Annotated in this window: 104 protein-coding genes, 1 tRNA gene and 1 pseudogene (1 of these 106 running past the window's edge); 35 read left to right on the forward strand and 71 right to left on the reverse strand. The window is 66.0% G+C overall.

From position 1 onward, the window contains the following. Positions 1-176: 176 nt before the first annotated feature. From C795_RS0103010 to C795_RS17115, 12 genes are all read right to left on the reverse strand, one after another. Entirely contained in the window at positions 177-875 is a 699-nt protein-coding gene (locus tag C795_RS0103010; RefSeq protein WP_017792280.1) for an endonuclease/exonuclease/phosphatase family protein, read from the reverse strand. 107 nt (positions 876-982) lie between these two features. Continuing rightward, positions 983-2,797, reverse strand: a complete 1,815-nt coding sequence (locus tag C795_RS0103015; protein WP_026139410.1) for a DUF5684 domain-containing protein — start codon at positions 2,795-2,797, stop codon at positions 983-985. Positions 2,798-2,888: 91 nt separating this feature from the next. After that, a complete protein-coding gene (locus C795_RS0103020) occupies positions 2,889-3,584 on the reverse strand; it encodes a hypothetical protein (RefSeq protein ID WP_017792281.1) in 696 nt (231 codons plus the stop codon). Then, positions 3,581-4,414: a PP2C family protein-serine/threonine phosphatase gene (locus C795_RS0103025; RefSeq protein ID WP_017792282.1), complete on the reverse strand. Its 834-nt coding sequence runs from the start codon at positions 4,412-4,414 to the stop codon at positions 3,581-3,583. Before C795_RS0103025 ends, C795_RS0103020 begins: the two co-directional genes overlap by 4 nt. Beyond that, a complete protein-coding gene (locus tag C795_RS0103030) occupies positions 4,411-6,867 on the reverse strand; it encodes a DUF3488 domain-containing protein (RefSeq protein ID WP_017792283.1) in 2,457 nt (818 codons plus the stop codon). The genes C795_RS0103025 and C795_RS0103030 overlap by 4 nt, the downstream gene beginning before the upstream one ends. Beyond that, complete coding sequence (locus C795_RS0103035; protein ID WP_017792284.1) at positions 6,864-8,306, reverse strand: DUF58 domain-containing protein; 1,443 nt, start codon at positions 8,304-8,306, stop codon at positions 6,864-6,866. The genes C795_RS0103030 and C795_RS0103035 overlap by 4 nt, the downstream gene beginning before the upstream one ends. Further along, a complete protein-coding gene (locus tag C795_RS0103040) occupies positions 8,303-9,292 on the reverse strand; it encodes an AAA family ATPase (RefSeq protein ID WP_017792285.1) in 990 nt (329 codons plus the stop codon). The genes C795_RS0103035 and C795_RS0103040 overlap by 4 nt, the downstream gene beginning before the upstream one ends. 95 nt (positions 9,293-9,387) lie before the next feature. Next, complete coding sequence (locus tag C795_RS0103045) at positions 9,388-15,447, reverse strand: Ig-like domain-containing protein (protein WP_017792286.1); 6,060 nt, start codon at positions 15,445-15,447, stop codon at positions 9,388-9,390. Next, positions 15,448-16,569: a serine/threonine-protein kinase gene (locus C795_RS0103050; protein ID WP_026139411.1), complete on the reverse strand. Its 1,122-nt coding sequence runs from the start codon at positions 16,567-16,569 to the stop codon at positions 15,448-15,450. A 198-nt stretch (positions 16,570-16,767) separates the two neighbouring features. Beyond that, on the reverse strand, positions 16,768-17,457 hold the full coding sequence (rplA, locus tag C795_RS0103055; RefSeq protein WP_017792288.1) for a 50S ribosomal protein L1: 690 nt from the start codon (positions 17,455-17,457) through the stop codon (positions 16,768-16,770). A 10-nt stretch (positions 17,458-17,467) separates the two neighbouring features. Further along, positions 17,468-17,896 carry a 50S ribosomal protein L11 gene (rplK, locus tag C795_RS0103060; protein ID WP_017792289.1) on the reverse strand — a complete coding sequence of 143 codons (429 nt, stop codon included), beginning with the start codon at positions 17,894-17,896 and terminating at the stop codon, positions 17,468-17,470. A 129-nt stretch (positions 17,897-18,025) separates the two neighbouring features. After that, a complete protein-coding gene (locus C795_RS17115; RefSeq protein WP_017792290.1) occupies positions 18,026-18,202 on the reverse strand; it encodes a hypothetical protein in 177 nt (58 codons plus the stop codon). Between the two features lie 88 nt (positions 18,203-18,290). Here C795_RS17115 and C795_RS0103070 point away from each other — a divergent pair, with 88 nt between their 5' ends. Continuing rightward, on the forward strand, positions 18,291-19,112 hold the full coding sequence (locus C795_RS0103070; protein ID WP_017792291.1) for an endonuclease domain-containing protein: 822 nt from the start codon (positions 18,291-18,293) through the stop codon (positions 19,110-19,112). Between the two features lie 233 nt (positions 19,113-19,345). Here the strand turns inward: C795_RS0103070 and nusG are convergent, their stop codons facing one another. The 3 genes from nusG to C795_RS0103085 all read right to left on the reverse strand — a co-directional run bounded on the left by nusG (position 19,346) and on the right by C795_RS0103085 (position 20,592). After that, a complete protein-coding gene (gene nusG / locus C795_RS0103075; RefSeq protein ID WP_017792292.1) occupies positions 19,346-20,149 on the reverse strand; it encodes a transcription termination/antitermination protein NusG in 804 nt (267 codons plus the stop codon). A gap of 43 nt (positions 20,150-20,192) precedes the next feature. After that, positions 20,193-20,465 carry a preprotein translocase subunit SecE gene (gene secE, locus C795_RS0103080; RefSeq protein ID WP_017792293.1) on the reverse strand — a complete coding sequence of 91 codons (273 nt, stop codon included), beginning with the start codon at positions 20,463-20,465 and terminating at the stop codon, positions 20,193-20,195. Positions 20,466-20,519: 54 nt separating this feature from the next. Next, positions 20,520-20,592, reverse strand: a tRNA-Trp gene (locus C795_RS0103085). A gap of 227 nt (positions 20,593-20,819) precedes the next feature. Here C795_RS0103085 and C795_RS0103090 point away from each other — a divergent pair. Then, on the forward strand, positions 20,820-22,022 hold the full coding sequence (locus tag C795_RS0103090) for a pyridoxal phosphate-dependent aminotransferase (protein WP_017792294.1): 1,203 nt from the start codon (positions 20,820-20,822) through the stop codon (positions 22,020-22,022). 206 nt (positions 22,023-22,228) lie between these two features. After that, positions 22,229-23,680 (forward strand): hypothetical protein, encoded by a 1,452-nt coding sequence (locus C795_RS0103095; protein WP_017792295.1) that lies wholly within the window; start codon positions 22,229-22,231, stop codon positions 23,678-23,680. 23 nt (positions 23,681-23,703) lie between these two features. Here the strand turns inward: C795_RS0103095 and C795_RS0103100 are convergent, their stop codons facing one another. Genes C795_RS0103100 through C795_RS0103110 form a run of 3 tightly spaced genes read right to left on the reverse strand, consistent with a single transcriptional unit; the run spans position 23,704 to position 27,560 of the window. After that, positions 23,704-24,270: a TetR/AcrR family transcriptional regulator gene (locus C795_RS0103100; protein ID WP_017792296.1), complete on the reverse strand. Its 567-nt coding sequence runs from the start codon at positions 24,268-24,270 to the stop codon at positions 23,704-23,706. A 14-nt stretch (positions 24,271-24,284) separates the two neighbouring features. After that, positions 24,285-26,810 (reverse strand): YhgE/Pip domain-containing protein, encoded by a 2,526-nt coding sequence (locus tag C795_RS0103105; RefSeq protein WP_017792297.1) that lies wholly within the window; start codon positions 26,808-26,810, stop codon positions 24,285-24,287. 27 nt (positions 26,811-26,837) lie between these two features. Then, complete coding sequence (locus tag C795_RS0103110; protein WP_017792298.1) at positions 26,838-27,560, reverse strand: ATP-binding cassette domain-containing protein; 723 nt, start codon at positions 27,558-27,560, stop codon at positions 26,838-26,840. A gap of 190 nt (positions 27,561-27,750) precedes the next feature. Between C795_RS0103110 and C795_RS0103115 the strand changes: the two genes are divergently transcribed. The 3 genes from C795_RS0103115 to C795_RS0103125 all read left to right on the forward strand — a co-directional run bounded on the left by C795_RS0103115 (position 27,751) and on the right by C795_RS0103125 (position 30,241). Beyond that, positions 27,751-28,935 (forward strand): CE1758 family FMN-dependent luciferase-like monooxygenase, encoded by a 1,185-nt coding sequence (locus tag C795_RS0103115; RefSeq protein WP_017792299.1) that lies wholly within the window; start codon positions 27,751-27,753, stop codon positions 28,933-28,935. Positions 28,936-29,018: 83 nt separating this feature from the next. After that, complete coding sequence (locus tag C795_RS0103120) at positions 29,019-29,471, forward strand: MarR family winged helix-turn-helix transcriptional regulator (RefSeq protein WP_017792300.1); 453 nt, start codon at positions 29,019-29,021, stop codon at positions 29,469-29,471. A 38-nt stretch (positions 29,472-29,509) separates the two neighbouring features. Beyond that, a complete protein-coding gene (locus C795_RS0103125) occupies positions 29,510-30,241 on the forward strand; it encodes a CE1759 family FMN reductase (protein ID WP_017792301.1) in 732 nt (243 codons plus the stop codon). A 153-nt stretch (positions 30,242-30,394) separates the two neighbouring features. On the opposite strand, the gene C795_RS16480 is transcribed toward C795_RS0103125, so the two are convergent. The 6 genes from C795_RS16480 to C795_RS15035 all read right to left on the reverse strand — a co-directional run bounded on the left by C795_RS16480 (position 30,395) and on the right by C795_RS15035 (position 36,635). Further along, positions 30,395-30,700: a DUF6457 domain-containing protein gene (locus C795_RS16480; protein ID WP_017792302.1), complete on the reverse strand. Its 306-nt coding sequence runs from the start codon at positions 30,698-30,700 to the stop codon at positions 30,395-30,397. Positions 30,701-30,725: 25 nt separating this feature from the next. Continuing rightward, the gene (gene mobA, locus C795_RS0103135; protein WP_017792303.1) at positions 30,726-31,379 is read right to left on the reverse strand and encodes a molybdenum cofactor guanylyltransferase; all 654 of its coding nucleotides are present in this window, start codon (positions 31,377-31,379) and stop codon (positions 30,726-30,728) included. Positions 31,380-31,474: 95 nt separating this feature from the next. Beyond that, a complete protein-coding gene (locus C795_RS0103140; RefSeq protein WP_017792304.1) occupies positions 31,475-32,812 on the reverse strand; it encodes a molybdopterin molybdotransferase MoeA in 1,338 nt (445 codons plus the stop codon). A 230-nt stretch (positions 32,813-33,042) separates the two neighbouring features. Further along, complete coding sequence (locus tag C795_RS0103145; protein WP_017792305.1) at positions 33,043-34,908, reverse strand: tetratricopeptide repeat protein; 1,866 nt, start codon at positions 34,906-34,908, stop codon at positions 33,043-33,045. Beyond that, positions 34,905-36,224 carry an AAA family ATPase gene (locus C795_RS0103150; RefSeq protein ID WP_017792306.1) on the reverse strand — a complete coding sequence of 440 codons (1,320 nt, stop codon included), beginning with the start codon at positions 36,222-36,224 and terminating at the stop codon, positions 34,905-34,907. Before C795_RS0103150 ends, C795_RS0103145 begins: the two co-directional genes overlap by 4 nt. 135 nt (positions 36,225-36,359) lie before the next feature. Then, complete coding sequence (locus tag C795_RS15035; RefSeq protein ID WP_017792307.1) at positions 36,360-36,635, reverse strand: PLD nuclease N-terminal domain-containing protein; 276 nt, start codon at positions 36,633-36,635, stop codon at positions 36,360-36,362. A 144-nt stretch (positions 36,636-36,779) separates the two neighbouring features. Here C795_RS15035 and C795_RS15040 point away from each other — a divergent pair, with 144 nt between their 5' ends. After that, entirely contained in the window at positions 36,780-37,313 is a 534-nt protein-coding gene (locus tag C795_RS15040) for a VanZ family protein (RefSeq protein WP_083879114.1), read from the forward strand. An 8-nt stretch (positions 37,314-37,321) separates the two neighbouring features. On the opposite strand, the gene C795_RS0103165 is transcribed toward C795_RS15040, so the two are convergent. Together C795_RS0103165 and C795_RS0103170 are read right to left on the reverse strand one after the other, a co-directional pair. Next, complete coding sequence (locus C795_RS0103165) at positions 37,322-38,413, reverse strand: sensor histidine kinase (RefSeq protein WP_017792309.1); 1,092 nt, start codon at positions 38,411-38,413, stop codon at positions 37,322-37,324. Beyond that, complete coding sequence (locus C795_RS0103170; protein ID WP_017792310.1) at positions 38,406-39,110, reverse strand: response regulator transcription factor; 705 nt, start codon at positions 39,108-39,110, stop codon at positions 38,406-38,408. The genes C795_RS0103165 and C795_RS0103170 overlap by 8 nt, the downstream gene beginning before the upstream one ends. A gap of 100 nt (positions 39,111-39,210) precedes the next feature. Here C795_RS0103170 and C795_RS0103175 point away from each other — a divergent pair, with 100 nt between their 5' ends. Then, positions 39,211-39,882, forward strand: coding sequence for a M15 family metallopeptidase (locus tag C795_RS0103175; RefSeq protein ID WP_083879115.1), 672 nt, complete (start codon positions 39,211-39,213; stop codon positions 39,880-39,882). Positions 39,883-39,916: 34 nt separating this feature from the next. Here C795_RS0103175 and C795_RS15045 read toward each other — a convergent pair whose 3' ends face one another. The 6 genes from C795_RS15045 to glsA all read right to left on the reverse strand — a co-directional run bounded on the left by C795_RS15045 (position 39,917) and on the right by glsA (position 45,233). Continuing rightward, a complete protein-coding gene (locus C795_RS15045; RefSeq protein WP_017792312.1) occupies positions 39,917-40,678 on the reverse strand; it encodes an ATP-binding cassette domain-containing protein in 762 nt (253 codons plus the stop codon). Beyond that, the gene (locus C795_RS0103185; protein WP_017792313.1) at positions 40,675-41,520 is read right to left on the reverse strand and encodes an ABC transporter permease; all 846 of its coding nucleotides are present in this window, start codon (positions 41,518-41,520) and stop codon (positions 40,675-40,677) included. Before C795_RS0103185 ends, C795_RS15045 begins: the two co-directional genes overlap by 4 nt. 166 nt (positions 41,521-41,686) lie before the next feature. Continuing rightward, positions 41,687-42,490, reverse strand: coding sequence for a molybdate ABC transporter substrate-binding protein (gene modA, locus C795_RS0103190; RefSeq protein ID WP_017792314.1), 804 nt, complete (start codon positions 42,488-42,490; stop codon positions 41,687-41,689). Between the two features lie 48 nt (positions 42,491-42,538). Then, a complete protein-coding gene (locus C795_RS17515; protein ID WP_232225423.1) occupies positions 42,539-43,297 on the reverse strand; it encodes an MFS transporter in 759 nt (252 codons plus the stop codon). Next, on the reverse strand, positions 43,288-44,097 hold the full coding sequence (locus C795_RS17520; RefSeq protein ID WP_232225417.1) for an MFS transporter: 810 nt from the start codon (positions 44,095-44,097) through the stop codon (positions 43,288-43,290). Before C795_RS17520 ends, C795_RS17515 begins: the two co-directional genes overlap by 10 nt. A gap of 56 nt (positions 44,098-44,153) precedes the next feature. Next, positions 44,154-45,233: a glutaminase A gene (gene glsA, locus C795_RS0103200; RefSeq protein ID WP_051053750.1), complete on the reverse strand. Its 1,080-nt coding sequence runs from the start codon at positions 45,231-45,233 to the stop codon at positions 44,154-44,156. A 256-nt stretch (positions 45,234-45,489) separates the two neighbouring features. On the opposite strand from glsA, the gene moaA reads away from it, so the two are divergent. After that, positions 45,490-46,572: a GTP 3',8-cyclase MoaA gene (gene moaA, locus C795_RS0103205; RefSeq protein WP_017792316.1), complete on the forward strand. Its 1,083-nt coding sequence runs from the start codon at positions 45,490-45,492 to the stop codon at positions 46,570-46,572. A gap of 26 nt (positions 46,573-46,598) precedes the next feature. Then, positions 46,599-47,210 carry a pentapeptide repeat-containing protein gene (locus C795_RS0103210; protein ID WP_017792317.1) on the forward strand — a complete coding sequence of 204 codons (612 nt, stop codon included), beginning with the start codon at positions 46,599-46,601 and terminating at the stop codon, positions 47,208-47,210. A 2-nt stretch (positions 47,211-47,212) separates the two neighbouring features. Here the strand turns inward: C795_RS0103210 and C795_RS0103215 are convergent, their stop codons facing one another. Then, a complete protein-coding gene (locus C795_RS0103215; RefSeq protein ID WP_017792318.1) occupies positions 47,213-47,626 on the reverse strand; it encodes a molybdenum cofactor biosynthesis protein MoaE in 414 nt (137 codons plus the stop codon). Further along, complete coding sequence (locus C795_RS0103220) at positions 47,623-48,834, reverse strand: ThiF family adenylyltransferase (RefSeq protein WP_017792319.1); 1,212 nt, start codon at positions 48,832-48,834, stop codon at positions 47,623-47,625. Before C795_RS0103220 ends, C795_RS0103215 begins: the two co-directional genes overlap by 4 nt. A gap of 113 nt (positions 48,835-48,947) precedes the next feature. Between C795_RS0103220 and C795_RS0103225 the strand changes: the two genes are divergently transcribed. Genes C795_RS0103225 through C795_RS0103240 form a run of 4 tightly spaced genes read left to right on the forward strand, consistent with a single transcriptional unit; the run spans position 48,948 to position 51,508 of the window. Next, a complete protein-coding gene (locus tag C795_RS0103225; protein WP_017792320.1) occupies positions 48,948-49,190 on the forward strand; it encodes a MoaD/ThiS family protein in 243 nt (80 codons plus the stop codon). 6 nt (positions 49,191-49,196) lie between these two features. Beyond that, positions 49,197-50,519, forward strand: a complete 1,323-nt coding sequence (locus tag C795_RS0103230; protein WP_017792321.1) for a molybdopterin molybdotransferase MoeA — start codon at positions 49,197-49,199, stop codon at positions 50,517-50,519. Next, the gene (moaC, locus tag C795_RS0103235; RefSeq protein WP_017792322.1) at positions 50,512-51,021 is read left to right on the forward strand and encodes a cyclic pyranopterin monophosphate synthase MoaC; all 510 of its coding nucleotides are present in this window, start codon (positions 50,512-50,514) and stop codon (positions 51,019-51,021) included. The genes C795_RS0103230 and moaC overlap by 8 nt, the downstream gene beginning before the upstream one ends. Continuing rightward, positions 51,005-51,508 carry a MogA/MoaB family molybdenum cofactor biosynthesis protein gene (locus tag C795_RS0103240; RefSeq protein ID WP_017792323.1) on the forward strand — a complete coding sequence of 168 codons (504 nt, stop codon included), beginning with the start codon at positions 51,005-51,007 and terminating at the stop codon, positions 51,506-51,508. Before moaC ends, C795_RS0103240 begins: the two co-directional genes overlap by 17 nt. Before the next feature lie 23 nt (positions 51,509-51,531). Here C795_RS0103240 and C795_RS17805 read toward each other — a convergent pair whose 3' ends face one another. The 5 genes from C795_RS17805 to C795_RS0103260 form a co-directional block, all read right to left on the reverse strand. Then, positions 51,532-51,741, reverse strand: coding sequence for a DUF6186 family protein (locus tag C795_RS17805; RefSeq protein WP_408605752.1), 210 nt, complete (start codon positions 51,739-51,741; stop codon positions 51,532-51,534). Then, positions 51,728-52,357, reverse strand: coding sequence for a hypothetical protein (locus C795_RS0103245; RefSeq protein ID WP_017792324.1), 630 nt, complete (start codon positions 52,355-52,357; stop codon positions 51,728-51,730). Before C795_RS0103245 ends, C795_RS17805 begins: the two co-directional genes overlap by 14 nt. A 25-nt stretch (positions 52,358-52,382) precedes the next feature. Next, positions 52,383-53,612 carry a metal-dependent hydrolase family protein gene (locus tag C795_RS0103250; protein WP_017792325.1) on the reverse strand — a complete coding sequence of 410 codons (1,230 nt, stop codon included), beginning with the start codon at positions 53,610-53,612 and terminating at the stop codon, positions 52,383-52,385. A 246-nt stretch (positions 53,613-53,858) separates the two neighbouring features. Next, positions 53,859-55,247, reverse strand: coding sequence for an aspartate aminotransferase family protein (locus C795_RS0103255; RefSeq protein ID WP_017792326.1), 1,389 nt, complete (start codon positions 55,245-55,247; stop codon positions 53,859-53,861). 232 nt (positions 55,248-55,479) lie between these two features. Next, a complete protein-coding gene (locus tag C795_RS0103260; protein WP_017792327.1) occupies positions 55,480-56,967 on the reverse strand; it encodes a CoA-acylating methylmalonate-semialdehyde dehydrogenase in 1,488 nt (495 codons plus the stop codon). A 151-nt stretch (positions 56,968-57,118) separates the two neighbouring features. On the opposite strand from C795_RS0103260, the gene C795_RS0103265 reads away from it, so the two are divergent. Next, positions 57,119-58,792: a PucR family transcriptional regulator gene (locus C795_RS0103265; protein WP_017792328.1), complete on the forward strand. Its 1,674-nt coding sequence runs from the start codon at positions 57,119-57,121 to the stop codon at positions 58,790-58,792. Positions 58,793-58,815: 23 nt separating this feature from the next. Here C795_RS0103265 and C795_RS0103270 read toward each other — a convergent pair whose 3' ends face one another. Next, positions 58,816-59,457, reverse strand: a complete 642-nt coding sequence (locus C795_RS0103270) for a Maf family protein (protein WP_017792329.1) — start codon at positions 59,455-59,457, stop codon at positions 58,816-58,818. A gap of 47 nt (positions 59,458-59,504) precedes the next feature. Between C795_RS0103270 and C795_RS0103275 the strand changes: the two genes are divergently transcribed. Together C795_RS0103275 and C795_RS15055 are read left to right on the forward strand one after the other, a co-directional pair. Next, positions 59,505-59,831 (forward strand): DUF7882 family protein, encoded by a 327-nt coding sequence (locus C795_RS0103275; protein WP_017792330.1) that lies wholly within the window; start codon positions 59,505-59,507, stop codon positions 59,829-59,831. A gap of 272 nt (positions 59,832-60,103) precedes the next feature. Then, a complete protein-coding gene (locus tag C795_RS15055) occupies positions 60,104-60,556 on the forward strand; it encodes a hypothetical protein (protein WP_017792331.1) in 453 nt (150 codons plus the stop codon). A 432-nt stretch (positions 60,557-60,988) separates the two neighbouring features. Here the strand turns inward: C795_RS15055 and C795_RS0103285 are convergent, their stop codons facing one another. Further along, positions 60,989-61,930 carry a GlxA family transcriptional regulator gene (locus C795_RS0103285; RefSeq protein ID WP_026139414.1) on the reverse strand — a complete coding sequence of 314 codons (942 nt, stop codon included), beginning with the start codon at positions 61,928-61,930 and terminating at the stop codon, positions 60,989-60,991. Between the two features lie 107 nt (positions 61,931-62,037). On the opposite strand from C795_RS0103285, the gene C795_RS0103290 reads away from it, so the two are divergent. From C795_RS0103290 to C795_RS0103300, 3 genes and pseudogenes are all read left to right on the forward strand, one after another. Beyond that, a complete protein-coding gene (locus tag C795_RS0103290; protein WP_003941073.1) occupies positions 62,038-62,349 on the forward strand; it encodes a putative quinol monooxygenase in 312 nt (103 codons plus the stop codon). A gap of 107 nt (positions 62,350-62,456) precedes the next feature. Beyond that, a pseudogene (locus C795_RS16250) lies at positions 62,457-63,784 on the forward strand (ISL3-like element ISPfr2 family transposase). Positions 63,785-63,830: 46 nt separating this feature from the next. Continuing rightward, entirely contained in the window at positions 63,831-65,150 is a 1,320-nt protein-coding gene (locus tag C795_RS0103300; RefSeq protein ID WP_017792333.1) for a class I SAM-dependent RNA methyltransferase, read from the forward strand. A gap of 136 nt (positions 65,151-65,286) precedes the next feature. Here C795_RS0103300 and C795_RS0103305 read toward each other — a convergent pair whose 3' ends face one another. The 4 genes from C795_RS0103305 to C795_RS0103320 are packed head-to-tail and all read right to left on the reverse strand — an operon-like array spanning position 65,287 to position 68,479. Beyond that, entirely contained in the window at positions 65,287-66,075 is a 789-nt protein-coding gene (locus C795_RS0103305) for a copper homeostasis protein CutC (RefSeq protein ID WP_017792334.1), read from the reverse strand. 5 nt (positions 66,076-66,080) lie between these two features. Continuing rightward, entirely contained in the window at positions 66,081-66,491 is a 411-nt protein-coding gene (locus tag C795_RS0103310) for a cupredoxin domain-containing protein (RefSeq protein ID WP_017792335.1), read from the reverse strand. Between the two features lie 39 nt (positions 66,492-66,530). Continuing rightward, positions 66,531-67,964, reverse strand: coding sequence for an NAD(P)H-quinone dehydrogenase (locus tag C795_RS0103315; RefSeq protein ID WP_017792336.1), 1,434 nt, complete (start codon positions 67,962-67,964; stop codon positions 66,531-66,533). 35 nt (positions 67,965-67,999) lie between these two features. Beyond that, positions 68,000-68,479 (reverse strand): hypothetical protein, encoded by a 480-nt coding sequence (locus C795_RS0103320; protein WP_017792337.1) that lies wholly within the window; start codon positions 68,477-68,479, stop codon positions 68,000-68,002. Between the two features lie 172 nt (positions 68,480-68,651). Here C795_RS0103320 and C795_RS0103325 point away from each other — a divergent pair, with 172 nt between their 5' ends. Together C795_RS0103325 and C795_RS0103330 are read left to right on the forward strand one after the other, a co-directional pair. Beyond that, the gene (locus C795_RS0103325) at positions 68,652-71,489 is read left to right on the forward strand and encodes an aminotransferase class I/II-fold pyridoxal phosphate-dependent enzyme (RefSeq protein WP_017792338.1); all 2,838 of its coding nucleotides are present in this window, start codon (positions 68,652-68,654) and stop codon (positions 71,487-71,489) included. 170 nt (positions 71,490-71,659) lie between these two features. Beyond that, positions 71,660-72,997, forward strand: a complete 1,338-nt coding sequence (locus C795_RS0103330) for a flavin monoamine oxidase family protein (RefSeq protein ID WP_017792339.1) — start codon at positions 71,660-71,662, stop codon at positions 72,995-72,997. Between the two features lie 289 nt (positions 72,998-73,286). On the opposite strand, the gene C795_RS0103335 is transcribed toward C795_RS0103330, so the two are convergent. The 5 genes from C795_RS0103335 to C795_RS0103355 form a co-directional block, all read right to left on the reverse strand. Further along, positions 73,287-74,930, reverse strand: coding sequence for an amidohydrolase (locus tag C795_RS0103335; protein ID WP_017792340.1), 1,644 nt, complete (start codon positions 74,928-74,930; stop codon positions 73,287-73,289). Positions 74,931-75,023: 93 nt separating this feature from the next. Further along, positions 75,024-76,181, reverse strand: coding sequence for an NAD(P)/FAD-dependent oxidoreductase (locus tag C795_RS0103340; RefSeq protein ID WP_017792341.1), 1,158 nt, complete (start codon positions 76,179-76,181; stop codon positions 75,024-75,026). A gap of 8 nt (positions 76,182-76,189) precedes the next feature. Then, positions 76,190-76,543 (reverse strand): cupin domain-containing protein, encoded by a 354-nt coding sequence (locus C795_RS0103345; RefSeq protein ID WP_017792342.1) that lies wholly within the window; start codon positions 76,541-76,543, stop codon positions 76,190-76,192. A 50-nt stretch (positions 76,544-76,593) separates the two neighbouring features. Next, positions 76,594-77,964, reverse strand: coding sequence for an NAD(P)/FAD-dependent oxidoreductase (locus C795_RS0103350; RefSeq protein ID WP_017792343.1), 1,371 nt, complete (start codon positions 77,962-77,964; stop codon positions 76,594-76,596). Between the two features lie 86 nt (positions 77,965-78,050). After that, positions 78,051-78,635, reverse strand: a complete 585-nt coding sequence (locus C795_RS0103355; RefSeq protein ID WP_017792344.1) for a helix-turn-helix domain-containing protein — start codon at positions 78,633-78,635, stop codon at positions 78,051-78,053. Between the two features lie 247 nt (positions 78,636-78,882). Between C795_RS0103355 and C795_RS0103360 the strand changes: the two genes are divergently transcribed. Continuing rightward, a complete protein-coding gene (locus tag C795_RS0103360; RefSeq protein WP_017792345.1) occupies positions 78,883-80,289 on the forward strand; it encodes an MFS transporter in 1,407 nt (468 codons plus the stop codon). A gap of 114 nt (positions 80,290-80,403) precedes the next feature. Here the strand turns inward: C795_RS0103360 and C795_RS0103365 are convergent, their stop codons facing one another. From C795_RS0103365 to C795_RS0103380, 4 genes are read right to left on the reverse strand one after another with little or no spacing between them, the layout of a single operon-like run. After that, complete coding sequence (locus C795_RS0103365) at positions 80,404-81,585, reverse strand: ABC transporter ATP-binding protein (protein WP_017792346.1); 1,182 nt, start codon at positions 81,583-81,585, stop codon at positions 80,404-80,406. 5 nt (positions 81,586-81,590) lie between these two features. After that, positions 81,591-82,376 (reverse strand): ABC transporter permease, encoded by a 786-nt coding sequence (locus C795_RS0103370; protein WP_017792347.1) that lies wholly within the window; start codon positions 82,374-82,376, stop codon positions 81,591-81,593. Further along, positions 82,373-83,290: an ABC transporter permease gene (locus C795_RS0103375; protein WP_017792348.1), complete on the reverse strand. Its 918-nt coding sequence runs from the start codon at positions 83,288-83,290 to the stop codon at positions 82,373-82,375. Before C795_RS0103375 ends, C795_RS0103370 begins: the two co-directional genes overlap by 4 nt. A gap of 3 nt (positions 83,291-83,293) precedes the next feature. After that, positions 83,294-84,421 (reverse strand): extracellular solute-binding protein, encoded by a 1,128-nt coding sequence (locus tag C795_RS0103380; RefSeq protein ID WP_017792349.1) that lies wholly within the window; start codon positions 84,419-84,421, stop codon positions 83,294-83,296. A 308-nt stretch (positions 84,422-84,729) separates the two neighbouring features. Here C795_RS0103380 and C795_RS0103385 point away from each other — a divergent pair, with 308 nt between their 5' ends. The 3 genes from C795_RS0103385 to C795_RS0103395 all read left to right on the forward strand — a co-directional run bounded on the left by C795_RS0103385 (position 84,730) and on the right by C795_RS0103395 (position 89,555). Beyond that, positions 84,730-85,959 (forward strand): flavin monoamine oxidase family protein, encoded by a 1,230-nt coding sequence (locus tag C795_RS0103385; protein ID WP_017792350.1) that lies wholly within the window; start codon positions 84,730-84,732, stop codon positions 85,957-85,959. Positions 85,960-86,029: 70 nt separating this feature from the next. Further along, positions 86,030-87,520, forward strand: coding sequence for a PucR family transcriptional regulator (locus C795_RS0103390; protein ID WP_017792351.1), 1,491 nt, complete (start codon positions 86,030-86,032; stop codon positions 87,518-87,520). 211 nt (positions 87,521-87,731) lie between these two features. After that, entirely contained in the window at positions 87,732-89,555 is a 1,824-nt protein-coding gene (locus C795_RS0103395) for a phospho-sugar mutase (RefSeq protein ID WP_017792352.1), read from the forward strand. 25 nt (positions 89,556-89,580) lie between these two features. Here the strand turns inward: C795_RS0103395 and C795_RS15065 are convergent, their stop codons facing one another. The 7 genes from C795_RS15065 to sdhC all read right to left on the reverse strand — a co-directional run bounded on the left by C795_RS15065 (position 89,581) and on the right by sdhC (position 95,957). Further along, complete coding sequence (locus tag C795_RS15065; protein WP_051053748.1) at positions 89,581-90,372, reverse strand: AI-2E family transporter; 792 nt, start codon at positions 90,370-90,372, stop codon at positions 89,581-89,583. Between the two features lie 49 nt (positions 90,373-90,421). Next, positions 90,422-91,354 carry a YihY/virulence factor BrkB family protein gene (locus tag C795_RS0103405; RefSeq protein ID WP_017792354.1) on the reverse strand — a complete coding sequence of 311 codons (933 nt, stop codon included), beginning with the start codon at positions 91,352-91,354 and terminating at the stop codon, positions 90,422-90,424. A 10-nt stretch (positions 91,355-91,364) separates the two neighbouring features. Further along, positions 91,365-92,330 carry a pseudouridine synthase gene (locus tag C795_RS0103410; protein ID WP_017792355.1) on the reverse strand — a complete coding sequence of 322 codons (966 nt, stop codon included), beginning with the start codon at positions 92,328-92,330 and terminating at the stop codon, positions 91,365-91,367. A gap of 103 nt (positions 92,331-92,433) precedes the next feature. Continuing rightward, on the reverse strand, positions 92,434-93,201 hold the full coding sequence (locus C795_RS0103415) for a succinate dehydrogenase iron-sulfur subunit (protein ID WP_017792356.1): 768 nt from the start codon (positions 93,199-93,201) through the stop codon (positions 92,434-92,436). A 3-nt stretch (positions 93,202-93,204) separates the two neighbouring features. Beyond that, positions 93,205-95,037, reverse strand: a complete 1,833-nt coding sequence (sdhA, locus tag C795_RS0103420) for a succinate dehydrogenase flavoprotein subunit (RefSeq protein WP_017792357.1) — start codon at positions 95,035-95,037, stop codon at positions 93,205-93,207. 45 nt (positions 95,038-95,082) lie between these two features. After that, a complete protein-coding gene (locus C795_RS0103425; RefSeq protein ID WP_017792358.1) occupies positions 95,083-95,523 on the reverse strand; it encodes a succinate dehydrogenase hydrophobic membrane anchor subunit in 441 nt (146 codons plus the stop codon). A gap of 17 nt (positions 95,524-95,540) precedes the next feature. Continuing rightward, positions 95,541-95,957 (reverse strand): succinate dehydrogenase, cytochrome b556 subunit, encoded by a 417-nt coding sequence (sdhC, locus tag C795_RS0103430; RefSeq protein WP_083879117.1) that lies wholly within the window; start codon positions 95,955-95,957, stop codon positions 95,541-95,543. A 228-nt stretch (positions 95,958-96,185) separates the two neighbouring features. Here sdhC and C795_RS0103435 point away from each other — a divergent pair, with 228 nt between their 5' ends. Next, positions 96,186-97,316 (forward strand): mannose-1-phosphate guanylyltransferase, encoded by a 1,131-nt coding sequence (locus tag C795_RS0103435; RefSeq protein WP_017792360.1) that lies wholly within the window; start codon positions 96,186-96,188, stop codon positions 97,314-97,316. A 54-nt stretch (positions 97,317-97,370) separates the two neighbouring features. Here the strand turns inward: C795_RS0103435 and C795_RS0103440 are convergent, their stop codons facing one another. Further along, positions 97,371-98,102: a cache domain-containing protein gene (locus C795_RS0103440; protein WP_232225420.1), complete on the reverse strand. Its 732-nt coding sequence runs from the start codon at positions 98,100-98,102 to the stop codon at positions 97,371-97,373. A gap of 29 nt (positions 98,103-98,131) precedes the next feature. Then, on the reverse strand, positions 98,132-98,938 hold the full coding sequence (locus tag C795_RS0103445) for a FadR/GntR family transcriptional regulator (RefSeq protein WP_017792362.1): 807 nt from the start codon (positions 98,936-98,938) through the stop codon (positions 98,132-98,134). 181 nt (positions 98,939-99,119) lie between these two features. Here C795_RS0103445 and C795_RS0103450 point away from each other — a divergent pair, with 181 nt between their 5' ends. From C795_RS0103450 to C795_RS0103475, 6 genes are all read left to right on the forward strand, one after another. After that, positions 99,120-100,274: an ABC transporter ATP-binding protein gene (locus tag C795_RS0103450; protein ID WP_017792363.1), complete on the forward strand. Its 1,155-nt coding sequence runs from the start codon at positions 99,120-99,122 to the stop codon at positions 100,272-100,274. Between the two features lie 121 nt (positions 100,275-100,395). Next, a complete protein-coding gene (locus C795_RS0103455) occupies positions 100,396-101,580 on the forward strand; it encodes an extracellular solute-binding protein (protein WP_026139418.1) in 1,185 nt (394 codons plus the stop codon). A 106-nt stretch (positions 101,581-101,686) separates the two neighbouring features. Beyond that, positions 101,687-102,571: an ABC transporter permease gene (locus C795_RS0103460; protein ID WP_017792365.1), complete on the forward strand. Its 885-nt coding sequence runs from the start codon at positions 101,687-101,689 to the stop codon at positions 102,569-102,571. Positions 102,572-102,580: 9 nt separating this feature from the next. Next, entirely contained in the window at positions 102,581-103,396 is an 816-nt protein-coding gene (locus C795_RS0103465) for an ABC transporter permease (RefSeq protein ID WP_017792366.1), read from the forward strand. Positions 103,397-103,579: 183 nt separating this feature from the next. Next, a complete protein-coding gene (locus C795_RS0103470; protein ID WP_017792367.1) occupies positions 103,580-103,900 on the forward strand; it encodes a hypothetical protein in 321 nt (106 codons plus the stop codon). 3 nt (positions 103,901-103,903) lie between these two features. Further along, positions 103,904-105,460 carry an HNH endonuclease signature motif containing protein gene (locus C795_RS0103475; protein WP_157486942.1) on the forward strand — a complete coding sequence of 519 codons (1,557 nt, stop codon included), beginning with the start codon at positions 103,904-103,906 and terminating at the stop codon, positions 105,458-105,460. A gap of 147 nt (positions 105,461-105,607) precedes the next feature. On the opposite strand, the gene resB is transcribed toward C795_RS0103475, so the two are convergent. Genes resB through C795_RS0103495 form a run of 4 tightly spaced genes read right to left on the reverse strand, consistent with a single transcriptional unit; the run spans position 105,608 to position 109,324 of the window. Further along, complete coding sequence (resB, locus tag C795_RS0103480) at positions 105,608-107,266, reverse strand: cytochrome c biogenesis protein ResB (RefSeq protein WP_017792369.1); 1,659 nt, start codon at positions 107,264-107,266, stop codon at positions 105,608-105,610. Continuing rightward, positions 107,250-108,017: a cytochrome c biogenesis CcdA family protein gene (locus C795_RS0103485; protein WP_026139419.1), complete on the reverse strand. Its 768-nt coding sequence runs from the start codon at positions 108,015-108,017 to the stop codon at positions 107,250-107,252. The genes resB and C795_RS0103485 overlap by 17 nt, the downstream gene beginning before the upstream one ends. A 6-nt stretch (positions 108,018-108,023) precedes the next feature. Continuing rightward, positions 108,024-108,668, reverse strand: coding sequence for a TlpA disulfide reductase family protein (locus C795_RS0103490; protein WP_017792371.1), 645 nt, complete (start codon positions 108,666-108,668; stop codon positions 108,024-108,026). A gap of 2 nt (positions 108,669-108,670) precedes the next feature. Next, the gene (locus C795_RS0103495) at positions 108,671-109,324 is read right to left on the reverse strand and encodes a histidine phosphatase family protein (RefSeq protein ID WP_017792372.1); all 654 of its coding nucleotides are present in this window, start codon (positions 109,322-109,324) and stop codon (positions 108,671-108,673) included. A gap of 152 nt (positions 109,325-109,476) precedes the next feature. On the opposite strand from C795_RS0103495, the gene aspS reads away from it, so the two are divergent. Continuing rightward, entirely contained in the window at positions 109,477-110,823 is a 1,347-nt protein-coding gene (gene aspS / locus C795_RS0103500; RefSeq protein ID WP_198008421.1) for an aspartate--tRNA(Asn) ligase, read from the forward strand. A gap of 612 nt (positions 110,824-111,435) precedes the next feature. Here the strand turns inward: aspS and C795_RS16805 are convergent. The 4 genes from C795_RS16805 to C795_RS0103515 all read right to left on the reverse strand — a co-directional run bounded on the left by C795_RS16805 (position 111,436) and on the right by C795_RS0103515 (position 114,874). Then, positions 111,436-112,773, reverse strand: a complete 1,338-nt coding sequence (locus tag C795_RS16805; RefSeq protein ID WP_332248452.1) for a signal peptidase I — start codon at positions 112,771-112,773, stop codon at positions 111,436-111,438. 504 nt (positions 112,774-113,277) lie between these two features. Continuing rightward, entirely contained in the window at positions 113,278-113,406 is a 129-nt protein-coding gene (locus C795_RS17810) for a SipW-dependent-type signal peptide-containing protein (RefSeq protein ID WP_408605753.1), read from the reverse strand. 101 nt (positions 113,407-113,507) lie between these two features. Then, positions 113,508-114,029 carry a SipW-dependent-type signal peptide-containing protein gene (locus tag C795_RS16485; protein WP_017792375.1) on the reverse strand — a complete coding sequence of 174 codons (522 nt, stop codon included), beginning with the start codon at positions 114,027-114,029 and terminating at the stop codon, positions 113,508-113,510. A gap of 119 nt (positions 114,030-114,148) precedes the next feature. After that, a complete protein-coding gene (locus tag C795_RS0103515) occupies positions 114,149-114,874 on the reverse strand; it encodes a class I SAM-dependent methyltransferase (protein WP_017792376.1) in 726 nt (241 codons plus the stop codon). A 67-nt stretch (positions 114,875-114,941) separates the two neighbouring features. On the opposite strand from C795_RS0103515, the gene C795_RS0103520 reads away from it, so the two are divergent. Next, positions 114,942-115,343: the 5' portion of a helix-turn-helix domain-containing protein gene (locus C795_RS0103520; protein ID WP_017792377.1), read on the forward strand. 150 nt of this gene lie beyond the right edge of the window; only the first 402 of its 552 coding nucleotides appear in the window; its start codon is at positions 114,942-114,944; its stop codon lies off the right edge, out of view.

Genomic DNA, 115,343 nt, shown 5'->3' on the forward strand with positions numbered 1-115,343 from the left:
CGCCCTGAATGCGTGACAAACCGTAGACCCTGGTGCCAAACATAGACGCTCGTCACGCGCGAAAGCGCGGAGGCGGGCAAGCCCGGCAGTAGGCGCGGGGGCACCCCGTCGCTCAGTTGCGCGGCGAATAGCACGGCAGACAGCACCAGCGCGGCAGACCGCTAGCCCGGCAGCGGCTACGCGGCTACCGGCAGCGCTTCCGCGTGCTGACGCAGCGTCGCCTCAACCAGGATCGGCAAGTGGTCTGACATTCCCCGGTCGAGCGTGCGCACGCTCGAAATGTCGAGCCCCGACGAGGTCGCAAAGTCGAAGTGACCCCGGAACATGCGGTACCGAGTGTAGGTGCGCTTGTCGCTCAGGTTCAGTTCGTAGCCGTTCGACCGCATCTCGGTGTCAAGCCGCCCCTTGAATACCGGGTAGTTGTAGTCGCCCACCATGAGCGCGGGTAGCCCCGGCCCGAGATCGCGAAGCCCCTCAAGGGCCGCATGGATCTGGTGACGGCGCAGCGAGTTCAGCGCGGTCAAGGGTGCCGCGTGAAACGACGCGACCACAAAGTCACGCTCCAGTTCGCGGTCGAGGAGCCGCACGCCGAGCAACCGCTCGTGTGCGGGCGAGAGCACCCGGTCATGCAGGGACTTCTTCAACTCAAACGTGCGTGAGGCTCGCGCGTGAAATCGTTCTGACCGCACATACACGGCGAGGCCCAAGCGATTGCGCTCGGTTGCGTGCACGAGGGACATATGCCCGACGTGGGCTGGCAAGGCTACGGCCTCAGCCTCCTGCAGACATAGAACATCAAGTTCGTGATCCTCTGCCAACGCGGCGATCTCTGTCGCGGCGCGGTTCTTACGCAGGTTGTAGCTGATGACCTTCATATTGCCTCCCTAGAGCAGGCTCAACGGTGAGCCTCAAGGCGAATTGACCCGCCTCAAGACTCACCATACGCCCAATCCCTTGGCGAGAGATGAATCGTGCAAAAACCTTAGGGCATCCGCACGAGACGTACTTCAAGCGTGCCGATCAGCATGCGCTCAGTCGTGCCACGCTCGTGCCCCGCCTCAAGCGCCACGGTCGCCCCGGTCTCATCGATCAGCGCCACACCGTTCGTCGAGTGCAGGTCTTCGATGGTCCAGACTTCACCCGTGCGGCGCAAACGCACGTGCGACTTCGACAACGTACGCGTCGGATCGTTGATCTTCAGCACCTCGTAGGCGCCCGCCGGCTCGGGCTTGCGCCCCACCACTACGTCGTGCCCACGCAACTCCATAAGTTCGCCGTCGGGCAGCTCGAGCCCCCAGCGCGTCTCACGTCGCACGACCACTGTCTGGTCGTCCTCTTCAAAATCATCTTCCGTGCCAGCGGTAGCGAAAGAAGCCCGTGCCGGATCCGCCGGTGCAAATGACCCCGGCGAGACCGGCGCGGTCTCGGTGCCCATCTGCACGCCCGCAGCAGCCGGCTGCACGGCAGTCGGCGGTGCGACCACCGGCGGCACGGCTACGGCCGGAGCGGCAACAACTGGAGCTGCAACGATTGGTGCGGCAACAACTGGAGCAGCAATTGGCTGCTGCACGGGCGCAACGGGCTGCCCCGTCGTCGGCGCGTCAGCCGGCGACGGCACCACATCGTCCAGCTGCGGGGCCGGCCAGGAGAACGGCTGCTGCGCGACAGGAGCACCCAGCGGAGTTGCGTTCGGTGCTTGGGTGCCCTCCGCGGCGAGCCGTTCGTAGGCGCCCTCAGTCGTGTTGCTGAAGCCCCAGCCGTTCTGGCCCTGGGCGGGGGGACTCGGAACCGCAGGAACCGCCGGGTCGGCAATGTATTGATCGGGCGACACCGCGGGAGCAACCGGCGATTCTTGGCTTACTGGGGTGCTTGCCCCACCGGGGGCATTGGCCGCCGCAGGAGCGTTCGCAGCTTCGGGGGCATCACCGTTCACCGGAGGTGCAAACACCGAGCGCTGCATATGCGCTTCGCCCTGAGGCTGGAAGCCCTGAAGCTGGAACCCCTGCTGCTGGAACCCCTGCTGCTGGAACCCCTGCTGCTCAAATCCCTGGGGCACGAACCCAAGCTGTTCAAACTCGGTACCGGGGGTACCGCCTTCGACGGACTGCGGGGCCTGGACCTGGGCGGACTGTTCCGGCTGCGGCATCTGAGGTACCTGAGTCGACTGGGCCTGGGGAACCTGCAGCTGGTAACCCTGCGGTGCAGCACCCTGAGGAGCCACGGGCTGCGGAGCCATATGCTGAGGCGCGAAACTCTGCTGAGCAAATACGGGTGCCTGCTGCTGCGGAACATTGGCGTGCGGCAGCCCACGCAGCGCGCCGCCCACCGATCCGGCATCGTCCGTGCCAGCAGCCGCGCTGTCGCGAACCGGAGCCCAGTCTGCCGCAGCACCGTAGCGGCCGTCCGTGATGTGCTTCGTGAGCAGCATCGCCCACAGCGGGCCAATCACGACTCCGAGCAGGGTCATCCCTGCACCCTTACCAAACTCGGTATTGATCCGCTGCAACGCGATGATCATCACCACAAGCACGGCAAGCGCACCCAGCCCCGGGACCAGTGCGAGCAGCACTAGCCAACCGGGCATACCGCCTCGCTGAAGCAGCTGCCACTGGTTCCAGACGGGGATCCAGCCCCACGAGCCATTGATCCCCAGAAGCGGAAACAGCTTCGACAGCGACCACAGGTACCAGACGAAGAACGCGATACCCACGACTGACCAGATGCCGCCAATGATGGATAGGGTCGTCCAATCAAGGCCGCCCGGTACGGGCGGATTAAGGTCCTGGAGCAGGTGCATGTTTCCATCCTTGTTCTGTTGCACGCGATGTGCCGCTATAAACTTTGCCACGAATGCGCGCGGGGCGCAGCTTTGCCCCGTGTGTGCGCGTCTAACCCGCGAACGCGAGCATCGCTACGAACCACAATCCAACGCCCGCGACGCACACCGAAGCGGAGTATCCCACAAGCGTTATCAGGCGAGCACGACGGTCACGACGAGCGAGCGACGGGAGCTGTGCACGCGGATTTGATGCCGCCACTCCCCCTGCCGCAGTCGTTACGGAATCGGGCGAGACATTGGTTGCGATCGGCCGCGGGCCGTAGACGCGCGGCATGAGGTTCGCCGCACGACGCAGCACTCCGCTGCGCGAGGTCGCTGCGGCAGCATCTTGAGAGGCAGCTCCCTGCGCGGCGGTGGCCTGCGCGGCAACTGCCTGCGCGGCCGCATCTGCTGCATGGTCCGGATCCGGCACCGGATCGCCCCGATGATCAGGCCCTGATGCCGCGGGGACGGGCCTAGACTGCGCCCCCGTTGCAGCTGCGTCGGCATCAGCGTTCGCACCGGTATCAGCGCTCGCGCTGGCACCGGCACGCTTCGGACGGACGATCGTCGCGTCGGAGTCGGCCTCCGCATCAGCAAACTTCGACCGCACCACCGTCGCGTCGTCATCAACTTCAGCTTCACCATCAACGCGCATCGGTCGTACCACTGTGGCGTCAGCATCAAACTCGACATCGATCTCATCGACGAGTTCTTCGGCGGGTACGTCGCCCGCCGCGAGCTCTGCTCGCTGATCCTCGGTCATCGTCGCACCGGCCGAGTGACCTCGATCGTGTCGTCAGCAGTAGCGCCGAAGTCCTCGGCGTCCTGCGGGTCGAGCCCAGACACGGTATCGACCACCACCACGGTGACATTGTCGCGACCGCCAGACGCGCAGGCGAGTCGCACAAGCTCCTCCGCCACGGCGTCAGGGCGACCACCCACTGTGAGCACCGCTCGAATCTGTTCGTCACTCACTTCGGTCGTGAGCCCGTCCGAGCACAGCAGCATGCGTGATCCCGTCGTCACCGGAATCAACCAGGCGTCATGCCGGGAGTCCTCAGACCCGAGCGCACGCGTAATCACGTTGCGCGGAGCCGCAGCAGCGTTCGGATTGCCCGAGGCCCGCAGCTCGGCCTGCAACGAGTGATCTAGCGTGAGCTGCATCAACGAAGTGCCCGAGTGTTCGTACACGCGGGAGTCGCCGATGTTGACGACGTACCAGCACGGCTCGCCCGCGTGCTCCACGAGCACGATGCCCGTAAGCGTGCAGCCGGCGCCGCGCTCAGTCTGCTCGGCGATCGCCGACACCGCGCCACGCGCCAGCTCGATCGCGGCATCGACGTCGGCCGGGCGCAGCTTCGTGGTCGACCCGGCGAGCACCTCGAACGCGCGTACTGCTGCGGCACTCGCGAGGTCACCAGCCTCGTGCCCGCCCATGCCGTCAGCAACGAAGAAGACCGGGTGCTGCGCAATCAGGCTGTCCTCATTGACTTTGCGCACCATCCCCACATGGGTACGGGCGGCAGCGTCGAGCACTACCGCGTTCGACGCCAACAGCTCGTGCCGGGCGTGCAGCCCTCCTGGCCGATTCATAGTTCTTCGCTTTCTGGGTCCCGCGCACCGCGACGCCCAATCAATACACCATACGATCGCAACGAGTACTGCGCACGCAATCGTTGCCAGAGCGTCAGACGCGCACGCCGCTCACTACTGTCGGCCTCCACTGAGTCCCACAGCATCGAGACCTGATCAGCTGAGATCGTGCCGGGCGCGAACACGGCCCGGTCGATCTCCCCCGCCGCCCACACCGCTGGGCGAGTTGCCAGCACGGCAGCAACCTCGCTGCGGGTCGCGCGATCCGGCACCTCGACGCCCGTATCGCGCGCGCGATCGACCATCTCGGACCAGGCCCCCAGAGCCTGCAGCTCGGGGTGCACATCGTGCCGGCGGCGGCGCATGCGCAGCCGCTTCGCCACCGGGATGAAGAGCAGTGGCAGCGCCAGCAGCAGTGCCGCCGCGACCGACAGGCCGATCACGCGCAGCAGCGGGCCCAACCAAGCGGCCTGATCCGGATCAACATCGGTCGAGCCGCTCTCGCCCTGCTCACCGAGGCCGATCGGAGGATCGATCTCGCGCACATCGCGCTCCTCAGGCGTGGTGGGGTACTCGGGCATTTGTTCGCCCTCCTCCAACCGCTGAGGGCGCTGCTCGACCTGGGGCGTCACGTCAAAGGCAGCCCATTCGCCGCCGTCGCCGCGCACCTCGACCCATGCCGCAAGCATGTTTCCGGTGCAGTCCTGCTCACACACGGGCACACCCGGTACGCCGTCGCCCACGGTGCGCACGCCGACCACCACGCGGGACTCGTAGCCGAGCGCACGGGCAGCGAGCGCCGCCGCGGTCGCGAACTGCTCGTCATCGCCGATGCCCGCAACGAGCATGGCGGGGGTCGGCTTCTCGCCGGCAGCACGCTGCTGCTGGTTGAGCTGGGCAAACAGGTTCTCCATGCGAGCAAACGAGTGCCCACCCGCGCTCGACTCGAACTTGGTCCCGTATTCCTTCGTGAGTCGCTCAAGCCATGCCTGCTCGCCCTCCCCCGTGGTGAGGGAGTGGCTCAGATAGCCGCGCGCACGCAGCCGCTCGATGAGGGTGTTCAGACCTTCTTCGTCGGCCGACACCTGCTGAGCGGCGACCCACCGGTCGAGTTCGGGAACGGTTTCTAGCTCGATGAGTGGCGCATCAGAAACGGGGCCGCCGAGATTGGCGTTGCTGGTGGCCGTTTCCATTTCGGCGCTGAAGCGGTCGCCCGCGGCCAATCCGAGCGCAGCGCCAGCCTGACCCGAGAACGCGATCGCTCCCCCGGTGTCACGGTTCACGTAGAACCCGTCGGCGAGCGCGTCGGCTCGGGGGCCACCAAAGACCGGCGGCGTACCGAGCGTCGCGGTCGGGGCCCAGATGTCTTGGTACCCCTCCCCGATCGTCACGGTCACCTTGCTCGGCGAGGTGAGCGGCGCGCCACTCGGGAAGCGGGTGAACAGGCCGGCGGTGCCATCGCTGACATGAAAGTCGACGCCGTCATACGCGTCGAGCACGGCAAGACGCATCCGTTCGGGCAGTCCCTTGTCACCATCAACCGAGAAAAACACCTGGTCAATTGTGGTGTCACGCTTGGCGTTACGGTACGACGCGAGCGGGCTCGGCCGGTCGCGCACCACCAGCGCGGGATCAACGGCGTCGCGCGGAACCGCGCGCGCTCCGGTGTCGAACACCGGAGCCAGAAAAGCGCCAGCGGCGAGGCAACCCACGAGAATCAGTGCGCCCACCCCACCTCGCGCAAGCGAACCGCGGCGCACCGGGCTTTCGCCCGCCGCGCGTCCCAGCTTCAGCGCAGCGCGACGATCGCTCCCCGCCGTCCACACGATCCAGACGGCGGCGGCCAGCGCAATGCACAGCCACAGCAGGGTCTCGCGCGGGGCGGCGATCGAGAGCGGGCCGAGGCTGAGCGACGCGCTCACGTCTGCCGAGCCGAAGACCGTGCCGAAGGCGACAGGCAGCAGCATCGGCGCCGCCGCGAACTCGGCCACGCGGCGCGAACGCCCCGACAGCAGCATGATCAGCACCACGGAGACGAGCGCCACCAGGTAAAAGGGCACGAGCACCGTGCGATAGGTGCCCACGGGCAGGGTCAACGTGAGCAGCTGCTTCCACCCGAGCGCCACCGCGGCAAGGCCGTCGATGAGGCCCGAGAGGAAGCCGGCGTTGAGGGACTGCGGCACCGCGACGGGCACCACTGTCACCACGAACGCGCCCAGCAACACGGCGATCACGATAGGAGGCGACAGCCGCCACTGATCGCGCGCCCAGGACACCGCGACTCCGAGCACGAGCGCGACAAGCGCGACGAGCCACAGCCAGGGGGTGCGATAAATCGGTTGCGCGGCGAGTACGCCCAGCGAGAGCGCGACCATCGACGCCGCGATACCGGCGATCCGGTGGCGCACCGCGCTCGAGCGCACAGCGCCCGGCAACCCGGGCCCCGCGCTCACAGTCCGCTCCGAAGCATGAGCTGCGGCAGGTCACCGAGCGCGCCCGCAGTAAACATGGTGAGCGGGTCAATTCGCTGGGCACGCGGCTCCGCGTGCAGCACACACCGCACCGCGAGCAGGTGCACGTCGGCCCCAAATGAGGTGGCCGCGCGGCGCAGGCGTAGTTGATCCGGCATCGAACCCGTCACGATCGCGACGATCGATAGCGGGCGCGATGAGTGCGCGAGTCCGTGGGCGAGCGCCTCGAACGGCAGCCCCTCGGGCGCCTGTTCGAGTTCGGCCCAAGCGTTGAGCAGCTGTTGCGGGTCGCGCGACGGCAGCTCCTCGAGCCCGTCAATGCTCGGCCGCACGCGGCCCGGAGCCCAGGCCGAGGCGACGTAGCGTTCGCGCCCCTCGCGTACCGCCTGCAGCGACAGCGACGCGGCAATGCTCACCGCGAGCTCGAACTCTTCATCGCTCTGGTATTCCTCGCGCCGCGCGTCAAACAGCACGGCCACGCGGGCGGTCTGCGACTCCTCGTACTGACGCACCATGAGCGTGCCGGTCTTCGCCGTCGATTTCCAGTGCACATGGCGCATTGCGTCGCCGCGGGCGTACTCGCGCACCGCATAGAACGACAGGTCTGAATCGGTGAGGCGGCGGCTTGCGCTGCCCTCGAGGTCGCGCACGAGGCCCGCCGTGTGCGGCGGCAGCATCGCCGTCGCGGGGTGCACGTGCACAAGGTGCTTCTCGGGCCAGGTCACTTCGCGCCGCACGAGCCCGATGGGATCCTGGCGTGCGATCGTGAGCGGGCCGACCCGGATCACGCCACGCGTGGGCGTGGGGATCGTAATCGGCAGTTCGAGCGAGACTCCCGGGCCCACGAAGGGGATCGTGATTTCGCGCAGCGCCGGGCCCACCGGCAGCTCGGCCACCGCGGGCATCACGGGGCGCGCGCTGTGGTTGCTGATGAGCAGGCGCACATTGACTTCGCCGCCCGCAACCACGTTCTGGCGATCGATTTCGATGCCCACGTGGTAGGCCCGGTTGCCCAACAGGAAAGGCAGCGCAATGAGCAGCGCGAGGCCGCCCGCGATCGCGATAAACCAGGCCTCAACCCAGGCCGAGGTTGCCCCGAGCACCGCACAGGTCACCGTCAGCGCGAGTACGAACCAGCCGAGCGTGGTGACGGACTGCGTCGTCGCCCGCCAGCCCTTGCGCAGCTGGAGACGTGCGCGCCGCCACCAGCGTTGCGCACTCAGCTTCCGACGCTGAGTCTGGCTGAGGCGCGCCGACGTGCGGGTGTCCCCAAAGCGAGTCGTCGTGCCGCGGGTCCCGTGAGTCCCTCGGGTGCCGACGGTCCCCCGAGTACCGCGGGTCGCATTGGTCCCCCCGGTGCCTCTTGTGCCACCCGCGCGCGTCTTGAAGAGACGGCTGCGGGTGTGGTGCTCTGCGCTCACGCGGTGCCGTTCTCCTGCGGGATCGGGGTGTCGAGCAGAATCTGGCCAATCACGACCTCTGCGGTTACGCCGTCGAACTCGGCTTCAGCCTCGAGCACGATGCGGTGTGCAAGCACCGAGGTGGCAAGCTCGCGCACATCGTCGGGGGTGACGTAGTTGCGGCCAGCCACGAGGGCCCAGGCGGCCGACATGCGGGCGAGGCCAAGGGCACCGCGCACGCTGGCACCCAGGCGGACCTCGCTCGCGCGGCGGCTCGCCTCGACGAGGCGCGTGATGTACTCGGCGATCAGCGGGCTGATGTACACGGAGCGCACGAACTGCTGCAGCTGCGTGAGCGAACCGACGTTCATGACAGTGGGTACCTCGGGAGTGTGCGTCACCTGCTGCAGAATGCGCATCATGGCGGCGTCATCGGGGTAGCCGATCGACGTCTTGATCATGAAGCGGTCGAGCTGCGCCTCGGGCAGGCGGTAGGTGCCGGCCTGCTCGACGGGGTTCTGGGTCGCGATCACGAGGAACGGGTTACTCACCGGGTGAGTGCGGCCGTCAACGGTGACCTGCTGCTCCTCCATGACCTCGAGCAGCGCCGACTGAGTCTTGGGGCTCGCGCGGTTGATCTCGTCCGCGAGCACCACGTTGGCGAAGATGGGCCCGGCGTGAAACTCGAACACTCCCTGCTTCTGGTCGTACACGGTGATGCCGGTAACGTCGCCGGGCAGCAGGTCGGGCGTGAACTGGATGCGCGATGAGGTGCCGTGCATCGACTTCGCGAGTGCTCGGGCGAGCGCGGTCTTGCCGGTGCCGGGAACGTCCTCAAGCAACACGTGTCCGCCCGCGATCGCGGTGGCGAGCACCAGCTCGATGACGCGCCGTTTGCCCTGAATCGCGACCTCGATCGCGTCGGCGGCGGTGCGCACTGCGTCGCTCGCCCACCGCGCGCGATCGTCAGTGAGAGGGCCCTCGGCATCAACCGTGAGGTTCGGCATTTGTGTCATTCGAGTTCCAATCTGATGGATCTAGTGCTGGTGAAGTGCTGGAGTGTCGTGCTGAGCGCGTGCTGGCGGCGTACGCGGCCGGGCTGCTAGGGGCCCGCGGTTCCGGATCCGCCTGCGGCGCTGCCGGGCAGGCTGCCGCCCGACGTGTTGCCGACGGCGGCTGATTCGGAGGCTCCGTCGGCGCTGGCATTGGCGTCTGCATCGGTGCCGGTTGCTGGCGGATCTGGCCGTTCGCAGATGACACCAGCGAAGCTCACCGAGTCTCTTGCCCCGCTGGGCCAGCTCACGATGACGTCCTTCAGAGCGTCCTGGTCTTGCGTGAAGCTGAGCTGCCCGCCCGGTGCACCGACCGTTGAGAATACTGCCGCGAGCGAGCTCTCGCTCGGAGGCTCAGTGTCTGACACCCAGGCCACGCACGAGCCGGGGTTTCTCGAGATGGAGAACGGCTCCAGGCTGCCCACAGCAGGCCTGACGGTGCCATCATCTGAGCAGTTCTGGTGCCCCGCCAAGCCTGACGGGCACTGTTTCACCGTTGCCGTAGGCGAGCCGGGTGCGATCGTGAAGGGTGACACGTCGCCTGTGGGCTCAGGGGTCCAGTTGATCTTGCCAGCGTTCCAAACGTACGAGCTGCCGTTCAACGTTCCCTTCTGCTCGACGGTGTACGTTCCGTTGATCGCGGGCAACTGCTTGCCAGTCGTGATGGCGCCGGTCGTCACCGGGCCGGCCCTGCCATAGTCGTTGCTCGCGCACACCGCCCCTTCAAAGGACAGGTTTGGCTTGAGACCAGTACCCGTTTCGCTGCTGCCGGTGCAACCAACGCCGGACCCTGCTGGCCCGAGACCGTAGCTGAGCTTCACCGGGTCGCTGCTCGCGCTGTTCCAGCCGGAGGTCTGAAACTCCCAGCCAGTATTGTCGTTACCGGTGACGGCAAGCGAAGCACTCCCTGTCGACGGCGCACCGATTGGCGTCACCGCAGTGCTGTTCGAGGTTCCGCGACCACCATCTCCGCCCGAATAGGCCGGTGGAATCAGCGTTGCGTCGTCGACCGAGATCACGCTAAACGTATGGTTCCGCGTCGGCAAGGTGTAGATACCGTCTGTCGCTATTGGCACTTCGCCGCCGTCGATGGAAAGCACGTTCCCCGCTGCGCTGCTCGCACCGATCTTGACGCGCACCTTTCCGGTGCCCGAATCTGTGTTGTCCCCCCAGGGCACGGTAGCGGATTCAATCGTCGGAGGCTTGGGTGGCGAGTATGCCCAGGTCTCTGCACCGTTGGCCGACTGGTCTGAATCGCCGACCTCGTTCACCGCGCGGGCGAAATAGGTGCGCTTGTCACCGGGGGTCAGCCCCGACACGGTGCAGCTAGCCTGCCCGCCCTCGAGTGAACAGCTGCCCACCGAGCCACCGCCCTCGGTCACCAGCTCGACGCCGGTCGTCGCGGGGTGTGACGTCTCAGTGCTGAGAGCCACAGACAGCTTGACGCTGCTCGATCCGGCATCGACCGGGGTGACACCCACCGGGGGGCGCGGGACGCCGCGCGCATCGAGCTCGATCGTGCCGGTGCCCACGCGCTTCTGCGCGTCGCGCACCGTGTAGGAAGCGGTGCACTTGCCGCCAGCCCCCTTCGCGCCGTTCGGCCAGGCGACGTTGACGCCGTCCCCAGCTACCGCCATCGTTCCGTAGGCCGCACAGGAACTGCCGTCGATCGACTCGACTTTCAGGCCGCCGCCGCTCTTGCCCTGGAAGGGGTCGTATTCGCCGGGAGCCCCGATGAGCTGCGTCTGGCACGCGCTGCCCACCGTGCAGGCCAGCTGCACAGTTGCGCCGCGCGGAGTGTCCTTGGCTGCTTGGCCGACGCGCAGAGTGAGTGGTGCTTGGCTCTCGCCGGCACCGGTCACCGTCACCGTCGCGGGATCCTCGGCACCGGGCAGCGCATCGGCGCGCGCCGTGACCGTCACCTGGGACCCGCCGGGGCTGATCTCAAAGTTCGCACCGCCGCCAGCGACGGCGAACTGCAGGTCGCCGGGGCGGCCATTGCGCTGCCCCTGCCACTGCACCATGTCGACGAGGTTGATCGTCTCCGACGCACCCGGTGCAATGGTGCGAGTGAGCGGTTCGAGCTCGGCCACCGGCTCCTTGGGCACGATCTGCACGGGAACCGAGAGCAGCGTCCACGCCTTCTGCTCGGTGAGCTTGACCGACACGAGGCACGTATCAACCCATGGCTCGCCCTTGCCAGCGTTGTAGCTCAGCGACGTCTTCGAGCTTGCCGAGCAGACCGCCTGGCCGCGTTGGGTGGGAAACCCGCCTGTCTTGAACTCAGCGTGGTCGTTGGGGCCCAGGTCGATCAGGTCGGTGAGCGCGGCGTCGCGAGACTTGCCCTCGTCCACCTTGAGCGGGGCGAGCGCCGGCACGAGGGTGAGCCGCAGCTCGTCGAGCGGGGGAATCACGAGGAAGCCGAAACTCTCGACCTTTTTGCCGGTCACATCGGTGCCCGCGAGTTTGAACGGCACCATGTCGCCCTCTGCCCGGTACTTGCCCGAAATCTTCTTGCCGTTTACCTCAAACCGCTTGGCCGCGCTGCCCCATACCGACAGTTTGAGGGCAGCGGCATCGCCGGTGGCCCAGTACACTCGGTCGGTCACGACGTCGACGCCGCCGCTTTCGAGCTCCGCACGGTCGCGGGCCGAGAGCACGGTGTCGCGCACCGTGGGGGCTTGCTGGCCGACGCGAGCCGAGACCTGCACGACGATGAGTCCGTCTGCGGTGCTCGAAGATTCCGAGGAACGCACCGTGTAGCGGTACGAAACGGTGCCCGGCTCCGGGCTGCTCTTGACCTTGATCCGGCCCTTCTTGATCTCGGACGTATCGAGGCGCGCCTTGAGCGCGCGGTACTCGGCAGAGTCCTCACCACCCGGAACGTTCGGCACCACCTCTACGATGCTGAGTTCGCCGCCCGTCGGGTCGAGATCGTTCTCCAGTGGCGACACCACTGCCGGATCCTTTGCCCCCTGCACGAGGCGCACGTAGTCGCTGTAGGTGATCGGCGCCCCGGTCGACCTCGCGCTATCGGTCACGATGATGCGCAGGCTGCCCTGCCCCTCACCGCCAAAATCGTCGCGGACCGTATACTTCACGGTCTGCACGCCAGCCTTTGCCTTCGTCGAGGCCTCCACGCTGATCGCCGAGCTTCGCGGCACGATCGTCGCGGTCAGCTGGGCGTTGCCCGGCGCATCCACGCTCACAAGCCGCACCCGGTCGCCATCGGGGTCAACCCCCGAGAGCGGTACCACCACGTTGCTGGTCTCGCCCGGTGCCATGCGCACCGTCAACGAGGTCGGCGACGGGTCACGATTGCCGTCGCTCGGGAGCACGGTGACGTGCACCTGGCCTACGTCGCTCGCCTCGGGCGAGCTCGCACCGTAGGTCGTGTAGCTCAGCGTGTACTGACCGGGCTCCTTCGGCGCGAGGTACCGCAGCGTATTGCCCGACGCGAACGCGAGTTCGCCCTTCGTACCCGAGCCGCTGATTTCGGGGTGCAGCACCAGCCGCTGACCCGGCGAAGACACATCGTTGTCGAGCACGGAAATATCAGCGACGGCACCCGCACGCACGGTCGCGTTGTCGGCGACCGCGATCGCCCCGGTGTCGGTCTGCTCGGGCACCTGGAACACGGTCATGCGGCCGACCGCGGTGTCCGCGCCCTCGGCGACTGTCACGTCGACGGCGCCGATGCGCCCGGGTGCCCCGTCGGGGGTGCTGCCCGAGACGCGCACGTTGGCGTACTCAATGACATCTGCACGCAGCTCACCATCGACGGTCTGCGCGCCCTGCACCACGAGGGCGCGGCTATTGGCTCCCGGCACGGCATCGAGCACGTCGACGGTCGTGTCAGCGAGCGGCCGAACAAACGCGCGCAGCGGTGGAAGGGCGAGCTTGGCGTGCGACGGCACTGCGCTCACTCGCATCAGCCCGGTGGTCTCCTGCTTCGTGCCGCTGTCTCGCACGGTCAGGGCGACCAGCGTCTGGCCGGCCTGCTCTGCGCGCACGCTGACCGCACCGCCTGCCCCCATCGAGACCTGGGCGGTGCCGTTCTGCACGCTGGCGTCTACGAGCGTGTATGAGCCGGATCCACCGGTCACCCGCGCGAGCGGCCGAACCGTGACCGACTGCCCAACCTCGACGGTGGTAGCGATCGGGCTGAGCTCAGCTTTCGCGTTGGAGCGTACCTGCACGACCAGGTCACGATCGCTCGCCTTGCCGTGCGCATCCTCGACGCGCACACGCACCGCGACCTCTCCACCGTTGGCGTTCGGATCCAGGTGGCGCACCGCGAGGCGTCCGTCGGCGGTGACGAGCGCACGGACCGGGTCCTCGGCGTCGACCGGCGTCGCCGAGGAGAGCATGATCGGGTCGCCCTCGGGGTCAACCCAGCCCTCGAGAATCGGCAACACCAGGGTGCCGCCCGGCGCGAGCTCGGGAGACGGCCAGGGGCGTTGGCAGCCTTCAACCGGGCACCATGCGGGGGCCGTGTTCACGGTATCGGCGATGACGGTGAGCTTCACCTGGGCCGGGTCTGACGTGTTGACGCCGTCGCTGATCCGGTAGCTAAACGTCGCACTTCCGGTGGCGCCCTTCGCCGGGGTAAACGCGATCGTCTGTCCGTCGGGCATCATCGAGACCGCGCCGAACTTGGCGCTGAGGTCGCTCCCGAGGCCCTCGGGGTCAATCGTGAGCACGTCCTTGCGGTTCGGATCGTAGTCGTTGAGCAGCACCGGCAGCGGGGCCGGCTCATTCGCGCGCACCCCGAAGTCGTCGTCGACCGCGACGGGCGGCTCCTGCTCGGTGACATCGGCCACGACGACGGTGCCGTCGCGTTCCTTGGGCGGGTTCGCGAGCGTCCACTGCTCCACGGGAATGAGGCGTCCCTCGGGCACCGTCCACAGCATGCCCGTCTTCACTTCAGACAGCAGCGCCGTTGAGCCGTTCGTACGAAACACCAAATCGGGGTCACCCGGCATTTTGACGCTCGTGTCGACATCGAGCTCGAGCACTTCGTCGCCGCCACGCCACATGCTGGCACCAGCGGTGCTCACCCATGCCGCGTACTGCTTATTGCCGACCGAGACCGGTTGTGCCGCCGTACCGGAGGCCTGAACGATGCGTGTGGCTTCGTCGCCGGTCACGCGCCAGAGCCCCTCGCCATCGGCAACCAGCACACCGCTGCCCTCGCTCTTCAGACTCGAGGCCTGCAGCTTGGGAGTCGCATCGAGCGGCAGCGAAACGGCTTTCGATGATCCGGATCGCCACAGATTGGGGCCGTTGAGCGCAGCCCAGCTCCCATCGACGATCGTGAGCTGCAGATCATCGGGGGTGATGTCCTCGGGGATCTGCTCGACACCCACGAACTCGGCACGCTCGATCGAGTACCAGCGCAGCTCTTGCGCTGCGGCCGACAGCACCGCGACGCGACCTTCGGCGTCGATCGCCGCAGCATCGGCGACGAACTTTCGCGGCTCCTCGCCCGTCTCAGTCTCACCCGCGAACGGGTCGATCAGGCTGAGATCAACGCCTGCAGTGCCCGTCTCGTCAGTAAGCTCGCCGACATAAACCTCGCCGGACTCAGTGCGCACCAGCAGCTGCTTGCCCGCCGAGATCACATCGCGGGTGCCGTCTGGCATGCGGTCCGCCTGCACACCGCTCGCGCCCTCTGTGGGGTTCGCGACCGTCTCAACCTCGGCACCTTCGGTCGGTTTGTCGTTCTTCGCCTTTGGGGTCTGCTTGTCCTTGGCGGATTCAGCCCCCGCTTCGCCCTCGCCGCCCGCATTCTCAACGAGATCCTGTGGCAGCATGGCGTCAATCGGCCAAGCCCGGCCGTTACCGTGGCTGAGCACCACGCCCGCGGCACCCGCCTGCACGATTCCGCTGGGGTCATCGACCGAACGCACCGTGTCGATCTCGGCTGTCAGTGTGTTGACCCTGGCGTATTGGCCCGACGAGCGCATCGCCCAGACAGAGGGCTCCTCGCGCGGCGCCTCCCGTGCGTCGTAGCCGGCGGCTACCACCGCGATCGTGCCAATCATGGCGAGTGCCGCGACGCCCGACACCCAGGTGATGAGGCGCGAACGCTTGGTTTGACCGGCCAACTAGAGCCCTCCCATAAGTGCCACAACAACACCAGCGACCGCGAGCACTGCGACTCCCGCGCCCACACCGATCAGCGCGGGCTTCATGGCACCGCCCCCAGATGATCCGGCGCGCTTGCGCGTGCGCGTGCGGTCCGCAGGAGCAGCCGCGAGGGCCGCCCGCTTTGCAGCCCGCCCGTTCGGCTGCACCGAAGAAATCGTTGGCCCGCGCACGCCCTGCACCGTCGTCGCCGGGGTCACCCAGGTCGACGAGACGACGTCGAGCGGCGTGACGTCGATCCCGTAGTGGCGCTGCAGCTGCTGCATGGCTAGGCCCAGCTCGTGCATGGATCCGAAGCGCTGCGCCGGATCCTTGGCGACCGCCCGCGACATCACGCTGTCGAAGGCCTCGTACCCTTGAGCACCGGGAACCGGAGTGTACTTCGCGCGCGAAATTCGCGCCATCAGCTCGTGGTCCGTGCCCTTCTTCGTGGCGCGTCCAAACGGGGGCTGGCCCGCCGCAAACGTGTACAGTGTGGCGCCCAACGCCCAGATCTCACTTGCAATCGTGCCACTCGTGGCGCCGGTGACGACCTCGGGGGCAGCCCACGGGATCGACATTGCGCGGTCCGTGTACTCGCCACGCATCTGGCCGCGCAGTGACACGATGCCAAAGTCAGCGAGCAGTGGCCGGCCAGTCGTGGCACGCAGCACGTTCGAGGGCTTGATGTCGCGGTGCAGCACGCCAGACTGGTGGGCGGTCTCGAGCGCGCCCGCGAGACGTACGCCTGCGTCGAGCACCTCGGCCAACGGCACCACGGAACCCGTGGAGCGCGTGCGGAAGGACTCTGGGCAGTACTCCATCGCGATGAACGGGTGGCCGTCGCTCGACACGCTCGCCATATAGATGGAGACGATGGAGGGGTGGCTCGAGAGCCGGGCCATTGCGTCGGCTTCAGCGTCGAAGGCTGCGCGCCCGTGCGCATCGGCCACGCCGTCCTTGAGGACCTTAATTGCGACCACCCGACGAGGCATGTCTTGCTCGTACTGGTAGACGTGGGCGAACCCGCCAGACCCCAGGGGTCGCACGTAGTTGAATCCAGAGATCTGTGGGCGCGTACGCGCGCCAGAACTACTCGTCACTCTGCTTCCCCTCGCAAACTGGCGTATTTCGATACGGTCTCCATGTTAGACGACTGTGAGGGAGCTAAGCACCACTCCCCCAACAGGGTGTGCGCGTTCGGTTGCTTGTTCCTGGCGCGAAGACGCCGAACCACACAGCACACTCCATACAAAGCAAAATCGCCCCGGCCGAATCGGCCGGGGCGATTTTAGAACGTCTTAGAGACCCGAAACGTCCATGGGGATGCCGGGACCGAAGGTGGTCGAAACGACACCCTTGGTCACGTACTTACCCTTGGACGACGAGGGCTTCAGACGCGTGATCTCTTCGAGAACCGAAGCGATGTTGTCGTTGAGCTGCTCAGCCGTGAACGATGCCTTGCCAACAATGAAGTGCACGTTTGCGTGCTTGTCGACGCGGAACTCGATCTTGCCACCCTTGATCTCGGTGACAGCCTTAGCGGTGTCGGGGGTGACGGTGCCGGTCTTGGGGTTCGGCATCAGACCACGGGGGCCCAGTACCTTACCGAGACGGCCAACCTTGCCCATGAGCTCGGGGGTCGAGACAGCCGAATCGAAGTCGGTGTAGCCAGCGGCTACCTTCTCGATCAGCTCGTCGCCACCGACCTCGTCAGCGCCAGCAGCGATTGCTGCCTCAGCTGCGGGGCCAACCGCGAACACGATAACGCGTGCGGTCTTACCGGTGCCGTGGGGCAGGTTGACGGTGCCGCGCACCATCTGGTCTGCCTTGCGGGGGTCCACGCCAAGCTTGACTGCAACCTCAACGGTCGAGTCGGTCTTAGCCGAACCGGTCTCCTTGGCCAGGGCTACTGCCTCAGCGGGAGTGTAGAACTTGTCTGCCTGAATCTTCTCAGCAGCGGCGCGGTACGCCTTCGACTTCTGTGCCATGTTCGTACCCTTACTCGACCGTGATGCCCATGGAGCGAGCGGTGCCCGCGATGATCATCGACGCAGCGTCGAGATCGTTTGCGTTCAGATCTGCCTGCTTCTGCTCGGCGATCTGGCGAACCTGCTCAGCGGTAACCTTCGCAACCTTAACGGTGTGCGGGGTGCCCGAACCCTTCTGAACGCCAGCGGCCTTCTTCAGGAGCTCTGCTGCCGGAGGAGTCTTGAGGATGAACGTGAACGAGCGATCCTCGTAGACGGTGATCTCAACGGGCACGACGTTGCCACGCTGCGACTCAGTCGCTGCGTTGTACGCCTTGCAGAACTCCATGATGTTGACGCCGTGCTGACCCAGCGCGGGGCCCACGGGGGGCGCCGGGTTGGCTGCGCCGGCTGAGATCTGAAGCTTGATCAGACCTGTAACCTTCTTGGCCTTTGCCATGATTGTTTCCTTTCGTCGAACGTACGCGGTCGCGCACATTCTCCCGCTTGCCCGGCCGATCCGGGTGGCGGTGTTGTTTGCGGCGCACCGAGGCGCACGCGCAAACTCCATTAGCTTACCTGATCCGGATCAATTGCGCACCTCCCGGTTTCTCGGGCCCTCGGGTCGCGCGCGCAACGCCTCGCGCATGGATCCGGCTTCAAACACGGATTTTCTCGGGATCTGGATGCTTTTGGCGTGATCCATGCGTTTCGCGAGATCCGGATCCCAGCCGAGCGCCCCCGCGCCGCGCGACTTGTCGCCCACAGGCTTGCTCTTCCGGCAACATGCACGAGTTCTCCACAGATGCGGTTTCACTGCCCCAACCGCAAGGCTTCCGACTCACAATCAGAGGATGGATCTCATCAGTGCACTTGCAGCTGAAGACGGGGCGATGCGCTCTGCAACCGCCCTCGCGCTCGGGTTCAGTGACCACACTGTTCGGGTGCTTGTAACTGCAGGGACGGTCACTCGTCCGCGCCGCGGGTGGCTTGCTCTGTCGTCGCTGCACCCAGAACTATTATTCGCGCTGAGCAACGGCGTCGTGCTGAGCTGCGTCAGCGCCGCTCAGTGGCAGGGACTCTGGGTACTGAACCACGATCTTCCCCACGTGTCGGCGCGCGACGGGCAGCACGTACACCCCATCAATGCGCGCGTACACCGCAGACGCCCGCTCAAACCACGCCAACCCGGCCTACTCGTTGATCACCTCGAGAATACCCTCGATCATGTAGCCGCATGTTTGCCCCACGAGGAGGCGCTCGCAATCTGGGATTCAGCGATGCAGAAGAACCTCACCGACTATCAATCGCTCGCGGCACTCCCTTTCAAAGGTCGAGCCCGGGCCGTGCTCGCCGAATGCACACCACTGTCAGACTCGGGGCTCGAGTCGATCTTTCGAACACGCCTACGCTGGCTCAAGATCTCGATCCGACCCCAAGCGTGGGTTCACGGGCACCGTGTCGACTTCCTACTGGGCGACCGGCTCGTCGTGCAGATTGATGGCAAACAGCATGAGGGTGCACAACGCACATCTGACCGAAAGCACGACGCGGACCTCATGAGACGCGGGTACTACGTGATTCGCGTCGGCTACGCGGAGGTCGTGTACGACTGGAACAGCGTGGAGGCTGGAATTCTCGACGCCTACGCCCGGGGTCTGCACCTCACCCGATAGGCAGCAACACCTCTCGACCCTCGAGGCGAGTGCGCCGAGGCCAGCCATCACGCCGGCACGCAACCTCGCGAAAGCCGCGGATCCGGCGAAGAACACGCGCATTCGCGACATCCTCATGCTTTCACCGTGATCCGTGCAGTTCGCGAGATCGTGAGCAACCCAAGATCGCAAGTAGCCCCAGAAACGACAAATGCCCCGCTCCGAAGAGCGAGGCATTTGTAAAAGTCGAAGACTTAGACCATCTTGGTGACCTGGTCGAAGCCGAGCTCCACCGGGGTCTCACGCTCGAACAGCGACACCAGCACGGTGAGCTTGCCCGAAGCGGCGTTGATCTCGCTGATCGTGCCGGGAAGACCCTCGAACGATCCCGACTTGATCGTGATGGTCTCGCCAACCTCGAAGTCGATCTCGATGTTGCCCTGAGCTGCGGCCGATACTGCAGCCTTGCCCTTGCCCGTGCCCGGAACCTGCTCGAGCTCGACGGTGCTCTTGAGCATCTCGAACGCCTCGTTGATGCGCAGCGGCACGGGGTTGTGAGCGTTGCCCACGAAGCCAGTGACACCAGGCGTGTGACGCACAACCGACCAGGTGGTCTCGTTGAGGTTCATACGCACGAGAACGTAACCCGGGATGCGCACGCGGGTGACCATCTTGCGCTGGCCGTTCTTGACCTCCATGACATCTTCCATGGGGACCTGAATCTCGTAGATGTCGTCGACTGCGCCCATCACCTCGCGGCGGTTCCACAGGTTCGACTTCACCTTGCGCTCGTAGCCGGCGTAGGTGTGAATCACGTACCACTTACCGGGGCGGCGACGCAGGTCCTTCTTGAAAGCCTTGAAGGGATCGACCGCCTCGGCCTCTTCCTCGGACTCTTCGTCGACGATGGCGTTGGCAGCAGCCACTGCCTCTTCCTCGGTGTCAATAACGAGAGCGTCTTCAACTGCTTCGTCAGCTACCGGATCGGTCGACTGCACCAGCGCGTCAAGGGCCGCGTCGAGGTTAACCTCGGGGTTGTTGCTGTTCTCGCTGGTCATCTGAAGTGCTTTCCTTAGCTCGAGTGAATCGGGTTGCGCGGGATTAACCGAGTGGCGTACCGAAAATAAATACTGTGACGAACCCAAATACCTGGTCCAGAGCCCAGACAAGAGCCATCATGATCACCACAAAGGCGATAACAACGAGCGTGTAATTGATGAGCTCCTTGCGGGTCGGGGTTACGACCTTCTTGAGCTCTGCAATGACCTGCTGAATGAACAACGCGATGCGGCTAAACAGATTGCGCTTTGCAGCACGATCGGACTTGGCGTGCTCGACAGAGCCGTTGCCTTCCTCGATTTCAGTGCTGCTCACTCGGGTGTCCTTTCATCTGCCCCACCGGGCACGTCGGACGCCCGGCGGGATCTGCAGGGCGGACAGGACTCGAACCTGCAACCTGCGGTTTTGGAGACCGCTGCTCTACCAATTGAGCCACCGCCCTTCGGAAATTGACGCAATTCTACGCCTTCAGGCACAGAAAAGTTTGGTAGACGTCAACTACCTCGAATTACTCTACGCGAATGTTTGCTCGATGTCGAACTGAGCGCGTCAGCCAATTCACCGCCGCGCGTGTCGCTCCAAAGGCCACCAGTAGTACGGGTCCCTGGCCCCGCGCAGAGGAACGCACCCGACTTCGGCGCTATCAGCCCTCTCGACTAGACTTGTAGGGTGACCCAAAACACTCGTCTCTCAAAGAAGATTGCAGCCATCGCTGAGTCCGCCACCCTCAAGGTAGACGGCAAGGCGAAGGCGCTTCAGGCCGAAGGCCGCCCGGTGATTAGCTACGCTGCGGGCGAGCCCGATTTCCCCACCCCGCCCCACATCGTGGACGCGGCGCGTGAGGCTCTCGACAACCCCAAGAACTTCCGCTACACCCCCGCCGTGGGTCTGCCGATCCTGCGCGAGGCGATCGCCCGCAAGACGAAGCGCGATTCGGGTCTTGAGATTGCCCCCAGCCAGGTCATCGTGACCAACGGTGGCAAGCACGCCGTCTACTCGGCGTTCCAGACGATCCTGAACCCGGGTGACGAAGTTATTCTCCCCTCACCCTTCTGGACGAGCTACCCCGAAGAGATCCAGCTCGCCGACGGCGTGCCGGTCCAGGTCTTCGCCGGCGCCGACCAGGGCTACAAGGTCACGGTCGAGCAGCTCGAGGCGGCCCGCACCGACAAGACGAAGGCGCTGCTGTTCTGCTCGCCCTCCAACCCCACCGGCGCCGTCTATTCTCCCGAGGAGACGAAGGCGATCGGCGAGTGGGCACTTGCCCACAACCTCTTCGTTGTGAGCGACGAGATCTACCAGAACCTCACCTATGACGGTGTGCGCGCCGTGTCGATCGTCGAGGCCGTTCCCGCCCTCGCCAACAACACGATCCTCGTCAACGGCGTCGCGAAGACCTTCGCGATGACCGGTTGGCGCATCGGCTGGCTCGCCGGCCCCGCAGACCTCATCAAGGGCGCCGCGAACCTGCAGTCGCACATGACGTCGAACATCAACAACGTTGCGCAGATCGCCGCTGCGGCCGCACTCGACGGTGACCAGGCTCCCATCGAAGAGATGCGTCTCGCGTTCGACCGCCGCCGCAAGCTGATCGTCGAAGAACTCAACAAGGTGCCGGGCTTCCACTGCCCCACCCCCGAGGGCGCGTTCTACGCATACGTCGACGTGACGGCTGCACTCGGCAAGGAGATCGCGGGCACGACGCCCACGAGCTCGCTCGAGCTCGCTGACCTGATCCTCGACAAGGCTGAGGTTGCCGCGGTTCCCGGCGAGGCATTCGGCCCGTCAGGCTACCTGCGCTTCAGCTACGCACTCGGCGACGACGCACTCGTCGAGGGCATCCGCCGCATTCAGGCGCTGCTCGGCGCGTAACTCGCGCTCACCGTCGGGGCCGGTCGAGATTCACTCTCGACCATTCACTCTCGACCGGCCCCGTCTGTTTTTTGGGGGTCGATCGGGAATCCGATCGACCCCCAGCTGCTTTCTGCGTACGGCTCCGATCCGGATCGCTGCCAATCGAAAAGACAGGCCGAACGGTCTGTCTACCCAGGTGTTGCGCACCCAATTAGACTGCTGGAATGGAGATCTCTCAGCGCGCGTCGCGCAGCATCGCGCGCCGTTCCCTGCTGCTCGTGTTGGGTGCCGCCGTCGTGGCTTGGCTGCTGTTCGTTGCGGGCGTCTATGTCGACATGCTCCCCCGGGGTGCCGCCGACGCTTACGCAACGGACGCCGAATCGAGGTCCCCCGAGTTTTCGCGTTACTTCATGTTTGCGGCCGTGGCAGTTCTCGGGCTCGGCTCACTGATCGCCCTCCGTCGCACTTCGGGGCTGCGCGCCCGCGGCGCACAGTCGGCTCTGGTGCGCCCCGTTCAGCTGTTCGCCGGAGGAACCTTGATTGTTGCGGCGTCGATCTCGGCGAGCATCTGCATGGTGCTGTTCTTTGACGGGTTTCTTGGGGGCAGCGGGGCTGCAAGCCCGTTGACCCAAACCGTTGACCTCTACGTTCCCATCGTGCTGCACACCGCCCTGGTGGTGACGCTCGTACTCGCCGGGTTCGTGTTTGTGCCGCGCGGCGGGCCAGTTCCCACGGCCACACCGGCCACAGTGGCGCCCTCGGCTCAGGAATTGGCACAGTCGCCGCACTCAGAGGCTCTGCAGCATTCGACGCCGGTGCAGCATTCGACGCCGCTGCCACATTCGCCGGAGTCGCTTCAGGCCCAGCGCAGCGCAGCGCGCGGTTTTGCTGTGCCCCTCGTGACGGCGTCAGCCGCACTCATTGCGGGACTCATCGTTGCTGACCTCACCGGCTCGGCGACCCAGGTGTGGCTGTGGACCCTCGTACTTGCCGTGATTGGTGGCGGCATCGTCGCCGGCACGATCAGCGCCGCGCGCGCCCTCGCGCAGCAGTCTCATTCCCAGCGGCCTCGCGGAGCCGCCGTGGGGGCCAAGAACCTCAACTTTGTGCTCTCGATCGTGCTGGTAGGCAGCGCGGCGATACTGGCGCTCGGCTATGGCAGTTCAGCAGTCAATGCTTTGACCTCGAGCCCGTGGCTCTCTGTTGGCGTGTTTGAGTCCGGCCCCGGCAACGGTGTGGATGGGGAGCCTCTGACGTGGACGGCCAGCGGCGGCGACCTTGAGCTGGGTACCTCGATCACGGTGACGATGCAGCCAGCGGACATCGAGCTCGACACTGTGGCTGTCGGCAGGGACGGCTGGGGCGATATCTCGGGCACGCTTCCTGCCGAGGACGAACCCGGCGACTATGTGATCGAGGCGCACGCGCTCACCGAGGACGGGCGCGAGCTCAAGGCGTCGGCGTCGTTTGGCCGAAACGCAGACGGCGTGTTCATGAGTGGAGAGTCTGCTGACGCCTACGTCACCGCCCCCGCGCTGGTATCACCGATCTCCGCGCACTGGGTGTTTTCTGACCTACTCCCCGCCGGCCTGCTGCTGCTCATTGCGGCGGCCGTCACGGGCCTTTCGATCACCGCGCGCGCTCGTGAGAGGCAAGCGGTCCCCAGCGTCAGCTGAGGTTCGTCAGCGTTTAGGACTGGTCAGACCGCGCCGGGAACCTGGTCGAGCACCTCGTCGATGCTCTGCTCGGGTCGAAACAGCAACCAGTCGAGGGTCGCCCCAGCGAGCGCCCCAAAGAACGCCGCCCCCGCGGTCTCGGTAATACGTGCCACCTCGGCCGCTGGGGCTCCCCCAGTGGCCCGTGCTGCACGCAGCACGTCGCGGTAGCGCACCGCGACCGAGCCCCGCGCGAGCTGCATCGAATCTGCCCAGGCCCGATCGGTGCGAAACACCTCGGCGGCCATGAGCTTGGCCACGTCCAGGTTTTCGCGCAGGGTCTCGAGTGTGGCCGCAGCCACGGCGCGGGGCGCGTCGGCTGCGGCCGATCCGGCAGCTGCCGAATCGATTGCCGCCGCGAGCCGCGCAAACCCCTCCCGAATCACCTCTTCAAAGATCGCGTCCTTCGACTTGAAGTTGTAATACAGGCTGCCCTTGGCAACGCCGGCGGCCTCCGCGATCTCGTCCATAGATGCGCCGCTGATCCCGTGCTGCGCGGCGACCCGCACCGCCGCCTCGGTGATCAGTTGCTTGGTGCTCACTCGTGCCATGGCTCTAGTTTGGCCTAGATCGCAAGTTCGGGGTGCAGCCGCTTGATCGTCCACACCTTCTGCTTACGCGCCGCAACCGCGCTCACGGCGAGCGAGCCGACCAGAATGCCCGCCATCACGAGCAGTGACCCCCAGAAGCGGGCGTCGATGCCACCACCGATGAGCTGGCGCAAACCGTCAACGACATACGATGCCGGCATGAACGGGTGCAGCGCTTGGAAGAACCCGGGCGTAGTTTCGACGGGGTATGTGCCGCCCGAGGATGACAGCATGAGCATCAAAAGCACGAGGCTCACGACTCGGCCCGCCGCGGTGCCCAGCAGTGCGATAAACATCTGCTGCAGGGCGAGGAACGCAAGTGTCACGAGCAGCATGAACGCCGCCATCCCGACCCAGTGCACCGGGCGCAGTCCGATCGCGAACACGAGCACGGCCATCATGATGACGACCTGGCCCACGCCGATGAGCGCGGCCGGCCAGAACCCGGCGAGCACCGAACGCAGCCCCGACACATTGCTGGCGAAGGGCCTCCGAGGCAGTGGGCGCAAGATGAGCCAGGTGATGAGCGCGCCCACGAACGAGGCAAGCGCGATGAAGAACGGCGCAAAACCGCCACCAAAGCCCTGCACTGCGTTCTCGGTCGTCTCGTCGAGTTGTACGGGAGCCGCGATCGTTTCGGCGATCGCCCCGGCTTGTGCGTCGCCCAGATCGGGAGCCTCTGCCGCGCCGCTCGTGAGCTCCGTGGCGAATGTCTTCGCGCCGGATCCCACCTCACTCGCTCCCTTCGCGAGCTCGCCCGACTTCTCGCTGGCCTGCTGTGCGCCGTCGTTCAGCTGAGTCGCTCCTGCGGCGAGATCACCTGCTCCTGCGGCGAGCCGATCGGCACCGGTCGAGGCTGCTGCTGCGCCCGTCGCGAGGGTCGAGTTGCCGGCCGCCAGGTCGGTCGCGCCGCCCCGAAGCAGAGTAAGCCCCTTCGCGAGTTCACCGCCGCCAGCGTGCGCGGTCTCTGCGGAGGTAGCGAGTGTGCCCGCTCCCTGGGAGACCTTGGCTGAGCCGTCGGCGAGTGCGGTGGCGCTCGCGGCGAGGGTACCTACGCCATTGGCGAGCTTCTGCGCCCCGGCAGCAGCCTTGCCCGCGCCAGTGTTCAGGGCTGAGGCCCCGTCAGCCACCGAGGTGGCGCCCGCAGTGAGCGTTGCGGCGCTGGTGGCGGCTGTCTGCGTTGAGGTGTCGAGGGTCGTGAGGCCGGCGGTAAGGTCAGCGGCCCCGCTCGCGACGGTGGTCGCACCATCGCGCACCTGCCCCGCGCCCTGTGAGAGGGCCGCGAGCGAGGAGCCCTGCGCCTGCAGTGCGGCGTCGAGCTCGGCGAGCGTCATGTCGGGCTGGGCGGCGGCCAGGTTCTGGATCTGCGCCGTCGCGTCGGCAATCTGGGTGGCTCCCGCGTTCAGCGTGCCAGCTCCCGTCTGCAGGTTCGCGGCGCCGGTAGCAGCATCGGTGACGCCAGCGCTGAGCTGGCTGAGGCCTGCCGACAGCTCGGTGGTGCCGGTCGACAGGGTCGACGTGCCAGCCGAGAGCGTGGCGGCGCCTGCACTGAGGTCGGCAAGCGAGGACGAGAGGGCCCCGATTCCGTCGGCGAGCGTGCCCGCCCCCGTTGCGAGCGCCTGGCTTCCGGTCGCGACGTCCGTGGCTCCGCCCGCCACCGATCCGGCGCCGGTTGAGAGCTTGCCCAGGCCGTCGCGCAGGTCACCCGATTTGGTCGCCGCGGTGTCGGCGCCTTGGGCGAGAGAGCCGGCACCCGTCGCGAGACGCGCGCTGCCGTCGCGCACGATCGCGAGGCCGCCCGCGAGTTCTGCTGTGCCGCCCGTGAGCGCAGGGGCTTGCGCGACGAGCCGCGCGGTGCCGTCGGCGAGCTCGCCGAGGCCCGCCGACAGCAGCGTGCCGCCGTCGGCCACCGCTTTCGTGCCGTCCTGCAGCTTGCCCGCCGCATCGGCCGCATCGCGGGTTCCGTCGCTCAGTTTCTGCACCCCGACGAGCAGCTCGTCGGCCGCCGTCTGCGTGGCCTGCTGCGCCACCGCGTCGCGCAGCTGCATCATGGCCTGTTTGCCGAGCGTCGACGCAAGAAACGAGTTGTTGTCGTTGTAGGTGACCTCGAGGGTACCCGCCTCGGGCTTGTCTTGCAGCCCGGCGAGGGTGCGCGAGAACCCAGCTGGAATCGTCACCCCGAAGTAGACGTCGCCGTCGCCGATGGCCTCTTTCGCCTCGGCCGCGGTCATCTCGCGCCAGTCGAGGTCACGCCCCGCGCGCAGCTCCTCGATCACGTCGTCACCCGCGGTGAGCGTGCCGCCGCCGGGCTTCTCGGCCGGTTCGTCGAGGTTCACGACGGCGACCGGCAGTTGGTTCATGTGGTCGGTGGGGGCCCAGAACGCCCACAGGTAGAGCGCACCGTAGATCAGTGGGATGACGAGCAGCACGACGAGCGCAATCTTGGGCATTGTGCCCTGTCTAAAGCGCGCAAGCTCGGTGCCGCGGGTGATAAATGACATGAATTCAGCTTCGTTTCGTGAGGTGATTTACAGGTTGATGACCGAGGGTGCGCCGAAGAGCGCCACGTCGCGAGGGTCACTTGTGGCGATGACCACCGGCGTATGGGTTGCGATCTCGCGCACCCGATCCGCCACACGCTCGCGATGCTCGGGGTCGCGCAGAGCATCGAGATCGTCGATCACGAGCAGCTCGGGCCGGGCGATGAGAGCGAGGGCGATGCGCACGAGCAGATCGTCAGCGGGGCTCAGCTCGCGGCACAGCAGGGCGGTGTCGGGCTGCGAGATGCGGTTCGCGTTGCGCACCACGCCAAAGGCCGGGGCGAGGAGCTCGCTCGCGACCGCCTCGGTCACTCGGGGTGTGCGGCGCCACCACGCCAGCTCCCACGACAGCCGCTCTCGCAGCGTCGCGGCGAGCGTCACGGCGGGCTCGAGGTCGTCGATGCCCGCAAATCCCGCGATGCCGGTCGTGCTCCGGATCGCGCCAGTGCCTGCCTCTCCGAGCGTCTCTAGGCCTCCGCGTGAGGCACGCATGCGGCCAGCGATCGTGAGGAGCAGGCTCGTGCGACCCGACCCGCTGGCACCGAGCACCACCGTCACGGGGCTACTGCTCTCTGCGGAGATGGGGCCAAACACTCGGCCGCGCGGGCCGTCAACCTCGAGCGCATGAATGCGCAGGAACGGCTCCTGCCGCTCGGCTGCGAGATTTGGCGCGAGTTGCGGCTGCGAGTCGGTGGGGGTGGACGTGTGCACGGTGCTCCTGGCCTCGATGTTTTGTACTGACTAGTCAGTTTAAGAACACTTCCTGAATACTCCATCCATGCCCCCGGCCCCGAGGAATACTCCACGCGCTCCTGTGTTACATTTATATGCATACGCATCTAATTGAATGCAGCGGCCTCACCGGCCTTCACCACTCCAACCCACGATCAGGGAGCACACCATGGAATTCGGCGTATTTTCCGTCAGCGACGTCACCCGCGACCCGGTCGCGAACTACACTCCCAGCGAGGCTGAGCGCATCAAGGCGCTCACCAAGATCGCCGTCCATGCAGAAGAGGTCGGCTTCGACGTCTTCGCGGTCGGCGAGCACCACAACCCGCCGTTCTTCTCGTCGAGCCCCACGACGTTCCTCGCGCACGTCGCCGCGCTCACCAAGACGCTCAAGATGACCACCAGCACCACGCTGATCACCACGAACGACCCCGTGCGCATCGCCGAGGAATACGCGATGCTGCAGCACCTGTCTGACGGCCGCATGGACCTCATGCTCGGCCGTGGCAACACTGCGCCGGTCTACCCGTGGTTCGGCAAGGACATTCGCTCGTCGCTGCCCCTCGCGCTCGAGAACTACAACCTGTTGCATCGCCTGTGGAACGAAGACGTCGTCGACTACGAGGGCAAGTTCCGCACCCCACTGCAGGGCTTCACCTCGACCCCGCGCCCCCTTGACGATGTCGCCCCGTTCGTGTGGCATGGCTCGATCCGCACCCCCGAGATCGCCGAGCAGGCGGCCTACTACGGCGATGGCTTTTTCTCGAACCACATCTTCGCCCCCAGCGAGCACTCGCTGCGCCTCATCAACTTCTACCGCGAGCGCTTCGAACACTACGGCCACGGCACCAAGGCACAGGCCATCGTGGGACTCGGCGGCCAGGCCTTCATGGCCAAGAACTCGCAGGACGCAGTGAACCAGTTCAGGCCCTACTTCAACGAGGCGCCCGTCTACGGTCACGGCCCTCGCCTCGAGGACATGATGCGCCAGACCCCCCTCACCGTGGGCAGCCCGCAGGAGGTCGTCGACCGCACGCTCGGCTTCCGCGACATCTTCGGCGACTACCAGCGCCAGATGTTCATCATCGACCACGCTGGTCTGCCGCTCAAGATGGTGCTCGAGCAGCTCGACCTGTTCGGAGAATACGTGCTGCCCGAGCTACGCAAGGGCTTCGCAAAGGATCGCCCGGCAGACGTACCCGAGACGCCCAACCACGCGAGCCGCGTGCAGGCAAAATACGGTGACGAAGAGCCGCGCCAGCCGCGCCCTAACGCGAACCGTGGCGATAACGTTACAGGTGGGTCTCCGTACCAGGACTCCCCCATGAAGAAGGGTTCGTCGTTCGGCCTCTAGGCCGCCGAACCCGCCACAGCTGCCAGGGCTGCTCAGACAACAGGGCCGCTCCACCAGCCCCCTCACACACTGAAGGACGCATCATGCCCACCACCTCTCGCACCAATGTGCGTCTCGCAAACTCCGCTTGGGAGTCGCTCATGACCGCTCACGCGGCACTCATGGGCAAGTTCGCGGCAGAGGACATGTGGTGTGACGTGAACATGCGCGAGTACGACGTGCTTTACACGGTGTCGAAGCATGACGGCCCCATGCGCATCGGCGACATTCAGAGCGGCGTGCTGCTCAGCCAGCCCGCGCTCTCGCGCATGGTCGACCGGCTGGTCATCCGCGGCCTCCTCGAGCGGTCACCAGACCCCGAGGACGGCCGCGCGGTGCGCATCAACCTCAGCGAGGCGGGCGCGCGCATCCAGCGCGAGGTGGGCCGCGCCCACGCTCGCAGCGTCGCTCGCGACGTCGGCGGCGCCCTCACCGAGGACGAGCTGCAGACGCTCCGCAGCATCGGCCAGAAACTCAGCGCGGCCGCGGCCAGCTGAGCCCCACTGACCACCCAAATCTTAAGGAATCACACGAAATGAACGCTCCATTCGACGGCCTGCCCGGGGATTCGGGCGAGGTACTGTTCGCTCCGGATCACGGCGCCACAGCACCCACATCCAAGACGATCGCGATCGTTACGGCGGGAACGAGTGACCCCTCAACGACCACAATGCTCGCAAACCGAGTAGCAGACGCCGCCGCCAAAATCGGCGCACAGCAGGGCATCGAGGTCACCATTCGCATGGTGAACCTGCGACTCGTGGCCGCCGACATCATGACCGCGCTGGTGAGCCAGCAGGTATCGCCCGCACTGGAAGCGGTGAGTGACATCATGCGCGACGCCGACGCGATCATCGCGGCGACGCCCGTGTACAAGGCGGGCCCGAGCGGACTGTTTACCGCCTTCTTCCAGGTGCTCGACAACGACCTGCTGATCGGCACCCCCGTGGTACTGGCCGCGACCGCGGGCAGCCCGCGTCACGCGCTCGTGGTCGACGACCAGCTGCGCGGCCTCTTCTCCTACCTGCGCACGATCACCGTGCCCACATCGATCTTCGCGGAGCCCGCCGACTGGACGAGCAACGATCTCGGCAAGCGCGCCGACCGCGCCGCGACCGAGCTCATCGCGCTCGTCACGGGCGGATTTCGCGAGTCGGTGCGCGGCGACGCCTGGGGCGCCTACCAGCACTCCTACGGCAGCGCGGGAGGCACCGAGCTCGGCATCTCGCTCGACTCCGACCTGATGCGGCTCGCGACGGGCGGTTAAGCACCCTCGGCAGCGGCAGACCCCTGCAACTAGATCCGGCACTTTCACGTATTCCGGAAGAAAGCACGCACTTTCTTCCGGAATTACTGAACATGCCGGTTGTCGTTTCTCTGGCGCACTGAGGCCCGTTTGCGCCCGCTGCGCAGAGCCGGATCAGGCGTCGTGCTCGGCGGCCCAACGCGCGGCGCGCGCCGAGAGGAGATCAGCCAGGCGCTTCAGCTCGCCGGGCTCAATCTCGCCAGCACCGGCTTCCTCGCCGCCACCAACCGACGCCCGCCCCAGCGCGAGCCCCATCAGGAAGGTGCTGAGCGGGGCCGCGGGGCGCGCGACCCCGTGCGCCACGTGCTTGGCCACATCGAGCACCACAGGAATCGAGACGTTACCCGGTTCCAGCCCGAGTTCCTCGGCCGCAACGATCAGCCACTCATCGAGCGCCTCGGGTGGAAGATGCACGGCCATGATGGGTCCCCTCGATCGATCCGGTTCAGCTTGATGCCGGTGAGCCGTCAGCTCCCGGCTCCTGCCCCGCACGCTGGCGCGCTTTCGCCAGCGATTCGGGGGTATCAATGTCTGCGGCGAGCGCCGTCGGCACGTGCAGTTCACGCAGCCGCAAGCCCTGCAGCGCACGCCGCACGGGGGCATCGACAACCTCGTCGCCGATGTTGTCGCAGGCATCTGCAAGCGCGGCTGAACGGTAGCTCGCGGCCAGCCACTGGGGGCGACCTGTGCCGTCGATCAGCAGCGTGCCGTCGGCCTCAGCCGCGCTGCGTGGCTCCGCCAGAACATGGTCTTTGCCGAGCACCGTGCACACCCGCTCGGGGTACTCGAGGTCGCAGGCCAGCACCCACACCCACGGCGCGGTGACGGCGGTGATCCCCGCAGCGATACCGGCGAGCGGGCCTGCGAACTCCGGGCGTTCCCGCAGCACGACGTCGGCCCCGCTGCCCGCCGAGTCAGGCCCGACCACGATGATCTGCGCGGCGCCGGCGATCCGGCTCGCACGAACGACCCGATCGACGAGGCGTTCGCCCGCGAGCTCGAGCGTGGCCTTGTCGATGCCACCGAGGCGCGACCCTCGGCCGCCGGCCAGCACGATCGCATCGAACGAGGACTCACTCCCGTGGTCATGCTCGTACATGCGGCCTCCGTTCGCAGGCGTAGCTTACGTCCACTATGCCTGACGCGCCTGCGCGCAGACTGCATTGAGCCCCGCGCGCCAGCCAATTTCCGCGCTCAGGGCGCCGTTCGAATCACGCTGATCCGGTCACCCGCCGCGACATCGCCGGTCTCGGGGCCCACGAGGGCATAGCCCTCGGCGGCCCCGAAGCCTCCGACCGAGTGGGACACGCGACTGGAATGCACCGCGGGGACGCACCAGATCACGCCCGGCTCATGAGGCCCGTCAAGCTCCGGATCAGCACCGGCCTCAGCACCTCCCGGTCCGTCTGCGAACCGCACGGGGAGCACCTGCAGCCGCCCCGCGGCCCCGCGCCAGTCGACCGCGGCGGTGGCCAGGAGCCTGGGCCGCGCAGTTGTCGCGTAGCCCTGCATCGCGCGCAGGGCGGGGCGCACGAAGAGCTCGAAGCTCACCGCGGCACTGACGGGGTTGCCCGGCAGCGCGAAGATCCAGCCGCCCGCGCCTAGGCGCCCCGCGCACTGCGGCTGCCCGGGCCGCACGGCCATGCGCACCGCCCGCACGTCGGGCTCCTCTTCGAGCACGATGCGCATCACGTCTCGGGTGCCCGGGCCGACCCCGCCCGTGGTGACGATGAGGTCGTGGGTGCCGCCGAGGTCGGCGAGGCGTTCGCGCACTGAGGACTCGTCGTCGGGGCACCGCTCCACGCTCACCCGCGTAATGCCGGCCTCGGCGAGCAGCCCCCGCATCAGCAGCGAATTCGATTCGGGGATCTGCCCGCGCGAGAGCGGAGCCCCTATCGGCCGCAACTCCGCGCCCGTGACGAGCACGGCGACCCGCGGCGATTCCCGCACGAGCACATCGGCGATGCCCGCGGCGGCGAGCGCCGACGCGCGCGCGGCGGTGAGCGGGTCGCCTGCCCGGGCCACGAGGTCACCGGCAGCGAGGTCCTCACCACGGGCGCGCACGTCTTTGCCGACGGTCACTTCCGCGGTAACTCGCACTCCATGGTCAGCCCAGGCGAGCGCGCCGCGATCCGGAGCATGCATCGCCCCAGCACGCATCGACCCGGCATCGCGGTCCCCTACTGTCGCCTCGACCCGCACGACCGCGTCGGCGTCGCTCGGCAGGGGCGCACCGGTCATGATGCGCACGCACTCGCCGGGCGCGAGCGGCGGGTCCCACGGCGAACCGGCCGCGACCTCGCCCAGCACCGTGAGCCGCGCGGGATACTCGGCGCTCGCCCCGGCCGTATCGGTGGCGCGCACCGCGTACCCGTCCATGGCCGAGTTGGCCCACAGTGGCAAGGGGTGTGCGGCGCGCGCGTCCTCCGCAAGCACCGTACCGATGGCCTGCTCGAGCGCAATCCGTCGAGGCTGGAGCGGGGTCACGCTCGCCAGCACCCACGCGAGGTGGGCTTCAGGGGTTATTGCCACTTCGTCCGCCTTTCGATCTACTCTTGAAGTATGCCCCGGGCCGGGTGACGAATCACTACGTTTGGCACCGGAGCACACGGAATGTGCGCTCTGCGGGAGGTGCAAACCGTAGGCGTTGGTGCCAACCGTAGGTTTCAGTCACGAGGGTCACCCGGCGTGCGGCCCACTAGGTCGGCGCGTGCGCTAGTTCAGGCCGAGTGAATGCGTCCCCGTGGGCCGACGGGGCCGGACTAGCCAAGCGGCGGCATCACCGGGATCTCAGTCACCTCGGGGATGTCTGGCAGGTCGAGGGGCTCGATTTCTGGAACCTCGACCTGCGGCCGCTCCTGCAGCTTGCGCAGCTGGCACGCGAGCCGAGCTGCCTTGGTGCCCGAGCAGCTCTCGCCATCGTTGCCCCTACCGCCGTTGTCTGCGTCATCGCCGACTCGGGGTGCCTTGACCGCGTACTGTCCGATCGCGTCGTGCTGGTTCGGTGTCATCGGCACCGCGGCAACGCCGCCGATGAGCGTGATCAGCAGGCCCGCGGCCACCACCGCTCCCAGCGCCGGTGACCACAGGGCGGGTGCCTTCACATCGACCGTGACCGCGGCGTCGAGCTCGCGGCGAGCCCGCTGCTCGGCAACCCAGGTCACAAACCAGCCGATGAGCGGCGAGAGCACCATGCCCGAGGTGGCGAGCAGCACCACCGCGCTCACGTCGTCCCGGCTCTGCGCGAATCCGGCGACCGCGTAGGTCACGAAGAACAGGATCCACAGCCCCGCCGCCCCCAAGCACCGCACCACCACGAGCGCTGCGAGGCCCCGCCGGTGAGCGGCCAGCCGCACCACCGCATCACGGTCGGTGGGCTTACCCTCAAATTTGCGCGCCCGCGACACGTACCCCAGTTGCCAGGCCAGCGAACACGCGAACGAGAGCAGCACGAGCAGGCAGAGCAGCACGACGACCCAGCGCACCGCCACGGCGTCGCGCCAGGTCAGTGCCAGTACGAAGGCGAACACCCCGGCGACGACGAGCAGGATCGATACCGCACGCTCGCCCCACCGCCTCGCGACGTCAACGGGGCGCGATCCGGCGATGCTGCGCCGAAAGCCGCGCGGCACATTGTTGCTCACCGCCCAGAATCTCAGCCACTGCACGCCCCCAAAGACGCCCGCGACCGCCCACCAGAGCGCGACCCCGCCGGGGTCTGCGGTGCCGCCCGCGAACCCAAAGATCAGCCCGAGCGCCGCGACGGCGGTGAGGTAGATTGGCGCGTCGATGCGCACCATCGACCGGAACCACAGCTGCTGAAACAGCGCGGTGCGGGCCTCGCGGTGCTGCGGTTCGGCGGCGAGCAGCTTGCCCATCTCGACGGCGTGCACCGCGTCCTGGTGGATCGTGTCACCGCCGCTCGTGGGCGTGTTCGCCGTGACCAGGTCGGCATGAAGCGCGAGCAGGCCCGCATCCTGCGGCGCCTCAGCCAGGCCCCGCTTCGCGATGTCGAGGGCCTCGCGCACCCGGCCCAGAGACCACAGCGCCCGGGTGGCTTCCTCGAACACGGCCGGGTTGCCAGCGGCGAACGCGAGGGCCTGGTCGATGTGTCGCCGCGCGGCCCGCTTGAGCTTGCGCTTGTCGCGCCGCTCGGGGACCGCCGCGATCAGTACGCGTGCGCGCTGCAGCTGGTGGAACGGGTCGCTGGGGTCATTCGCGAGGCAGATGTCGATCTCGCGCTCTGCCTGCGGGTACAGCCCCTGCCGCATCAGGGTTATCGATAGGAGCCGCCTGCTGCCGTGCAGATCGGGGTGCGCGCCCAGCAATCGTTCGAGGGTGACCCGGGCTTCGTCGAGCCGCCACAGGTTGATGAGCAGCCAGGCCCGCGTATGCAGCAGGTGCGGGTGATTCGGGTCATACGTGAGCCCCGGGTTCAGCGCCTCGAGCGCGTCACCAAACCGTCCCTGTGCCGCGAGCAGTTCGGCGTGCTTGACGCTCATCTCGACGAGCTGCTCGGGGCTGGGGGCGCCCGCTGCTGGCGATCCGGATCGTGCTGCCCCGGCAACGCTCCTGCCCGCGCCGCCGTTCATCCCTGGGCCGTTTGTGCCGCCGTGCTGCGGGGTCACTTGATGAATTTCTCCCGGGTCAGGTACTGCTCGAGCTCGTCGTAGCGGCCGTCAGCATTACCGAAGGTGACGACGTTGACAGCGTTCTGCATCCAGCCGCCCGTGCTGGGCTGCACCTCCGTGAACGCGGCATCGAAGTCAGCCATCGTCACGGGGCGCACCTGGCCCGAGGCAATGGAATCGGTCATCGCTTTCTCGGCGGCGGTCGTCGCGAGGTGTTCGAGGTCGGCGCCCGAGAACCGGTCGCTGCGGGCGGCGAGCTGGGCAAGGTCGATGCCCGCGACCGGGCGACCGGCGAGCGCCCCGCGCAGGATCTCGATCCGGGCCTCGGCGTCGGGCGGGGTGACGAGCACGACACGGTCGAAGCGGCCGGGGCGCATCAGCGCATCATCGACGTCCCACGGGTGGTTCGTCGCCGCGAGCACAAACAGGCCGTCGTTTTTGCTGCCGACACCGTCGAGCTCAAGCAGCAGCTGGTTCACAACACCGCGCATCCAAGTCGCGCTCGATCCGTACATCGACCGCTTGCCACCAATGGAGTCGAGCTCGTCGAGAAAGAGCACGCAGGGCGCGTGCTTGCGGGCGCGCTCGAAGAGCCGCTGCACGTTCTTCTCGCTCTCGCCGATGAACGAGTTGAGCACGTCGGCGACCGTGACCGTCAGAAACTTCGCGCCGAGCTCGCCCGCGATCGCCTTGGCAATGAAGGTCTTGCCCGTGCCGGGCGGGCCGTACAGCAGGAGGCCGCCGCGCAGGCTCTTCTGGAACGCCTTGGCGATCTCGGGGTTGCGCATGGGGTCGAGGAACGCGACGTTGAGCCGGTCCTTCACATGCTGCAGCCCGCCCACATCGGCGAGCGTCACCTCGGGGGTCTCGGGCGCCTCGTCGAGCTCAGCTGCTGCCTGGTCGCCGTCGACCGGCATGGGGTGCGGTGCGGCGGTGGCTTCGGTGGCACCCACAAACGGAGGGTCGATCGTCACGTCGACCTCCTGCTCGAGGCGCGCCCAGTCGATGCCGTGTGACTGATCCTGGTCAGCGGGCCCTGTGGCCGCGGCGCTCTCCGGCGCTTCGTGTGCTGCAGGCGGCTGCTGGGCTGCCGGGACTGCCGGGGTAGCGGCTGCGGATCCGCCCAGCGCCTCGCGCATCAGCTGCTGCGCCCGCTCGTGTGCGGCATCGCGCATGAGCACCTGGGACAGCTCGGCCACGGCGCGCGCCCGGTCACCGTTCGCGATGAGCAGCTCCGCGAGGTGTAGGCGCAACGGTAGCGCCTCAGGATCGGCGGCAACGGCCGCGGTGATCGCCGAGATGAGGTCGTTCATGGCGCTCCTGAGATTGTTTCGTTCTGGCAATGCGCACAGCCGCAAGCGCTGCACGAGACCGAACTAGTCTCTCATGCACCCAATCAAGGCAGCATCAGGACTGCCGCGCAAACTAGCCCCTCACCTGGCTGCGGACTACTGCTGCTCGTCGAGGGGTGGCACAGCGGTTGTCTGAGCGGCGAGGGTTCGTGCTGCGCGCACCTTCTTGCGACCCGAGACAAGCCACACGATGGGCCCGATGAGCGGCACGAAAAGCACAATGAGCAACCAGACGCCCAGCTGCCCAAGTGAGAGGTCTTTCGACGCACGAGACAGCGAGACAACTGCCACAATCATGGCCACCCAGTAGATAACGCTCACACCGACGGTAACGATGTCGTAGGTGGCAGGCACCAGCGGGTTTGGGTTCATAGCGCAAGAGTACCGCCACGACAAAGCTGGTACAGGCCGCTACGCGGGCCCGGGCAGCGCGGCCGCCTCGCAACGCCGAGTGTTTCGTCAGCGTATGAGGATTTGCAAACATCAGGGCAACGCGCCGCCTGGTGAACTTGAACCATGCGTATGAAGCTCTCGTTGTTCGCCTATCTCGTGCTTCTCGTATGGGTTGTGCTGTGGAAGCTGGAACCGCCGTTCGTGGGGCAGCCGGGGGTGAGCAACGTTAAGCTCGTGCCCTTCATCTCGACCGATGCGTTTGGGAGGAGCGCACCCGTCGAAGTCTTCATTAACCTGCTGCTGTTTCTGCCACTCGGCGTCTTCCTCGGCGTGCTCGCGCGCCACCTCAGCGTGCTCTCCCGTGTTGCGGTGTCTGCGTCCACGAGCCTGGTGCTCGAATGCACCCAGTTCGTGATCGGCATTGGGGCGTTTGACGTGACCGACCTCATTACGAATACGGCGGGGGCAGCGCTGGGACTCCTCTTCGTTCAGCTGATGCTGCGCTACGCGGCGTCTGCTCAGCGAGCGCGCCGCAACCTGACGACCTGGTGCATGATCGGGGTGGGCTGCGCCTGGCTGGCCGCCGCAGCATTCATCTGGTTGCCGCTGCACTTCGTACAGCCCGACGTCGGCCCGCTGGCCGCCCGGTTCCGGTAGCTCCACCGCTAGGGCACGGAGGGTTTCGCGGTCTCCGGGAGTCGCACGGTGACCCGCAGCCCGCCCTCTTCCGGCGACAAAAGTTCGAGGGTGCCGCCGTGCGCTCGCACCACGCTGTGCACAATCGCGAGCCCGAGACCAGCTCCCGCCTGGTCTGAATAGACCCGGTCTGTGCCTCGCGTGAACGGTTCAAGAAGGGTCGAGAGCGCCGCCCCGATCCGGTCGCCCGAGTTCTCAATCACCAGGACGGCTTCGCCCGGATGTTGGGCGGTGCGAAGGTGCACCGTGCCGTGAGCGGAAAGATTGTGAACGATCGCGTTGTGCAGCAGGTTTGTCGTGACCTGCTGCAACAAGGCCGGTGATCCTGCGGCGAAGGCCTGCTCTCCCGTAACTTCAATCACGACCCCGCGCTTTTCAGCGAGCGGCAGCAGCGTCTCAAAGGAACTCTCGGCGAGCAGCGACAGGTCGACGTCTGACCGCGCAAACACTCTGTTGTCTGCGCGACTCAGGGTCAGCAACGCCTCAGTGAGTTCGATGGCGCGGCTGTTGACGGATTGCAGCCGCGCGATGAGTGCCCGCTCATCGCGGTCGGGATCCTTCTCCGCCACTTCAAGCAGGGTCTGGGTGACGGCAAGCGGCGTGCGGAGTTCATGCGAGGCGTTCGCAGCGAACCGCTGCTGCTCAGCGACCTGCGATTCAATGCGGGTGAGCATGGCATCGAACCCGTCGGCGAGGTCTCGAAACTCGTCTTGCCTCCCCTCCAACTGGATCCGGTGCGACAGATCTCCCTGGGCAGCTCGGCCGGTGGCGGTCGTGATGCGCCTCAGCGGGGCGAGCATACGGCCGGCCAACACCCAACCACCCAACAGGCCAAATCCAAGCAAGAAGACGAGCGCCCACGCTGCCGCGGGCACAAATGCGCGAATGAGATCGTTGCGTCCAGGGAAGAACGCATTGGGGCGGTATGTCGCATGGGGCGGCACATACCGCAGCAGAAACACCCACACGACGGCAAGCAACAAGCCACCCGCGAGCATGAGAAATCCCGCGTAGCTGAGGGTCAGCTTGAGCCGTACGCTCAGTCCTCGTTCCCTAGGCACTGGGCCGGTCTTCCTGACCGGTCAGTTGAGCGCCGGCCTCGGCGTCAATGCGGTAGCCGACTCCCGGTACTGTCGCGATCAACCACGGCTCCCCCAAACGCTTGCGCAGGGCCGAGACCGTGATGCGCACCGCGTTGGTGAACGGGTCGGCGTTCTCATCCCACGCCCGTTCAAGCAGCTCTTCCGCGCTGATGACCCCGCCTTCGGCGGCGACGAGCACTTCGAGCACGGCAAACTGTTTGCGGGTGAGCGCCACATACTTGTTGTCGCGATAGACCTCGCGTCTGAACGGGTCGACCTTTAGCCCGCCCATCTCGCGCACGGGCGGTCGGCTGTGCACCCGCCGACGGTCAAGCGCCCGCAGCCTGAGCACCAGTTCTCGAAGTTCGAACGGCTTCGTGAGATAGTCGTCGGCACCAAGTTCGAACCCCGAGGCTTTGTCGTCAATGCGGTCGGCCGCTGTGAGCATCAGAATCGGCATCCCTGATCCCGAGGCAACAACCCGTTTCGCTATCTCGTCGCCGGAGGGGCCCGGGATATCACGGTCAAGAATCGCGATGTCGTAGCTGTTAATGCTGAGCAGCTCGAGCGCAGTATCGCCGTCTCCTGCGATGTCGGCCGCGATCGCTTCGAGGCGTAGGCCATCACGGATTCCCTCCGCCAGCAACGGCTCGTCTTCAACGATCAACACTCGCATGCCACTAATTGTAGGAAGTCGCACATATTGCCAGCGTATGAAAATACGCATACGGGCTCGCAACAGCCAGCGGTGTGGACTTACTCACATGCCTCTTCCGATGCCTCGAACCACCGCGCACCCGACACCGTCTCGCGCGGTGCTGCGCCTCACCATCGCGTTGACGATCGCCCTCATCCTGGGTGTTGTTGCCCTGGCCGTCTTCAGCCAACGGCTGCTCGCCGGGCCCACCGCCGGATCAGGTCAAGGCTGGCCTTTGGCCGGTATCGACCCCGCCGGGGCTCCTGCCACCGGCTCAGGCGCTGTCTCGGAAGCACTCAGCGAGGCCGACGGGCTGCTGCCTGAGACCGCCACCGTGTTCGATGAGCACTACCCCGCCGTGGGCCACCTCAACACCTCGCTCCTTGAGGCTCTGCAGTCGGCAGCACACTCAGCAGCGACCGAGGGCATCGAATTTAACGTAAATAGTGGCTGGCGCACCCCTGCCCTGCAACGGCACATGCAAGAGGAAGCGGTGGCGCAGTACGGCTCGGTCGAGGAGGCCGCCCGTTGGGTGGCGTCACCTGAGACGTCGGCGCACGTTTCGGGTGATGCCGTCGACATCGGCCCCTTCGACGGGAGCTACTGGCTACAGAACTACGGGGCTCAGTACGGGCTCTGCCAGGTGTATGCCAACGAGTCTTGGCACTTTGAGTTTCGTGCTGAGGCCCCCTCGGATGGGTGCCCTCTGATGTATGAGAACCCGACCATGGACCCCGCGATGCAGGGATGAGGGTTCGAAGTCACAGCGTGGCGAAGCGGTGTTGCTACCCGGGCAGGGTGGCCGCAACCGCGCGCACGAACCTCGTTGCCGGGTTCGCGAGGACCTCGCCGACTTGGCCCTGTTGCACGACCACACCGCGCTCGATGACGACAAGCCGGTGCGCGAGCGCTGCGGCATCAACAGCCGAGTGGGAGACCACGATCGCGGTGGTCCTGGTGCGGGCGAGCTCGACCCGAACAAGCTCCCGCATGTCTGCCGCGGCCTCCACGTCAAGCGAGGCAAATGGCTCATCGATCAGCAGGAGCCGCGGGTCTGCGGCGAGCGCGCGGGCCAGCGCAATCCGCTGCCGCTGCCCGCCCGAAAGCGCGGCGGGGCGCTGGTCGCTGACCTCTCCCAGTCCGAGCTGATCGAGCCACCCATCGGCGACGACCGCAGAATCGGGTTTGCTGAGCCCCCCTGCGCGCGCACCGAACGCAATGTTGCCGTGCGCGGTGAGGTGTGGAAACAACCGCGGGTCTTGCCCGAGCATGCCGATCGAGCGTCGGTGCGGAGGCAGGTGCACGCCCTGGGCAGCGTCCGCGAGCACGAGGGCGTCTGGGGTGCCTGAATCGCCGAGCACGATGCTGCCCGCCGCGATGCGCTCGGTGCCGGCGATGGCGTGCAGCACGCTCGACTTCCCAGCACCGCTGGGCCCCATGACGGCGAGCGTCTCGCCCGCCGCCACCTCGAGCAATACATCGAGGTCGAACCCGGTGCGCGGTACCCTGATCTGGCAGGCGAGCCCCGCGGCCAGCCGCCCGCTCATTTGAGCGCCCCCGGCTTCCACGCCCGAATGCTCACCAGCACGAGCACAGCGGTCGCGAGCAGCAACAGCGAAAGCGCGACGGCGGGTTCGCGCCCCGATCCGGCGCCGTTAAAGGCCGTATAGATCGCGAGCGGCATGGTCTGGGTGACGCCGGGAGCGTTACCCGCAAACAGCGCCGTCGCCCCAAATTCCCCGATCGCGCGCGCAAAACACAGGATCACGCCCGCGATCAGCCCGGGCGCCGCGAGCGGCAGGGTCACGCGCGTGAGCACCATCCAGCGGCCCGCGCCGAGGGTCGCGGCCGTGCGCTCGTAGGCCGCGCCCGTCGCGCGCAGCGAGCCCTCGACCGAGAGCACCAGGAACGGCAGGGCAACGAACGCCTGCGCGAGCACGACGGCAGCGGTCGAGAACGGCAGCGTGACCCCCCACAGCTGGTCGATCAGCTGACCGATGGGGCTCGTACGCCCAAACAGGAACAGCAGCGCGACGCCGCCCACCATGGGCGGCAGCACGAGTGGTACCGCCACGAGCGCGCGCAGGAGCTGCGACAGACGGGGTCCGGATCGCGCCATCACGAGCGCGAGCGGCACCCCGAGCGCGACGCACAGCGCGGTGGCCGCGAGCCCCGTGCCGAGCGACAGCGCGAGCGCCTGCTTGGCCGTTTGGCTCGTGATGTCTTGCCACAGCGTGCCCCACGAGGCGCGGCTCACGAGCGCGATGAGCGGCAGTACCAGCAGCGCGACACCGAGTACGGCGGGCGCAAGTGCGAGCGCCGGCGCTTTCGCGCCGGTGTCGGCCCGGCCCGTCGCTCGACTCCCGGCTGCGCGCATCGTTCTCGTCACGCCTCTCAACCTATACGAACGGAGTGCCCGGGATTCCTTCGTCAACGCTCGAGCCTTGCCCCATATGAACTTCGTTTGGCCACTCCACACCAAAATAACGAGGGGATACGGTAATCGCGCGATTATCGTATCCCCTCGTAATTTGGATATGGCGGTTAAGGCGCCACTAGTCGGTGGTTCCGAATCCGTGGGCGGCGAGGACGGCCTGGCCTTCGGCGCCCAGCACGAAGTCGACGAACGCCTGGGCCGCCGCAGCCTGTTCGGGACCCGTGCGAGCTGTCGATTCAAGCGCCACGATCGGGTATCGGTTCACCACCGCGTCGGCTCCCTCGGGGGTGATGCTCTCAACTGCGTCGTCGCCCACAACGTCGGTGCGGTAGACGAGGCCGGCGTCGGCTTCGCCCGCCGCCACCTTCTGCAGCACCGCCGTGACGTTCTGTTCGAGGCTGGCGGGCGTCACTGCGATCCCCGCGTTGGCGAGCAGCTGTGCAGAGGCCGCGCCGCACGGCACTTCGGGGGCGCACAGCACGGTCACCGCGCTCGCGAGATCCGCCAGGCCCGTGACTTTCGCGGGGTTGCCCGCGGGCACCGCGATTACGAGCGTGTTCGTCGCAAATACCTCGGCGCCGGCTGCGAGTCCCTCATCCACGACCAGCTGCATGTTGCGTTCGTCAGCCGAGGCGAACACGTCAACGGGGGCGCCCTCAATGATCTGGGTGGCGAGCGTCGACGACCCGTCGTAGCCGATCGGGGCAACGTCGACCTCGGGGTGCGCGGTCTCGAACGCCGACGCGATCTCGTCGAACGACCGCTGCAGCGAGGCTGCCGCGGAGACCGTGATCGTCACGGGCTCGGTCTGTCCGTCGACGGGGGCAGAATCGGCGGTGGGCGATCCGGAGCATCCCATGAGGCCCAGGGCCGCAGCGGCCAAGATTGCTAGTGATCCGCGTGCGCGCAAGAGCAGGTCCAATCGTCAGTGAGGTGGCAACATATCGCCCTGCATCGGGCCGCCCCTAGACTATCGAGCCGCGTCGTCGTCCTCATCTTCGCCGACTCCCTCTGGCCGATACTTCGGCAGACGTGAGGCCGGGATCGCTGCGATCGCGCTGAGCCCGGCGAGCATCAAGAAACCGAGTTTCAGTGTGCGCAAGCGCTGCTCCTCGTTCACCTCCACCGCTGCGGCCACCTGATCCGGTGTGGCCGTGGTGTCGGCGAGCACCTCGCGCAGATCATCGTTGCTCACGAAGTTGACGTTGTCGAGATCGACCTGCGCGACGAGTTCCTTTGGCAGCTCGGGGTGCTCCTCGACCGCGTTCATCACGCCGAAGCCCAGCGTCGTCACCAGCACTGCGCCCATGACCGCGGTGCCCACTGCCGACGCGAGATTCTGGGTGGTGCCGCGAATCGAGCCGACGTCACCCGCGAGCGACTTGGGCGCCGCGGTCACCAGTACGTTGAACACGAGGGTCACCAGCGCGCCCTGCCCCACACCAAATGCAATGAGCCCAATGATCGTCGGCAGCGACTCCCAGTTGTTCGTCACGACGATCGCGAGCCATACGAGGGCCGCGGTCGTCACGGTAAACGCGAATAGTGCGATCACGCGCGGTGAGAACTTCGCGTAGAACTTCACTATCAGCGTCGCCGTCACGAAGACGGTGAGGTTGAACGGCAGCATCGCGAGCGACGTGTCGAACGGGGTGCGCCCCTGCACAATCTGGATGTACGTGGGCACCGTAAAGTTCACCGCGGCTTCCATCAGCACGATTATGAACATGGCGTACACGGCGGCACGCTCAGGTCAACCAGCGGCACCCGGCCAGCGGCCGCACGCCGCTTGGTTCGCACGAAGAAGAGTTGCCCCAGCACGACACCGAGAACGATCAGCACGGGCGCGGGTGAGAGGCCCGCAATGTTAAACGGCGCCCCCTCGGTCGCACGTACGATGCCCCAGCCGTTGAGGTTGTTGAACCCCAGCGTGAGCGACACGATTGACGCGCCAATCAGCGCCGACGCGACCGTGTCAATCTTGATGCCCCGGTCACCCGCGGCAGAGCGCAGGCCAAAGCTCAGCACGAATACGACGACCGCGAGCCCCAGCGTGATGAAGAAGATGGGGCGCCACCCCACGGTGGTGCCGAGCGCACCACCGATTAGGAAGGCGCTCATGCCCGAGAACGCGCGGGCCGAACCGAGGGAACCCACCGCGGTGGCCTGCTGTGATCCGGCATAGTTTTGCGCGATCAGGGCGACGAGGGCTGGCACGATGATTGCGGCCGCGGCGCCCGCAAGTAGCTGCCCGCCGATCGCCCAGGCCACCGTGGGCGAGAAGATCATCATGAGCGAGGAGCCGGCAAATACGACGACGACGACAGGAAAGATCGGAACCCATCCGACGCGTTGGCCGAGCTTTGCGCCGGTCATCACGAGCGCTGCCACCGCGAGTCCGTAGACAACGATCGTCGAGCTGGCCGTCGTCGGGGGCACGCCGAAGTCTTCGACCATGCCCCCCAACGAGATGGGCAGTGCGGCGACGTTAAACGACATCAGCACCTGGGCGAGAAAGAGGCCGACCATCGGCCCCCAGGATCTCTTTTCTTCGATCTCACGGGCGAGACTGTCGGTGCTGTGTGTCAGGAGCGTGGGCCTTCCGTGTCGGTGGCTTCAATCGCCTGTGCTGCAGCGGTACGCGCGGCAGGGTCAGCGTCGGGGTGAAACTCAGGGTGCGTCGTCGAGGCGTATAGGTTGAGCCCGAGTCCGCGCGAAAGGTAGGCACATGCGCGTTGGCCGCGCACGCTGTTGCCTGCCGAGTCGAGCGGCGGCGCAAACGTGGCCAGGGCTCCCTTGCCCGGGGCGATCGCGACGATGCCGCCCGAAACGCCAGATTTGGCGGGCAACCCAATCTCAAACAACCATTCGCCCGAGCTCTCGTACATTCCGCAGCTAGCGAGCACCGCCAGGGTGTCGCGGGCGACACTGGCCGATACGACCTGCTCACCGGTGATCGGATTCACGCCACCGTCTGCAATCGTGGCCCCCATGACCGCAAGATCGGTCGCGGTCACCCGCACCGAGCACTGCTTCGTGTAGACGTCGACTGCCGCCTCGGGGTCGACGTTGAGTCGTCCGTAACTGTGCAGCAGCCGCGCGATGGCCCGGTTGCGGGAATTGCTGCGTGACTCGGACTCGTACACCTCGGTGTCGAGTTCGAGCGGGCGGCCCGCGAACCGGGAGAGCCCGTCGAGCACGTTTTCCCACTGCGCTTCGGGGGTGTCACCGGGCATCAAGCTCGTGGTTACAATCGCGCCGGCATTGACCATGGGGTTTTGCGGGCTTCCGCCGTGCAGTTCCACCGCAATCACCGAGTTAAACGCTAAGCCGGTGTTGTTGACACCGATCCGGTCGTGCACCTCTCGATGGCCGATGATCTCGCACACGAGCGCAAACACGAACGCCTTCGAGATCGATTGGATCGAGAAGTTGACGTCGGCGTCGCCGACTGCATGCGTGCTGCCGTTGACGCCGACGAGCGCAAGCCCAAACTGGCCGGGATCTGCGGCGGCAAGAGCTGGAATATAGTCGGCGACCGTGCCGTCTGTGGAGCCTCGATAGCGCTCGTGTGCGTCGCTCAGCAGCTCATCCACTCGAGACTTCTTAGGCAGGCTGCCCGTGGACACGCGCTGAGTTACCTGGAGGACGTCTGACTGAAACACTTTCTTCTCCTCGCCGTCGAGGGTGATGCTTGCGCATACTCGCACGGCAGCGCGAGGTATTGTCATCCTGACACATCTGCCAACCACTGACCCAAAATACTTCGCGTCGTCTAGGTACTGTGACTTCTCGAGCAATAGTCACGGCAAACGCATTCGCGACCAACACTGGAGCGGCCTAGGCTGGGGTTCGAAGCCTGCGCGAGACCATTGCAGGGGTCGGCGCCGATCAGCGCAAGTATCAGCGAGGAGGTTGCCCGTGGCACAGTCACTGCCCCCGATTCGCGTGCTCCCGTCGACCGGGCGCGCACCGGCAGCCCTCGACCTGCGCGACGTCCGTGACCGCCCACTGCGCGACCTGCGCATCTCGGTCACCGACCGCTGCAACTTTCGCTGCGTCTACTGCATGCCCAAGGAGATCTTCGGCCGCGACTTTCAATTTCGCGAGCGCGACGAGCTTCTCACGTTTGAGGAGATCGAGCGGCTCGCGCGCATCGCGGTCGGGCTCGGAGTGCGCAAGCTCCGGATCACGGGCGGTGAGCCCCTGCTGCGCCGCGGAATCGAGGATCTGGTGGCTCGGCTTGCGGCGATTCGCACGCCATCGGGCGAGGCCGTCGATCTCGCCCTCACTACGAACGGTTCGGCGCTGCCGGTGAAGGCCGCGGCGCTTGCAGCGGCTGGGCTGCAGCGCGTCACGATCTCGCTCGATTCACTGATCGAGGAACGATTCCAGGCGATTAACGACGTGAAGTTTCCCGTGAAACGTGTGCTCGCGGCGATCGATGCGGCGGCTGAGGCCGGGCTCGGGCCAGTGAAGATCAACACCGTTCTAAAGCGCGGCGTCAACGACGACGAAATCCTCGATCTCGCCGAGCACTTTCGCGGCACCGGTCACATCCTGCGATTCATCGAGTTCATGGACGTCGGTGCCACCAACGGATGGCTGCTCGATGACGTCGTACCGTCGGCCGAGGTCGTACGCCGAATCAGCGAGCGGTACCCGCTCGAGCCCGCCGCCCCGACTCACCCGGGCGAGACGGCGAAGCGCTGGAAGTATGTCGACGGCGCCGGCGAGATCGGCGTCATCTCGAGCGTCACCGGGGCCTTCTGCGGCGACTGCTCACGGGCCCGGGTGTCGGCGGAGGGGCAGCTGTATACCTGCCTCTTCGCGTCGTCGGGGCTCGACCTGCGCGAGCTGCTGCGCGGCGACGCAGGCGACGAGGAACTCTCGGGCATCCTCGCCCAACACTGGGGCCTGCGCGACGACAACTACTCTGAGATTCGCGCGGCCCTCACCCCCGGCAGCCGCAAACGCATCGAGATGTCATACATCGGCGGGTAGTCGGGGGCGGCCGATAGGCTGCGGGCATGGCTATTGGCAGGGGCGGCGCACCCATTTTCGAGCACACCATTTCAGGCGAGGACTGGTACGCCCGAGAACTCGACGGCGTCACCTACGAGCGCACCCTGTTTCGCGGTGTCGACATGACCGAGGTGCAGCTGCACGGCGCCACCTTCGCGGAGTGCACGTTTCGCGACGTCAAGTTCAATGCCGCCCAGCTGCAAGACACCGCGTTCATTCGCTGCACCTTCGTTGGTTGCAATTTCTTTGACACCCATTTCGCCGACACCAAGGTGATGGGCGGCAGTTTCGACGAGTGTGAGTTTGCGCTGCTGCGCGTTGAAGGCGGCGACTGGTCGTTGTGCGATCTCGCAAGCGCAGACCTGTCGCGGGCCACCTTTCGCGGAGTGCGGTTGCGCGAGGTCGACTTCACCCGGCTGCGCGGTGCGAAGTCAGTGTTCGAGGGCTGCGACCTTAGCTCAGCGATCACCGTCGGCGCTGACTTTGCGGGTGCCACCCTGGTCGGTAGCATCCTCGACGGCATCAACCCGCGCGAGACCTCGTTGCGCGGCACCCTCATTGACGCCCGTCAGGCGGTCACGATCGCCGAAGCAATGGGCGCGCAGGTGATCGGCTAGCCCTAGAGACCGACCCACTCCGAGGATCCGGCGGTGAAGTGCTGCCGCTTCCAGATCGGCACCTCGTGCTTGATACGCTCGACGAGCCGTTCGATCGCCTCGAACGCCTCGCGACGGTGCGCCGAGGCGGCGGCCGCCACGAGCGCCGCATCGCCGATGCCGAGCGCGCCGACGCGGTGCACGGCGGCGAGGCGAATCCCCGTGCGTTCGTGTTCCTCGGCGACGAGCTGTGCGAGAAACGTTTCGGCGTCGGGATGGTATGAGTAGTCGAGCGCGGTCACCGATTCACCGCCGTCGTGGTTGCGAATGATGCCGTGAAACATGACGACAGCGCCCGCGTCGGGGCCGTCGACTGCGGCCCGCACGGCGGCCTCGTCGATTGCCTCGTCGGTGACCCTGGCCAGCTGCTCGCTCATGCGTTCCTCTCGATCAGTTCTGGTGCGACCTGCGCAAACTCGAAGATACCGCCCGTGACTACCCGCGCCTGCACACCGCCGCGGGCGAGCAGGCGGGCCGCGCGCACGGAGCGCTGGTCGCTCGCGCAGTGCACGACCAGAGAGGCACCCGCCGCGCCGACGAGGGCCGCGAGGCTCTCGGGCAGGGGCGATCCGGATCCCACTGCCGCCTCGATATCGGCGAGCGGTATGCTCCGGGATCCCGCGATGCGCTGCTCGCCGCGCTCCTCGGCGGTGCGCACGTCGATCAGCCCGGGGGCCTCCCCCGCCCGCAAGAGGCGCGCGAGCTCGCGCGCCTCGATGCGCTCGGGTTCAGCGTCGGGCCCGGCGCAGAAGAGCTCGTAGTCGATGAGCTCAGTCACGGCCGCGGCCTGCGGGTCGCGCGCGTATTTGATCTCGCGGGTGCGGGCAGCGAGTGCGTCATAGACCAGCACGCGGCCGATGAGCAGCGCGCCCACCCCGGTGATGACTTTGAGGGCTTCAGTGGCGAGCAGCGACCCGATAGTGCCGCAGAGTCCGGGCAGCACGCCGCCGACCGCGCAGCTGGGCACCGTGCCCGGCTCTGGGGGCGACGGGAAGAGGTCGCGGTAGCCGGGGCCGTACTCGTGCCAGGCGACGCCCACCTGCCCGTGATGCTGCAGGATCGCGCCCCAGATGAGCGGGATTCCCGTGAGCTGCGCCGCATCGTTCACCAGATAGCGCGTGGCAAAGTTGTCGCTGCCGTCAATCACGAGGTCGTAATTCTTGAAGATCTCAAGGGCGTTGTCTGAGGTGAGGCGTAGCGTGTGGGTCACGACATGCACCCCGGGGTCGAGGCGGTGTGCGGCCTCCGAGAGGGAGTCGGTCTTGGTGCGGCCGAGATTGGCGGTCGCGTGCGACACCTGGCGATGCAGATTGGAGAGCTCCACGACATCATCATCGAGAATGCCGATCATGCCGGCCCCCGACCCGACACCGGCGCCCACGAGGTAGGGCACGCTTGCGCTACCGAGCCCGCCCGCGCCGATCACGAGTACGCGCGCATTCGCGAGCCTGCGCTGCGATTCTTCGCTGAACTCTGGCAGCGTGAGCTGCCGTTCGGCCCGGGCCCGCTGCTCGGGCGTGAGCACTGAGCCCAGTTCGACAGCGGGGCCCGGCTCTCGCCCCCCAGGGTGCAGTCGTTCGGTCATACCTTGGATCCTACGCGGGGTTCTGCGTAGCCGTGCGATGGGCGGCCGTGCTTAATCTTCTGGGCTCGGCCCGGCACGGAATGAGTGTCACGGGCACCGGGTAGCATGGCCACATGTCGCAAATCACTGTTCGATACTTTGCGGCCGCGGCCGAAGCGGCCGGGCTTGAAGAAGAGCCCTGGGTTGCCGAGACGCTGGCTCAGTTGCGGGGGGACCTGACCGAGAAGTACGGCGAGGAGATGGCGCGTGTGATGCGCGCCGGCAGCTTCCTCGTCGACGGAATCGTGCGCAAGGACGACGGACCGATCGCGAGCGGCATCACAGTCGACGTCCTCCCCCCGTTCGCCGGAGGGTAGAGAACCATGACCTGCACGCTCGACACACATCGCGCCGAAATCGCCGATCTCCTCACACCATTGCTGGCGCACGTGCGCGAGAACGCCGCCGAAACACTGCGGCTCTCAGACCCCCAGTTGACGATGCGGGTCGCCGCCCGCGATGTGACTGCGAGGATCCCCATCCCCGCGTTCACCAATTCCCAAATGGACGGCTACGCGGTGCGCGCGATCGATCTCACGCACGCCTCCGAGACAAACCCGGTGACCCTGCCACTCGGGTACGCGGCAGCCGCCGGCGACCCTCAGCTCTGGCACGCCCCGGGCACCGCCACCCCCGTCATGACCGGGGCTCCCGTACCCCACGGTGCCGACACGATCGTGCCCGTCGAGGCCTCGACTGCCGGCGAGTTTCCGCCCCTTACTCGCGCTCCGCACGATCCGGAATCACCGCACGAACCTGGCTCCAAGCAACCCGTGACCGCACCGCTTCAGGCGGCCCCCGCTGGCACCGCCACGTTCACGGCGCCCAGCCCCGTCGGCCGCTTCGTGCGGGTCGCGGGCGAGGATCTCGCCCGCGGGGCCCTCGTAGCGGCCGCGGGCGCAGCGTTGACGCCCACCCGCATTGGCGCGCTCGCGGCGAGCGGGGTGACACAGGTGGCGGTACGCCGCAGGCTGCGCGTGCTCATTTGCGCGACGGGCGATGAGCTCGCCCAGCCCGGGGAAGAACGCAACGCGTCGCACATTCCCGATGCGAACGGCCCGATGCTGGCGGCTCTGCTGCGCCAGTACGGCGCCGAGGTCGAGCACACCGTCATTCCCGACAACCCGCGGCTGCTCGCCGATCGGCTTCGTGTGCATGCTGGGCTCGCCGACCTGATCGTCACGATGGGTGGCATCAGCATGGGGGCGTTCGAGGTCGTGCGCGAGGCCCTCACCCCGCTCGGCGGCACGTTCCACTCGGTTGCGTTGCAGCCGGGCGGCCCGCAGGGCTTTGCGAGCATTCGCATGGCGGGCGTCCCCGACACCCCGGTGCTGTGTTTTCCAGGCAACCCGGTCAGCTCGTTCCTCTCGGCCGAGCTCTTCCTCGCGCCCATCCTGCGCGCGTTCGCCGGGCTCCCCGACCCGGCTCCACGCCCGCACGCCCTCGCGCACGACGTCGAGTCCCCCGCCGCGAAGCACCAGGTGCGCCGCGGGGTGCTGACCGCAGAGGGCACCGTGCGCGTGCTGGCCCCCGGCTCCCACCTGGTTCACGACCTCGCGAGCGCCGACGTGCTCGTACAGATTCCCGTCGGGGTCAGCCACCTCGCTGCCGGCACCCTCGTAGAAACCTGGAGCTTTGATGACTGACCAATCCCCCCAGCCAGCCAGCCCGCCGCGCCTTACCCACATTCGCGAAGACGGCAGCGCCCAGATGGTGGACGTCAGCGACAAGGCCGTCACCAAGCGCACCGCGACAGCCGAGGCGTACTTCGTCTCGCGCTCAGACGTCATTGCGCAGGTGATCGCGGGCGACCTGCCCAAGGGCGAGGCCCTCGGCACCGCTCGGGTCGCCGGCATCATGGCGGCCAAGCGCACCTGGGAGCTCGTGCCGATGTGCCACCCGCTGCCAATCTCCAAGGTCACGGTCGACTTCGAGGCGCAGGGCGACCGCGTGCGGGTCATCGCCTCGGTCACGACGAAGGGCGTCACGGGCGTCGAGATGGAGGCCCTTACCGCCGCAAGTGTGGCCGCGCTCACCCTCTACGATATGACGAAGGCGGTCGACAAGCACGCCGAGATCACGGGCGTTCGCGTGCTCGCCAAGTCGGGCGGCAAGAGCGGCGACTGGGCCATTGACGGCGTCAACTAGCCTCGGTCGCGCGGCCGTCATCGTCGCCTCAACGAGCGCCGCCGCGGGCCAGAACCCCGATCTCACGGGGCCTGAGATCGTGGCTTGGCTGCGGTCTCGGGGCTTTGCTGTGCCGGATCCGCGCATCGTCGCCGACGGCTGCCCCGTGGGCGAGGCACTGCGCGAGGAGCTCACCGCGGGCTCCCGCGTCATCATCACGACCGGCGGAACGGGGGTCTCCCCCACTGACCTCACCCCTGAGCAGACCCGGCCGTTCATCGATTCTGAGCTGCCGGGGATAATCGAGGCGATCCGGCGCCGCGGTGAGGCCGCGACGCCGTTCGCGGTGCTCACTCGTGGGGTCGCGGGGTTCGCGGGGTCATGCTTCGTGGTGAATCTCCCGGGCTCGCGCGGAGGAGTGCGTGACGGGCTGGGCGTGCTCGAGCCGCTGCTCGGCCACCTGCTCGCGCAGCGAAGCGGCGCCGGCGGGCACGGGCCCCGCGGCTAGCTGGTTGGAGCCCTAGCACTGCTTCAGAGGGTGTCTCCGGCTAGGAAGTGCCACCCCAGCCACCACCAGATCGCAATCACCGCGACCCGCACCGTGCGGTCTTCCAACAGCCGGTCGAAAAGCTCCTCGGCGTGGCCTCGGGATGCCGCCGTCGAATGAGCAGCGCAACCGTTGCAAGCACGACGACCCCGCACACGAAGACGGCGGCGCTGAGCAGTTTCATGATCGATCACCCCGCCCGATGCCGCGGTGCAGCAGGAAAGCGCCGCCCGCCAGCCAGACGGCGACGAAGGCCGCCTTGCCCGGCCAGCCGTCCAAGAGCGGATCGATCAGATCGCTGAGCGCGTAGGCGGGTTGATCCGGCTTGAGATAGCCCAGTACGAACTGGGCGAGCTCCCAGATACACCCCGCAATCACCACCGCCGCCCACGCGAGACCCAGCTGGCGCAGGCCCTGTGTCCAACGGGGTCTGGTTTGCACATCTCCCGACGGCGAGGTCCAGGCGAACACGAGCGCCACGAGCCCCACCAGCAGCAGTGCCCCCACCATCCAGCTGCTGTGCCGGGGTAGAAGGCTCAGCCCGGCAGCAAGTGCGATGAGCAGGCCCAGTGCTGTCCCTCCGCTCGGCACGTTGCGCGCCTCGCGCCCCGGCAGCCAGGGCCCTGCGGCGGTGAGCGTCGCGGCGGCGAAGAAGAAGACGGTGTCAAACCACTGCCCGCGCATGACTTGGACCACACCGGTGAGCGTCAGCACCACCGTCCAACAGATCACGGACCAGCGGAGCTTCGGGCCGGGCCGATCGCCCCGCGGCCCGGCCGCCTGTGAGCTAACTTCGTCGACCGGGACCACTGCGATTCCTCTCGCGGCTGGTCGGTTAGGCCTGCGCGACCCTCCGGCCCGCGCTCACGACTGCCACGCGGGCGGCCAAGTCCCAGAGCGCCGCTGGCTCCTCGAGCGGATTGGCGGTCAGCACGAGCGCGTCGCCGTATGCGCCTGCGCCCAGGTGGCCGAGATTCGCGTCACCAATCAGACGTGCGTTCACCTCTGTGAGCGAGCCGATCGTCTCGGCCGCGCCGACGGCGGCACACTGCAGCCGCACACCGCTCAGCTGGTCGTCCTCGAGTTCACCCATCAGGTCGCTGCCGAAGCCGACCTCGACGCCCGCCGCAAGGGCTAACTGAATGGCCTCCTGGCCCTTTGACAGCACCTCGGTGTTCTTGGCCAGTGAGATCTCGTTCAGCCCGATCTCGGCGCCGCGGCGATCCATCGCGTCATACGCGGCGAGCGTCGGCACGAGGAAGACATCGAGCTCAGCCATGCGCTTCGCGGTTGCGGCATCAATGAGGTTGCCGTGCTCGATTGAGCGCACGCCGTTCTCGATCGAGTGTATGACGGCCTCAGACGAATAGGCGTGCGCGGCGACGTAGCTGCGCTGGCGCCGGGCCTCGTCGGTGACGGCGCGCACCTCTTCGGCCGAGTACTGCGGCACCCGGATCGGATCGGTCAACGAGAACACCCCGCCCGAGGTCATGATCTTGATGGCGTGGGCGCCGGTGCGCAGCCGGTTGCGTACGGCAAGGCGCAGGTTATCGACGCCATCGACGACCTCGCACATGTGGCCGTGCGAAAAGCACACGTCGACGTGCGCAGCGCGGGGATCGCCGTGGCCACCGGTCTGGCTGAGTGCGGGGCCCGTGAAGTGGTAGCGGGGCGAGGGGAACAGCCCCTGTTCGATCGCGCGGGCGAGGCCGATGTCTCCCCCGGCGACATCGCGCACCGTGGTGAAACCGCGCCGCAGTGTGGCTTCCAGCCGCCGCACCCCGTTGATCGCCGCGTAGCTGAGCGGGCCGCGTTCGTTTTCCATCCCGTCCATGCTCGTCGCGTAGGCGTGGAAGTGCGCGTCGATCAGCCCGGGCAGCACCCATTGACCCGTGGCATCGAGCGTTTCGATCGGCCCGGGGTGTGCTGAGTCCGTGGCAGCAGCTGCGGCGGAGCTTTCGGCACCGGCGACGCGGCCGTTGATGATGAGCACATCGCGCAGCTCGAACCCACGGTCGCCACCCGCCCAAACGTGTGCCCCGGTGATCTTGATCGACTGTGTCATGCTGCTCCTTGGTCGCTGCCCACGGGTGGCGCTCTGCCCATAGTAACTGGCGGGCGGGCGTGACCAGCGGCAACGAATGGGACGGGCCGCAACGCAAAGATCCCCCTCTCGCAGTTGAAAGGGGGATCTTCACTCACTCACCACAGTGACCGGGGTAGACCCCGGGGCGCGCACCACACGCGCCACCCGGGCCAGAAGCCCGGGAGTCTAAGCGAGGCCGCCACGCAGGCGGCCTCGCGTCACAGCTTAGGCCGTGACGTAGGAATCGGCTACGTTCAGCGCCTCATCGATGATGTCGAGGCCCTTGATCAGGTCCTCCTCAGAGATGACGAGCGGCGGTGCGATCTGCAGGCGGTTGCCCGCGGCGAACGGCCACAGGCCAGCCTTCTTGCACGCTGCGACGACGGCGTTGAACGGGGCCGCAGCCTCGCCCGAAGCGTTGAACGGCACGAGCGGCTCGCGCGTCTCGCGGTTCACGACGAGCTCGAGCGCCCAGAACAGGCCCTTGCCGCGTACCTCGCCGATCGAGGGGTGCTTCTCAGCCATCGCCTCGAGGCGGGGGCGCACGATGCGCTCGCCCAGGTCGCGAACGCGCTCGAGGATCTGCTCTTCCTCGAAGATATCGAACGTGGCAACGCCTGCGGCGCACGCCAGCGGGTGACCCGAGTAGGTGAGTCCGCCAGGGAACGCCTTCTGGTCAAACGTGTTGTGAATCGCCTCGCTGATTACGACGCCGCCGAGGGGCACGTAGCCCGAGTTGACGCCCTTCGCGAAGGTGACGAGGTCGGGGTTCACGTTGAAGCCCTGGAAGGCGAACCACTCGCCGGTGCGACCGAAGCCAGCCATGACCTCGTCGCAGATCATCATGATGCCGAACTCGTCGCACAGTGCGCGCACGCCCTCGAGGTACCCGGGGGTCGGGATCAGGATGCCGTTGGTACCGGTGACCGACTCGAGGATAATCGCCGCGATGGTGCTGGCACCCTCAAGCTCGATGGTCGAACGCAGGTGTGCGAGCGCACGCTCGGTCTCCTGCTCCGGGGTCTCAGCGTAGAACGCCGAGCGGTAGGGGTAGGGGCCCGTGAAGTGCACGACGCCAGCGTCGAGCGTGCCGTTTGCCCAGCGGCGCGGCTCACCCGTCAGCGTGATCGCGGTACCGGTCGAGCCGTGGTACGAGCGGTAGCGGGCGAGCACCTTGTGCTTGCCGGTGTGGTGGCGAGCCATGCGCACCGCGTACTCGACGGCGTCGGCGCCGCCGTTGGTGAAGAACACCGAGCGTGCACCCTCGAAGGAGTGCTCGACAATGCGCTTGGCGAGCTCGCCGCGCACGTCGTTGCCGAGTGCCGGCTGAATGGTTGCGAGGCGGCCGGCCTGCTCCTGAATCGCCTTCACGAGGCCGGGGTGCTGGTGGCCCAGGTTGAGATTGACGAGCTGCGACGAGAAGTCGAGGTACTCGGTGCCGTCGTAATCCCAGAAGCGCACGCCCTCGCCCTTGGCGATGGGCAGCGTGTTCAGGGTGCCCTGAGCCGACCACGAGTGGAAGACGTACTGGCGATCGTTCTCGCGCACCTCGCGCTGAGCATCGGTGTCGCCGAAGCTCTGCTCGGCACCGTTGAGGTCGACATAGTCAGACATGGTTGTTCCTTCTCCAGTGAAAGAGTAAATAGTGAGTGAGTGTGTACTACGGGCTGCGGCCCCGTGCGCCAAACCGAGGCGAGGCCGCAAGCACCAGGCGAAGCTGTAGGCCGCGACCCGGATGTGACGGAAAGCTCTTGGCTGGGCCTGGCAGGATGTGGGGCGCTTTGCGCCCCACATCCCGGAGAGAGCTTTCCGTCACATCCGGGTCGCGGCCGGACTCGACAACCTCTTAGTGGTTGCTGGGGAAGCCGAGGTCAACCTGCGACTGGTCAGCGTTCGGCCAGCGGGTCGTGACGACCTTCGAGCGGGTGTAGAAGTTGATCGACTCGGGGCCGTAGATGTGGGTGTCGCCGAACAGCGAATCCTTCCAGCCACCGAACGAGAACGAGCCAACGGGCACGGGGATCGGCACGTTGATGCCGACCATGCCAGCTTCAACCTCGTACTCGAACTGGCGTGCCACGCCACCGTCGCGGGTGAAAATGGCGGTGCCGTTGCCGAACTGGTGCGAGTTGATGAGCTCGAGGCCCTCTTCGTACGAGTTCACGCGAACCACTGCGAGGACCGGGCCGAAGATCTCATCGCGGTAGACGTCGCTGTCGGTCTTGACGTGGTCGAGCAGCGTCGGTCCGGTGAAGAAGCCGTTGCCCTCGAACTTGAAGTCGCGGCCGTCAACAACCACGGTCGCGCCCTGTGCCGCTGCGCCGGCGACGTAGCCTTCAACGCGAGCCTTTGCCTCGGGGGTGATGAGCGGGCCCATGTCGGTGCCAGCAGCAGCGCCGTCGCCGATCTTCAGGTTGCCAATGCGGCTGACGAGCTCGGGGATGATGCGATCGGCCATTTCGTCGCCCACTGCAACGAGCACCGAGACTGCCATGCAACGCTCGCCGGCGGCGCCGTACGCTGCCGAGATTGCTGCGTCTGCCGTGACCTTGAGGTCAGCGTCGGGCATGACGAGCATGTGGTTCTTTGCGCCACCGAGCGCCTGAACGCGCTTGCCGTTGGCTGCTGCACGCTCGTAGATGTACTTCGCGATGGGCGTCGAGCCGACGAACGAGATCGCCTTGACCTCGGGTGCGTCGAGCAGGGTGTCGACGGCGGTCTTGTCGCCGTGAACGACGTTGAGCACGCCGTCGGGCAGGCCAGCCTCGCGGAACAGATCAGCGATAAAGACCGAGGCCGAGGGGTCGCGCTCCGAGGGCTTCAGAACGACCGTGTTGCCGCAGGCGATGGCCGAAGCAATCATCCAGAGCGGAACCATGATGGGGAAGTTGAAGGGCGTGATCGCCGCAACAACGCCAACGGGCTGCTTGACCGAGTGCACGTCGACACCGGTCGAAACCTGCTCGTCACGCTCACCCTTAAGGATGTTCAGCAGGCCTGCTGCGAACTCAACGTTCTCGAGGCCACGGGCAACCTCGCCGGCTGCGTCGTCGAGCACCTTGCCGTGCTCAGCGGTCACGATGGCCGAGAGCTCGGGCGTGCGCTGCTTGAGCAGCTGGCGCAGGTTGAAGAACACGTTGGCGCGCTTGGTGAGGCTGGTGTTGCGCCAGCCGGGCAGTGCTGCCTGTGCTGCAGCGATAGCCTGCTCCACGGTCTCGACCGACGCAATGCCGACCTCGTGGTGCTGTTCGCCCGTGGCGGGGTTGTAGACCGTCTGGTAACGCTCTCCAGCTTCGATCTTTTCGCCGCCAATGACGTGGGGAATGCGTGCCATTCGTTCGCCCTTCCTAACTGGGTTGAGATGCTGCGCCGGATCTCCGGGCATTGTGTTTGAGGCCATTCGGCCCGCTAGTTCCCAGTGTGCCACTGGAAATATCGCCGCGCGAGCGACAAACCATCGCAACATGAGCCGGATTCCGTACAATATGTACGTGTTCGAGAACAGCAACGCCAGCACCCCAACGATCTCCATCAATGACGTCCTGGAATTTCCCGAGGTGGTGGCCGGTCGCCCCGAACTTGCAGCGAGCGCGGGAACACTCGGGCGCACGCTGCGCTGGGCTCACGTCGTCGCGGGCCGGGGCGCGATCGCGCTGCTCGAGGGCGGCGAGTTGGTGCTCACCACGGGCGCGGGCTGGCCCACCGGCGGCGACGGGCTCGTCGACGTCGCGACCGAACTGGTGCGCGCCGATCCGGCGGGCGTGATCCTGGAGCTGGGCGGCAACTACGCCGCCGCTCCCGCCGCGCTTATCGCGGCGTGCGAGCGCGGCGCCATCCCCCTCATCGTGCTACACGGCGAAGTGCGCTTCATGCAGATCACCCAGCGTGTGCATCAGCGCGTGCTCGCGGCACAAACCGAGGCGCTCGAGGCACGCGCCGAGGTGCACGCGATGCTCACCGACCTGGGCCTGAACCGCAGCCCGATCGACTACGTGATCGAGCAGCTCTCGCAGACCATTGCTGCGCCGGTCGTGCTCGAGAACTCGGCGGGGCACGTGGTGGCGTGGGCGGGGCACGGGCAGGATCCCGAGCGGGTGCTGCGCGGCTGGGGCGATGGGGCTTTTGATCCGGATCATGCCGTCGCCGAACTCCCCGAAGATGAGCCCGCCGAGCACGTGCTGGTCGAGGCGCAGGGGAAGCGGTTTGGCCGGCTCACCGCGCTGCCGGGCCCGGCGCACGCCGCGGGGCGGCGCACGGTGCTCGAGCTGGGGGCGTTTGCGCTCGCGCTCGGCCGTCTCGCCGACCCCGAGGGCGACCAGTGGTTGCAGCTGAGCTCCAAGCAGCTCGTTGACACGCTGCTCAGCGGTCGGTTTCGCCGCGACGCCGAGGTGGCCGCGCAGCTCACCGCGGCCGGACTTCCCATTGAGGGCCGCACGACGCTGGGGGCGACCCTGCGCGGCACCGGGGATTTTGGGACGCACGCCTCGCTCGAGCGTGCCACGCTGGAAACGGCGCTTCGGCGCGCGGTCGCTCCCGAGGGGCGCGTGATTCTGGTGCCGGATCCGGCGGATCCCGCCCCCAATCCGACCCTGTTGGCCCTCCTATCGTTTGCGCCCGACGACCCCCGGGTGGGCATCGCGGCCACGCCGCCGCTCGCGACCCGGCTCGCGCACGAACTCGACATGCTGTTGCCGGGGGCGACGCCGCGGCCGTGGCGCGCGCACCTGGGGCTCGGGGCCCCGGGGCAGGGGCTGCGCTCCCTCGTCACCTCGCTTGAGCGGGTGCGTGCCTCGGGGCATCTCTCGGCGACCGCGCAGACCGGTCGGGTCACGGTGCAGCAGGCTGAGCGCCAGGCCCTCGCCTATCTAATGCGCGGGCTGTCGGCGTTGCCCGAAGTGCAGGAGTTCGCGGCCGATGCCCTCGGTCCGCTGCTGGATCACGATGCTGCCGCGGGTCCGGGGCACTCGGGAGATCTGGTCCGGGTACTGGAGGCGTATCTCGTCCACCCCACCAACAGGTCTCTCGCCGCACAGGAAGCCCGGCTGTCACGCTCGGTGTTCTACCAGCGCCTCGCGCTGATCGAAGATCTGCTCGCCGTCGACCTCACCGACGGCGGCACGATCGCGACGCTCGCGGTCGCGCTCCACGCGCGGCGGTAGGGCGCGGCGGAACGTTAGTAGCGTTAGGGCGCGGCGTTCCAGAGCGCCGGGTAGTCGTGCCCGAGCTGGGTCACGAGCCGGCGCAGCGCGGGCAGCGAGAGCCCGATCACAGCGCTCGGGGCGCCCTCGATGCGTTCGATGAAGGCGCCCGCAAGGCCGTCGATGGCGAAGCCGCCGGCGAGTTCGAGCGGCTCACCCGTGGCGACGTACCCTTCCAGCTCGGCATCGGTCACGTCGGCAGCGAGCGTCACGAGCGCGGTGTCGACCGATCCGGCGCCGCCGCGGTTCTGCCCGCCCGTGTGATCGATCAGCCAGTGACCCGAGTGCAGCTCGCCCGTGGTACCGCGGTGTTGCTTGGAGCGCTCGAGTGCGACCTCGGGCAGGTGCGGCTTGCCGAGGATCTCGCCGCCGAGCAGAAACATCGAGTCGCCGCCGAGCACGAGACCGTCGATCTCGTGGCCGTGACGGCGTACGACATCCTCGGCCTTGAGTCGGCCGAGATACTCCGTGAGCTCGGGGGCCGTGAGCGCGCGGCCCAGCTCAGCCTCGCGCGCGGCAACCTCGGCATCTTCGTCGACCTCGGGCGAGAAGCAGACCGGTTCGATTCCGGCCCCGCGCAACACAGCGAGGCGGGCGGGCGAGGTCGAGGCAAGATACAAGCGCATAGGCCAAGATTCTAGCTATTCGGGCCCGCGCGTGGGAGGATTCGAGCATGGGTCACCTGATCTACGCAGCAACAATGGAGTACGCGGTCGAGGATCGCGCGCTCGCCCACCTCAAGGCCGCGGTGGGCATGAAGTTGCGCCTGCAGGAGTGCTTCTTCGTCAGTTGGTCGTTCGCCCCCGAGCAGGGCAGTGGCCGAGTGTCGCTCTGGTGCGCGCCGTCGATTCCGCTGGTGTTTCGGTTTTCGGGGAGTCGCGCCGTTGAACTGAACCCGTTGTGGGTCGAGGTGCTGACAGAGCTATCGAACACGCCCCGAGGCATGCAGCTACTCACCGAGAAAGAGGCCGAGCGTTATCACGCCGCGCATCACGCGTGATGGGCGCGCCCGGCAAAATATGCGGGGGTTGTTTCGCTCCTGACGCTGCCAAAGGCGGAGGTTCTCCCGCATCTTTGGCCCATGTTTCTAACAGGCTAGCGCGTCTATTTTACGCCCCTTTCCCGGCGAATACCAGGGAGTGGGCAGCCGCTGCGACCCCACTTATCCTGGCATCACCTCAAGGTCCAACGTCGGGCACTCGTTCGACGTAGGAATCAGCGCGCCCCGGAAATCTACGTGATGGGGCGCTAACGAGCGAACGGAGGATCGCCATGTTCAAGCAACAACACCGCAAGGTGGATGCGGCAGCCAAACACACGCCGGCCTCACCGGCTATCCGAACACCCCGGCGCGAACCACCTCACACAGCGTCTCGCTACGACGCGGGCACCGGACAGGGAACGATCTCGAGAATCCCTCAGGGCAAGACCCTCGACCACCCCATTCTGGATGGGGCGACCGAGTCCAAGGTCTCGCAGAGCTTCACCGACAATCCGTTTCGCGGGCGCAGGGACCCCGCCCTTCGTGAGTGGAACTATTCACACGCCCACGATCACGACGACGACCTCGCCAATGAGCCCGAACTCAGGCGCCAGCACGATGCAGAGGTGGCTGCGCACGCCAACGATTATGAACCCCGGCACTGGTACAAGTACGACCCGTTTCGCAACGAACGCAACCGGATGAGGCACATGGGCGACACCGATTCGAAGACGGCTATGTGACCAACTCACGAGCCGAGTGACACCATCCCAGGGAAAGTGGCTCTTCCCAGATGAAGGTGTAGGTCGGCCGGGCGCGTCGGTCCGCAGATAGACGTCGAGGTCTCCCGGCGATGGAGGTTCCTACGCCATCCATCCGAAAGACCTCGACGTGCCCGACGCTACCCCGCCGACCGGCTTCGGCCGCCCTGACCTAACCGCCTTCGCGGCTCATCCCAATCGGCTCTGATCGGGTCTGCTGACCCTCTCGACGAGAACGCAGCGACATCACAGCCACCCAACCCCGACCGTCCGGGAAGCCGGGGCACGTCACATGAGCTGTGCTGCGGGCGTGTCGAGTGGGTAGTCCAGGGGCGACGCAGGAGCGTCGACGCGACGTGCTGAGAGGTGGTTCCAACCGAGCGCTAGGACACAAGCTACAGGCATGGCGATAGGTCAGGAACGGCGTCGCTCCCTGCGCAGGAGGGAGCGCAGAGTCTCGGCGTTCGCGTAGCCGACCCGGAGCGCGATCTCGGCGGAGGTGAGGTCCGTGGTTGCTGAGAGGTGCCGAGCTCGTTCGATGCGAAGCCGTTGGACGAAGCCGAGCGGAGTGAGGTTGAGCGCCGCACGGACTCGTCGTTCGAGGGTGCGCCGGCTGGTGCCGAGCGACTGCGCGACGAAGGCGACGTTGAACGGTTCGTCCAGGCGGGCGCGCACGAAGCGTTCGAACTCGACGACGATCGGGTCCTCGTGCCGGAGATGTTCGTAGGCGACGAAGGCCGTCTGCGACGGACGCTCGTCGATGATGAGGAGCTTGGCGACATGTTGGGCCAGGTCGGGGCTGATCGATCGCACGAGTGAGAGCGCGAGGTCGATGTGGGCGAACGCTGCGCCGGCGGTGACGAGGTTCCCGTCGACCACGACCATGGTGTCGAGATCGAGGGCGACGGTCGGATAGCGCTTCAGGAACTCCGGTCCCAGGAACCAGCTGGTCGTCGCCCGCCGATGATGCATCCGTCCGGTCTCGGCGACAGCGAACACGCCGGTGCACGCCGCGGCGATCCGGGTGGTCGCCTCGTCGAGGCGCCCGAGCGAGGCGATGACCGAACGAGCATCTCGGCTCTGGAGGGCGTCGTTGGTAGCGGCGGCCGTAAGGGTTCCAAGTGCAGGGACGACGACCACGTCGAACTCTGCGGACTCCGACAGCGGGTGGTCCACCGACAGGGTCATCGATGCCGTCGTGGTCACTCTCCGTTTCGGTCCGAGGATGGCGAGTTCGATCGGGTCGATCCGCGGGTCGACATCGCCGCGGGCTCCGTCGGCCACCCGCACGATGTCGATGATCGACGCGATAGCCGAACCGAAGCAGCCGTCGATCGCGATCAGTCCAATACGCATGACGTAAACAATAGCAATACTGCCGTATACGCCACTCCCCACCGGCCCTCGCTCGTTATACGCTGAACTCGTCCCACGAAGAACCACGACCTCAAGGAGAGTCCCTCATGTCAACACCCGCATCACTTCCGTATGCTTTCGTCGCCAAGATCGTCGCGGCCGATGGACAGCACGACGCGCTCGCCGATCTGCTCGCCGGCGCTGTCGCACTCGCCAACGAAGAAGTAGGAACGATTGTCTGGTTCGCGGTCAGGACCCACGCCGACACCTTCTGGATCTTCGATGCATTCCCCGACGAGGCCGCTCGAGACGCCCACGCCAACGGCGCCATCGTCGCAGCCCTGATGGCCAACCAGCACCTCCTCGGCGCAGCACCCGAGATCCTGGCGGCCGACGTCCTCGCGTCCAAGCTCCCGTAGTCCGCCAACGCACGAGACGATCGCGCCCCGCCGAGTCGGTCCGCAGATAGACGTCGAGGTCTCCCGACGATGGAGGTTCCTACGCCATCCATCGGAAAGACCTCGACGTGCCCGACGCTACCCCGCCGCCCGGCTTCGGCCGCCCTGACCTGACCGCCTTCGCTCGACTCGACGGCCTCGGGCTGAGCGTGATCGGGCAACGACTTGAACCGGATCGTGCGGTCCTCGCGTGCCGCGTGGTGGAACCAGATCAGTGGTGCCGACGGTGCGGCAGCGAAGGCGCCGCTCGTGACACCGTGATCCGGCGGTTGGCCCACGAGCCGCTGGGCTGGCGACCGACCGTGCTGGAAGTTGTAGTGCGCCGCTACCGCTGTGCAGACTGCGGACACGTGTGGCGCCAAGACACCAGCGCCGCGGCGGAGCCACGCGCGAAGCTCTCGCGCACCGGGCTGCGGTGGGCGCTGGAAGGGATCGTGGTCGCACACCTCACCGTCGCCCGTGTCGCCGAGGGACTCGGGGTCGCGTGGGACACCGCCAACAACGCGGTCCTGGCCGAAGGCAAGCGGCTGCTGATCAACGACCCCACGCGGTTCGAGGGCGTGAAGGTGATTGGCGTCGATGAGCACGTACTTGTCGCCACACCAGGCGTGGCGACAAGTACGTCACCGTGATCATCGACCTCACCCCGGTCCGCGATGGCGCCGGCCCAGCAAGGCTGCTGGACATGGTAGAGGGCCGGTCGAAGGCGGCGTTCAAGACCTGGCTCGCCGACCGCGACGACGCCTTCCGTGACGCGGTCGAGGTGGTCGCGATGGACGGCTTCACCGGGTTCAAGACCGCCGCTGCGGAGGAGATCCCGGACGCGGTCACGGTGATGGATCCCTTCCACGTCGTGCGCCTGGCCGGTGACGCCCTCGACAGGTGCCGGCGCCGGGTCCAACTCGCGATCCACGGGCACCGTGGGTTCAGGGACGATCCGCTCTACAAGTCGCGGCGCACGCTGCACACCGGCTCGGACCTGCTCACCGACAAGCAGAGCGACAGGCTACGCGCGCTGTTCGTTGATGACGCTCACGTCGAGGTCGAGGCGACCTGGGGTGTCTACCAGCGGATGATCGCCGCCTATCGCCACGAGGACCGGCAACGTGGCCGCGAGCTCATGGAGAAGCTGATCACCGACCTCAGCGCCGGCGTCCCCAAGGTGCTCACCGAGCTCACCACCCTGGGCCGGACCCTGAAGAAGCGAGCCGCCGACGTGCTCGCCTACTTCGAACGACCCGGCACCAGCAACGGGCCGACCGAGGCACTCAACGGACGGCTCGAACACCTGCGCGGCTCCGCACTCGGGTTCCGCAACCTGACCAACTACATCGCCCGAAGCCTGCTCGAGACCGGCGGCTTCGGACCCCAACTCCTACACCCCCGATTGGGATGATCCGGGAAAGTCCACATGAACCCCCAGGCTCTGGGAGAATAGGAGCATGGTAACTACCCCGCAGAACACTGCACTAACCGTCGGCGACCTCGTCGACCTCGAGGTCACCGGTATCGCCCACGGCGGTATCTGCGTAGCCCGACACGAAGGCCGCGTCGTCTTCGTCTCTGACACGATCCCCGGCGAGCGCGTGCGCGCGCTCGTCACTGACGCCAAGAAGAAGTCATTTGCACGCGCGACCACGGTCGAGGTGCTCGAGGCTTCACCCCACCGCCGCGAACACGTGTGGGCCGAGGCCGCAATTGAGCGCGCCCCCGAAGATCGGGTTGGCGGCGCCGAGTTTGGCCACATTGACCTGAACCACCAGCGCGCCCTCAAGGCGCAGGTGCTCACCGATTCGATGCGTCGCTTCGGTGGCATCGAACTCGCTGACCTCGGCTTCGCACTCGGCGACGCCGAGACTGGGCGTATTGAGGCGGCCCCCGGCGATGACGAGCGCAACGGACTCGGCTACCGCAGCCGCGTGCGCCTGCACGTCGACGCAGAGACCGGAATCGTCGGTCCCTACGCGGCCCGCAGCCGTCGCGTCATCGACGTCGACAGCCTGCCACTCGCCAACGAGTCGGTAAACCAGATCGCGCCGCTGGGCGACGAGATGCAGGGCGTCGAAACCGTCGACCTCGTCGCGCCCTCGGGTGACGACCCCCGCATGCTGCTGCGCCTCGTCGGCGAGAAGACTCGCTCGGGCGAGGGCGACGCAGTCGGCGAGCTCGTCGAGGAGCGCGGGTTTGTCGTGCGCGCTGGCGGCTTCTGGCAGGTGCACCGCGAGGCCCCGGCCCTGCTGTTCTCCGCCGTACGCGACGCCGTACTCGAGCTCATCAAGCAGGGCTCGTTTGAGCCCGGTGCCGCCAACCTTGACCTCTACGGCGGTGCGGGCCTACTGGCCGCCGCCATGCTCGAAGCCGCTGGCCCCTCGCTGAAGGTCACGACGGTCGAGGCCGACGCTGGAGCCACCGAGGACGCGGGCGAGAACCTCGCCGACTTCGTGGGCGCACTCGCGATCACGGCACGCGTCGACCGTCACCTGCGTGAGCTGATCGCCGCGGCACCGTCCGTGCGCAACCGGATCAGCCGCGGCACCGTCGTGCTCGATCCGCCCCGCTCGGGTGCCGGCGATGCCGTCACCGCCCAGCTCGTCGAGCTCGCCCCCGCCAACGTGATCTACGTCGCGTGCGACCCGGTCGCGCTCGCCCGCGACACGAAGACGCTGCTTGAGGCCGGGTACAAGCTCAGCACCCTGCGCGCCTTCGACATCTTCCCGCACACCCACCACTTCGAGACCGTGGCGGTGTTCCAGAAGGCGTAGGCCTCAAGGAGTTCCGGGCTGGTTGCGCTGGCAGCCACTCGAGCCAGTATGAAACCCCCGAGCCAGTACGATGAATGCGTCATTTTCGTACTGGCTCGGGGGTTTCGTGCTTTCTACCGCCGAACAGCAGGCTCGACTACACCGACCGCAGCGCAGCGACGATCTCGCGCGCCACCTCGGCCGAGGTCACTTCGTACCCGCCCACTCCGCCCGCGTCGCTCGCCCCCATGCTCACAAGTGGACGTTCCACGACGTCGCGCTTGGCCGAGAAGTGCACGGCGTCGACCCCGGTCGCCCACACCCGCGCCACGTTTGCCGCGCTCACCCCGCTGCCCGCCATCACCTCGATGCGCCCCTCGGCGACGCGCACCATCTCGCCTAGCGTCAAGAGCCCGTCGACCGCGCGCGACGCCCCGCCAGATGTCAGCACGCGCGCGAGCCCGAGCTCCGAGTTCAGCAGCGTCTCCAACGAAGCCACCGGATCAGGCGTCACATCGATCACGCGATGCAGCGAGACCGCACGGCCCTCGGCCGCATCACGCAGGCGCGATATGGCCCCGAGGTCGAGCTGGCCCGATGCGAGCTGGCTCCCGACGACGACGCCATCGGCTCCGGCCCGCACCGCGGCCCGGACGTCGCGCTCCATGACGCGCTGCTCATCGCGGTCGTACATGAAGCCGCCTGATCGCGGCCGCACGAGCACATGCACCTCAACGGCCCGGCCAGCAGGCGCGGCTTGCCCCGAGCGCGCGGCCGCCTCGACGACACCCTCGATGAGCCCGATGCTGGGCGTCAGTCCGCCCAGCGCCAGGGCCTGGCACAACTCCACGCGCGCGGCTCCAAGCTCGGCCGCGAGCCGCACCGCACCCACGTCTTGCGCCACGATCTCATAGGCGATCGGACGGGCAGCGGCGCGTGGGGTCATGTGCGCTACGCCTGCTTGACCCGCACGACGCCCGTCATCTCGGGGTGAATCGAGCAGTCGTAGGCGAACTCACCGGCGTCGTTGAACACGTGCGTGTAGCTGCCCGTCTTCTGGAGTTCCGATACGAAGCTGCCGTCGTCGGCCACGACGTCGTGCTCCATTGTGCCTTCAAACAGCCACTGCACAGCCTGGCCCGGGGCAACCTCGACCTCTCTGGGCTCGAACGTGTTGTCGACCGCGCGCACGGTCACGACCGCTTCCACTCCCTCGTCCGAGGGGACGACCGCGGGCTTGCTGGGGCGCGCGCACCCCGCGAGCATCGCGGCGGCACCGATCCCGAGCACGCTTGCGGCGCCCGTGAGCATACGGCGGCGCGAGATCCGGATCGGCGCGACAGAACTAGCCAGCTGCTTCATCAGCCTGTTTCTCCTCAGAACGTAGGTGACGGGGTGGACTTACGCCTTGTGGAGCGCGCGCGCCGCGTCGGTGATTGCGCCCGACATGGACGGGTACACCGCAAATGCCGATGCCACCTGGTCGACCGTCAGTCGGTGCTCGACCGCGAGGGCGAGCGGGAAGATGAGCTCACTGGCGCGGTGCGAAACGATGACGCCACCGATCACGGTGCCCGAGGCCTCCCACGCGAACAGCTTCACAAAGCCATCGGTGAACCCGATCATCTTTGCGCGCGGGTTCACGCTCAGCGGGATCGTGTGCGACACGGCCTTTGCCATGTCGACCGCTTCGGCCAGCGTGCTCACATTCCAGCCCACGTTGGCGATCTCGGGGTAGGTGAAGACGTTTGCCGCGACGTTTCGCAGGTCGATGGGGCGCACGAAGTCACCGAGCGCGTGCATGATCGCGGTGCGGCCCTGCATCGAGGCGACCGAGGCGAGCGGGAAGAAGTTGGTGCAGTCGCCCGCGGCGTAGATCGACGGCACCGCGGTGCGGGCCACCTTGTTGACCTCGATGTGGCCGCTGTCGGTGAGCGTGATCCCGGCCTCTTCGAGACCGAGGCCCTGCGTGTTGGGAATCGAGCCGACGGCCATCAGGCAGTGTGAGCCCTCGACCGTGCGCCCGTCCTCGAGGTGCACGATGATGCCCTTCTCGGTGCGGGTCACGGTCTCTGCGCGAGACTTCGACATGACGTTCATGCCGAGACGCGTGAACTCGCGCTCGATGACCTTGGCTGCATCGGGGTCCTCGCCGGGCAGTACCTGCTCGCGGCTCGACACGAGGGTCACCTCGGCGCCGAGGGTGCGGTACGCATTTGCGAACTCCGCGCCGGTAACACCGGAGCCAACCACAATGAGGTGCTCGGGGACCGCCTGCAGGTCGTACAACTGCTTCCAGGTGAGAATGCGCTCACCGTCGGGCTTCGCAGTGTCGAGCTCGCGCGGGCTCGCACCGACTGCCACCACGATTGTGTCAGCTTCGATGCGGTCAAAGTCGGTGCCACCGGTGTTGGTGGAGACCAGCACGGCGTTGGCACCGTCAAGGCGGCCCTCGCCCTGCACAACGCGCACACCTGCCTCTTCGAGGGAGTGCAGCATGTCGAGGGACTGCGCGCCAGCCATCGCGATGAGTCGTTTGTTGACCGCGGCGAGGTTCACCGCAATCTCGGGGCGCACGGGCTTGCCGTCGCCGCCGGGGACGAAGGTCTGGACGCCGAGCTTGTCCGAGTCACGCACCGCCTGTACCGCGCCAGCGGTCGCGATCAGGCTCTTCGAGGGGACCACGTCGGTGAGCACGGCGGCGCCGCCGACTCCCGCGCGTTCGATCAGGGTGACTTCAGCCCCCTGCTGCGCTCCCGCGAGGGCCGCCTCGTAGCCGCCGGGGCCGCCTCCGAGAACGGCGATGCGGTGCTTGCGTTCAAAGGATTTAGCCATGTGGCTAGTCTATCGGCGAGACACCGCTCGGCATCCTATTCGGTGGCGCGCAGTTTGGGGCAGGCTTCCTGACTGCAGCCGGGCCACCGCTTTTCAAGTCGGCACTCGAAGCGCTGCAGGTAGGGCACCAATGCCTGACCAGCGTGGTGCGCGGTGAACATCTCGAGGCTGCGCCCCTCTGAAGCGTCGACCCACAGCCATTCCGCGAGCCAGGCGTCCACCGCCGCGGTGAGTGCCGCACCAGGGCGTTCGGTAGGCCGCAGCCAGGTCACACCGACGCCATCCGGAGCAGCAATGGCCTGAGTGCTCGGCGATCCTGCGGGCGTCGCCTCTGGCGCGGCCTCGACGAAGACCTGTCCGTATGCGTGCGGGTTGAGCGCATCAAGCCACTCGCGCAGCTCGGCGAGATCCTGCGACGTCGCGATGGCCACCACGGGGGCGATGCCTTCGGGGTCGGAAGCGAGCGCCTCGTGTGAAGCACCGGCGGAGCTGAACATCGCAGAATCAAACATCATTACCCCCCATATTAGGCCATCCTTACCTACATCGGAAGAACTCACGGAATGCGGTCAGGATCGACTGTCGTACCAGTTGGGGCATCCGATAGCGCCTATGATCGACGCCAGGGCGACACCACCGCCCCACCGCGACTGACGCGACAATGACGTTGGAAGGACTTCCGCACAGATGACGAGGATTGACGCTTCCCGGCCCACGTTTCCCCATGCCGATGTCTCCGGCAGTGGGATCACCCCGACGCACCCGACACCGATCGTTGGGCACGTAATCCGAGACCGCGGCGAAGTCCGCGAGCTGCGCGAGGGCGAGGTCGGAGCGACGCTTGAGCGGGATCCGGGTATGCCCTCGAGCACCTGGCGCCTGCGCAGCGATGCGTGGGAGTACCTGCGGTTCGCGGTGAAGCGCCTGGCTTTCGCGGGCGAGGGCGAAGATGCGCTCGCACAGGATGGCGAGGTGCAGCGTTCGCTGCGCGCCCTCGAAACCGTCGAAATGTACTGGGCCGGTTTCGGTCAGCGCTACGTTGCGGCGATCGGCGAGCTGCTCGAGGCACGCGATTACAAGACCGCGCTCGATCGCATCGGCCGCGTCGTGAACCGACTGCGCGCCGACGTGGGCGACGAGCCACGCGAGGAGTTTCTCGACGCCGAAGAGAGGGCCGAACGCCTGGGCGACGCCGACCCGCGCCCGCGCTTCGAGGTGCTCGTGGTCGATGAGACGACCGAGTCCGAGCGCGACGCCATGCGCGCGGAGGCGCTGCGCCTGCGCTCACCCGCAGACACCTTCATCTACGAGTTCGTCATTGTGCCCTCGGCCGATGACGCCGTCGCCGCGATCCTCACGAACCCCAATATCCTCGCCGTTGTCGTGCGCCCCGGCTTCACCGAGCACACCCGGCAGCGCTTGAGCCGCGATCTCGCCGAATCGGTACGCATCGCCCGCTCCGAGGTCGCCCCGAGATCGGCCCCCGAGCGCGCCTCGCTCGCCAGCGTGCAGCGGGTACTCGGCATCGCCGACACCCTCATCGGGCTGCGCCCCGAGCTCGACCTCTACCTCATGGCGGGCGCCCACATCGAGGAGCTCGCAGGGGCCCCCCCCCGCCGCTTCCGCCGCATCTTCCGCCGCGAAGACCAGCTCGAACTGCACCTCACACTGCTGCGCCGGGTCTCGCACCTCTACGACACCCCCTTCTTCACCGCCATCCAGGATCACGCACGCCGCCCGGTAGGCGTGTTCCACGCGCTGCCCGTGGCGCGCGGCGGCTCGGTCGTCGGGTCGAAGTGGATCAAGGATCTCGCCGACTTCTACGGCATGAACCTGCTGCTCGCAGAAACCAGCGCCACCTCTGGCGGGCTCGACTCGCTGCTCGCGCCCGTGCACACGCTCAAAAAGGCCCAGGATCTCGCGGCACGAGCGTACGGCGCCAAGCACACCTTCTTCGTCACCAACGGCACCTCGACCGCCAACAAGATCGTGCACCAGGCCCTCGTCTCCCCCAACGACGTCGTGATGGTGGATCGCAACTGCCACAAGTCGCACCACCACGCCGTCATGCTCACGGGTGCCCGCCCCGCCTACCTCGAGGCCTACCCGCTCAACGAGTTCGCGTTCTACGGCGCCGTGCCGATCGACCGCATCAAGCAGATGCTGCTCGATTACCGCGCCGCGGGCCGCCTCGACGAGGTGCGCATGCTGACGCTCACCAACAGCACGTTCGACGGCATCGTGTACGACCCCGAGCGCGTCATGGCCGAGTGCCTCGCGATCAAGCCCGACCTGGTGTTCCTGTGGGACGAGGCCTGGTTCGCGTTTGGCGCGTTCCACCCCGTCACGCGCCGCCGCACGGCGATGGCCGCGGCGAAGCGCCTCGAGCAGCGCCTGGCGACAGCAAGCCACGCGGTCGCATTCCGCGAGCAGCGCGAACGTTTGTTCGACGCCGAGGGCAACCCGGCCCCCGACGAGGTCTGGCTGGGCGAGCGGCTCCTCCCCGCCCCGAGCTCGCGCATTCGCGTCTACGCCACGCAGTCGACCCACAAGACGCTCACCGCGCTACGCCAGGGCTCGATGATTCACGTCTACGACCAGGACTGGGGTCGCGAGGCCGAGGAGCCGTTCCACGAGGCGTACATGACGCACACGTCGACCTCGCCGAACTACCAGATCCTCTCCTCACTCGACATTGGTCGCCGCCAGGTGGAGCTCGAGGGCTTCGACCTGGTGCAGCGCCAGCTCGACCTGGCGACGAGCCTGTCGCAAGCGATCAGCCGGCACCCGCTCCTGCGCCGCACGTTCCGCGTACTCACCGCGCACGACCTGATCCCCGAGGCCAACCGCGAGGTCGGCCGCCCGATGCCCCTGCGCGACGGGCTCGCGACCATGTGGGACGCGTGGCGCACTGACGAGTTCGTCATCGACCCGAGCCGCATCACGATCGAGATCAGCCGCACGGGCGTCGACGGCGACACGTTCAAGCACGAGCACCTCATGGACCGCTACGGCATCCAGGTCAACAAGACGAGCCGCAATACGGCCCTCTTCATGACCAACATCGGCACCTCACGCAGCGCCATCGCGTATCTCATCGAGGTTCTCGTGAAGCTCGCCGAAAGGTTCGAGGAGGATCACGCCCAGCGCGATCCGGATCTGACGCGCGCGATCACCGCCGCGATCGACCTGCCCATGCCGCCGCTGCCCGATTTCAGCGCGTTCTCCGATCACTACTCGACCGACGGCAAGCTGCCCGATGGCGACATGCGGGCCGCGTTCTATCGCGGCCAGCGGCGCCAGAACATCGAGCATGTGCTGCCGGATCAGCTGCGCGCCCGGGTCGCCGCGGGTGAGAAGCCCGTCTCGGCCGGCTTCGTGACGCCGTACCCGCCCGGGTTCCCCGTGCTCGTGCCCGGTCAGGTGATCACCGCCGAGATTCTCGCGTTTATGCGGGTGCTCGATACGCGCGAGATCCACGGCTACGACCCCGTGCGCGGGTACCGAGTGCTGCTCGAGCAGTAGGGACCTGATCGCAGTGGAATGTGGCCCCCGATCTCGCTGAGCTCGGGGGCCGCTTCGCTACCCTCAACAGTTCATACGATCGGCGACCTTTCCCGTCGCTTTGTCTGCTGCGCGCACCCGGCCCACGCAAGTAGGCTCAAACTCAAACAACGAAGTTTGAGGAGACACCATTGGGCGCACACACCGAGGCGAGTATCGAGTCCGTAGACGTCATCGTGATCGGGGCGGGGTTTGCCGGGCTCACCGCGGCCCGCGAGCTCGGCCAGGCCGGGCTCAGCGTAATCACGCTTGAGGCGCGGGACCGCATTGGCGGCCGCACCTGGACCGATCACCGGCTCGGCCACGACCTCGAAATGGGTGCCAACTGGATCCACTGGGTACAGCCGCATGTCTGGGCTGAGGTCACCCGATATGGCCGCGAGATTACGCGCAGCCCAGTCGCCGACGAGGCTTACTGGCACGGCCCCGACGGCACGCCCCGCAAGGGCACGCTCGCCGAGTTCATGGCGCTCATCGAGGACGGCCAGCAGCGGCTGATCGACGACGTGCGCACGGCGATCCCCCGCGGCGTCGAGCCCACGGTCGGAGCGATCCAGGATCTCGACCGCCTCAGCATTCAGGACCGCTTCGACGAAATCGGACTCGACCCCGAGGCGCGCGCCGCCAACGAGTCAGTGTGGGTGGGGCACGTCAATGCGCCCCTCGACCAGACCGGCCTGTCGAGCGCGCTGCGCTGGGTATCGGCGACCGGCGGCCACTGGCAGCTGATGCACGAGGCGTCGGCCACCTACCGCGTGGTGGACGGCATGCGCGGCTTCACCGATGCGATTGCCTCCGATGTGCCCGGCGAGATCCGGCTGGGCACGACCGTGGCCTCCGTGACACAGCAGGCAACAGCTGCGGGAGGCGGCATCATCGTCGAGACGACCGGTGGAACCCGGATCCGGGCCCAGAAGGTCGTGAGTACCCTGCCCGCGAACGCGATTGCAGGGATCACGTTCTCGCCCGCCCTGCCCGAGGCGTGGCAGCGGCTCGGCCGCGAAACCGTCGCCTCGCAGGGCACCAAGGTGTGGCTGCGCGCGAAGGGACATGTGCCCCGGTTCTTCGCCTATGCCAGCCAGAGCGACCCGCTCTCGGTGCTCAAGGCCGAGTTCTACTGCACCGACGAGGAGGGCGACTACACGATCCTGGTGGGTTTTGGCCCCGACCACACCCGCATCGACCTCGACGACCTCGCGGGTGTGCAGGCCGCCGTCGACCTGTTTCGGCCCGGCCTCGAGATCACCGAGGTCACCGCGCACGACTGGATGACCGACCCGCTCTCCATGAACACCTGGATGACCCACCGCCCCGGCCAGCTCACCCGCGACCTCACCGAGCTGCGCGAGCCCGCGGGTGACCTGCACTTCGCGACAACCGACAACGCGAACCTGTGGGGCGGCTTCATCGACGGCGCGATCGAGAGCGGCCTACGGGAGGCGCGCCGGATCATTGGGGTGCTGCGGTAGATTCTTCGCGTTAGTGTGCCGGATCATTGGGGTGCTGCGGTAGATTCTTCGCGTTAGTGTGCCGGATCGCGGCTGGATCGGCGTGTCCTTGGGGCGCAAGTGGATTGAAATGTGCGGGGAAGAATCCGTTTTAGCGTCGGTCTAAAACGGATTCTTCCCCGCACATTTGTTATTTCCATGGATTCTGCGTTCGGCTCCGTCGCCGCAGAATGACGAGGGAAGAGCGGCGGGGCAGGGTTTCGGTCGGAGGGCAGCGAAGACCGAGACCCCGCCCCGCCGACCCAATCGCCTACAGCTCGTGCACCACCCGGCCGTCGACGACTGTCAGCGTGAACGGGATCTCGGGGAGCTCGTCCACCGAAGCATCTACCGGGTCGGAGCCCCACACGGTGAGGTCAGCCACCGCACCGACCTCGAGCACGCCACGGTCTGAGAATCCGCGCGCCAGCGCCGGCCACAGCGTGTAAGCGAAGAGCGCCTCCTCGGCGGTGAGGCACTGATCCGGCTCGAACACGTGAGCGGTGGCGTCTCCGGGCGTGTGCCGCCCGCGCGCCCAGGCCATGCCGAGGCGCGGATCGTACTGCGCGACCGGCCAGTCCGAGCCGAGGGTCACGGTGACGCCCGCGTCGATGACGTCGCGCACCCGGTACCCGGTGGCGGCGCGAGCGCCGAGACGCTTGGCCCAGTTGTCGCTCTCGTCGGCCTCGCGCCACTGCATGTGCAGCGGCTGCATCGATGCCGTGACCCGGCTCGATGACGGCCCTCCAAAGGTGCGCAGCTGCTCGAGGTCGGCGTCCGAAAGTACCTCGAGGTGCTCGATCGAGTGTGCGGGCAGCCCCGGGCGCTCGGGCAGCGTGGCGTAAACGTCGAGCACGCGACTCACCGCGAAGTCGCCCACCGCGTGCGTCGCGATCAGCAGGCCAGCCTCGTGGTAGGCCCGCACGACCTCGCCGTAACGCTCCCACGACGGCCAGAACGCCACGGAACCGTCGCCGCACGTGTCGGTCTCGTGCAGCCAGGCGGTGCCCGTGTCGATCACACCATCGCTGAACAGCTTGATCGCGCCGCCCTGCCACAGGCGCCCGCGCTCGCCCTTCGCCGCGATGATCGCGGCAACGTCCTCGTCGGTGTCACCGACGGCGTGCCACCGGTGCACCGTGAGCCGCTGGTCGAGCTCGCCGCGTTCCTCGAGTTCGGCGAGCAGCTCGGCGGTGCCGGGCTTGCCGTCCATGATCGCGCCGCCCGTGAGACCGGCCGCCGCGAGTGAGCGCAGCATGTCACGCAGAGCGTCGCGCTGCTCGTCGTGCGTGCGAACGGGGGCGGCGTCAAAGAGCAGGTTGTAGGCGGTCGGCTCCCGCAGCTGACCCGTGGGCTGGCCGTTCTCGTCGACCACGATCTCACTCGCGTCGTCGAACTCGCGCGCGCCGACAATGCCTGCGATTTCGAGCGCGGGGGCGGTCGCGAGCGCCGTGTGGAGGTCGTAGCAGATCAAAGCGACCGGTCGACCGGGTGCCGCATCCGCGAGCAGGTCGCCACGCATGCCCGTCTCTTCGAAGGCCTCATACTCGAGGTTCCAGCCACGCAGCCAGGCCCCCTCGGGCAGGCGCGCGTGCTCTGCGGCGAGCGCCTCGCGCAGCTGCTCGATCGTGGACAGGCCCGAGAGGTCGATGCCCGCGGTGATCTCGGCAGCCCACTGCGGGTGGGTGTGCGAGTCAAACAGCCCGGGGGTGACTGTCGCACCCGCCACGTCACGCACCTCGATGCCCGCGGCGACGGCACGCCCGCGCACGTCGCTGTCGGAGCCGATGAGCACGATCCGCCCATCCTCAACGAGCAGCGCGGTAGCGTCGCACTCCCGACCGAGGTGAGCGTTGCTGCGCAACTTTGCGCCGACGATGGCGAGCGAACCGCCAATCGAATCTGAGGTGGTCATTGATTGCTCCTCGGGGTAGGACGTGGGTAATGAATCTCGGGGTCACACTCGGCAGCTGCGCCAGGGTGCTTCTTCGCACCGCACACTTACATTTCAGTGCCGACCAATGGCGCTGAAACCTTCGCGTGCGGCCTGTCCTCGAAATCTATCGGGGTTCCAGCGCAATTGATATTCGGGATCGCCCGCGCCGCCCTCGACAAGGTCTGCGAGGTATTGCCCCATGAAGGCTGCGTATTTGAATCCCTCGCCCGAATCCCCGCAGGCCAGCGTGACGCCCGGGTGCACGCGGCCCACGATGAAGTCGCCATCGCCCGAGTCGGTCCAGGTGCACACCTGGGTAGCGCGCACGCGCGGCTCGACCGCGGTCAGGTCACGGGCCACTCGCGCCCGAATGATTTCGGTGCGTTCGGGCCATGCGGCTCGGTCGAGGTCGTCACCGAGCGTGCCGCCCGCGAGCGCCCGCAGCGGCTGATCGAGCCCGACCTTGTAACCGCGGTCGCCATCGGGCATCGCGTAAATGCCCGGGGTGTCCCCGATTGGGCAGTCCACGAGCCCGGGAAGCGCCGGGCCGCCGGGGCCTCCCAGGTGCACGACCTGCTCGATGTAGGGCGTGAGTGGGAGGTCGATGTCGAGGCCTGGCAGCAGCTCCCGGGTGCCGGGCCCCGCGGCCATGAGAATCTGATCAGCCTCACGAGTCTCGCCGCTCGCGAGGGTGACTCGCGGCGCGGCAGGATCCGGATCAATGGCCGTCACCCGCGTCGCCGGTAGGTACTCACCCCCGGCCGCGGTGAACGCGGCAAGCGCACCACCGAGCAACCGATCGGCGTGCACGACTCCGCCCTGCGCCACCCAGAGGGCGGGACGCCCGTCGGGCCGCAGCCCGGCGAAGACCTCGCCCACGCGATCCGGATCGATATGCTCGACCGGTTGGCCGATCGACGCGAGCGCCTCAGCGACCGCGGGCAGCGATTGATCGTCGCGCCACACGAGCCCCGTGGTGCTGTGGATCGGAGCGCCCAGGCGGTCGCCGAGGCGCTCCATGGCCGCGAGAGTTTCGGCCATCGCCCGAGCGCGCCAGACCTGCGTGTCAGCGAGGCGCCACAGGCGCGAGCTGCCGCCGTTCGAGGCGAAGGGGCCACCCGGCTCGAAGCGCTCGATGAGCGTGACCTGCCAGCCGCGATCCTGCAGCTCGAGCGCGGCGGGGAGCCCCCAAGCTCCCGCGCCCACGACGATCACCCTGGGCTTGTGCATGGTGCGGCCTAGTCCTGAATGGTGGTGTAGTGCTTGCGCAGTGGCTCAGTGACGTGCCAGATACCCTTCCAACCCGACGGCATCACCATGATGTCACCGGGGCCGAACACCTCGTTTTCGAGCCCTTCAACCTCAAGGGTTACTCGGCCCGAGAGGATCGTGCAGATCTCGCTGTACCCCTCACGCGTGGCGGTGAAGCTGCCAGCGTTGCATTCCCAGAGGCCGGTGTCGATGCGGTCGTTGGCCCAGACGGACTGACCCGACTCGGTCATGCCTTCCGTCGTGGCGGTGGGTTTGGCGGCGTGGGGCGGAAGGGACACGTCGGCGGTGTTGTGCGCGGCGTAGGTGCGGATGATCGTCATTGGTTCTCCTTTTGAGGGGGTGTGATGTGGCGCCTGGTACCGAGTGCCGCTTAGTTGCGGCCGGTCACGATGTCGGCGATGTGCGCGATGGGCGACGTCTTCTGGCGGCCGGCCAACTCGGTGCGGTCTGCGATGCCATATGCCGCGTAGAGGCCCTTGGTGGCGATCCAGCGCAGCGGCTCAGGCTCCCACTTGCGCACACGGTGGTTGACCCAGGGCAGGCTCGCAATCTCGGTGTCGTTACCGAGGATCAGGTCGGTGATGGTGCGGCCGGCCAGGTTCGTCGAGGTGACACCGGTGCCTACATAGCCGCCACCCCAGGCGATCCCCGTCTCACGGTCAAGCCCCACGGTCGCGGCCCAGTCACGCGGGACGCCCAGGACTCCCGACCAGACGTGGTCGATCGCGGCCCCGCGGGTGGCTGGGAAGAATCGGTTCATGATCTCTTTTAGAGTTTGAGCTGTGGCTTCGGAGGTTTGACCGTCAGTGTCGGTTTTCGAACCATACTTGTAGGGCACGCCGCGGCCACCGATCGCGATGCGATCGTCGGCGGTGCGCTGCGCGTACATGTACACGTGAGCGAAGTCGCCGAGCACCTCGCCCTTGTTCCAGTTCAGCTCGTCCCATACCTCGGGCGCGAGGGGCTCGGTTGCGATGAGCGACGAGTTCATAGGCAGCCATAGCCGGTGCAGGCCCTTGAGGTTGGCAGTAAAGCCTTCAGTGGCGCGCACGATGAACTCGGCTGAAACGGTGCCATGGGTGGTGATGACGCGGTGGGGCGCGATCTCGACGACGCGGGTGCGCTCGTAGATTTCGACGCCCAGGCGCTCACACGCTTCGGCGAGTCCGGCTGCGAGCTTGGCGGGCTGAATGCGTGCGGCATGCGGGTGCCACACCGCGGCGCGGGTGCCCGCCACGTTGATCTTGGCCTTCGCTTCGTCCGCTTCGAGCAGCTCGAGGTCTGCGTACTTCCAGGTCTGTTCTTCGGCTGCGAAGGCCCGAATACGCGACTCCTGGGCGGGGGTGTAGGCGACGTTGAACTCGCCACCCTTCTTGATGTCGGCATCAATGCCCTCGACACCGGCGACGCGAATGACCTCTTCGACCGTCTCATTCATGGCCCGCTGAAAGCGCTCTGCGGCGTCGCGCCCGTGCGTGGGCTCGTACTGGGCCCGACCTCCGGTGACGGCGGCCGTCAGCCAGCCGCCGTTGCGCCCCGAGGCGCCGTAACCGACGTGCTTTTGCTCAATGACCACGACGCGCAGCTCAGGCTTCGCCTGCTTCAGGTAGTAAGCCGTCCACAGGCCGGTGTACCCGGCGCCGACGATGGCGACGTCTGCCGTGAGGTTGCCCGGCAGCTCGGGGCGGGGCTTCGGCGCACCGATCTGCTGCCACCAGTGTGAGACGTTGCCGTTGATCATCGTTGATTCCTTTGCTGTGGTTGCGGAGAGTCTTGCGGGTGCTGCTTGTAACGGAAGTTGTGGTTACTGCGGTTGGGCGTGTGCCTCTAGCCGTGAACTGCTGCGTCGGGCGTCGGCGGGCTGTTGATCCAGAGCACAGACGCGGGAGCGTCTGATTCATTGACCACGCGGTGTGGCACGGAACTCAAGAATTCGATGGAGTCGTCGACCTTGAGCTCGAAGCGTTCGTCATCGAGCTCGAGCACGACCTCCCCCGCTGTGACCACGAGGATTTCCTGAGATCGGCCGTGGGAGTACTGCTCTTGGCCGGTCGACCCGCCCACCCCGAAGCGTCCGGCGTACACCTCGAGGTTGCCGAGCGGCGGCTGGGCGATCACATACTTGTCGGCGCCCTCGAGGTTCAGTTGGGGGCGGTCCGCAGCCCGCAGCACTCCGCGGGTGTGGACGGCGCTATCGTCGAGCAATTGCGCGGGGGAAACTCCCAGGGCCGCGGCGACCTTGCGCAGCGACGAGACGCTGGCATTGGTATGTCCGTTCTCAAGCTGGCTCAGAAAGCTTGAGCTCACGCCCGCCGCAGCGGCGACGGCCCGGAGGCTCATGCCGCGCAGTTCACGGAAGGCGGCAACGCGGCTACCCAGGTCTGCCCCGGTCGGCTGAGTTGGCGGGTTCACTGTTCCTCCTTGAACCAGATCGCACTACGCCATGTAGCCCGATACAAAACCGCTCACTGAACAGCGTGTTCAGTATTCTTATCCTTACCGTACATTGGCTGCAATTCTTGCGCAATCCTCGGCTACGCCCTGCGCAAGCTAGGCTAGCTCTCGGACTCCCACAAGGAACCACGTTTTCTCTGGCGCAAGCCATCTCACCACACCGAAGTTGCGGGGCTGGCGCACTCACCAACCCCGAAAGTTTCTCTTGAGTTCTCCCACCGCCACTTCGGCGACCTCCTCGACCCCGCGCAATTCGCCGGCCCGCGTCGTCCTCGCGAGCCTCGTCGGCACGACGATCGAGTTCTACGACTTCTACGTCTACGCGACGGCAGCGGTGCTCGTGTTTCCGCACCTGTTCTTCCCGACCGGCAACGAGACCACGGCGCTCCTCGCCTCGTTTGCTACCTTCGGCGCGGCCATGCTCGCCCGCCCCATCGGTGCTATTTTCTTCGGTCACCTCGGTGACCGGCTCGGCCGCAAGACCACGCTTGTGGCCTCGCTCATGACCATGGGCATCGCGACATTCCTCATTGGTGTGCTGCCCACGCACGCTCAAATCGGCCCGTGGGCCGCGGTGCTGCTGCTCGTCATGCGCCTCGTACAGGGCTTCGCAATCGGCGGTGAGTGGTCGGGTGCGGCCCTCGTCGCCACCGAGAACGCTCCCAAGGGCAAGCGCGCCTGGTACGGCACGTTCCCGCAGCTCGGCGCCCCCATCGGCTTCATCATCGCGAACATGTTGTTCTACGGCATCAATGTCGCACTCGCGGACCCCGAGACGCCCGGCATCGCCTCCGAGGCGTTCCTGAGCTGGGGCTGGCGCATTCCGTTCCTGTTCTCGGCCGTCATGGTCATCGTTGGCCTGTGGGTGCGCCTCAAGCTCGTCGAGTCGAGCTCGTTCGAGCGCGCCAAGGAGACCGGCAAGGTCACCAAGCTTCCCCTCGCCGTCGCGTTCAAGGATCACTGGCGCGCGCTCATCCTCGGCACGTTCGCGATGCTCGCGACCTACGTGTTGTTCTACCTGATGACGTCGTACACGCTTACCTTCGGCACCCGCCCCGGCCTGGTCGCGGCTGAGAAGGTCGCCAATGCCGCCGGCGTCGAGTTCGATGCCGCAGCCTACGTGCCCGGCCTCGGCTACTCGTACAACGACTTCATTCTGATGCTCGTCTTCGGCGTCGTCTTCTTTGCGATCTTCACGCTCGTCTCGGGCCCGTTGGCCGACCGCTTCGGCCGCCGCAAGACGCTCATCTGGGTGACGGTCGCGATCGCGGCCTTCGGATTCCTGTTCGTGCCGATGCTCGGCGGCGGCACGACGCTCGTCATGTTCTTCCTCGCGCTCGGCTTCACGCTCATGGGCCTCACGTTCGGCCCCATGGGCGCGTTCCTGCCCGAGATGTTCCCCACGAACGTGCGCTACACGGGCTCGGCCGTCGCCTATAACGTGTCGTCGATTCTGGGTGCCGCCCTCGCACCGATCATCGCGGTGTGGCTCTGGGGCCTCGCCGACGGCAGCCCCGTCTACGTGGGCCTCTACCTCACGGGCGCCGCAGTGCTGACGCTGGTCTCGCTGATCCTTACGCCCGAGACCAAGGACGTCGACATGGATGCGTAGTCGACGCCCCAGCACCGCGCAATAGCGCGATCCGGCGTCACACCACGAAGAAACCCCGCACGCAAGCTCTCAAGCTGCGTGCGGGGTTTCTCGCGTTCATGGCGTCGGGCGCGGCTAGGTCGCCGACTCCCCCGCCTCACCCGTGTCGATGAGCAAGACACCCGAGGGCACTTCCCAGACCATCGCGACCTCGTCGCCGCGGTTGTGAATGCGCGCCTCCTGGCCGAGGCGCACCGCGCCCTCCGTGCCATCGGGCAGCCGCACGGTGTACCGGCGCGAGGCCCCCAGGTAGGTGACGTCGAGAATCGTCACTGGGATCGAGTTCTGCCCCTCCACGGCAGCGGTGCCCGCGAGCTCGAGGCGCAGATTCTCGGGCCGGATCAGGATCGCCAGATCCTCGTGCGCGCTCTGCCCGTCGGCCAGCACGCGGTGCCCCGCGACATCAATCTCGGTGTGGCGCTCGCCGACCGGCGTACCCTTGCCGAGCAGCACCGTCGATTCGCCGAGGAATCGACCCACGAACAGGGTCTGCGGCGCCTCGTAGAGATCCTCCGACGTGCCTACCTGCTCGATCTTGCCGTTGTTGAAGACCGCAATGCGGTCTGACATCGACAGCGCCTCCTCTTGATCGTGCGTGACGTATACAAACGTCGACCCGACCTCGCGGTGAATACGCTTGATCTCATTCTGCAGCCACTCGCGCAGCTTCTTGTCGAGCGCACCGAGCGGCTCATCCATGAGTAGCACGCGGGGTTCGTACACGAGGGCGCGAGCCAGCGCGACGCGCTGCTGCTGGCCGCCCGAAAGCTCCGATGGGAAGCGATCGCCAAAGTCGCCCATGCGCACCATGTCGAGCGCGCCCTTGACTTTCTTGGCCTGCTCGGACTTGCTCAGCTTGCGACGCTGTAGCGGGTAGGCGATGTTCTCGGCCACCGTCTTGTGCGGGAACAGGGCGTAGTTCTGAAACACCATGCCGATGTCGCGCTTGTGCGGTGGCAGCTTGGCCACGGGCTTGCCGTAGATGTGCAGCATGCCCTCAGTCACCTGCGTGAAGCCGGCAATCATGTTGAGGGTGGTGGTCTTGCCGGATCCGGAAGGGCCCAGGAAGGTCATGAACTCGCCGGGTTCGATGGTGAGGTCGATCTCGTCGACCACGGCCTTGTCGCCGTAGCGCTTCGTGACCTGGTTGAGGCTGATCCCAGCCTCACCGATCGCGTGGATGGCCGTCGTGTTGAGGCCCTCCGCGCGCAGCTCCTGCTCGTGCCCCGCGGGCACCGGGATCTCGTTGTGAGTCATTGCGTTCACGCTACCGGTCGCTTTCTCTTGCGTGTGGCGAACTGGGCGACGAGCATCACGATCACCGAGGTGAGCATCGTGATGACAGCAACGGCCGCCACCGTCGGGTCATTGGTTTGGGTGACGCTGTTGAAGATTTTCACCGGCAGCGTCTGCAGGCTCGGGCTCTGAATGAACAGCGAAAGGATGACCTCGTCAAACGAGGTGACGAAGGCAAACAGGGCGCCTGCCGTCACACCCGGCGCGATAAGCGGCAGGGTGACGCTGAAGAACGTGCGCACTTTACCAGCGCCCAGGCTGGCCGAGGCCTGTTCCAGTCGCGGGTCGAGTCCCTGCAGCGAGGCCATGACGTTCGTGATCACGAGCGGCATCGACACGATGGTGTGGGCGAGCACGAAGCCGGGCAGCGTGCCCAGCAGATCGAGGCGCAGAAACAGCGAGTAGAGGCCGACCGCGAGCACAATGCCGGGCACAATCAGCGGTAGTAGGAAGTAGCCCTCAAGCAGTCCCTTACCGCGAAATTTCACCTTCGACAGGCCGAGCGAGGCGAGCACGCCGACGGCGGTCGCGACGACCATCGTGAGCACGGCCACCTGCAACGACGAGAACAGCGCCTTGAGCCAGTTGGGATCCGTGAAGAAGTTCTCGTACCACTGGGTCGAGAAGCCCTTGGGCGGAAAGTTGAACGAGGGGGCGTCATTGAACGACATGGGCACGATGACCAGGGTCGGCACAATGAGCCACAGGATGATGAGCACGGCGAAGGCCGTGAGCAGGCGTTTCGTGGTCACTTATCCACCCCCGGGAATAGGCTGCCGTTCTTGTTAAACCTTGACACGACGACCAGGATCAGAATCGTGCACACCAGCAGGAAGATGCCGAGGGCTGTGCCCTGGCCCCACATGAGGAACACGCTGATCTGCTGCTGAATCAGGGCCGAGATCATGGTTTCCTTCGACGAACCCAGCAGAGCGGGAATGATGTAGAAACCGAGAGCAAGAATGAAGACCGTCACGCCGCCCGAGAAGATGCCGGGCCGCGACAGCGGCAGGTACACCGTAAAGAAGCGGGTGATGGGGCCGGCGCCGAGGTTCGCAGCGGCGGGAAGCAGTCGCTTGTCGATCTTCGACATTGAAGAGTAGAGCGGCAACACCATGAAAGGCAGCAGCACCTGACTCATACCGAGGGCGACACCAAAGGTGGTGCGAATGAGCGGGATCGGGCCGATGCCGAACCAAGCCGCGAGCAGACCGTTGATGGGGCCGGTGTCCTGCAGCAGCACCATCCAGGCGAGGGTGCGCACGAGGATCGAGGTCCACAGCGGCATCATGATGAACAGCTGCAGCGCGTTGCGCGCCCGGTCCCCCACGATCGTCATGAGGTAGGCGTACGGGTATGCCAGCAACAAGCACGAGAACGTTACGATGAACGCCGTGCTGAAGGTGCGGGTCACCACAGCGATGTTGGCGTCGGTGGTGAAGAGCCAGACGTAGTTCTGTACGCCGGGCTCGGGGTCGGTGATCGAGCGAATGAAGACGTCGATCAGCGGGGCGAGGAAGAACAGGGAGACAATGACGAACGCAGGTACGAGGAGCAGGAGCGTGCGCCAGTTTCTGGGGAGTCTCCTGCGGGCCGTGCCGTCGCCCGCACCGGGGGCCGCTGCATTTCCAGCAGCGATGCCCCCGGTGACGGTGTTATCGGTCATTGATTAGCTGCCCGTCGCCCATCCGGCCCAGGCCGCGGAGAGTGCGTCGTAGTTCTCGACCCAGAAATCGACGTTGGGCGCGATGCCCGTCTCGAGGTTGTCGGTCGTCATCCACGTCGCGAGCGTCTCGTCCAGCTTGGGCTTCGCGTCGACGTTGACCCCACCGTACGAGGTGAGCTCGGTCATCTTCGCCTGCTGCTCAGCGCCGAGTGAGAAGTTCACGGCAGCCATTGCGGCCTGCTTGTCCTTCACACCCTTGGGGATGCCGTTCGAGTCGACCATGATCATCCACTGGTCCCACATGGGAGCCACCGGTGCGCCAGCTGCGGCAGCGCCGTAGCCGCGGCCTGACCACACGAGACCCATGACGGCCTCGCCTGCCTCGAGCTGCTGCTGCGCCTGCGCGCCCGTCGTCCAGCCGATCACGTCGTCGCCCAGATCCTTGTACATGTCGAACGCGCCCTCGATGTCCTCGGGCTTCAGGTTCTTCACGTCCTTGCCCTGGGCAGTAAGCGCGAACTCAACCGTCTGAGGATCGACGTAGGTCGACTGGCTCACGGTGCGCTTGCCGGGGAACTTCTTGGTGTCGAAGAAGTCGGCCGCGCTCGTGGGCGGGTTGTCACCGAACGCGTCGGTGTTGTACGCCACGACCAAGCCGTACAGAATCTGGGGCACCATGCACTTGTCGGTGATCGTGCCCTCGGGGATCTTCGAGGTGTCGATCTGCGAGTAGTCGTACTCCTCGAAGAGGGTGCCACAACCGCGCGCCGTGTCGAACTGGGTCGTGTTGACGATGTCCCAGCTCACGTTGCCCGCGTCGACCATGGCCTTGAGCTTGCCCGCGTCGAACGCGTCCTGGTTGAACGTGGCGCCCGCTGCCTTCGCGAAGGGATCCCACAGCGCCTCAGTCTGACCGTCCTGGAAGATACCGCCTGAGCCGGCGAACGTGAGCGTCACGCCGTCAAACGCGCCAGCCTTTACCTCGCCGGCGACCGGGGTGCCGAGGTCACGCTCGGGTGCCGGCTCATCGCTCGCACCACCGCTGCAGCCCATGAGCGTCAGCGCAAGCGCCGCCGCCCCGGCAACTATCGCGGTGCCGCGACGGGCCCCGCTTGATTTCAGTTTCAACATCAATAGCCTCACTTCATCGTGATTCGAGAATCCCAGCTTTGCTTCGCATTCGAGCGTCAGGCTCGAGGGTGAAGTCGTGGTGGGTGACATTGAAACTAGCAGCGTCCTGGGCCTGTATGCCCTACTCCGAGACCGGTTTGTTACCGCCCGCGCCGAGTTTCATAGCTTCGTACGTCGGCCCGATGGGCGGTTGTACAAACATAAGGAATCAGCCGACAAACGTACAACCAGGCGCCCAGATGGCGTTCAAACAGCGAGCTCGCTCCTACGATAGATCCAACGCTGGAGCTGTTCAAGGAGGAACACGTATGGATATCGTCGTCATTGGTGCCGGGTTGGCTGGCCTCACGGCTGCATGGGAGCTCACGAAGGCCGGTCACCGGTGTACCGTGCTCGAGGCCCGCGACCGCGTGGGCGGCCGCACCTGGTCGACTCAGCTGCCCGGCGGCGAGTGGACTGAACGTGGTGGGGAATACGTGTTTCCGACCGAGTTTCCGATCCGTAAGCTCGCCGCCGAGGTCGGGGTCCCGATTCTCACGCACGGAGTGCGCTACGGCCGACGCACGGTTAACGGTCGCGTCATCTCGTTCTCTGAGCTCGGCGAGACGAGCGAGCGCGTCAAGCAGACACTCGCCGATATGATCGCCGACGGCGAGCGCAACGTGTCGCTCGAGCGCGCATTCGAGACGGCCCTCGGTGCCGACTACCGGCTCGACCCCGTCTACCGTCGCACGACTACCTCGGCTGCTTCCGATCCGTCGTTGGTGAGCGCCGAGGCCGTGCTGCTGCACGAGTCGTCGACGGCCGGCGGGTACGTCGAAGATGGCGGCCGGTTCGTGGGAGGCAATCAGGCGCTGTCTATCGAGATCGCCCGGCGTCTCGGCGACCGCGTGCGCCTCGAGCATCCCATCACCGGAATCGACCAGTCGGCGACCGGCGTGCAGGTAACACTCTCGGACGGTTCAACCGTTGACGCCGATGCCGCGGTTCTCTCGGTGCCCCTCCCCTTGCTCAGGAGCCTCGACCTGGGCTTTGACCTGACCCCCGGGCAGCAGCGCGCCCTCGACCACCGGTTCATGGGGGTCGCCGCAAAGCTCGGCGTGCCCCTCGCGAAGGTCGATGACGACATCGCGCTGCAGAACCCCGATCACACCTGGTGGTCGTGGCGATCCATGTCGATTGACGGCGAGCACCGCATCAATGCCCTCTCTTGTTTCGCGGGTGGGCCGTTCGCCCTCGAGGCCCTCGGCACAGCCCAGGGCGCCGAAGGCTGGGTCGCGGCGCTCAAGCAAATGCGCCCCGAGCTCGAGATCTCGGCCGATCCACTCCTCACGACCTGGGCCGATGACCCGTGGGCGCGCGGCTCGTACTCGGCCCCCGGCCTGGCGTGGGAGGCGGCCGATGCCAGCGCGTTCGAGGTGGCAGCAGGCCGCGTCGCCATTGCGGGCGAACACACCGGTCTCGCGCAGTCACTCTCGGGGGCCGTTGATTCGGGCTACCGGGCGGCTTCCGCCCTCGGTCCGTTGCTGTCATTATGAGGCTTATGAGCACAGTAATCATCCGCCTCGCAGTTTGTGGGCGGGTTGGCGTGGGCAGTCAGGGCCGGACATGACGTTTACGGTCGGTTCGCTCATCGCGCTCCCCGACCTGCGCACGCGTTCGCTCACCCCCGGGGTGGGCGAGGCTCGCGAGATCGCTTGGGCGCACGTGTGCGAGTTGCCCAATCCGTGGCTGTGGTTGGGGCCGGGTGCGCTACTGATGACCACGGGAATCAACGTCCCCACGACCACCGACGAGCAGTGTGAATATCTCACAGGTCTCAGTGAGGCGGGCATTGCTGCCCTCGCCGTCGACTCCCAAATGCTCAAGGCCCCCCTGACTCCGCCCACACTCGCGTTTGCGGCGCACCTCGGGTTTCCCGTGCTCGAAACGGCGAACGAGATCCCGTTCGTCACGATCGCGATGGCGGTCGCGAATGCTGCCAGGCAGGAGGGCACGATGCGCGTGCGCTCTACCGAGCAGCTTTACGCGGCGCTCTCGCGCCACCCCATCGAGGCCCCGATCGACGACCTGCTGCTCGACCTCGCGCAGGTGTTGGGCGGGTCGCTGCGTCTCGAGCAGCCCCATGTGGCATTCAACGCGGCTCCGGATCAGGCCGCACCTCTCACACCCGGGATGATTCGACAGACCAAGTCGGGTGCGCTCATTGTTGGTCTTGCGGGGCGGGGATCCCCCGGTCTCGTGTGGGATGCGCGCGGAGTGACCGACGCCGGTTTGCTGCAGCACGCGGCTGGTGTCGTAGGCAGTGCGCTTGCCGTAAAACTCGCCGCGCATCGCACCGAGTGGATGCACGGCTCCCTACTGCTGTCTGATCTGTGCGAGGTGTCGGTACCGTCCGAGCCTGCTGCACACCTGGTGGCCGCCTACGGCGTCAAGCCGCCCTTCGTGCTCGCCGTAGCTCCCAGCGCAGATGCGCGCGACGTACTCGATGCGTCACACGCCGAATTCTCGGCCGCCAATGCGCCGGCGATCGCCACCATCAAGGATGCGCAGGTGCTCGTGCTCGCGCACGCCAGCTCCGAGTGCGATGAGGCGTTGGAGGCGCTCGCCGGGGAGCACACCCGCATCGGCGTGAGCGCGCAGTTCAGCGACCTCGAGGGGCTCCAAACGGCCCTGCGGCAGGCACGCAGTGCCGTCATTCGCAATCATCAAAGCGGCAATGTCCTCAGGTTTGAGGAGCACGAAGCGACCTCGCTGTTTCTGCCGCAGGGCACTGAGCAGCTACGCAGTATCGCGCGCCAGGTACTCGGCCCCCTCACCACCTATGATCAGCAGCGCGGCACGTCCCTCACCCACACCCTGCAGGTCTTTCTGGAGGAAAACCGCAGCTGGGTGCGGGCCTCTGAACGTCTGTACGTGCACCGCCAGACCCTCATCGCGCGCGTCTCGCGCATCGAGAAGATCATCGACCGAGACCTGTCCTCGATGGAGGACGCCGCCGAATGCTGGCTCGCAGTTCAGGCCGCCATCGGTTGTGGCGACCTGGCCCCGAGCTCAGACGTCCCGCTTTTAGGCGGGCTCGCAGACACAGCGGTCTGAGGCTGCAACGCCCTCAAGCGCCTCTTCAATGTGCTGGCCGCAGCCAGCCCAGGTCGTCTTCTCACATACACCGCATCGAACCGGAGAGCACATATCTGTTTTCCTTTCACACAAAACTGTTCCAGGCTAGCCTGCGTCTGCAGATTTCACCTGGATTCGGCTGGTACCGTGAGTGAATTACCCGGTCGTCCAGGGTGCGAAAGGTAGGAACATGTCGTCTGTAGAGCTCGAACAGCGCATCACCGTAGCTGAGGCCTGGGCTGCAGCCGACATCGATCCGGCGGGCCGGCACGCGACTCGCTCGCTCATCGCTCGGGCCCGCGAGGGCCAGGAGAGCGCGATCACCGAGCTCATCGACGCGTTCTCGGGGCGCCTCGCCTTTGGCACCGCCGGGCTGCGGGGCAAGATTGGCCCGGGCCCGCGCCGCATGAACCGCGTTGTCGTGTCGCAAACGAGCGCGGGCTTCGCGGCGTTTCTCACGGAATTGACCGAGCGATCCGGCGCACTGCACATGGACCCGCCCTCGGTCGTGATTGGGTACGACGGCCGCACCGGATCAGCTGTGTTCGCCCGCGATACCGCCGAGGTGATGGCCGGGGCAGGCGTGCGCGTCTACCTGCTGCCCGAACCCGGTCCGACCCCGCTCACCGCGTTCGCGGTGCGGCACCTGCAAGTCTCTGCTGGCGTCATGATCACGGCCAGCCACAACCCGCCGGCAGACAATGGTTACAAGGTATTCCTGGGCGGCGCCGACCAAGGCGCCCAGGTTGCACCGCCCGTCGATGCCGAGATCGCCGCCCACATCGAGCGGGCCGCCAGCGGTGCTCCGGTGATGCTTCCACGTTCGCGCGACTACGTCATGCTCGGTGGGGGCGTCGCCGACGCCTATGTCGCGGAGACCGCTTCGGCTGTGCTGCGCGGCCTCCCCGCCGACCCGAAGCGCCCGGGCCGCGCGCTCGGCGACGACACCGACCTCAAGGTCGTCTACACCGCCATGCACGGTGTCGGTTCAGAGATTGCGCGGCGCGTGTTCCTGTCGTCTGGGTTGCCAACCGTCACTGTCGTCGCCGAGCAGGATGCCCCCGACCCGACGTTTCCGTCGCTCGAGTTTCCTAACCCCGAGGAACCGGGCGCACTCGACCTCGCGTTCCGCACCGCCGGTGATCTCGACGCCGACCTCGTCGTCGCCAACGACCCCGATGCCGACCGCGTAGCGATCGCTGTCAAAGCCCCGCCGCGGGCCACGCCTGCGGTCACGCGCGGCTACCGTCAGCGCCCGCGCAACGTCGCCAATCAGTACCGCAGGCTCACCGGCAACGAACTCGGGCTGTTGCTCGGGTGGCGCGCCGCGGAGCGCGAGACCGCAGCCGCAAGGATCGGCGCACGAGCGCCACAGGGTACGCTCGCCTGCACAAACGTTTCGTCCCCCGCGCTGCGCGCCGTCGCCGAGGCCTACGGTCTCGACTACGTCGAGACACTCTCGGGGTTCAAGTGGGTGTCGCGGGTGCCGCGGCTGCTATTCGGGTTCGAGGAGGCCATCGGCTATCTCACGCACCCCGGCCATGTGCGCGACAAGGACGGCATTTCAGCGGGGGCGGACGCCATCGCGATGGTGCGCGAGCTGCGCGCCGAGGGGCGCACGGTCTGGGATTTGCTCGACGATGCCAGCGAGCTGTTTGGTCACTTCGCGAGCAGCCAGATCACGCTGCGCTTCGCATCGATGACCGAGGCCACTGAGCTGTCAGCGCGAGTACGTGAGCTCCGCCCCACCGAGTTTGGTGACATTCGCGTTGAACGCGTGCGCGATTTGCTGACGCCGGGCGAGGCACCCGTGCCCGCCAACGTGCTGCGCTACGACCTCGAGGGCGGCAGCCGGGTCATGATGCGCCCGAGCGGCACCGAGCCCAAGCTCAAGGTCTACCTCGATACCTTCAGCGATGTGGGCGATGCGGCTGAGCGACGCACCGCAGCCGAGGCCGCGCTCGCGCGCCTCGAATCCGCGGTGCGCGGCACCATCGACGGCCTCCGGCTGTAGCATCGCGGCGGTCGAAGCCTGTGGTCTAGTCTGGTGACTCGCTCGTGGGCTTCGCGCTGTCGTCGCCCGACAGCCACCGGATCCACCACTGCCGCGGATCCCCCTCGAATAGCAGCGCACGCACCAGCAGCGTGAGCGGGATCGACAGGATCGCCCCGAGCGGGCCGATCACGAGGGTCCAGAAGATCACCGAGAAGAAGCTGAGGGTGAGGCTCAGGTCGACGGCGTCGGCCACGAACTTGGGCTGCACCATCACCTGCAGCACGACGTTGACCACGCAGTACACGCCGATCACGATCAGCATGAGCTGCCAGCCACCCACCGCGAATGCCACGAGCGCCGGGGGCACGAGCCCCAGCACGAACCCGATGTTGGGAACGAAGTTGGTCACAAACGCGAGGATCGCCCAGACCATGGGGGCGGGCACGCCGAGCGCGGACAGCGCGAGCCCGTCAATAACCGCGACCAGCAGACCGAAGCTCGCGTTCACCACGTAGTAGCGTCGCACGCTGCGCGCGTAGTCGGTGAACCGCTTCATCGTGGGGACTACGCGCTGGCCGAACTGTGCGGTGGCCCGCGCGTATCGCGCACCGTCAATCGCGATAAACACCACGTATGCCAGCACGAAGAAGAATGACGTGAGCACGCCGATCATGGCCCCGCTGAGGTCGGAGACGTAGCCGATCAGGGACTCCGGCCGCAGCACCGAGACCAGGGCGTCCGAGGCCTGCTTCTCGAGTCCCAGATCCTGCAGCAGGTGCATAATCTCGGTCACTGTAGTTTGAAACTCGGCGGCCGAGCTGCGCACCAACGCCACAAACTCTGCGCCCGCGTAGTGCCGCGGCAGTCTACAACGGGCCGCGACTCTACACAGTCCGGGATTCGGGCAGCCCGAGCTTCTTGTTCTCGCCCACCGCGATCCAGGCCGCCGTTAGAAGGAGCGCCCGGCAAATGAAGTTGAACCACAGCAGCAAGCCGATGAACACTGCAAACGAGGCCAGTAGCGGGTTGCTCGACGCACCCCCCAGCAGGGCCGTGCCGGCCAGCTTCAAGATGAGCAGTACGACGCCGCCCAGTAGGCTTCCCTGTATGAGGTGCCACCTGGGCACCCTCACCTCTGCCAGATATCGATGCATGGCGTAGATCAGCAGCACGTCAAACAGCAGCACCGCACCATAGCGAGCAATGATGCCGAACGTGCCAAATAGCCAGTTTTCGGGGCTCAGTCCAAACCAGCCGAGCACCACATCGGCAAGATTCGAGCTAAACACGGTGAGGGCGGCCGAGATCACCAGGGCGAGAAAAAAGCCGATCGCGAGCACGAAGTCTCGCAGTTTGAGCAGCACGGCATTGCGATACTGCTTGACCTCAAGCCCAAAAATGATCCGGATCGAGCGCCGCGTCCCCGTGAACCAGTTCAGCGAGACCCAGAGCAGTGAGACGCCAGCAACGATGCTCGTCCAGTCCAGCACATGGGTCCTGAAGAGCGAGTCCAACTGTACAACGCCGTTTTTACCGATCAGGCCCGGAACGAACAGGTTGATTTGTTCGACGAGCGAGTGGAGCAATTCGGGTCGTTCGCGGAGGGCGATTCCGAACACGCTGAACCCGACGTAGAGTGCGGCGAAAATCGCGAACAGGGCCTGGTAGCTCATGCCGCTTGAGAGCACAGCGCCGCCGATGTCGGTGAAGTGCGAAAAGGCTCGCATTGGGCGCAGGGCCATGAACCAGTCTTTGAGCCGCACCGCGCGAGTTTTGAGGACGACACCGCGCGCAATTACTTCCCGCGGCGATGTCATGCCCTCTATTCTACGGCTGCAACGGCAGCGTGAGACCACTCACAAACGAACGGTCCTCCCCCGACACCGGGTCGGTGAACGAGATGCCGCTTGCCAGGAGCTGCAGCGGCGTCGAGAAGTCGTCGATTGCCGCGTCACGGTCGATGGGGTAGAGCGGGTCTCCAGTGATCGGTACGCCAGCGCCCCACATGTGCATGCGCAACTGGTGGGTGCGCCCCGTGTGCGGAGTCAGCCGGTAACGACCCAGCGGCACATCAGGCACGTCATAGCCCGGGATCTCCCGGGCCTCCGTCTCAGTAAGCACGCCCTCAAGCGCGATCTCGGAGCGCGCATTTGCCGGCGCCCCCGGCACGACCTCGGCCTGATGTACGCCACGCTGTTTGGCGAGGTGATTCTCCACGGTGGCGGGCAGCTCGAGATCCGGATCAATCCCCGCGACCGCATGATAGGTCTTGCGCACCGTGCCCGGGAGTTGGAACATCGATTGATAGGGGCCTCGCCAGCGCCGTTCGGTCGTGAGCACGAGCAGACCCGAGGTCACTCGGTCCAGCCGATGCATCGGCGTGAGTTCAGGGAGGCCGAGCTCATCACGCAGCCGCACGACAACGCTCTCGCGCACGTGCTTGCCGCGCGGGATCGTCGAGAGGAACGCGGGCTTGTCGACGACGAGCAGCCGGTCATCACGGTGCACGATGGTGATCTGGCCGGGTACCGGCGCCTCGGGTGCGAGGTCCCGGTGAAACCAAACGAAAAGATTGTTGCGGTAGCCATCGCCGGCACGGACCGGGGCGCCCGACTCGTACACGAACCGCTCGTCCGCAATAAAGGTGTCGACGTTGATGTGTCGCCCAACCCGATGGTGGAGCCAATCTCGCATGAGCGACCACACGGGCTGCTCGCCCGCAACACCGTCGGTGGTGCGCAGCCAGGCGGCATCGAGGCCGAAACGCGACGGCAGCGGGGAACGGGGTGGCACCGCATGAGTCTACCCGCGAAAAACGCCAGTGCCCGCTCCTCGTGGAGCGGGCACTGGCGTCGTAGGCATCTTGCCATCCTGCGCAACGAAGGAATCGAAGGATCTAGCTGATCTTGCCCGAGATGATTGCGTTCTTGACCTCGGCGATTGCCTTGGTCACCTGGATGCCACGGGGGCATGCATCGGTGCAGTTGAAGGTCGTGCGGCAGCGCCACACGCCTTCCTTGTCGTTGAGGATGTCGAGACGCACCTGGGCGTTGTCATCACGCGAATCAAAGATGAAACGGTGTGCGTTGACGATCGCTGCCGGGCCGAAGTACTGGCCATCGGTCCAGAACACGGGGCACGACGAGGTGCACGCGGCGCACAGGATGCACTTCGTGGTGTCGTCGAACCGCTCGCGGTCTGCCACCGACTGGATGCGCTCCTTGCCGCCCTCGGGCGAGTTGCCCGCGACGAGGAAGGGCTGCACCTGACGGTACGACTCGAAGAACGGCTCCATGTCGACGATGAGGTCCTTCTCAAGCGGCAGGCCCTTGATCGCCTCAACGTAGATCGGCTTCGTGATGTCAAGATCCTTGATCAGGGTCTTGCACGCGAGGCGGTTCTTACCGTTAATGCGCATGGCGTCCGAACCACAGATACCGTGTGCACACGAGCGTCGGAACGACAGCGTGCCGTCCATGTCCCACTTGATCTGGTGCAGGGCGTCGAGGATTCGGTCCGTCGGGTACATCTCAACGTCGAAGTCCTCCCAGTACGCCTCGCGGCCCGACTCGGGCAGGTAGCGGCGCACCAGCAGCGTCACAGTGAACGGCTTCGGGGTCTCCGGGGCCTCGCCGTTAGGAGCTTCAGCAGTAGCAGTGCTCATGTCCTAGTACTTCCTCTCCAGCGGCGGGTACCGCAGCTCGCCGTCTTCGTTCCTCGTCACGGTGACCGGCTTCCAATCCAGGCGGATGTGGTCCTCGGGGTTCGCCGACTTCGCGTCTCCCGTGAGGTAGGCCATCGTGTGCTGCATGTAGTTCTCGTCGTCGCGCTCGGGGTAATCGTCGCGCATGTGGCCGCCACGGCTTTCCTTGCGGTTACGAGCGGTGTACGCGAGCACTTCTGCGAGGTCGAGCAGGAAGCCCAGCTCGATAGCCTCGAGAAGGTCGGTGTTGAATCGCATGCCGCGGTCCTGCACACCAACGTTCTTGTAGCGCTCGCGCAGGTCGTGAATCACGCCCAGCACGTCGGTGAGCGTCTGCTCCGTGCGGAACACCTGAGCGCCGCGGTCCATGTTTTCCTGCAGCTCACGGCGCAGGTCGGAGACGCGCTCGGTGCCCGAACCCTCGCGGAACCGTGCAACCATGGCGATTACGTTGTCGGCAGCGCCCTTGGGCAGCGGTACGAACTCGGCGGTCTTCGCGTAGTCAGCGGCGGCGTTACCAGCGCGCTTACCGAACACGTTGATGTCAAGCAGCGAGTTGGTGCCGAGGCGGTTCGAGCCGTGCACCGAAACGCACGCGCACTCGCCTGCGGCGTAGAGACCGGGAACAACGGTGTCGTTGTCCATCAGCACCTCGGCCTGCACGTTGGTGGGGATACCACCCATCGCGTAGTGGGCCGTGGGGAAGACGGGGACCGGCTCGGTCACCGGGTCGACGCCCAGGTAGGTGCGAGCGAACTCGGTGATGTCAGGAAGCTTGGTCTCGAGTACCTCTGCGCCCAGGTGGGTGCAGTCGAGGTACACGTAGTCCTTGTTCGGGCCAGCGCCGCGGCCGTCGAGCACCTCTTGCACCATCGAGCGTGCAACGATATCGCGGGGTGCGAGGTCCTTGATCGTGGGCGCGTAGCGCTCCATGAAGCGCTCACCACTTGCGTTACGCAGGATCGCGCCCTCACCTCGGGCGCCCTCGGTGAGGAGGATACCGAGACCGGCAAGGCCGGTCGGGTGGAACTGGTAGAACTCCATGTCCTCGAGCGGCAGACCCTTACGCCAGACGATGCCGACGCCGTCGCCCGTGAGGGTGTGCGCGTTCGAAGTCGTCTTGAAGATCTTGCCAAAGCCGCCCGTTGCGAAAACGATCGACTTTGCCTGGAAGACGTGGATGCCGCCGGTCGCGAGGTCGTATGCCACAACGCCCGAAGCCTTGCGGTCCTTGCCCTCACCGGTCATGAGGAGGTCGAGCACGTAGTACTCGTTGAAGAAGTTGACGCCCAGCTTGACGCAGTTCTGGTACAGCGTCTGCAGAATCATGTGGCCGGTGCGGTCAGCGGCGTAGCAGGCGCGGCGAACAGCGGCCTTACCGTGATCACGCGTGTGGCCGCCGAAGCGGCGCTGGTCGATCTTGCCGTCGGGCGTACGGTTGAAGGGCAGGCCCATGTTCTCGAGGTCGATGACCGCGTCGATGGCCTCCTTCGCGAGGATCTCTGCTGCGTCCTGGTCGACCAGGTAGTCGCCACCCTTGACCGTGTCAAAGGTGTGCCATTCCCAGTTGTCTTCCTCAACGTTTGCGAGCGCCGCGGCCATGCCGCCCTGCGCCGCCCCCGTGTGCGAGCGAGTGGGGTACAGCTTCGTGATCACTGCGGTGTTGGCCTTGGGCCCCGCCTCGATGGCAGCGCGCATGCCTGCGCCGCCGGCGCCGACGATCACGACGTCAAACTGGTGGTAGGTGACGCCGTCCTTGACGGTAACCTCTTCGCCCTCATGGGTATTTGTAGCCACGTGAGTCCTATTCTTCGATTCTTTGGAAATCTGGGGTAACCGCTACTACGCGTTACAGAACGACGCGACCAGCGACGGGTCTGCGCCCGCGGGGCAGGGATCGAGCGTGTAGATCACAAACGTGCCGAGCAGCACGAGCAGCGCGGTCGAGAGGAACAGCGCAACCTTGAAGCCCTTGGCAAGGCCGGGGCGCGTGACGTAGTCGTTCACGATCGTGCGCATGCCATTTGCACCGTGGATCAGTGCGAGCCACAGCAGCAGGGTGTCCCAGATCATCCAGAACGGCTGCGACAGCTTGCCGCCGACGAAGCCAAAGTCGATGGCGTGCACGCCGTCACCGATCATCAGGTTCGAGAACAGGTGACCGAACACGAGCACGAGCAACAGCACGCCCGAGACGCGCATGTAGATCCAGCCCCATTTTTCCCAGTTGGTACGCTTTGCCGCCGGGGTCTTGGCGCGCGGGGATTCAATCGTCATAGCCATGGTGCTTCTCCCTCGCCCTAGTGACCGAATACGTTCATCAGGTGGCGCGGCAGGAAGCCGGCCATCGTCACGGCCCAGAGCACGATGACGACCCAGAACATGGTGCGGTGGTAACGCGCGCCCTTGCTCCAGAAGTCGACCAAGATGATGCGAATGCCGTTGTATGCGTGGAACACGATGGCCGCGACGAGCGCTGCCTCACCCAGACCCATAATGGGGGTCTTGTAGGTGGCCATCACGGCGTTGTATGCCTCAGGGCTCACGCGCACCAGTGCGGTGTCGAGCACGTGTACGAGCAGGAAGAAGAAAATGGCGACACCGGTGATGCGATGCAGCACCCACGACCACATTCCTTCATTCCCGCGATACAGCGTGCCGCCCGGGCGACTCTTCTTCTTCACCGCTGGTGCGGCATCTGCCGTATGGGCTGACACGAGCTTCCTCCTAGGTTCTGCTTCGTCGAGTTTCACTCGACGGCTAACAGGGCGTCACTCAGTCAGTCGCGGGGGCACCCCAAATACAACACGCTGAGAATCCGCTGCGCCCTCCATTATGGCACCATTCACGCCCGCTCCCGCACACGGGCACGTTCAGGCGCTCTGATCGGGGGTGATCGTTATGATCCGGGCTGCGTTTCACCCGCTCCGGCTAGACTGGAGCACATGTCCGAGTCTGAGAAGTCCCCGACCCCACTGGACCGGTTCACCTGCGTGATCCCCGCGGGAGGCGTGGGCTCCAGGCTCTGGCCGCTGTCGCGCGCGAATGCCCCCAAGTTCTTGCTTGACCTCACCGGATCCGGTGATTCGCTGCTGCGGGCAACCTGGGACCGACTCGCTCCGATCGCGCCGCCCGAGCGCGTCATCGTCGTGACCGGCAACAAGCATCGGGCCTCCGTGGAGAAGCAGCTCCCCGAGCTGCTTGGGGAGAATCTCGTTACCGAGAGCGAGCCCAAGGACTCTTCGGCCGCAATCGGGCTTGCCGCCGCGATCCTCGAGCTGCGCGATCCGGACGCAATTATTGGCTCGTTCGCCGCCGATCATGTCATTCGCAACGAGGTTCTGTTTCAGCGCGCGGTGGAAACCGCGGTCAACGCTGCGGATCAGGGCTACATTGCCACCATCGGCATTCGCCCGACGCACCCGTCGACGGGATTTGGCTACATTGAGGCCGGCCCAGCTCGCGGTGACCTCGCCCCCTTCGACATTTACGACGTGAAATCGTTCGTCGAGAAGCCCGAGGAAGAACTCGCACGCACCTACGTTGAGCACGGCGGCTACCTGTGGAATGCCGGCATGTTCATCGCCCGCGCCACCGTGCTGCTCGACCAGATGGCTGAGAAGGAGCCCGCGATGGTGCACTCGCTCCGCGAGATCGCGGCCGCGTGGGGCACCGATCGTGCCGCTTCCGTGCGCGAGCGACTGTGGCCCGCGCTGCCCAAGATCGCTATCGACTACACGGTGGCCGAGCCCGCAGCAGAGGCCGGCAAGATGGTGTGCGTCGCGGCCCATTTCGACTGGGATGACGTCGGGGACTTCGCTTCGGTTGCCAACCTACTCACCCGCGGCCGCGCTGGCGACCTTGCCGTTCTCGGCGACCGCGCACAGGTACTCTCTGACGCTTCAAGCGGCATCGTCGTGTCAGAGAGCGACCGGCTGGTCGCCCTCGTGGGCGTCGAGGACATCGTGGTGGTCGACACCGCCGACGTGCTTCTCGTCACCACCAAGGCGAAGGCTCAAGAGGTCAAGGGGCTCGTGGGTCGCATGAAGGTGTCGGGCGGCGGTCACCTGCTGTAACAGGCCACGGCCTGGTGCGATCACACCGAAAGCGTGATCGCACCCGAAACGTGATTACGCCGGGATGATGAGCGAGAACGGGTACTTCTCGGAGGAAACGACTCGCACCTCATCACCGAGCGCAGCGACGTTTTGCTCTGCCCCGACGCCGGCGTAGCGATCGCCGGTTTCGTAGTCGGGGTCGGTCGAGATCACCACTCGTCCGCTCGCGTTGACGAGCGTCACGTTCTTGGCGACGGCGAGGTCTGCGAGCATCGCGCCCTCGAGCGAGTGCACGAGCACGTCGGCGCAGGCGACACCCCAGAACTCGCCATCAACAATGAGCGGCAGCGCAGACGTGATGGTGATCTCATTTGAGCACAGGTAGTCAACAAACGGGCCAGCGACGTGGCGCTTTCCAGTGCGCTCAGGCACGCGGTACCACTCGAGCCGCACCAGGTCGATTGCCGCCTGGCCCGGCCCAAATGTAGACGACGCCAGCAGGCTGCGTTCTGGCCCCTGCCACCAGGCGAGTGGGTTGCCCTCGGACACCACGATCTCGCTTGCGCAGTAACCGGCCCCGTAGAGCGGGCGCTCGGTGGTGTCGAGGATCGCGTGCGATCCGGCTTCGACAAGATGCGCCAGTTGCATTCCGGTGATCGCGCCACCCTGCAGTTCTGCACGCAACTCGGCTTCGAGCTCTGGAAGCCAGCGTTCGAGGGGCGCAAACACGCCGTCAAAAAACGCGTCAACGCGAGCCAACATTTCGGTCAGCACATCGCTATTCCGCGACATTTCCTGTGGCATGCTCTCCTCCCCTATGAGGTTCAGGCCGTTCAGATCGAATAGCGGCGTGACTCAAGTGTGGCATGAAGTTCGGCATTGTGCGGCACCGCGAGAAGCTCCGCCCGAAACCCAACAAGCCAACGCATCGAACCGCGCACACTTTCCCGTACGGCCGCACGTGCTGCCACGACGTCACTCGCACGTGTCGCAGCGATCTGGGCCAGCAGCGCCTCGTGTGTCGACTGTCGCGCACGCTCGTCCAGGTCCTGCAGCCCGAGAAGCGGCGTGAACTCCGTCTGCACGCGCACATGCTCATTCGTGAGTCGCACCGACTGACTCAGGGCGGCAAGTTCGAGTTGCACCTCGGTGACACGCCTGCGCCATTGATCACGATCAAGCTCTCGCGCAGACTCGAGCACATCGGCAACAACGTCGAGCTCCTCGGCCGTCGCTCGCTGGCAGGCATACTCGGCGCACGCGGCCGAAACAACTTCGTAGTGCACGCCCAGGTCTGCGAGGGCCACACGCGGCATTGCCATGAGCGCGCGAGCGTTGACCTCTTCGACCGCGCCCCGACTCGGGCGCACAAAGCTGCCGCCATTGCGACCTCGCTTTGTCTCAATGAGTCCGCGGTGACGCAGTCCACTCAGCGCTTCACGCACCGTCACTACGGCAACTCCCATGAGCGCCGACAGTTCGGTCTCGCTCGGGAGTCGCTCCCCCTCGGTGAATGCACCAACAGAAATCGCCTGCACGAGCCGCGCTTCAACGAGTTCCGTGCGCCCCTCTTCACCAATAGGAGCAAAGGCGGCCGTCCGCAAACGACTGGGCGGGGACTGCGCAAACGTTGAATTCACGGCGCGTCCTCCGTTCCTGTGTAGGGGGTCTCATCAAGAGTCTGCCATCAGTTGATTGAAGAATCACTGTACCGACCGTGACCAAAATGTAATGAAGAAATTTCAATCCGTATTTAAACCTATAAAAACATATGTTAATGTTTCACCAACGGTTCGACAATGACGTTGAGGAGCGAGAACCATGTCTCACACTTCTTCCCCAGGCTCTGCGGGAGGGTTTGGCTCAAGCCAATCCCGCCCCCGCAAGAACGAGGAACACACCCATCTGCTCACCACCGCAACGACAGCGGTCTCGGTGAAGCAGGTCACTAAGCAGTTCGGTGACTTCACCGCTGTGAAGGATCTCGATATCGAGATTCGCGACGGAGAGTTCTTCTCCATGCTCGGCCCTTCGGGCTCGGGCAAGACGACCGTGCTTCGCATGATCGCCGGCTTCGAGCCGGTGACCTCTGGCTCGATCGAGCTGCACGGAACGGACGTCACCAACGACGCCCCCTTCGACCGCGAGGTCAACACGGTGTTTCAGGACTACGCCCTGTTCCCGCACCTCACGATTGCCGAGAACGTGGCATATGGCCTCAAAGTACGCAAGGTACCCAAGGCCGAGCGCGACAAGCTCGTCATGGAGTCCCTCGAGCAGGTGCAGCTCACACAGGTCGCACACCGTCGCCCCTCGCAGCTGTCAGGTGGCCAGCGTCAGCGCATCGCCCTCGCCCGTGCCCTGATCCTGCGCCCCCGAGTGCTGCTGCTCGATGAGCCACTCGGCGCGCTCGACAAGCAGCTGCGCGAGCAGATGCAGGTCGAGCTGAAGCAGATCCAGCGCGAGGTCGGCATCACGTTTATCTTCGTGACGCACGATCAGGAGGAGGCACTGACCCTCTCCGACCGCGTCGCCGTCTTCAACAACGGCAAGATCGAACAGGTTGGCTCACCGCGCGAGGTCTACGAATTTCCCCAGACCGAGTTCGTCGCCAAGTTCCTCGGAACCACGAACCTGCTGCCCGCCGATCTCTCGGGAGACCTGCTCGGCGAGTCGTGCGTACACAGTGTGCGCCCGGAGCGCGTGCACCTCATCGATCCGACGGCCCCCGTCGAGAACGGCACGGTTGCACTCTCGGGCACGATCGCCGAGGCAGTGTACGCCGGCCCGAACACGAAGTACCTCGTCGACACGGACCGTGGCGTGCGCATCATCGCTGAGAAGCACAATTCGCACACACCCTCGACCGCTGCAAGTGTGCAACGCGGCGACCGCGTCAACGTGAGCTTCCGTTTCGACCATGCGACACCCATCCCGGGCAGCGCAGGCGACGCGTCAGCGCGCACCGCAGCGTAACCAAAGACCTGGGCCAAGCGCCCAACTTCAACCCCTAAAACCGCTTGGCGCGGCGCAGTCGCCGCACCTCGCAACCCGCAACACATTCCCCGGCAACGGGGCATCTCACAAAGGAGTCATGATGAAGAAGAAGATGCTGGCCGTACCGCTGGCTATGGCGGCGACTATCGGCCTCGCGCTCGTTGGTTGTTCAAGCGGAGCCGAGAGCACCGGCGGCTCGGGTGAGCTCAAGATCGATGTCCCCGAGATCCCGATGATGCAGGAGCTCGGCGACAACGAGAAGGAGGTCAACATTGTTGCTTGGTCGGGCTTCGTTGAGCCCGAGTGGAGCGACCGCTTCCAGGAAGAGACCGGCTGCAAGGTCAACCGTAAGATCGCCGGCACCTCGGACGAGATGGTGCAGCTCATGCGCACGGGCAACTACGACCTCGTGTCGGCCTCGGGCGATGCCAGCCTCCGCCTCATCGTGGGCGGCGACGTGCAGCCTCTCAACATGGACCTCATCCCCAACTTCGGCGACGACATCGTGGAGGGCATGAAGGGTCAGCTGTATGACACGCTCAACGGCCAGTCCTACGGCGTACCCATCGGCCGCGGCGCCAACATCCTGCAGTACAACACCGACGTCGTGAAGGACGCCCCCACCAGCTGGGACGTCGCTTGGGAGGCAGACAGCCCCTACGCCGGCAAGATCATCGCGTACGACGCACCGATCTACATCGCTGACGCAGCTGTCTACCTGATGGCACACGAGCCCGACCTGGGCATCACCAACCCCTACGCGCTCGATGAGACGCAGCTCGCAGCGGCAGTCGACCTGCTGAAGCAGCAGAACAAGATCATCGGCGACTACTGGTCTGATCCGGTCGCACAGATCACCGCATTCAACGGCGGCGACGTAGTGGTCGGCACCTCGTGGGAGGTTCTGAAGAAGCTGTCGGAGAACCCGGCACTCGAGGGCACGCTGCCCGAAGAGGGTTCGACCGGCTGGTCTGACGCTTGGATGCTCGCATCTGAGTCGGACAACCCCAACTGCGCGTACCAGTGGATGAACTACACCTCGGCACCCGATGTCAACGGTGCAATTGCCATGAACTTCGGTATGGCTCCCGCAAACGCCGCGTTCTGCGAGACCAGCGACGAGGCTCGCGAGCACTGTGAGACGTTCAACGCCACCGACGAAGAGTACTTCTCGAAGGTCTGGTTCTGGACCACGCCCATCGAGCAGTGCATCGACGGTCGCACCGACGCCACCTGCACCAACTTCCAGCAGTGGACCGACGCCTGGATGACGGTCAAGGGCTAAGCCCTAACCCATCCACCACAACCTCGGTGGCGGGGGCATCCCCGCCACCGAGCTTCACCCCCTCCTCGTTCGCACCCCACCGAATCCCCTCACGTAAGGAATCGTCGTGTCGACCCCAACTTCTCTCGAGACTCGGCCCAAGCCGATCTCCTCAGCCCTGCACAGGCACCCTAAGGGACGCCTCGCCGCGCTGCTGACACTTCCCATGGTGTGGCTCGTCGGCGTCTACATCCTCGCCATCGTCTTTTTGCTCATCACAGCGTTCTGGGAGACGGATCCCTTCACTTCGAAGGTGAAGCCGGGGTTCACGCTCGACCACTTCGCTAGCCTCGTGACTGTTCCGGCCTACCTCTCGGCAGCACTTCGCACGCTCGGTATCGCCCTCGCGGTGACCGCCATCTGCGCGGTCCTGTCGATCCCCCTCGCAATCTACATGGCCAAGATCGCCCGCCCATGGCAGCGTTCAGTCCTCGCCGTGATGGTCACGCTGCCCCTCTGGGCCGGCTACCTGGTGAAGATCCTCTCGGTGCGTATCGTGTTCTCTGACGGCGGCTTCATCAACTCAGTGTTCGGACCGCTCGGCATTAAGAGCCCCGGCTACGGCGTCTTCGTCACGGTCATCGCGCTCGTCTACTTGTGGTTCCCGTACATGGCGATCCCGGTCTACACCGCGGTGAGCCAGGTCTCGAACAACCTCTTCGACGCCTCGGCTGACCTCGGCGCGAAGGGCGTGCGCACCATCTTGACCGTGGTCGTGCCGCTGCTGAAGCCCGCTCTGATTGCCGGATCGATTTTCACGTTCTCACTGAGCCTCGGCGACTACCTCGCCGCGAAGTTCGTGGGCGGATCGACCCAGATGATCGGTACGATCATCGCCTCTAACATCAACCTCAACCCGCCCGTCGCGGCCGCGTTCGCCGTGGTCCCGATCGTGATCGTGGTTGTCTACCTGCTGGCCGTTCGCAAAAGCGGCGCCATCGAGAACATCTAGGAGGCCGCGATGTTGCGCCTAGGACGTGGCACGAAGATCACCCTCTCGGTGATCACCGCCCTCATTGTTATCTGCACCTACATCCCGCTGTTTGTCATCGTGATGAACTCGTTCAACGCGAACCGAGTCGCGGGCTGGCCCGTCACCAATTTCTCGATGATCTGGTGGGAAAAGGCGCTCACGAACCCCGCGATGCACGCCGCCGTGCTCAACTCGATCGTCGTCGCGGCCGCGGCCACCGCGATCGCGCTGCTCCTCGGCACGCTCTCGGCGTTCGCACTGCAGCGGTTCAAGTTTTATGGTCGCGAGACCGTGAACCTGATCATCATCCTGCCGATCGCTCTGCCCGGTATCGTCACTGGTGTGGCACTGTCGAACACGTTCTACCAGGTGCTCGATCCCATCGGCATCAAGGTCGGCTACATGGGAATGATCATCGCCCACGCCACATTCTGTGTCGTGATGGTATTCAACAACGTGATCGCCCGATTGCGTCGCATGAACCCGAACCTCGAGGAAGCTTCGATGGATCTCGGTGCCGGCCTCATGCAGACGTTCCGCCTCGTGACTTTCCCGCAGTTCCGTAGCGCGTTCATCGCCGGTGGCCTGCTCGCCTTCGCACTGTCGTTCGACGAGGTGTACGTGACGATCTTCACGGCTCCCCCGGGCGTTGAGACGCTGCCGCTTTGGTTCATGAACCAGATGGGCCGCCCGAACGAGGCAAACCAGGTGAACGTGGTCGCCACGATCCTGATCCTACTGTCGCTAATTCCGGTCTACATTTCGCAGCGCGTCTCGGCGCAGGCTGCGAAGGATCTGAAGTAGTTGGCGCCCTGACCGATTGCATTCCGCTTTCGCCCCCGTATAGGCAGCGCGCCAGCTCGATCACTGATCGAGCTGGCGCACTGTTTGCGTGAGGGGTGCCACCCTTGAAATCGCGAGAGGGCGCCGCTGATTAACCCACAAATTGACTCGAACACAGTTTCGAATTCATGGTAACATGGGATCATGTCCAGCAAAGATGCCGGGGTTGATGATCTCGATGTGACGGGTGCCGCAGCGCACCTCGCCGCAGACCTGGGTGGGCTCGCGGTGAGACTGGGCATGCACGATTTTTCGGGTCTGTCTGATGATGCGTTGCTGTCGGTGACGCAAGAGTTGGAGCGGGCGTCTCGGCGCGTGCAGGCCCTGCTGGTGTTAGCCGCGGGCGCGGTGTCGGATCGGTGTCTCGGGGTGCCGTCGGAGTCGCTTTCGGGTCGTCGCGGCTGCCGTGACGGGGTCGAGTTGCTGCAGCGGGTGTCGTTGCTGCCGGGGTCGGTGGTGCGGTAGCGGGTGTCGTTTGCTGATCTGACGCGGCCGATGCCGGGCTTTTCGGCGGGAGAGATTCCGCCGCGGTATCCGGCGGTCGCGCAAGCGTTTTATGCGGGGGATCTGCCGTGGGAGTCGGCGCTGCTGCTGACGAAGTCGTTGGGGTCGGTGCCGGGCTGGGTGGATCCGGGGCGGGTCGCGGTCGCGGAACGCTGCCTGGTGAATCAGGCAGCGGGGTATCCCGAGGGGTACGGCCTCGACGCTGATGGTGCGGTGGTGCTGGATCCGGGCGTGAGCAGCGCTGGTGGTGTCGACGATGGCAGTGGCGTTGGTGATGCTGCTCCGGTGGCGGGCGAGGCGAGTGTGCCGCTTGACACGGATACGCTGCGGCAGGTGTGCGCGTTCTGGTGCACGTCACTCGACCAAGACGGCCCGGAGCCTGATGACGAGGGGCAGCTGGCGCGCAGATTCTTGAGGTTCGGGCGCGTACGCAACGGGTTAGTGCCCGTACGTGGGGCGTTGCTGCCCGAGGTCGCGGCGCTACTGGGCAACCTCGTGACGGGCGTGAACTCCCCGAAGACGTCAACGAACCAGACTGGTCCTGGCGAAGGCGACAATGCAGTACAGGCTGACGGACCTGATAGCTCTGGCGGACCGGACAGTGGAGACGGTGCTGACAGCGCGGGCGCTACCGCTGGTCCTTCCGCTGCAGGCGTGCGGTTTGTGGAGGGGGACGACCCCGAACCGGTACTCGAGCAGGTGGTAGGGGACGCCAGGTCGTCGGGGCAGAAGATGCATGATGCGTTGATGGTGATCGCGCAGATCGCCGGACGCGCCGCTGATATGCCGATGCTCGGTGGCGCGCAGGTGACGGTGTTGATCCAGACGACCCAGGCAGGCCTCGCGGCGGGCCTGGCCCGCGACGTCGCCGAACCCAAATCATTAGCTGGCACTGGCGCTGAGCCGGGCACGGGCGCCGGTGCTGAGCCTGGTGCGCGTACAAGCACCAGCGCGAGCCCCAGCCCGGGCTCCGGGCAGGCGGGGGTTGCGTGGCTCCACGGACACGACGGGATCCCCGTACCGGTGACTGCTGCGACCGTGCGCCACAGCATCTGTGCCGGAGCGACCCAGAAAGTCCTCATCGACAACGACGGCCGCATCCTCGGGATATCGAGCCCCACCCGCATCTTCACACCGCATCAGCGGCGCGCGATCGCGGCCCGCGACGGCGGCTGCATCATCCCGGGGTGCACGGTGCCGGCGACATGGTGCGAGGTACACCACGTGACACCCTGGGCAGAAGGTGGCCCGACGACCACCGACAACGGGGTGCTGTTATATTGGTGGCATCACCGCAGTATCGAGGTCAGTGGCTGGCATGTTCGCATGGTGCGGGGCAAGCCCGAGGTGTTAGCGCCGAGGTGGGTGGATCCTGAGCTGGAGTGGCGGCCGGCGCGGCCGCTGTGGGGGCCGCGATGGTACGCACCTCGGGGAAGCAGGCTCTGCGCACACTTGTGCCGTCCAAGTCTCCACCTCCAGCCCCACCTCAATTTCCGCCTCCACCACCGCCGCAACCCCTGATCGGGCAGTGTAAGTGCAGCACAGGAGCTTCCTGGGCAGAAGTGTGACATAGGTCGAATCTCGCTGCCTCAGCATGCAAATGGCCGCTTCACCCAGGAGTGAAGCGGCCATTTACACACTCGCCAGCAAGCCAGCGTTGAGCCGTCGTTACAACTTGTCTCCGTGCTTTTCACGGAGGTCGGACACGGCCCGATCGAGGTTCGGATCGTCACCGCGCGCGAGGCCCGCGTACTGCAGCACCACGCCGTCATCGGTGAGCACTGCCTTGACCCACATGCGGCGTCGGGCCACGAAGAGCGACCAGATCAGCCCCGCCATCGAGAGAATTGCGAAGATGAGAATGCCGGTTTGGGCGGGGTTACGCATCACGTCGAATGCCGCATAACGCGGAGTCGCTTCGAAGGTCAGCGTTCCCATACCGTTCGGCAGCTCCACGGTCTCGCCGGGCGCCAGCTCGAGCGACTTCTTGTCGATCGCGCGGCCCGTCAGCTGTTCCATGTTCGTGGTATCGAGCGAGTACACCGACTGGGGTACACCGCTGTCGATACCCAGGTCACCCGCAAACAGGTCCAGGGTGAGCACCGGGTTCTCCAGGTCAGGGAAGCTCGACGTGTACGCGCCCGTCTCGAGGTCAGTCTTGGTTGGGTAGAAGAACCCGCGCAGACCAATCTGGGTCTGCTCACCATCGGCCGTGGTGATGCCGTATGGCACCTTCACCACACCGAGCGACACCATGTTCGTATCCTGCGGAATGAACGGCATCGACTCGCTGTAGACGACCTCACCCTCCGCATTATGGATCGTGATGGTCGGCGCGTACCCGTTCGCGATGAGGTAGATCGGCGAACCGTGAACACGCAGTGGGTGGTTTACGCGAATGACGTGCTCCGACTCCGTGCCATCGGGGTCGGTGAGCTTCATGCTCGCGACATAGTCCTTGACCTGCCCGATAGCCGACACGTTGCCGTCCTCAGGGGACATGTACGACACATCAAGCGAGTCGAGCTTGAGGCTGAACGGCTCCAGCGATGAGCTATCGAAGCCGCGGCCAGCGTTCACGGTGTCATAGTCGATGAGCTGGTTGACCATGGTCTCACCCTCGATCAGCACCTTCTGCCCATTGAACGAGAACACTCCGCCCACACCGACGCACACGAGCACTCCCAAGAGTGCGAAGTGGAACAGCAGGTTGCCCGTCTCGCGCAGGTAGCCACGCTCGGCCGACACCGAAATCTCGGTTTGCCCGCGCCGGGTCACCACCCGCTGCACCACGGTGCGATACCTCGAACGCTGCAGAATATCGCGCGCTTCATTGACAGCCCGCGCCGCAAATTCCTCGCGCTCCTCGGGCGTCGCGCTCGGGTTCGAGACGCGCACCTCGGTGAACCCGGCCATCCGGTTCAACCGCGCAGGGGTCTTGGGAGGCGTACCGCGCCAGGCCTTCCAGTGGTGCACGAGGCGAGGCAGCACGCATCCAATGAGCGAGATAAACAGCAGCAGGTAGATCGCCGAGAACCACACCGAGCCGTAGACGTCGAACGCCTGAATCGGAAACGCGTCGAGCACGGGGAACATCTTGGGATGATCCACCTCGTACTGCAGCACGCCATTAGGGTCTGCGCTACGCTGCGGCAGCAGCGATCCCGGGATCGCGGCAACCGCGAGCAGCAGCAGCAGGATCAACGCGACCCGCATGCTCGTCAGCTGACGCCAGAACCAGCGGCCCCAGCCCTTCAGTCCGAGCTCGGGAGATTCCACCTGTACCGGCCCACCGGAGCCATCGTCATAATCAGAGGGGCGTGACATACCCGTCAATCACCGCCTGTAGTGCGAACATAATGTTGCTCCAAATGCCGGTCACCATAAGGAGACCAATGATGATCAGCAGCACGCCGCCAATCAGGTTCACGGTACGAATGTGCCGCTTAAAGAAAGTCATGGTCTGGGTCATCCAGCCGAAACCGAACGCCGCCAGAATGAATGGCAGCCCAAGTCCAATGCAGTAGGCCAGCGCCAGCACGACCGCGCGCGGCATCGAGTCCTGCTGCATAGCCAGCGCGGTGACGACGCCCAGAGTCGGGCCCATGCACGGCGCCCAGCCAATCGCGAACACGATCCCCAGCACGGGAGCCCCCAGGAGCCCCACTTTGGGGGTGATGCTGAGCTTGGTGGAGATCTGCATCTTGCTGAAGGCGCCCATGAACACGAGGCCCATCAGGATCACCACGGCACCCATCACCTGAATGATGATGTCTTGCCACTGCCACAGCCAGCGACCGAGAGAGTTCGCAAGAATGTTAATGAGCAGAAACACAATGGTGAACCCGAGAATGAACAGCAGTGCGCCTGCGAGCATGCGCCGACGCTCGCGCTTGCCCGCGTTCTTCGGGTCGGCGGCCGCAGTGCTCGTCTGCCCCGCGACGCCAGAAACGTAGGCGAGGTATCCGGGCACGAGCGGCAGCACACACGGCGACAGGAAAGACAGCAGACCCGCCGCAATCGCGATGAGCGAGGCGACGAGCACCTGCCCGTCTGCGACTATTCCAAAGACGTCCACCTCGGGTTAGGAATCCGCGTTGGGATCAGCCGTGCCCTGCTCAGCAAGGGTCTCGTTGATCAGCGTGCGCAGCTGCGATTCTCCAGCCAGCTGGCCGAGTACGCGGTGTGCCACGCGCCCTTCTGCGTCGAGCACGAGCGTCGTGGGCACTGCGTTCAGCGGCACTTGGCCTGCGAACGCCTGCTGCACCGCCCGGTTGCCCGGTCGGTCCATGATTGACGGGAACTCGACGCCAAACTCTTCAGAGAACTGGCGGGCCTGGGCCACCTGATCGCGGGTGTTGACGCCCAAGAATTTCACGCCCTGCGGCGAGAACTCGTTGTAGGCGGCCACGAGGTCGGGGGCCTCAAAGCGGCACGGGGCGCAGCCCGCGTACCAAAAGTTCACGACGGTCACCGAGCCGAGGGTGTCGGCGGAGCTGAAGGTATCTCCAGCCTCGGTCTCCCCCGAAAACTCGACGGGTTCGGTGCGTTCACTTGGCGCAATGCTGAGCGCTGAGCCGTCGCCCGAGACGTATCCCTTATCGCTCGACTCTTCCCACTGCTTTGCGAGATCGCTACCGCCCGAGCTGCACCCCGCGAGGCCCACCAGGCCAGCGAGCGACAGCGCGAGTACGGCACCGATCCGGCGCGAACGAGAGATCTTCAGCATTGTTACACCGCTCCCACATCGACCGCGTCGCCGAGCAGCCCAGCTGCCGGCGAGCGGTAGTCCACTTCAAACCATCGTTCGCCGCGCTTTTCGAAACTGGTAATGCTCGAAAGCTCACAACGGCGTGAGGAGGGGCTGTGGAATAGGGGCTTGCCAGCGACGTCGAGGTGCGTCACCCAAATGGGGTTCTGGTGGGCGACCATCACGATGTCGCCACCGCGGGTCGTTTCCCATGCGTCGTCCATCGCGGAACGCACGCGCGCGGCGATCTCACGATAGGGCTCGCCCCAGCTGGGACGAAAGGGATTGAGCAGCTTGTGCCAGTGGCGCGGGTTCTTGAACGCAGACTCCGAACCCGAGTTCACCATGCCTTCAAAGTAGTTCGTGGGCTCGATGATGCGCTCTTCAGTGATGATCTCGAGGCTCAGGGCACTCGCGATCGGACGCGCAGACTCCTGCGCGCGCAGCAGCGGCGACGCGTAGAGCCTCGCGACCGCGCGGTCGGCTGAAGCGATCTCAAGGGCTGCGGCCTCGGCCATCAGGTGGCCACGTTCAGACAGGTGGAATCCGGGCATGCGCCCGTACAGCACGAGATCGGGGTTGTGCACCTCGCCGTGGCGCACCAGATGCAAGAGTTTATCGCTCACACTCGCCATTGTACGTTTGCCAGGTGCCGCGACTCTGGGAACTCGGGCGGGCCACTTTTCGGGCGCTGTAAATGGGGTCGCGTTCTATGATCCGGATCATTACACGGGCGGCCGTGCCCCGATGCACACCAAGCACCATATGCGGCAGCTAGACTGTCGGGGTGACTGAGCGCGTATTGATTAAGAACCTCCCCTCCGTTGAGAACGGCACCACCGTGCGTGTCTCGGGCTGGGTCGAGAAAGTGCGCGATCAGCGCTATGTACAGTTCGTCGTGCTGCGCGACGAATCGGGGGCGGTGCAGCTCGTCAATGGCGGCGTGCTGCGCGAGGCGGATCCCGAGAACCCCCGCTCCGACGTTCTCGTGCCCCGCACGACCACTATCTCTGAGCTGACGCAGGGCAGCTTCGTGACCGTGACGGGCGAGCTGCAGCACAACGAGCGCGTCAAGCTCGGCGGCGTTGAGGTGCAGATCGAGACGATCGAGGTCGTCACGAAGTCGCTGCCCGACAACCCCGTTGCTGGCGACTCCAACATCGACGTGCGCCTCGATTGGCGCTTCCTCGACCTGCGTCGCCCCGAGCAGAACCTCGTGTTCCGCATCCAGACCACGCTGCTGCACGCAATGCGCAACGTGTGGGTCGACCGCGGCTTCATCGAGATCCAGACTCCCAAGCTCATGGCATCGGCCTCCGAGTCGCGCGCTGAGCTCTTCGAGGTCGAGTACTTCGAAGGCAAGGCATTCCTCGCGCAGAGCCCCCAGTTCTTCAAGCAGATGGCGCAGGCCGCTGGCTTCGGTGGCATCTTCGAGGTGGGCCCCGCCTTCCGCGCCGACCACTCGTTCACCTCGCGCCACGCGACCGAGTTCACCTCGATCGACACCGAGTTGTCGTGGATCGACTCGCACGAGGACGTCATGGAGCTGCACGAGGAGCTGCTCGTTGCTGCCCTCACCGCGGTGAAGGAGAAGCACGGCGAGGAGATCCAGAAGCTCTTCGGCATCGACGTCACCGTGCCGTCGCGCCCGTTCCCCCGCATCCCCCTGGCCGAGGCCAAGGAGATCGTCAAGGAGGAGGGCTACGAAATTCCTCGTGCCGACGCCGACATGGATCCCGAGGGCGAGCGCCGCATCTCGGCTCACGTCAAGAAGAAGTACGACCACGACTTCGTGTTCATCACCGATTACGCGACGTCGATTCGCCCGTTCTACCACATGCGTCACGCTGACAACCCCGAGCTGACCAACAGCTACGACTTGATCTACCGCGGCACCGAGATCTCTACGGGCGCGCAGCGCGAGCACCGTGTCGAGGTACTCGAGGCCCAGATCAAGGAGAAGGGCATGGACCCGGCCGAGCTGGGCTTCTACCTCGACTTCTTCCGCTACGGCGTCCCCTCGCACGGCGGCTTCGGCATGGGCCTCAACCGCGTACTGATGCTGCTGCTCGAGCAGTCATCGATCCGCGAGGTTACCTACCTCTTCCGCGGCCCGACGCGCCTCATGCCGTAATCGCGTTGCTTGCCGGGTTTCGATCCGGATCAAGGCCGCCTCCCGCTTGCGCGGGAGGCGGCCTTTTTGCTGGACGCTAGGGGCTTACGTTGCAGGTGGCTCTCCCTAACCCAAGTGCCGGCCAGACTCCAGTAACCGTTCTCGGGGATGACACCCATCCGCTCGAATGGACAATTTGCACGTTAAGCGTCCTTGTACCGCCAAGAACTGCGTTCAATAGCGCACCTGTAAGTGTCGTCGAATACACACCGCTGGACTCTACCGTCTTGAGGCTCGTGCCCAGAAGCGTATCAATTGCGGGAACCAATCCAGTCGACCCTGTGTAGCTAAATCCCGCATCCGCCAAAGTGTACCCAGCAGGGACTCTCCACTTAAGTGTGAGCTTGGAGCTCAACAGATTTAACAACGATCCATCGATGGCGCATTCCCCTCCATCTTCAGGTATCGGAACCGTGATCGCAGTAAATGTCCCCGCTGTTTGCTCCGTGTCGGTCCACGAGGCCTCAGTCCACTCCGGTGTCATCGCCGACGTTGCGGGGACCGCGAGCACCACGAGCATCAGCCCGGCCAGCAAGACGCCGATGCCCCGACGCATGCGCGGTGAGCGGCGCATCATGCTGCACCCCGCAGCTGCTTGGCTTTCTTGCGCATGGTTGCAAGGCCAGCCGCGGCGAGACCGGCGGTCACCGCCCCCAGACCGAGCAGGGCGGCCCATCTGGGATCAGCGCCTGTCTTCGACAGTGTTCCCACCGACCCTGGCCCCGCGGTGACGGTCTCGCTCTCACCGGTGGCTCGCACAATGAGTTCAACAGCTCCCTTCGCCGGCGCCGGAACAGTCGCCGACACCAGGAGCCACTCCTCTAAATTGTCAGCGTGCATTTCAAAGAGCGGAACATATTCGCCTTCGACTGACACGGGGGAAAGCGCATCGAGGCTTTTCATCTCACCTGAGCAGTGAGCATCAACCCACCGCACCGTACACGTCTGGTAGTCCAGTTCGAGCCCGAGTTCACGGGATCCCTGGGCTGCCACCGCGATGTTGATGTTGCCTGGATCTGCAGATGCCACGGCGATGCCAACCTGCCAGTACACGGGGACACCGGGCTGCATGGACAGCATCTTGGCGGGGTCGCCAATCGAGGTGAGGGTCAGGTGTTCGCCCCGCGTCACCGTTTCCTCCTGGTTAGATGGTGCCGGCCCGGGCCTCCCCGACAGTGGCTGGGCAGCCTCTGCCGAAGCGGCCATCGGATGCGCCAGCGCGAGTCCTGCTCCAACCGCAACAGCGAGCAGTCCCACGGCCGCGCCCGTGCCGGAACGCTTCGTGGCAGCGCTGGCATCAACTGGTCTTTGCCTGCGAGATTCGTCACCACCTCGTCGCCGCCCCCGCGCAGACTTCGGCCAAAACGCCCAAGTAACGAGCACTGAGGTGGCAATCGTGAGCGATCCAAGCACCCATGGATTTGCAAACCACACAACGACGTGCGCAAGCCCGGGGACCGAAACCAGTACCCGTCGCGCCTCCGCCACCGTATATTGGAGCGGATCCTCGGCTTGGTTGGCATCACCCTTCATGGTGATGGTGCGTTCGGTGCCCGTTCCAGTGACGGACGTGACCCGGTGGGTCACCGGTAGGCTCTCGCCTCGGTCAACCGTAAGTACATCGCCAATCCGAATATCGGCTGCAGGAATCTGTTTTACAACGGCAAGTGAGCCTGCCGGAATTGTGGGCGACATCGACCCCGTCTTGAACATGATCAGGGTGGTATTGAAGGCCACAGACAGAACAATGAGGACGACAAAGACGAGACCACCGAGGGCTGCAAGGTTTAAGAGGGTACCGCCGACAAAGCTTCCTACTCTTCGGTGGAAAGGCTGAAGCCTATTCGTTCGCGATGGAGGTTGCCCTGTGGTCTCAACCTCGGCCATAACCTGACTTCTCAGAGGCCCCATAATTCCCCTCCTCTCAACGTCCTACTGGTGCTCGTCCAGTTCCTCGCCCGCGCTACGAGCTTGACGTTCCAGTGAAGCTCCAAGTTGCCGTGGCAGTTTGGCCTTGAGCGGCGTTCGCTGTCCCTGAAGGAAGCGTCACCTCGAAGCAGTACGCCACTGGAGTACCACCCGCGATTGCTACGGACTGACCAGCAGAAGCGCCCACTGTGAGCATTGAATTCTGCGGAACTACGGAGGTGCCTGTTGCAAACGTCGTTGCATTGCACGCACTTGCAGCAGGAATCGTTCGTACTCCGTACCTCAAATGGGAAGCTAGACCACCCGAAACCGTCGCGCCTCCAAGCACGACCGTTCCGGTGACGTCTGTGGCGGCCGTGGTCTTCACCAGAAACCTCGAAAAAGTCTTAGTATCTGGTGACAGAGCAAGCGGTACACCTGCAAACACCAGTGTTCCCGGTGAGCCCAATGGATGATCGGCGTACGATGTGCCGTCCATCGAACCCACTATGCCAAAGGTACTCGTTTTGAACGACCCGCCGCATACTCAGTGTCGGTCCAGGCCGCGAGAGTGAGCGACCCGCCCACCCCCAGCACCAGAGCTCCTGCGAGCACTGCGCGCACCCGAGTGAACATCGTCTGTCTCGCGCTACGTTCACCGCGTGCAGCGCGGCGTCTACCACGCCACGCTGCACGCCATGCGCAGCGCGAGTCGCACTACGCTTCGTCATGATCTGCTAGATCGCGTCAGCGGATTCTGCGTCAAACGTCCAGACAACTGTGCCTGTCGCGTTTGGCTGGATTATGCTGCCGGCCGCCACCTTGAAACACAGGTACTGAGGCGTCGTTACTGCTGCGAGCGAGAAGGTGGTTCCATTCTCGTTCGTACCCGCAGCATAGGTGGTGGCGTTGCACGTGGCAGACGTCGTGTACACGTAGCTTGCAGTAGTGCCAGCAAGGGCAGCAGTATCAATCTGAGAGACCGTCACGTCTGCCTGGTTGGTCGACGTGGAGATCAGCTGGACCGCAAAGCTCGCATACACCGCTTCGTTCGGCGCAAGATTGTCGGCGTCCAGCCCAAAGTTCAGGGTTGCCGCGGCAGCCTCGGTGGCATGTTCCCCAAAGGTGGTTCCGTCCGCTGAGCCTTCAATACCGAAGGCTCCGCCGCTTCCAAAAACTCCCTTTGCCCATTCCTGGTCGGTCCACGCGGCCAGCGTGATTGCAGCTCCCACGCCGAGTACCAGCCCACCCGCTAGCACCGCCCGAACTCAGGATACGTGACAGGTGATGGTTTAACCAATCCTCTATGAGTAAAAATTGCTTACTGCCCGGGCATCCTCTTTGCATTTACGGTTCAGTCCTTAGCGCCAGAATCACCTCAAAGTGTGCGCCGCACCACGACCACCGTGTCCTCGAGGTGGTGCGGGTGTCCGTCCTGACCCGCCGCTTCCCGCACACCCTCACGTTCGCGCACCTCGGCGACCTCGACGACCCAGCCATCGACTTCGCGCACCTCGGCGCTAAGCCCCAGACCGAGCAGCTCCAGCTCACCTGAGGGCGACAAGAAGTCGAAATGATGGTTGTTCTCCATCGACGGCGGCGGAGCCACGTGCGTCAAGACGACGAGTCGTCCGCCGGGCGCCAATCGGGTGAGGGCCGCCTGCAGGATGCGCTGACGAGGCAGCTCGACCGGGGAGAGCATAAAGCTCGCGGTGATGAGATCGAACGGCTGGTCGGAGCCGTCGATCTCTGCGCCCCGTTCGATCCACTCCCCCAGGTCAGCCGCGACGAAGCGCGCATTGCTAAGGCCCCTATCCGCGGCCTCGGCGACCGCACGATCCACTGCGGTCGCCGACAGGTCAATCCCGGTCGCCTGCCAACCGCGCTCGGCAAACCACAGCACATCGCCACCCTCGCCACACCCAAGGTCGAGTGATCGGCCGGGTGCTAGATCAGCGGTCACTGCGGCGAGCGATTCATTTACGTGGCCCGACCAGATGCGATCGGACTCTGAGTATCGTCGCTCCCAGAACGTGGTCGGATCCTCATGCGGGTCCTGCTGGGCGTGCGCGCTGCCGTGGGTGTGAGTGCCGTGTTCAGTCATCCTTTAACCCTGACGCGTCCATGCAATACTTGCAATATGGTTTGCGAAAACAGCAAGGAGGTTCGCGATGAACGAACTTGAGCACCTGGGCCCGCGGCTGCGGGCCGCCCGTCAGGAGCGCGGCTGGACCCTTGACGACCTCGCGGGCCGAGCCGACATGTCCAGCAGCACCCTCTCCCGTCTCGAATCGGGCAAGCGCCAGGCTAGCCTCGAGCTACTGCTCCCGCTGACTCGCCAACTGGGGATCCGGATCGATGATCTCCTCGACCCGCCCGATCGCGACCCCCGCGTGCATCGGCAGGCGATCCGGCGCGAGGGGCTCACGATCGCGCCGCTCACGCGCGAGGAATCTGACGTGCGCGCGTTCAAGATCACCTACCACCCGGGGGCTCCGGATCGGCCGCTGCAGATCCACGAGGGGCACGAGTGGCTCTATGTGCTGTCGGGCCGGCTGCGGCTCGTGCTCGGT

This window comes from Leucobacter salsicius M1-8 (assembly GCF_000350525.1).
GTDB classification, from domain to species: domain Bacteria; phylum Actinomycetota; class Actinomycetes; order Actinomycetales; family Microbacteriaceae; genus Leucobacter; species Leucobacter salsicius.

Coding starts and splice junctions, on each gene's coding strand:
- C795_RS0103010 (WP_017792280.1), bottom strand. CDS start 875: ATGAAGGTCATCAGCTACAACCTGCGTAAGAACCGCGCCGCGACAGAG.
- C795_RS0103015 (WP_026139410.1), bottom strand. CDS start 2,797: ATGCACCTGCTCCAGGACCTTAATCCGCCCGTACCGGGCGGCCTTGAT.
- C795_RS0103020 (WP_017792281.1), bottom strand. CDS start 3,584: ATGACCGAGGATCAGCGAGCAGAGCTCGCGGCGGGCGACGTACCCGCC.
- C795_RS0103025 (WP_017792282.1), bottom strand. CDS start 4,414: ATGAATCGGCCAGGAGGGCTGCACGCCCGGCACGAGCTGTTGGCGTCG.
- C795_RS0103040 (WP_017792285.1), bottom strand. CDS start 9,292: ATGCCGAACCTCACGGTTGATGCCGAGGGCCCTCTCACTGACGATCGC.
- rplA (WP_017792288.1), bottom strand. CDS start 17,457: ATGGCACAGAAGTCGAAGGCGTACCGCGCCGCTGCTGAGAAGATTCAG.
- rplK (WP_017792289.1), bottom strand. CDS start 17,896: ATGGCAAAGGCCAAGAAGGTTACAGGTCTGATCAAGCTTCAGATCTCA.
- C795_RS0103070 (WP_017792291.1), top strand. CDS start 18,291: ATGGATCTCATCAGTGCACTTGCAGCTGAAGACGGGGCGATGCGCTCT.
- nusG (WP_017792292.1), bottom strand. CDS start 20,149: ATGACCAGCGAGAACAGCAACAACCCCGAGGTTAACCTCGACGCGGCC.
- C795_RS0103095 (WP_017792295.1), top strand. CDS start 22,229: ATGGAGATCTCTCAGCGCGCGTCGCGCAGCATCGCGCGCCGTTCCCTG.
- C795_RS0103100 (WP_017792296.1), bottom strand. CDS start 24,270: ATGGCACGAGTGAGCACCAAGCAACTGATCACCGAGGCGGCGGTGCGG.
- C795_RS0103105 (WP_017792297.1), bottom strand. CDS start 26,810: ATGTCATTTATCACCCGCGGCACCGAGCTTGCGCGCTTTAGACAGGGC.
- C795_RS0103115 (WP_017792299.1), top strand. CDS start 27,751: ATGGAATTCGGCGTATTTTCCGTCAGCGACGTCACCCGCGACCCGGTC.
- C795_RS0103120 (WP_017792300.1), top strand. CDS start 29,019: ATGCCCACCACCTCTCGCACCAATGTGCGTCTCGCAAACTCCGCTTGG.
- C795_RS0103125 (WP_017792301.1), top strand. CDS start 29,510: ATGAACGCTCCATTCGACGGCCTGCCCGGGGATTCGGGCGAGGTACTG.
- C795_RS16480 (WP_017792302.1), bottom strand. CDS start 30,700: ATGGCCGTGCATCTTCCACCCGAGGCGCTCGATGAGTGGCTGATCGTT.
- mobA (WP_017792303.1), bottom strand. CDS start 31,379: ATGTACGAGCATGACCACGGGAGTGAGTCCTCGTTCGATGCGATCGTG.
- C795_RS0103150 (WP_017792306.1), bottom strand. CDS start 36,224: ATGAACGACCTCATCTCGGCGATCACCGCGGCCGTTGCCGCCGATCCT.
- C795_RS15035 (WP_017792307.1), bottom strand. CDS start 36,635: ATGAACCCAAACCCGCTGGTGCCTGCCACCTACGACATCGTTACCGTC.
- C795_RS15040 (WP_083879114.1), top strand. CDS start 36,780: ATGCGTATGAAGCTCTCGTTGTTCGCCTATCTCGTGCTTCTCGTATGG.
- C795_RS0103170 (WP_017792310.1), bottom strand. CDS start 39,110: ATGCGAGTGTTGATCGTTGAAGACGAGCCGTTGCTGGCGGAGGGAATC.
- C795_RS0103175 (WP_083879115.1), top strand. CDS start 39,211: ATGCCTCGAACCACCGCGCACCCGACACCGTCTCGCGCGGTGCTGCGC.
- C795_RS15045 (WP_017792312.1), bottom strand. CDS start 40,678: ATGAGCGGGCGGCTGGCCGCGGGGCTCGCCTGCCAGATCAGGGTACCG.
- C795_RS17515 (WP_232225423.1), bottom strand. CDS start 43,297: ATGTTCATAATCGTGCTGATGGAAGCCGCGGTGAACTTTACGGTGCCC.
- C795_RS17520 (WP_232225417.1), bottom strand. CDS start 44,097: ATGGTCGGCCTCTTTCTCGCCCAGGTGCTGATGTCGTTTAACGTCGCC.
- C795_RS0103210 (WP_017792317.1), top strand. CDS start 46,599: ATGGCTATTGGCAGGGGCGGCGCACCCATTTTCGAGCACACCATTTCA.
- C795_RS0103215 (WP_017792318.1), bottom strand. CDS start 47,626: ATGAGCGAGCAGCTGGCCAGGGTCACCGACGAGGCAATCGACGAGGCC.
- C795_RS0103220 (WP_017792319.1), bottom strand. CDS start 48,834: ATGACCGAACGACTGCACCCTGGGGGGCGAGAGCCGGGCCCCGCTGTC.
- C795_RS0103225 (WP_017792320.1), top strand. CDS start 48,948: ATGTCGCAAATCACTGTTCGATACTTTGCGGCCGCGGCCGAAGCGGCC.
- C795_RS0103230 (WP_017792321.1), top strand. CDS start 49,197: ATGACCTGCACGCTCGACACACATCGCGCCGAAATCGCCGATCTCCTC.
- moaC (WP_017792322.1), top strand. CDS start 50,512: ATGACTGACCAATCCCCCCAGCCAGCCAGCCCGCCGCGCCTTACCCAC.
- C795_RS0103250 (WP_017792325.1), bottom strand. CDS start 53,612: ATGACACAGTCGATCAAGATCACCGGGGCACACGTTTGGGCGGGTGGC.
- C795_RS0103255 (WP_017792326.1), bottom strand. CDS start 55,247: ATGTCTGACTATGTCGACCTCAACGGTGCCGAGCAGAGCTTCGGCGAC.
- C795_RS0103260 (WP_017792327.1), bottom strand. CDS start 56,967: ATGGCACGCATTCCCCACGTCATTGGCGGCGAAAAGATCGAAGCTGGA.
- C795_RS0103265 (WP_017792328.1), top strand. CDS start 57,119: ATGTACGTGTTCGAGAACAGCAACGCCAGCACCCCAACGATCTCCATC.
- C795_RS0103270 (WP_017792329.1), bottom strand. CDS start 59,457: ATGCGCTTGTATCTTGCCTCGACCTCGCCCGCCCGCCTCGCTGTGTTG.
- C795_RS0103275 (WP_017792330.1), top strand. CDS start 59,505: ATGGGTCACCTGATCTACGCAGCAACAATGGAGTACGCGGTCGAGGAT.
- C795_RS15055 (WP_017792331.1), top strand. CDS start 60,104: ATGTTCAAGCAACAACACCGCAAGGTGGATGCGGCAGCCAAACACACG.
- C795_RS0103285 (WP_026139414.1), bottom strand. CDS start 61,930: ATGCGTATTGGACTGATCGCGATCGACGGCTGCTTCGGTTCGGCTATC.
- C795_RS0103290 (WP_003941073.1), top strand. CDS start 62,038: ATGTCAACACCCGCATCACTTCCGTATGCTTTCGTCGCCAAGATCGTC.
- C795_RS0103300 (WP_017792333.1), top strand. CDS start 63,831: ATGGTAACTACCCCGCAGAACACTGCACTAACCGTCGGCGACCTCGTC.
- C795_RS0103305 (WP_017792334.1), bottom strand. CDS start 66,075: ATGACCCCACGCGCCGCTGCCCGTCCGATCGCCTATGAGATCGTGGCG.
- C795_RS0103310 (WP_017792335.1), bottom strand. CDS start 66,491: ATGAAGCAGCTGGCTAGTTCTGTCGCGCCGATCCGGATCTCGCGCCGC.
- C795_RS0103315 (WP_017792336.1), bottom strand. CDS start 67,964: ATGGCTAAATCCTTTGAACGCAAGCACCGCATCGCCGTTCTCGGAGGC.
- C795_RS0103320 (WP_017792337.1), bottom strand. CDS start 68,479: ATGATGTTTGATTCTGCGATGTTCAGCTCCGCCGGTGCTTCACACGAG.
- C795_RS0103325 (WP_017792338.1), top strand. CDS start 68,652: ATGACGAGGATTGACGCTTCCCGGCCCACGTTTCCCCATGCCGATGTC.
- C795_RS0103335 (WP_017792340.1), bottom strand. CDS start 74,930: ATGACCACCTCAGATTCGATTGGCGGTTCGCTCGCCATCGTCGGCGCA.
- C795_RS0103340 (WP_017792341.1), bottom strand. CDS start 76,181: ATGCACAAGCCCAGGGTGATCGTCGTGGGCGCGGGAGCTTGGGGGCTC.
- C795_RS0103345 (WP_017792342.1), bottom strand. CDS start 76,543: ATGACGATCATCCGCACCTACGCCGCGCACAACACCGCCGACGTGTCC.
- C795_RS0103350 (WP_017792343.1), bottom strand. CDS start 77,964: ATGATCAACGGCAACGTCTCACACTGGTGGCAGCAGATCGGTGCGCCG.
- C795_RS0103365 (WP_017792346.1), bottom strand. CDS start 81,585: ATGACTCACAACGAGATCCCGGTGCCCGCGGGGCACGAGCAGGAGCTG.
- C795_RS0103375 (WP_017792348.1), bottom strand. CDS start 83,290: ATGACCGATAACACCGTCACCGGGGGCATCGCTGCTGGAAATGCAGCG.
- C795_RS0103380 (WP_017792349.1), bottom strand. CDS start 84,421: ATGTTGAAACTGAAATCAAGCGGGGCCCGTCGCGGCACCGCGATAGTT.
- C795_RS0103385 (WP_017792350.1), top strand. CDS start 84,730: ATGGATATCGTCGTCATTGGTGCCGGGTTGGCTGGCCTCACGGCTGCA.
- C795_RS0103390 (WP_017792351.1), top strand. CDS start 86,030: ATGACGTTTACGGTCGGTTCGCTCATCGCGCTCCCCGACCTGCGCACG.
- C795_RS0103395 (WP_017792352.1), top strand. CDS start 87,732: ATGTCGTCTGTAGAGCTCGAACAGCGCATCACCGTAGCTGAGGCCTGG.
- C795_RS0103405 (WP_017792354.1), bottom strand. CDS start 91,354: ATGACATCGCCGCGGGAAGTAATTGCGCGCGGTGTCGTCCTCAAAACT.
- C795_RS0103415 (WP_017792356.1), bottom strand. CDS start 93,201: ATGAGCACTGCTACTGCTGAAGCTCCTAACGGCGAGGCCCCGGAGACC.
- C795_RS0103425 (WP_017792358.1), bottom strand. CDS start 95,523: ATGGCTATGACGATTGAATCCCCGCGCGCCAAGACCCCGGCGGCAAAG.
- C795_RS0103435 (WP_017792360.1), top strand. CDS start 96,186: ATGTCCGAGTCTGAGAAGTCCCCGACCCCACTGGACCGGTTCACCTGC.
- C795_RS0103440 (WP_232225420.1), bottom strand. CDS start 98,102: ATGCCACAGGAAATGTCGCGGAATAGCGATGTGCTGACCGAAATGTTG.
- C795_RS0103450 (WP_017792363.1), top strand. CDS start 99,120: ATGTCTCACACTTCTTCCCCAGGCTCTGCGGGAGGGTTTGGCTCAAGC.
- C795_RS0103455 (WP_026139418.1), top strand. CDS start 100,396: ATGAAGAAGAAGATGCTGGCCGTACCGCTGGCTATGGCGGCGACTATC.
- C795_RS0103465 (WP_017792366.1), top strand. CDS start 102,581: ATGTTGCGCCTAGGACGTGGCACGAAGATCACCCTCTCGGTGATCACC.
- C795_RS0103470 (WP_017792367.1), top strand. CDS start 103,580: ATGTCCAGCAAAGATGCCGGGGTTGATGATCTCGATGTGACGGGTGCC.
- resB (WP_017792369.1), bottom strand. CDS start 107,266: ATGTCACGCCCCTCTGATTATGACGATGGCTCCGGTGGGCCGGTACAG.
- C795_RS0103490 (WP_017792371.1), bottom strand. CDS start 108,668: ATGCTGAAGATCTCTCGTTCGCGCCGGATCGGTGCCGTACTCGCGCTG.
- C795_RS0103495 (WP_017792372.1), bottom strand. CDS start 109,324: ATGGCGAGTGTGAGCGATAAACTCTTGCATCTGGTGCGCCACGGCGAG.
- C795_RS16805 (WP_332248452.1), bottom strand. CDS start 112,773: ATGGGGCCTCTGAGAAGTCAGGTTATGGCCGAGGTTGAGACCACAGGG.
- C795_RS17810 (WP_408605753.1), bottom strand. CDS start 113,406: ATGTTCACTCGGGTGCGCGCAGTGCTCGCAGGAGCTCTGGTGCTGGGG.
- C795_RS0103515 (WP_017792376.1), bottom strand. CDS start 114,874: ATGACTGAACACGGCACTCACACCCACGGCAGCGCGCACGCCCAGCAG.